Raw genomic sequence first — 115343 nt, 5'->3', positions numbered from 1 at the left:
GGACTTGGGGCACAGATGCTATACTGGCCCGATTTCTTCTGTAAATCACTCATTGATCAGGGCTATCATCTGGTGCGTTTTGACAACCGGGATATTGGTTTATCTTCCAAGATTCACCATAAAGGGCCTCGCTTAAACACCTTAAAAATGATGAGCCGTTTTGTACTGGGTTTAGGCAATCAGGGCGCGCCTTATACGCTGTACGATATGGCAGATGATGTACATCTTCTGATTGAAAAAATGGGACTGGGTCAGGTCTATGTGCTCGGTGCCTCTATGGGCGGCATGATTGCCCAGATTCTGGCCGCACGTTATCCTGACAAAGTTAAAAAAATGGGCTTACTGTTTACCAGTAATAACCAGCCACTGTTACCCCCGCCTTTTCCAAAGCAACTCTTTAGTTTAATTGACAAACCCGCTTCCACAGATGAAGATGGCATTGTCGATCATAGCTTGAAGCTGTTTAATATTATTGGCTCACCGGGTTATGTGAATCATCTGGAAGCGATTCAGACCGCCCGTAAGTTATATAAGCGAAGTTACCATCCAGCGGGTGTACTTCAACAGTTTTTAGCAATATTATGTACGGGTTCATTGCTGCAACTGGACAAGCAAATCCAACAAGAGACCCTGGTGGTTCATGGTGCTCGTGACAGATTGCTGCCTCCTAGTCATGGTAAGGCTGTTGCAAAAGCAATTTCAGGGGCTAAATTTGAATTAATTGATGGAATGGGGCATGATATCCCTCCGCATTTTATTCCATATCTTAGCGAATTATTTGCTGATCATTTTAAATCATAAACATTAGGACACTATGGCTGCATTACCATCCCTAAGACAGCTGTCATACCTCGTAACACTGTCTGAGACGCTGCATTTTACAGAAGCTGCTCGCCGCTCATTTGTTACCCAGTCAACTTTGTCTGGCGGTATTATGGAGCTGGAGCGTTTACTCGGTGGCGTTCTTGTTGAACGCGATCGCCAGAATGTACGTTTAACGCCGCTTGGTGAACAAGTGGTTGCACGTGCCCGTGTTCTACTGGCTGATGCTCAGGACTTAATGCGTTTAAGTCGTGAAATGAGTGAACCATTAACCGGTGATCTGCATCTTGGCGTTATTCCAACCATTGCCCCTTTCATCCTGTCGCAATTTCTGGATGAAGTGCATCAGCAGCTACCGAAAATCCAGCTACATTTACATGAAGCTCAAAGTGAGAAAATTGTAGAGAAACTGGAGCATGGTAATCTGGATATGGTGGTGCTAGCGCTGCCTTTCGATACCCGTAGCCTGAAAGTTGCTGAAATTGCCAAAGAGAATCTGTATCTGGTACATCACAAATCTGACCAGAATGCGGCTCAAGCCAAATCTCTGGAAGATCTGGACCTGTCTCGCCTGATGCTGCTTGAAGAAGGTCATTGCTTGCGTGATCATGCATTGAGTGCCTGCCCGATTGGTGAGCGTAAAAATGATCACCGCCTGAAAGCAAGTTCATTACCGACGTTAATTGAAATGGTGTCTGCTGATCTTGGTTTCACCCTGTTGCCAGAAATTGCGCTGCATACCAATATGATCAAAGCCAATCCGGATCTGCGCATCAATCCAATCAACGCAGCACCAAGCCGTACTCTGGCACTGGTCACTCGTAAGAGCACACCGCTACAAAGCGAATTCGATGTGTTATTACAAATTTTGCAAAAAATTACTGCTCACGATGCAGCTTAATTAAGCCCTAATAAAAAAGGAGCACTTAGATTGCTCCTTTTTTATTGCCTACGTCTTCTGATAAATTTAATTTTTATAAATTCAGTCAATTAAAATGATTCAAAACCAATTTTTAAACTTTAACTATTTATAATATATAAAAATTAAATCCCTATTTCTTGGGATTGGCATTGATAATAATTTAAGCCAAAATACATCTGTATATTAATTACTCTCAGGATAAGATTTCTTTGGCCTCATTTTTGCCCGCACCGGTATTATTGGTGCAACCTTATCCACCACCGCTCTCTTCCAATCTTGATCTTGCATTGCTACAGCTCGGTTATCAACCAGATATACTGTCCTATACCGATCATCTGTCTGCTCAATCCCATATTGAACAGTATCTTCCCAATCTAGTGTTATATGAGATTCATGAGAAAGTACAGCTTAAGAATTTTAATGTAATTCAAGCACGAATCCAGATTCCTCATCTGATTGCAGTTTTAGCTGATGATTCAGCTGAAATGATTAATTTACTCTTGTCATCTGGCGTGGATCGATATCTGATTGCATCGCATCCTGTTTCAAAAATAGTAGCGAGCCTGAAAATTATCCTACGCGGTGGTTCCGATTTACATCCTGAATTAGCCCGTTATTTAGTGAGTCAGGAAACAAAGATACATCTTTTAAATCAGACTGAAGTACAGATGTTAAAGTATTTCAGCCAAGACCTGACTTTGGCCGAAATTCAAAACAGATTAAGTCTGCACGATTACCAGATTTATGCTGCTATTCGCAAAATCTATCAAAAACTCGCGAATCCATTTATCCATTCTCAAAATTAACAAAATATAAAAAAGGCTGAATTATCAGCCTTTTTAGTTTGCATAGAGTTATTTAAAGGTTTCTAACAAGGTACGCTGTGCATTATGCGGTTGTTCACCTTCTGCAACTTGGGCACGCACCCAGGTTCCATCTCCTTGTAACAACCAGGCCTGCTGATTGTCTTTCAGGTAATTTAATAAACCTTGCTGGTAAATGCGTTTCTTTAATGCTTCGTCTTCAATCGGGAAACAAGCTTCTACACGATTAAACAGGTTGCGGTCCATCCAGTCCGCGCTTGAGCAATAAATCCGAGAATTACCATTATTGCTAAAATAAAACACGCGTGTATGTTCAAGGAAACGGCCGACGATTGAACGTACCCGGATATTCTCTGAAAGTCCCGGTAAGCCTGGACGCAGACAGCAAATCGAGCGGATAATTAGGTCTATCTGTACACCTGCTTGAGAAGCTTCATACAGTTTATTGATCAGTTGCAGCTCAGTTAAAGCATTGACCTTCACGATGATCTGGGCTTTCTTGCCCGCTTTGGCATTGGCTATTTCATTATCAATATAGTTGATGAGCTGGGCATGCAAGGTAAATGGAGCATGGAGCAGCTTTTTCAGCTTGGCCATTTTCCCCATTCCGGTCAATTCCTGAAAGATACGATGCACATCTTCACACAGATCCTTGTCCGTGGTTAAGAGACCATAGTCGGTATAAATTCGCGCATTGCCGGCATGATAATTCCCGGTACCCAGATGTACATAACGCACCAGCTTGTTATTTTCTCGGCGTACCACCAGAATCATTTTGGCATGGGTTTTATAGCCGACAATGCCATAGACCACGACAGCACCCGCTTCTTGCAGCACATTAGCAACTGCAATATTGGATTCTTCATCAAAACGTGCACGCAGCTCGATGACTGCAGTCACTTCCTTACCGTTACGGGCCGCCTCTGCCAGCACCTGCACGATCTCGGAATCTGGACCACTGCGGTACAGTGTCTGCTTGATCGCCAGCACCTGAGGGTCTCGTGCCGCTTCACGTAACAGCGTAATCACTGGAGCAAAAGATTCAAATGGATGATGTAGCAAAATATCCTGCTTCTGCATGGCACTGAAAACATTTTCAGATTTTTTCAGTACTTTAGGCAGAATTGGCGTATGTGAATCATAACGTAAATGTGGACGTTTGAAGTTGGAAAGTAACCGCGCCAGATTAACCGGTCCTGCCACTTTATAGAGCTGTTCTTCATCCAGATCAAATTCTTCCAGCAGATATTCATAAATATGCTGCGGACAATTTTCAGTCACTTCCAGACGGACTGCACGACCAAAACGGCGTGAACTCAGTTCACCTTTTAAGGCTTTGGCCAGGTCTTCAACATCTTCATTTAAGGCTAGATCGGCATTCCGGGTGACACGGAATTGGTAACATCCCGTCGCGGTCATGCCCGGGAACAGATCAGACACATGTTCATGAATGATGGCGGATAACATCACATGATGTTCTTTACCATCAGTCAGTTCATCCGGTAAACGCACAACACGTGGCAATGAACGTGGCGCAGGAACAACCGCAAGATCAATCTGACGGCCAAAGGCATCTTTCCCTTCGAGCGTCACAATAAAATTCAGGGATTTATTCACCAGACGTGGGAATGGATGTGCCGGATCAAGGCTAATAGGCGTAAGAACTGGAGCAACCTGTTCCTGAAAATATTTTTTCACCCAGGCCGATTGTGCCGGTGTTAGCTCTCCACGGCGCAAGAAGCAGATATCTTCCTCACGCAGTTTAGGCAAAATCTCTTCATTTAAAATACGGTACTGACGTTCAATGGCGGCATGTGCAGTTTCGGCAATCTGCTCTAATACTTGTTTTGGCGTCAAACCATCTGGACTGCGGCTTTCATTGCCCAAATCCAGTTGTTCCATGACGCCAGCCACACGAATTTCAAAAAACTCATCTAAATTACGTGAAAAGATCAGTAGAAAATTCATGCGTTCCAGCAAAGGATGCAGAGGATCAACCGCCTGTTCCAGCACTCGCAAATGGAAATCCAGAATAGACAGTTCACGATTAATGTAACGATCATTATAAGTATATTCGGTTGGTACCGAAGTCGTACTGGCTGCCGTATTCATATCAAACCTACGCTATTTTCAAGTCTTGCTTATTGCTTTTAGTATGCTTCAAATTAATGACATTTTCATAAAAAAAGCCCAAATATTTGGGCTTTATCTTGATATTTTTATTTAAGGGATTTCGGCATAGCGCATATAACGCTGAATCATACGTTTACGTGCTTTTAGGGCTGATGCATTACGATGATCTTCAAAATATTTTGGATTGGTGAGAATCGCTGCCAGGAAGATGGCCTGATCACGAGTCAGGCGCTCTGCAGTCTTACCAAAATAATGTTTGGCTGCCGCTTCTGCTCCATAGATATTGTCTCCAAACTCAATCGAATTTAAATACACTTCCAGAATACGCTCTTTAGACCACATGCGTTCCATCATCCAGGTCGCGACAGCTTCCTGACCTTTACGCAGGAATGAACGCTTGTTGACGAGGAACAGGTTTTTAGCCAGCTGCTGGGAAATGGTTGACCCTCCTGCCACAACACGGCCTTCATTCTTGTTACGGCTGAGTGCAGTCTGAATACCATCCCAGTCAAAGCCATGATGGTGCATGAATTTTCCATCTTCTGCCGTCACTACCGCCTGCTTGAGATTGGTACTGATTTCATCATAAGGGCGCCACTGATGTTGAATGGGCTTGGAGGGTTCAGTCCAATAATCGATCCGCATCATCATGGTGGTATTCACTGGATTGGTTCGCCACCAGGCTAAACTTGCAAAAATCCACAGTTGAACAAGTAGAATCACACTGACAATCACGAGAAGGGTGCGGGTCAGAAAGGCTTTCATGTCAGTGCGTTACTCCTGAAAATTCAATTTTTCGTGTTAAGCTTATTCGAAATATACAATCACAGCAAAAAAATAGCATGCCTGAATATTCTCCCCCAACAACACATCGCAAACTGGAAATGCAGCTCTGGTGGATGACCGCACTCCTGATCTGTATCAATGTCGGCCTGTTTGGCTGGCAGGTTCTGAATGGAATGGACATCACACAGCCAAGTTCTCCAGATGCCATTCGCTGGGGAGCAGATTATGCACCTTTAACGTATTTAGCGGAACCCATACGCCTGTTTAGTAGCATGTTTTTTCATTTTGGCTTAATTCACCTGATGTTGAATATGTGGGCACTGTATATTTTTGGTAGTGTCGCTGAACAAATTTTTGGCCGGATCTATTTTACAGGTCTTTATATTTGTGCCGGCCTGATGGGTAGCTTGCTCAGTGGCTATATGAGTATCCAGGACAGCTATGCCTTAATCGAAGGCGGTGTAGCCAATCCTGGCTTATTGCCGGGTGTTAGTGCGGGTGCTTCGGGTGCAGTCATGGGTCTCGGTGCCTCACTGACTGTTCTATCTTTACTGCCAATGTTGCCCCGTCAGCCTTTTATTCTGGATAAAAAAACGCTCGTAATGATCATGGGCCTTAACCTGGCGATGGGCTTTATGATCAGCGGAATTAACAATGCCGCACATATTGGCGGCATGATCATGGGGGCCGGACTAACAGCGCTCTGGTATCTTGGTCAGAAAATGCAGCGTGGCCGTTTGGTCAGTCTGGTTGCCTTACTGCTCGGCGTCGCTGCCTGTATCGTGCTGTATCAATATAATCTGGCTTTGCTTGAACCGATCCGCCCACTCTGGCAAGAGATTTTACAAATGCTACAACAGCAGTTGGCCGATCAACCTGCGAAATGAATCTTATTGATTCATCTCACGCAGGCTTTGTAAAGGTGGAATCTCGGAAAGATAACTCAGACGATAACGCCCGATCAGGGTACATAATACAGTCATAAACACAGGCAGGATAATCCAGATTTCCCAATGAGGCTGGATGATCAGATCCATCTTATAGCTGGCAATGGCGCTGATCACTTCTGCAAACAGACATGAAACAATACCGGCGAATAGTCCGATAAAACCGATTTCCAGACTCATCATGGTTTTCAGCTTCTGTTTGGAACTACCAAAAGACCGGAGCAAAGCCACTTCACGTTTACGTTCATCCATGAGCAGGTTTAGACAGGCCATCAGTACCAGAAAACCGGATACACTGACCAGCACAGCCAGAATGGTAATGATCTGTACCAGCACATTCACAATTCGTTTGATTTCTTCCAGAATCAGGCTGACATCAATAAATACCGTATTCGAAAAACGCTGAACCAGATTCACCAGTTTATCTTTGTCTGTTTCCGGTACATAGAAGCTGCCCAGATAACTGCCCGCATTGGCATCCATAGTATTCGGTGCAAAGATAAAGAAGAAGTTTGGACTAAAACTCTCCCACTCTACCGTTCTGAGATTCACCACTTTGGCTTCGAGTATGCCTTCAGGCAGGCTAAAGCTGAGCTTATCTCCCAGTTTGATGCCCAGCTCTTGTGCAGTATTGGCTTCGACCGAAACTTCACCCGGCTGTTTCAATCCTGCCTCCCCCTGAACAATCACATTATCCTGAGGATAGCGATCCGACTGGGTCAGATTCAGTTCACGTCTTAAGGTATTACTCTTTTTGACCAGTTCAGCAGCAAAAGGATGATCATTTTTCGCCACCAGACGCCCACGAATATTGGGATACAAGGGGGTACTTTTCCAGCCATTCTGTTCCAACTGAGCTTTTAAATCAGGCATGTCAAAAGGCGGTAGACCATAGACAAACTGGTTGGGTGTCCCTTCCGGTAACTGTTGCTGCCAGCGATCGAGCAGATCGGTACGTAGCACAGCCAGCACACTGATCAAGCTGAGTCCAAGGGCTAAAGCAGTAATTTGTAAAGCGGTCTGATACGGTGTCCGCACATAGGCAGATAGATTGAATTTCAGATTACGCAGCAGTTTTAAAATACTCCAGACCGTAAAATACAGTACGGCGCAAAGCAGAATAATGGCCCCAATCACCCAAGCTGTCAGCACGATATTTTCCGTTAAAATTACACTGAAAATAATCAGACTTAAGGTTCCGGTCAGTAACATCCACAACATCGAATGGACGGATTTTTCCTGCTGACGAATGACCCGAATTGGGGGAGTATTTAACAGCTGAAACAAACTCGGCATGACAAAGCCCAATAACACCACAGCACTGGTCAGCATGGCAATTGGCAATGGTCCCAGCAGCATCGCCGTAGCAGAAAACTCAAGCTGCAAGTTTGGAATCAGCTGTAGCATGAGTTGCAGCAAGCCATAACCTAATGCAACACCTATCACGCTACCAAGCAGCATGGCGATTAAAAGCACTAAACCCAGCAAAGCCAGATAAGCGGCCAGAATCTGATTTTTGGTCGCGCCAATACAACGCATCAGGGCAATATGATCCTGGTTCTGCTGTACATAGCGTTGTGCGGTTAAAGCAATGGCAATCCCGCATAATAAAATGGTGAGAATATTGGCCAGTTGCAGAAAAGTATCCAGATTGGCAATTGGTTTCATTAAACGGGTATTGCCTTCGCTGGCATTACGCAAGCGTAGACTGCCCTGCTGTTCCAGTTCTTGTCCCTCAACCTCAGCATCTGCTTCACCTGAAGTTCCATTTTCAGATTTTATCTTTTGCTTGAACCAGGTTTCATATTGCCGGGTATCGGCTGGATTACCCGCCATTAATAAGCGGTAATCAATCCGGCTACCGACCTGAATCGCATTGGTGCGCGCCACTTCTGACTGAGCAATAATCACAGTCGGTGAAAAGCCAGAAAAACCCAGCTCCTGATTCGAATCCTGCTCGATTTTTGCAGTAACCTTAAATTTGGCATCGGCGATATTCAGTTCATCACCCAGTTTGACCTTGAGCAGATCCATAGCCCGTGAACTCAGCCAGATTTCCCCCGCTTGGATTTTGTCTACTGCAGGTTGAACCCGTAGCTCTCCTCGCAATGGAAAAGCCTGATCAATGGCCTTAACATTGACCATGACAAACTGATCATTGGTATAAGCCATCGTACTGAAAAATGTGACTTCAGACTGCTGTAAATCCAGTTGCCTGGCCTGGTCACGCCATTCCTGGGCTAGCGGTTCATTATCAGACAACACCAGATCCCCCGCCAGCATTTCAGCTGCCTGTAAAGCAACGGCGTTCTGAATCTGTTCATTACTAAACTTCAGCGCCGTAGTGGCACTAATCGCTAAGGTTAGCGCGATGATTAGCAGATAAATCCCTGTCGTGTTAAAACTTTGTCTGAGTAAAGGACGAAACAGATGCTGCATATCAGCCTCCACTCGCATGTTCAATCAGCTGACCATTGACCAGTTCAAAATGACGCTGGCATTGTCGGGCCAGATCAGGATCATGGGTAACCAGAACCAGCGTGGTGCCTAATTCACGATTCAACTGAAAGAGCAGCTGTTCGATTTCTTGGGCAGTTTCCCCATCCAGATTACCTGTCGGTTCATCAGCAAAAATGATTTTGGGTTCACTGACCAATGCGCGGGCAATGGCGACACGTTGCTGCTCCCCACCCGAGAGCACTTTCGGTGTTTGCTGAGCCTGACGCTCTAATCCGACTTTTTGTAGCAATGCCAGCGCCTTTTGTTCGGCATCACTATATTTAAAATCTAGCTGTAAACGTAAAGGCAGCATGACATTTTCAAGTGCCGTAAGATGAGGTAAAAGCTGGAAAGACTGAAATACAAAGCCAATATTTTTTAGCCGGACTAAAGCACGCTGTTCTTCATTCAAGTTCGATACCAGCTCTCCACAAACCGTTAACTGCCCGGAACTGGCCTGATCCAAAGTGGCCAAAATGCCCAGTAAAGTCGATTTTCCTGAACCGGAACGTCCGGTAATGGCGACCTGTTCTCCAGTCAAAATTTCTAGCGAAAGATCTTCAAAAATAGTCAGTTGTTTTTGTGAAAGTTGTATCTTTTGTGTCAATTTCTGGGCAGAAATAATCGCTTGTGGCATGATGGTCGAATCGTTGCTGCTTTGAATCATACGTGTCCTATATGAAAGATCTAAATCAGAAAAATCGTGTATTGCCTTGCCTGGTATTCTTTGGACTATGCCTGATTCCTTTTAGTCTATCGGCAAAGACCATTATGATTGTGGGTGACAGTATAAGTGCTGGTTATGGCATGCAACCACAGCAAGGTTGGGTGCATTTATTACAAAAGCGTTTGGACCAACACTATCCGAAACAGCATAAAGTGGTCAATGCAAGTGTGAGCGGTGAAACCACCAGCGGTGCCTTGGCAAGGCTGCCAAAACTGCTACAGACGCACCGTCCAGATGTTGTGGTGATTGAGCTCGGCGGGAATGATGGCCTGCGTGGACAGCCACCCCAAATGATTCAAAAAAATTTAGCTGCTCTAGTACAGCAGAGCCAGAAAGCCAAGGCGAATGTGGTTGTTTTTGGAATGAAAATGCCGCCAAATTATGGTCAGGCATATAGCAAGGCTTTTGAAAATAACTATAAGGTGGTCAGTCAGCAGTATAAGGTGAAATTGCTCCCCTTCTTTATGCAAGGCGTCGCTGGCAATAAAAGCCTGATGCAACAGGATCAGATTCACCCTAATGCCAAAGCTCAAACTATTTTATTAAATAATGCTTATCCTTATATTAAAGGCGCCCTCTAAGGCGCCTTTAACTGAATTAAATCTTAAAATTTTCTTAGAAGTCAAAGAAAGTTACTTCACCGGTTTCAAGTGAATATTCTGCACCAATCACCTGTAGCTTACCTTTAGCAATCAGGCTTTCCAGAACTGCAGAACCATGACGTAATTGATTTACTGAAGCAAATACATTGGAACGGACTGCATGTTTAGATAGTTTATTCAGGTCATCTTTCAGTTCAGTCTGCATTAGAATTTCAACTGATGGACGTACACGGTTCACGATTGACATCAGATTTGCAGATGGCGGCGTTGCTGGATTGGTTAATGCTTCAATTGTTGAATGAATAGCGCCACAATGTGTATGACCCAAGACAATCACAATCGGACAACCAAAGCTTTCTGCTGCGAACTCGACACTGCCGACTTGAGACGGTGCAACAATATTACCTGCTACCCGAATGACAAACAGATCACCCAGACCCTGGTCAAAGACCATTTCTGCAGGTACACGTGAATCTGAACATCCTAAAACAATAGCAAATGGTTCCTGACTTTCTGCCATTTCAGCACGTTGCTGATGCGATAATAATTTTAAATGCTGCGTTTCACCATTGACAAAGCGCTGGTTACCCTTTTTAAGACGATCTATAGCTTCCTGAGCTGTGAGCATTCTTTTTTACCATCGATGTTTTTAGTGGGAATATCTTACTGCTAGATTTTTTGAATGTCACTTGCAAAAAAAATTAGCTGTAAAATTTTTAGCGCTTTGATGATTTCTTGTTCTGATAATTTTTCTGTGAAGTTCATCACGTTTTTTGGGCAGTTTTTCTGCTCAAGCTAATAATTAACAGATGTACAATATTAAGGAATGCTTTAAAATAAGTGAAAGATTACGATTTGATTCATCTATAAATTGCAAATCGATAACACGGAAGTATTTTGAGCGTTTTTGCTCAGTTTTTTCAGGGGACAGTGCTAATGAAGAAAATAATAAAATTGCGCTCAAAAATTATCTATTCCACTTTAGTCGCTTTGGGTCTTAGCCTATCTAGCCTGAGCCATAGCCAATATCTGTTTACGCCGCCGAAAACCAAGTCTGCCGAAGTTTTACAGCTGTATCTGAGCCAGCAACGCATCCAGGCGGGTCTACAATCCAAAACCTTAAAAATCGGTGATGTGACCTGGAGTTATAGCGAAGGTGGTGCAAAAAACAAACCCTCGATTATCCTGATTCATGGTCTGGCAGGCACACGCGACAACTGGAACCGCGTCGCCCAGTTTTTGACGCCCTATTATCATGTCATCATTCCAGATTTGCCGAGCAATGGCGATACCCGGGTTCCAGCAGATTTTGACTTGTCTGTCCCCAATGTCACTTCGCAATTACGTACCTTTGTCGAAACCCTGAAGATTGAAAAAAATCTGCATGTCGCTGGCCATTCTCTAGGCGGCTCAATTGCGACAGTTTATGCATCCCAATACCCTTTCGATACCCAAAGCCTGTTTCTAGTGAATAGTGCTGGCATCTATAAAATGGGCAATACACCTTATACCAAAGACCCGCATGCACTCAAAGACCTGATTGTCAGTAAACCGGGTGATCTGGAAGATGTCTCCAAACAGCTAATGCAGAATCCGCCAGCGATGCCTTATCAGCTTAGACATGCACAAGAAAAATTGCTGATTGCCCGTTCTGAGCAAACCAGCAAATCGATTGATCAGGTGGTGATGCTTAACCGGTTGTATACGCCTGATACCTTTGCCCGTCTGACCCGTACAGTAGAAGCACCTACCTTGATTCTATGGGGCAAACAGGACCGGATTATTAATGTCGAAGTGGTGAAAGAGTTATATTCTTTATTAAAACGTGCTGAAACTCCGGTAATTTTAAATAATGTCGGTCATATGCCGATTCTGGAAGCAGAAAAACAGGTCGCCCAACATTATTTGCCTTTCCTGGCCAAGACACAGACCCTAAAAAATCCACTTGCTGATAAACTCATTCCTTTCAATTAAGTTTCAGAGAAGTTATGCAGAAACACCCGATGATTGAGCAGTTGATTGATGCTCAACTTGATTTTCTTGATCAGGTATTTTCTCAATCTGAAACCATTCAAAGCGAGTTTCATGAGTTTTATCTCTGGTTGCGCAAGCAGACCCTAAAAGATCTGTGGAGCTGTGAACTGATCAATCAGCTGCTACAAAAGCAGATTCTGGATACTGCTGCCAGCTCTTTTCTGATTGAGCAGATTGCTGAACATATCCGTTTTGCACTGGTCCATCCGGCCAATGATACAACCAAAATCGCCGATGTCATTCCGGTACTGACCATAGATAAAATTGCACAATATGTGGCTAGCAAAAGTGGTCACCGTCAGCGCCTGATCAAAGCGGTGGTGAATAATCCTGCTTTTTCAGCCATGATTACGCAACTGATCCAGCATTCGATTCAGGATTATCTGGATAATTCTGTAATTGCCAAGAGTGTTCCAGGCGTTTCCCGTTTCATGAAAATGGGAAAATCTGTACTGGAAAATGTCACTGATACCAGTCTGGACAATACAGTTGCCCGTTATCTGCAAAAAAATATTTTAAAACTTAGCCAGATGAGTGAGCATGTGCTGAACCAGCACTTTGATGATGACAAGCTGTACCATTTTCAAGCCAATCTTTGGCATAAGATCAAAGACATGCCGCTTTCCGTACTCAAGAACTATATTGAAACCCAGGATCTGAACCAGACGGTGAGTTTAGGGCACGAGATCTGGGATCATATGCGCCAGACGGAATATATGCAGCAGCAACTGCATGACGGGATTTATACTTGGTATGTACGTAATCAGGAACATACTTTTGATCAGTTATTACGAGATCTGAATATTGATGAAGCATTGATTCAACATGAACTGAATGAATTGCTGACACCGATTATTCAGCAGATGATTCATCAGGGCTATTTGCGTGCACGTGCCCATGCCTATCTGGAAAAATTCTATTATGCTGAAAATACTTTAAAAATTTTAAAGATTGAAGACTAAAAAAAGCCGCTAGAAAGCGGCTTTTTTTATTAGGTATTTTTAGAATTTTGCATTCAAGCTGATACCGTAACGACGACCATCCAAAAGCTGATCACCATCAATATCTTCAGCTTTTTCATCAAGAACGTTATATACACCAAATTTACCTGTTAAGTTCGGACTAAATTTATAGTTAAAACCCACATCTACAAACTGATAACCTGGATTTGGTTCAGCCATCGAAGTACGGCTCAGGTAAGCTGAGGTTTCAGAACGATAGTGCAAACGGCTCCATACATTCAGCGCATCATTTAAATCATAATCCACGCCAATATTAAACATATGTTCCGGCATCTGGTTCAGTGGCTGACCTTTAAAATCACCTGATTTAAACTCTGAATCGGTATAGGTATAGTTGGCAGTTAAAGTCGTGTAATCATTCAGGTCAGCTTCTACAGTTGCTTCTACACCGCGAATTTCTGCTTTATCGACGTTAATCCGCTCACTGATAAAGTAGAATGGAATATCCCCTTCGAAACAGCTCCAGCTCTGCCAGTTATTACGGTTTGTGGTTGTACCATCAGTATCTGTTTCACAGGCACGAACTTCCGTAATCCGGTCTTCATATTTGGTGATAAAGCCCGTAAGTGATGTATTGATATAATCATTTTTCCAGTTAAAACCTAATTCAGTCGATACGCTTGATTCAGGTTCCAAGTCTGGATTGGCACGGATAATGCCACGACCTGTCGGTAATGGCGAACCGCCACCACCCGTTACGCTATAGAAGCCTTCAGTAGCTGCACGGATATCAGGCTGTTTATAACCAGTTGCTACACCGCCTTTTACAACGAAATTATCATTTACAGAATAGACGCCATAAAGTCGTGGTGATAAATGGCCGCTATAGTTTTCATCATGGTCATAACGTAGACCAGCCGTTAAGTCGAAACGATCCGTCATACTCCAAGTATCTTCGAGGAAGGCAGCAGCAGACCAGCGTGTAAGCTCACTAAATTCAGGCGCATTTGGATTACGGTTCGTTGCTTTATCGACTAGCTTTTCATCCTTGAAATATCCGCCGAAGGACAAGGTATGATCGCCTAATAACCAGTTCCACTGACTGTTCGCCGTCCAGGTATCCAGCGTGATTCCTTTAGTTCCCAGCTCGGTATTGCCACGATCCGGGTTCTTTGAATTTTCATATTGGATATAGGATGAGCTGTCCAAATTATCGCTATAACGGCCATTATGTGTCACTGAATAAACATTACGGTAATTACGCGAGAAAGAGTCTTCTGCCCCTTGAGCAGGCTCTACCGTTTTTCCTACCGATGTCGTCGATTCCTGCTGCACAAAATTGGCTTCAAGCTGTACATCATGATCATCATTAATGGCATAGGTCAGACGTGAATTTAAGCTTTCACGTTCTGTTCCACGGAAACCACCCACATAATTATCTTCTTTACGTTCTTGTTTATTAACTGCCAGTTGCAAGCCAAGCTTATCTACAATTAGAGGACCTGTCAGATAGGCAGAACCATTTTTGATGTCACCTGAACGGTTACTGTCCTGAACGATGGTTCCTAATTCAACATTCCCAGACCATTCATCCGATACTTTTTTGGTAATGATATTGACTACCCCACCCATCGCATCTGAACCGTATAGCGTTGAAGCAGGCCCACGGATAATTTCAATACGCTCAATGGCAGCAATCGGTGGCAGAATATTTTTTTCAAAACCGCCATCATCACCATTCGGGTTCACATCCTTGCCATATTGACGTTTACCATCTACCAGGAACAAAGTGTAGTTTGAGCTCATCCCGCGGATACTAATGGTTTGTGCCGATCCCGCACCCGAAACCACCACCCCTGGGGCATTACGCAGTACATCCGTAATATCGTTATATTCGCGTTTATCTAATTCTTCACGATCAATTACTGTAATGGATGCTGGCGCTTTAGCAAGATCCTGCTCATAGCCTGTTGCAGTCACCACAATCGTTTGCAGTTTTGTTGCTTCAGCTTGCGGAACAGCTGTTTCTTCTACTGCAAATGTATTACCCGTCATCGCTGTAAATACAGCAAAAGCTATAGTCGATTTTATGAATGGCTTAGTCATGCTTTATACGCCCCAAAGTCATTTTGATGAAGAAATCATGTTGAAATTGTCACGCATTGTATCAAATGTAACTATAAATACAATTAGTATTGATAATTATTATCATTATTAAATTTAGATAAAAAAATACCCCGATCATTCGAGGTATTTCTTACAAGCTAAATTTTATTAGAGACTTATTTGAAATAAGCACCTTCAGCTTGGGTATGGTCAGTCTGGTCAACCACACGTGCCAACTCAGGAATGTGCTGTTTCAAGGTCGTTTCAACGCCTTGTTTTAAAGTCACATCAATTGCTGAACAACCCTGGCAACCACCACCAAATTTAAGAACCGCAGTTAAGCCATGCTCAGGATCTTCAACCACTTCGACCAGTGCACAGTTACCACCATGACCTGCAAGACCCGGGTTAATTTCTGACTGAAGCACATAAGTAATACGTTCTTCTACAGAGGCATCAGGACCCACACGTGGCACTTTAGAGTTTGGTGCACGGAAAGTCAGCTGACCACCAAAACGGTCTTTATTGTAGTCAATAACTGCATCTAGCAAGTATGGAATTGACGGAGAGTCAATATAGGCCGGAAAATCTGGATATTCCTGCTTATAGTCTGTAGGTACAACCTCATCAGGTGCACTATAAGCCATGCAACATTCAGCGCGCGGTGTACCCGGATTTTCTACAAACACACGTACGCCAATACCTGGTGTATTCTGTTTGTCCAATAGATCCTTTAAATACTCTTGTGCTGTCGGTGTAATCAAAAGATTTGGAATTTCTTCTGCAACCGGAGTGTTGCTGTTCTCAGTCGACATAACAATAATTTCCTCAAGCTGAAGCTGCTATTTTAACTGAAGATGTGGGGTAATTATAAAAATTCAACCAAAATTGTCGGATTTATTATAAAAGTCGCACTTTAGATTTGTTTTAATGGCATGATCATTGTCAAATAGATAGAACCAGAATTACTTATATGCTTGATTTACCTTTTAATCATACCGTCACTATTATTCTGATCACCTGTATTGTTTCTTTTATTGCTTTTTCAAAAGAAACGGTAATGAATCGTCTGATTTTCTGGCCGCCTGCCATGCAACGTGGTCAATATGACCGTTTCATTACCCATGGTTTTATCCATGCAGATGGCACGCATTTACTATTCAATATGATCACGCTGTTCTTTTTCGGCAGCATTATTGAAAGTTTTTATCGCCAGTATTTATATGATCTGGGCTTTATCCTGTTTTATCTAGGTGGTCTGGTTGCAGCGATTCTGCCAAGTTATCTGAAACATAAAAATGATGCGCGCTGGGCCAGCTTGGGTGCTTCCGGTGCAGTATCCGCGGTTCTGTTCGCTTATATTCTGTTTGAACCATGGAAGCTGATTTTCGTATTCTTTATTCCCGTACCTGCGATTATTTTTGCTGTTTTATATGTGGCCTATAGCATTTGGTCGGGCAAACGTGGCAACAGCAATATTAATCACAGTGCCCATCTTTGGGGTGCAGCTTATGGTGTGGTGATGACGATTATTCTGGAGCCACGACTTATTCCGCATTTCCTGAATAAATTGACTCAAATCCCCTTCTAAAGTTTTGAATGATTAAGGGATAGCAAATATCCCTTTTTTAATCATTCACATATGGAAATGATTTTCATTTCTACCAATTATGCTAATCTTGTCGCGAATTTAGAGGAATAAACATGAAATTTAAGACTTTAGCATTTGCCACAATATTAGGACTGACGACTTCCTTTACAGTTTCTGCACAGGTCACTTTCGACTATAAAGACCAAAATATTCAACTCAAAAAAAACCCGAAAAAGATCGCAGTATATGACCTTTCGGCACTGGATATCTTGAATACACTAGGGCTTGAAGCTCAGCTGGTGCCTTCTGCAAGCTTTGCAGGCAACTTAAGCAAATACCAGCAGGACAAATTCACCAAAGCTGGTTCTCTGTTTGAACCGGATCTCAATGTACTAAAAGCTGCTAAACCCGACCTGATTATTGTCGGTGGCCGTTCGGCTTCTAAAGCCGAGGCTGTGAAAGGTATTGCTCCGACTTTAGACCTTTCTCCAGATACTAGCCAATATATTGTCGATCTGACGGAACGTACCCATGTCTTGGCTCGTGCATTTGGTAAAGAGAAAATTGCTACTGAAAAGCTCGGTAAAATTGCAACGCTGCAGCAACAGCTTAAAAAGCAAACTGAAGACAAAACTGCACTGATGTTGTTTGCGGTTGGTGAAAACTTTATGCCACATGCAGAAAATGACCGTTTTGGCTTTGTTTATGAATTAGCAGGTTTTAAACCAGTCTTGGATCCATCTGAACAGTCTAATGCACCCCGTCCAGAAGCCGGCTCTCCGGAAGCATTGAAAGCAGCGGAGAAAAATGTTCAGCGTATTACAGCAGCCGTTGAGAAGAATCCGGATTACATCATTATCCTGGATCGTGGTGCAGTGAATACCCAGAAATATACCGCTCAGGATAATATTCAGAAACACCTTGCCCTAAAAAATGCCAAAGCCTTGGCAGAGAAAAAAGTGATCTATGTGAATGCTGATGCCTGGTACATCACTGGTGCAGGTTTGGACAATACCGCTTTCATGCTGGAAGAACTCATTAAAGGCACAGCGAATTAATTTTTAACCCATTAATAAAAAGGAAGCTTCAAGCTTCCTTTTTATTTGAAACATCTCGTAATAAATTAAGACTCAAGACTGGAATTTAATGCCAACCCAGGAAGCAACTTAGCAGCGATAATGTATACATCTGTATATTAATTGCTGTAAGTTGCGAGATATTTTGCATGTCCACTTCCCTAGACGGTCTTCAATTTCCCATTTCTGCTTCACAACAAAAACCAAGCACATCGAAAATCGGCCGTAACATTATTTCTGAAGCCTTAGCCGCAGTCGATCCTGTACATGCTACTGCAGCACAACAGGAAAAGAACTGGCGTAAGCAATATCCAGTACACTTTAAACATCTGGTTGAAGATGGATTACGCTCCGCAGGTGCAGCACTAAGTATTGCCAAGCAAGGTCTAGAAACTGCACATGCCAGCTTTGAGTTTTACCGTGATGGCCAGAAGCATCTACTAGAAGATGTGATGTCTCTCCCTGCGCAGAACCTGAATACTTTTCAACTGAAAGGCCAGTCTGAAAAAGCCCCAGAATGGTATGTGCCTTATCATGGCAAAAAACTGCAAGGACAAGCATTACTGGATCAGATCCAATCATGGGAAGAGCGTGGCATTGTCGAGCCAAGTCATGCCAATGCGCTACGTGAATGTATTGCTCATCCGGAATGGTTTGACCTATCCGATCGTACCACTGTTCTATTTGGTGCCGCTTCTGAAGCAGGTCCACTGACCTGGTTGTCGAAATGGAAAGCCAATATCGTCGCAATTGACCTGCCGAATACCCGTGTCTGGGGCAAGATTTTAGATACAGTGAGTCAAGGCAACGCTACTTTATATGCACCATCAGTTGAAGCCCTTCCTGCTGATACTTCACTGGAAGTTTTAAAAGAAAAACTCGGTGCCAACCTGCTCACCCAGATTCCTGAAATTGCTCAATGGCTGATTCAGTTTGAACAGGATTTAGACTTGGCGGCAATTGCCTATCTGGATGGTGAAAAGCACGTACGTGTTTCTATGGCGATGGATGCCATTATGAAATATGTTAGCAAGCAGAAAGCCAATACCAGCCTGATGTATATGTGCACCCCGACGGATGTATATGCAGTTCCAGAAGAAGTCGTTCAGGCTTCACAAAGCAAATACCAGCAGTTGTCGAAATTGGAAAGTACTTTAACCAAAGGCATTTCACTGATTTCACGCAAGCATTTTTTCCAGAAAAATAAGCAGGATCTGTTTAAGGTTGGCGATAAGTCTTATGGTGTTTGTGACTGTCTGGTCATTGAGCAAGGTCCGAACTATGCACTGGCTAAACGCATTCAGCAATGGCGTGCAACATTGGCTCGTGCCAACGGGCAGCAAGTGAGCATCAATATCGCTCCTTCGACCACAACTTACTCTGTGACCAAAAATCCACTGCTGAAAGCTGCGTTTAACGGTGCCAGCCTATTTGATGTAGAAGCTTTCGCACCTGAAACCACCAATGCGATTATGGCGGCATTGTGGATTCACGACCTACGTAATCCTGAATCTGTGGCCAATCCTGATATACAACTCAACCATCCCCTTGAGTTGATGATGTCAGGCGCAAATCATGGCGGTTTATGGCGTGTGGCTTATCTGGCACGTACTGCTCTGCCTTTTGCTGCGCTGTATGGTTTTGCAACGGATAAATTACCAAAGGGATTATTGGGTAAGAAGTTGAAGAAGTAATTCTTCTTAAATAGATAGATCTCTCTCCAAAGCAAGTTTTAAGGTAATACTCAAATATGGGTTAGTGAAAAAGTATTTTTACTTTACCCTCACCCCCTTGCGTAGCAATGTTACTCATCCCATAGGGAGAGGGTGTTTTCTTTGTGAAATTAATACTTCTTTTGGATCTTCAAGAAGATTCCCTCTCCTGAGCAAGCTTTAAAGCACTGCTTTTAAAGCGCAGCGCAAGTGAGGGTTAGGGAGGGTCATCTTTTATTTAAATCCCTCATCTCTTGCAGAAGAGGAGTACTCCTATCTTCCACAAGGAAATATAAAAATCACCCATAAAAAAACGCTGCCTAAGCAGCATTTTTTACATCGAATCTTCTTAGAAAACTTTCAGAAGAATCCAGTACAAACCACCTGATAAACAGATCGTTGCTGGCAGTGTAAATACCCAGGCAGACAGAATTGATTTGACCATTTTAAAGTTTAGGCCCGACTTGTTCGCCACCATGGTACCTGCAACTGCAGAGTTCAGGACATGAGTGGTAGATACTGGCATACCAAAGCCATCAGCAGCAGCGATCGTAGACATGGCTACCAGTTCGGCAGACATCCCCTGACCATAAGTCATGTGCTCTTTACCGATCCGCTCACCGACAGTTACGACAATTCGTTTCCAACCCACCATGGTACCTAAACCCAATGCCAAGGCTGTTGCCACTTTCACCCAGGTCGGAATGTATTGCAGGAATGAATCCAAGTTGTCTCGATACTCATCAACGGTTTTTTCCTGAGCCTCGCTCATTGCCGGTAAAGCTTCTGCTTTGTCCAGACGTTTAAATGCTGTGGTGCTCAGGTACATGTCGTTACGGAATTCTGAAACTTGTGTTTCTGGGACATCTTTAATATTGCTGTAGCTACCGACTTTATCACCCAAATGATCTGTCAGGCTTGCCAGTGCAGGAACAACCTCAGCATTCAATTCTTTGGTTTGAATGTAGGTCGTGATGATGGCACGTGCTTTTTCGTCCGGAATATCTTCATGCTGCGGATAAATCGCATCAGCCGTTTGCGCAGACAACTGACCAAAAGATTGGATATGTGCTGCATCCAGATTTTTGTTTAATGAATACGCCAAAGGTACACAGCCGATCAGGATCAGCATGATCAGACCCATACCTTTTTGACCGTCATTTGAACCATGTGCGAAGCTCACACCAGTACAGGTAAAGATCAGAATGGCACGAATCAGCGGTGGTGGTGGCTTATTGCCTTCAGGTGGCTTAAATAATTCAAGCTGTTTTCTAAAAATCTTTTTCACCAACAGGAATAGTACCCCAGCAAAAGCAAAACCGATCAAAGGTGAAAACAGCAATGCTTTACCAACTTTCAGCACCTGTTCCATATCCACACCAGAAGCACCACCACCTGAATTCAACAGGTAGTTCATGATACCTACCCCCAGAATCGAACCGATCAGGGTATGTGAACTGGAAGCGGGAATGCCAAGGAACCAGGTACCCAAATTCCAGAGAATCGCGGCAATCAGCATGGCAAAAACCATAGCGAAACCGGCACCTGTGCCGACATTCATAATCAGCTCGACAGGCAATAATGCAATGATCCCATATGCAACAGCACCACTGGCCACCATTACCCCAAGGAAATTACAAAAACCTGCCCACATGACTGCAACCGGTGCAGACAATGCATTGGTATAAATCACGGTCGCAACCGCATTGGCCGTGTCGTGAAAACCGTTGACGAATTCGAAGCCCAGCGCAATGAATAACGCCGTGCCTAAAAGAAGCATTGAATACAGACCGATCGGTGGGACATGAGCTAAATCTGAAGTCAATTGGAAGCCGATATAGATCAGCGTGGAGATAATTAGAGTCAGAAACACCGGCATAAAAAATTTCGGTGTGGGCACATGAACATTGGCCGGCTTATCAGAAGGCGACTGTTGTGCTGAACCTAAGGGAGTTTGATTAGAATTCATGCAAGCAGGAATAGAGGATTCAAGAATCCCCATATTGTTCAGTTAAATTGTGACAATTATATGACAAAGTGCTGTCATATAAACCAGTTTTTTAGACTTTCTCGTTGCCGTTTATCCTGTAACCACATGCTCTAAATTTTAAAAATATACAAATACAATCAATTATTTATTAAAAATAAAACGCTTGAATCGCCCAGCTTTATTCATGTTTTGCAATATATCTGATCATTCCTACCCGGCTGTCATATTTCCGAGCCTGTCATATTTGATTAAAGATTAGCTTTGTTATATGACACTCTGATGAAAGCTGCTTACATTTTATTTTCCAGTCGCACGCTTTTATCAAGAACTTTAATTTCCAGATTTCCATCTGTTTTCAACTTTCTATACCGGCTTGAGTTTCTTTATCAAATTTTCATATCAAGCATATCCAGCATTCTGTATAAGCGTTACAGAAAACTGCGCACTAATCTGTTAAGATTATTGCCGTTTTTGATGCTTACTGAGAAAGTTTGAATGTCCACACTTGCCACCCTAAAAGAACTTCTTGCCAAGAGAATTTTAATTATCGATGGTGCGATGGGTACCATGATCCAACGCCATAAATTGGAAGAAGCCGATTATCGTGGTGAGCGTTTTGCTGATTGGGCATACGACCTTAAAGGCAATAACGACTTACTTGTGCTGACTCAGCCACAGATTATTCAAGGCATTCATGAAGCATATCTTGAAGCTGGTGCCGATATTATTGAAACCAATACCTTTAATGGTACTCGTGTTTCAATGTCTGATTATCACATGGAAGATCTGGTTCCTGAGATCAACCGTGAAGCGGCGCGTCTTGCCAAAGAAGCCTGTGCAAAATACTCAACGCCTGAAAAACCACGTTTTGTGGCAGGTGTGATTGGGCCGACATCACGTACTACGTCGATTTCACCAAATGTAAATGACCCTGCTTTCCGTAATATCACTTTTGACGAATTGAAAGTGAATTACATCGAATCAACCAAGGCCTTGATTGAAGGTGGTGTTGATATCATCCTGATCGAAACCGTATTCGATACTTTAAACGCCAAAGCTGCCATCTTTGCAGTGAAAGAAGTGTTTAAAGAACTGGGCACTGAATTGCCAATCATGATCTCAGGTACGATTACTGACGCGTCTGGCCGTACCTTGACTGGTCAAACTGCGGAAGCGTTCTGGAACTCAATGCGTCATGCAGAACCGATCTCGATTGGTTTCAACTGTGCACTGGGTGCAGATGCAATGCGTCCACACGTAAAAACTGTGTCTGATGTGGCGGATACTTTTGTGTCTGCGCATCCTAATGCCGGCTTGCCAAATGCCTTCGGTGGTTATGATGAAACTCCAGAAGAAACTGCAGCTTTCATTAAAGAATTTGCTGAAAGTGGTCTAATCAACATCACCGGTGGTTGTTGTGGTACCACTCCCGATCACATCCGCGCGATTGCTCAAGCAGTTGAGGGTATTGCTCCGCGTCAGGTCCCTGAAATTGAACCAGCATGTCGCCTCAGTGGTTTAGAGCCATTTAACATCACCAAAGATTCATTGTTCGTGAACGTCGGTGAACGTACCAACGTCACCGGTTCGAAAAAATTCCTGCGTCTGATCAAAGAAGAAAACTTCGCTGAAGCACTAGATGTTGCCCGTCAACAGGTTGAAGCCGGTGCACAGATCATCGACATCAACATGGATGAAGGCATGCTCGATTCAGAAGGTGCGATGGTGCACTTCCTGAATCTGGTGGCATCTGAACCTGATATTTCTCGTGTGCCAATCATGATTGACTCATCAAAATGGGAAATCATTGAAGCTGGTCTGAAATGCGTGCAAGGTAAAGCGGTTGTTAACTCGATTTCCCTGAAAGAAGGTTATGACGAGTTTGTAGAACGTGCCCGCCTCTGCCGTCAGTACGGTGCAGCGGTGATTGTGATGGCATTCGATGAGAATGGTCAGGCAGATACAGCTGAACGTAAAAAACAAATCTGTAAGCGTTCTTATGACGTGCTGGTGAATGAAGTTGGCTTCCCGTCTGAAGACATTATCTTTGACCCGAACGTATTCGCTGTTGCAACCGGTATCGAAGAACACAACAATTATGCTGTAGATTTCATCGAAGCCACTGGCTGGATTAAACAGAACCTGCCAAATGCGATGATTTCTGGTGGTATCTCCAACGTATCGTTCTCATTCCGTGGTAATGAGCCGGTACGTGAAGCGATCCATGCGGTATTCCTGTACTACGGTATTCAGCAAGGTTTAACCATGGGTATTGTGAATGCTGGTCAGCTAGCAATTTACGATGACATCGACAAAGACCTGAAAGATGCGGTTGAAGATGTAATTCTGAACCGTAATCAGGGTGAAAGCGGCAATGAAGCCACTGAAAAACTGCTGGAAATAGCTGAAAAATACCGTGGTCAAGGTGGTGCACAAAAAGCGGAAGAAAACCTTGAATGGCGTAATGAAAGCGTTGAAAAGCGTCTTGAATATGCACTGGTTAAAGGTATTACCACTTACATCGACCAGGATACTGAAGAAGCTCGCCTGAAAGCTGTTCGTCCACTCGACGTAATCGAAGGCCCATTAATGGCCGGTATGAACGTAGTCGGTGACCTGTTCGGTGCCGGTAAGATGTTCCTGCCACAGGTAGTGAAATCTGCACGTGTCATGAAACAGGCCGTGGCCTGGTTGAACCCGTACATCGAAGCAGAAAAAACCCAAGGTGAAGCCAAAGGTAAAATCCTGATGGCGACCGTAAAAGGCGACGTACATGACATCGGTAAGAATATCGTAGGCGTGGTACTGGGCTGTAACGGTTATGACGTGGTTGATCTTGGTGTCATGGTGCCATGTGAAAAGATTCTGCAAACTGCGATTGACGAAAAAGTTGATATCATCGGTTTATCTGGTCTGATCACACCGTCTCTAGATGAAATGGTTTTCGTTGCCAAAGAAATGCAGCGTAAAGGCTTTAATATTCCATTGATGATTGGTGGTGCGACGACTTCTAAAGCGCATACTGCTGTGAAAATTGCTCCTCAATACCAGAATGATGGCGTGTACTACACAGCTGATGCATCTCGTGCTGTAGGTGTGGCAACTCAACTGCTATCTGCGGAAATGAAGCCAAAATTGGCAGCAGACTATGCAGCGGATTATGAAAAAATCCGTGTGCGTCTCGCCAACAAACAGCCGAAAGCTGCGAAGCTGTCTTATGCTGAATCGGTTGAAAATGGTTTCAAAATCGACTTCGACAAGAATGCACCCTTTAAACCAAACTTCATCGGTTCACAAACTTTCACCAACTATCCTTTAGAAACCTTGGTGGAATACTTTGACTGGACACCGTTCTTTATCTCATGGAGCCTTGCGGGTAAATTCCCGAAAATCCTAGAAGATGAAGTGGTGGGTGAAGCAGCTCGTGACCTTTATGCACAAGCGCAAGCGATGTTGAAAGATATCATCGAAAATAAACGTTTCGATGCGCGTGCGACGTTCAGCATCTACCCTGCAAATCGTACCGGCTCAGATACGGTTGCCGTGACTGATGAAGCTGGCAATATCACACATACATTCGAGCACTTGCGTCAGCAATCTGACAAAGTCACTGGTAAAGCGAATTACTCATTGGCTGACTTTATTGCGCCTAAAGATGTGGCTCAGGATTATCTGGGTGGCTTTACCGTTTCGATCTTCGGTGCGGAAGAATTGTCTCAGGAATATAAAGCCAAAGGTGATGACTATAATGCGATTATGGTTCAAGCCTTGGGTGACCGTTTTGCGGAAGCCTTTGCAGAGCATCTGCACCAGCGGATCCGTAAAGAGTTCTGGGGCTATCAGGCTGACGAAACTCTGGACAATGATGAATTGATCAAAGAGAAGTATATCGGCATCCGTCCTGCGCCGGGCTACCCTGCTTGTCCAGAACATTCTGAAAAAGCACCATTGTTTGACTGGTTAGGTACGACTGAGAAGATGGGTACTTACCTGACTTCTAGCTTTGCAATGTGGCCACCTTCATCAGTGAGCGGTTTCTACTATGCGAATCCTGAAACTGAATACTTTAATGTGGGCAAAATCTCTGGCGATCAGCTAGAAGATTATGCGAAGCGTAAAGGCTGGACACTGGATGAAGCGAAACGCTGGTTAGCGCCAAATCTGGATGATTCAGTGGTTTAATCCCCCTCGATCCCCCTTTGATAAAGGGGGAAGAATCCATTCTTATCGAATATAAAAAATCCCCTCGAGTGAGGGGATTTTTTTTGTTTTTAATCTCCCCTAACCCCTCTTTTTTCAAAGAGGGGAATTTCACGTATTAATTTAATTACATAACAGCTCCTCCCTTTTTAAAGGGAGGTTGGAAGGGATTAAATTGCTATAAATAAAATGAATATTTAGAATGCTTAAATCCATGAAAAATTTAAGATTGACAAATGGCAATAATAAAAAGTTTAGATCTTGGAAACTTAGAAAGCATCTGTAAAACTTTAGGTGAAACTAATAATGGGCTTTCAGGAACAGAAATTACCAAGTATCTGGCTGAATGTAATATCAAAGATCTTCAATTAAATTCAACAAAATGGAAACGCTTATATGATGCTCTATACTCAAAACAAACTGAAGATCGCTGTTCCAATAATGTCTTAGCTTTTATTAAGTATGTTATGCGTCCTTCACGACATATCCATAGAAAAGAATGGTTTGAAAATATACGAACTGAATTGAATTATGTATTGTCATTTGAAGGTTTTGAACTCACTGAAAGTGGCGAACTCAAGCAAGCAGACAAAGTTCAAACTTTTGATGAAGCTGAAGCACGAGCACAAAATTTAAGAAAAACTTTATTAGATAGAAAAATACATCCTGATGTCTTAGCCTTCTGTAGAGCAGAACTACTCGTAGATAATTATTTTCATGCGGTTTTTGAAGCCACTAAAAGTATTGCTGAGAAAATTAGAATCAAAACAAAACTAACAAGTGATGGTTCTGAATTAGTAGATCAAGCTTTTGCATATAAAAATAAAGTTCCTTATTTAGCCTTAAATAGTTTAACTACACCAAGTCATCAGAGTGAACAAAACGGTTTTATGCATTTACTTAAAGGGATATTTGGAACATTTAGAAATACTACAGCTCATGCCCCTAAAATCACATGGAATATAGATGAACAAGATGCTTTAGATATTTTATCGACTGTGTCCTTAATTCATAGAAAATTAGACAAAGTAGTTGAAGCTAAAAAAATGTATGAAGGTCAAATGTAATCCCTCCTAACCTCCCTTTGAAAAAGGGAGGGACTACATGATTTCATAACCGCCATCAAATTCGTTTGAAGTCCCCCTTTGCAAAAGGGGGATTTAGGGGGATTCTTTAGGAAGCTCATTCAAACAATATTTATAAATTACATTTGCTACATCATCAATCCGCCCCATCACCTGCCCATTATCAAACCTCAATACTTTCAACCCAAGTTGAGCCAAAGCTTCATCTCGTATCCGATCTGCTTCTAAACCTTCATCAGTAAAATGCTGACTACCATCACACTCAATGACTAAATTGGCAGCAGGACAGTAGAAGTCCACAATGTAATTTAAAATTGGTTTCTGTCTATAAAACTGCAAACCTAGGATTTGTTTACTACGAAGTTTTGACCATAACAATTTTTCAGCTTCGGTCATGTTATTGCGTAAGTCACGTGAGACTTGTTTTAAGTTTTTATTGTAAGGCTTTATTTTTATTCTCTTTTTTGAAATCTCCCCTAACCCCTCTTTTCCAAAGAGGGGAACTCCACGTAAACAAATAAATTACGTGACAGCCCCTCCCTTTGAAAAAGGGAGGTTGGGAGGGATTTAATTTATCAAATATGCGCCCCTTTTCTAACCCATCAATCCTCGACTGTTCGTTTTTACACTTTTAAGTCTGCAAAAATCATCACTTTCATGAATAATAGACCAATAAATTTATCTCCCAAATCAATGACTATTGGTGTTCCAATGAAAAAACTTATGAACGGTGCTGAAAACATCGTTGTCGAAATGTGCAAAGGCTTTGTCCTGGCACATCCAGAACTTGCATTTAATGAATCTTATAAAATCATTTCCCGAAAAGAAAAACACCAAAATGTCGCCCTGATCAGTGGTGGTGGTAGCGGTCATGAACCTGCTCATGCCGGCTTTGTTGGTCAAGGCATGCTGGACGCTGCTGTATGTGGTGATGTGTTCGCCTCTCCTTCACAAATTCAGGTCTATAAAGCCTTGCAGCAAGTCGCGACTGACAAAGGCGTCCTAATGATTATTAAAAACTATTCTGGCGATATGATGAATTTCCAGAATGGCGCAGCCTTAGCCACTGAAGATGGCATCAAAGTTGATTACGTGAAAGTCGCAGATGACATCGCAGTAAAAGACAGTCTATATACAGTTGGCCGTCGTGGCGTTGCCGGTACGGTCTTCGTCCATAAAATTGCCGGTGCTGCTGCATCTAAAGGTTATGAGCTGGCACGTGTTAAAGAACTTGCACAAAAAGCTGCGGACAATGTGATTAGCCTTGGTTTTGCCTATACCTCTTGTACCGTCCCCGCCAAAGGCACACCAACGTTCACTTTAGCTGATGATGAAATGGAATACGGCGTAGGCATCCACGGTGAACCGGGCATCCGTCGTGAAAAGATTCTGCCGTCTAAAGAACTGGCACAACGTATTGTTGATGACTTGTTTCTGGATCGTCCAAACCTGACTGAAGTGGCTGTTCTAGTAAATGGCTTTGGCACAACGCCACTGCAAGAGTTGTATGTGTTTAATAATGATGTATGTGAACATCTGGCAAGCAAAGGCATCAAGATTTACCGTACCTTTGTCGGCAACTACATGACCAGTATCGACATGGCAGGTGCATCTGTTTCCTTGTTGGCGGTGGATGATGAATTGAAAACTTATTTGGATGCAGAAGCCAATACTCCTGCATTTAAAATAGATGGTTCAACTGCACTGCCATTTGAGTTTGCGGCCAAAGACGAAGCTGCTGTACGCACAGTAAATACAGATGTTGAAACGCATCCTGAACATGCTGTGATTGCCAATGAACAATTCACCATTGAAAACATGCGCTATGTGGTCGATGTGATGAGTGCCTGCATCATTAAAAATGAAGTACCTTTCTGTGAGTTAGATGCTCATGCTGGTGATGGCGACTTCGGAATGAGTGTGGCCAAAGGTTTTAAACAACTTAAACGCCAATGGCATGAACTGGTTCAAGCTGAACAGATGGATGATTTTCTGCTGAACTGTTCAATGATCATCATGGAACATTGTGGCGGTGCATCTGGTCCAATCTGGGGTTCTGCTTTCCGTGCAGCCAGCAAATCCATTAAAGGTAAAACCACATTAACTGTGGCGGATTTTGCAGAGATGCTACAAGCTGCGGTAAAAGGTATTCAAACGACTGGTGAACGTTCATTTGGCCGTGGTGCCGTTGTAGGTGACAAAACCCTGATTGATGCTTTGGTGCCGTGCGCAGATTCGTGGTCTGCCAATATCGACAAGACCTTCAAAGAGAACTTTGTTCTAGGCGCTCAAGCAGCAGTTCAAGGTGCGGAATCCACTAAAGAGATCGTCGCACGTATGGGTCGTGCCGGGACTGTAGGTGATCGAAGTCTGGGATATCCAGATGCTGGTGCGCATGGTTTAGGTGTGATCTTTACTGATATTGCTGAGCATATTAAGTAATTTTTTGACTTATCCCTCATCCCATCCCTCTCCCACAGGGAGAGGGTGTCTCATTTAATTAAATAGAGGGTTAGATTTCACAGTGAAATTCCCTCTCCTTTTAGGAGATGAGCAGCACTGCTGCGCAAGGGAGAGGTTATTTATACTTTTCCAAAAACTTCTCCAACTCCTCCGTCACCACCACCCTTTTTCTACCCTTCAACTGGTCCTTATCCAGCAAACCTTCTGAATCTACGACTAGTACTTTATGTCCATCCTGTTTTAAACGATCTACACCTTCAAACAGCATTCGGGCACCGACATCATGCATCAAAGTGAGATTAGTCAAATCGAGAATAATAGTGCTTTTACCTTCAGGTTCATCCTGCAAAATGCGTAGCAGCATTTCAGACTCAGTAAATTGCAGCACTCCACGCAGTTCATAAACCACGACGTTATTCTTTTTACCCACCGTATAACGGCTTTGCAGAATGGTCTGTGCTGACGGCGTACCTTCCATAAGGTGCAGCCCCATATCGTGCGACAGATTTTCAAAGATTCTGACACCACGCACACTGTTACCATGCTCATCAATTTTTGGAGAAAATACCGCAATCCCAACTTGCCCTGGCAGCACTCCAATAATGCCACCTGCCACGCCGCTCTTGGCAGGAATACCCACTGTGGTCAGCCAGTCCCCAGCAGCATCGTACATACCGCAGGTCAGCATGACACTGAGCAATTGCCGGACTAAGGCCCGATCCAGCATGCGCTTACCCGTCTTGGGATGCACACCACCATTGGCCAATATACTAGTGATCACCGCTAGGTCTTTGACTGTGACCTTAATTGCGCACTGCTTGATATAGCCATGCACGATTTCTTTAGGATCTTCATCCAGCACACCGACGGTACGTAGCATGTAGCCAATCGACATATTCCGAAAAGCCGTTTTAATCTCAGAGTTATACACCTGCTCATCAAAGGACAATTCACGTCCAGCCAGTCCACTTAAAAAACGGCGTAACTGTTCAGCACGTGATACCGTTTTCTTGGCAGGAATCAGAGAATGCGTGGTAATCGCACCAGAATTAATCATGGGGTTTTTAGGAATATTGCGTTCTTTTTCCAGCGAAATCTGGTTGAAAGCCTCACCTGATGGCTCTACCCCAACTTTTTCCAGTACCTGTTTTAGCCCTAACTCCTTGATTGCCAGTGCATAGGCAAAAGGCTTGGAAAGAGACTGCATGGTAAATTCAACGTCATCATCCCCGGCAGAATAGATGGTTCCATCTACTGTCGATAGTGCAAGTCCGAGCTTGTCAGGATCAACCGCAGCAAGTTCAGGAATGTAATCTGCCAGCGCGCCTTTTTTATTATCATGGCAAGCAGAAAGCACATGATTCAAGTAATCCGGTACCGGCGTTTTCATGGCAAATGCTCCCATCTCAATCTTTTATATCATTTTTATTAAAACTGAATACTGAAGACGGTTTTGCTACTTTTATGCAGTTTTATGTTGTGAAAATGGGATATGGACAAAAGAGATAGAGGAAATAAATGAATTCATTGGACAAGATCAGGAAGCTTAAAATAGATAAATTATAAAGATGAGCATACTATTTTCAGATTACAGGTCTATTTCTATCGAGCAATAAACCTGTAACCGATGACAACCAGCTTGATCTTGCAAACAGATTATTTCACCTTAGTTTTGCGAATCATCTTATACAATACTTTTGGCGATAGACGTGACACTAGAACACCCAGTTTTTCTTTAGAGCCCCCCACCACGATATATTCTTCGCCACGTTTCAATGCTTCTACAGTCTGACGGGCAAAATCAGCCGGTTCCAGACCATTTTCAATCGCTTCATCCTGCTTGGCCTGAGGTTTACCTTCCCCATTTAAGGCATTAAAAGACACATTGGTTTTAATAAAGCCCGGAAAAATCACGGATACCTGAATACCCTGATCTGCCATTTCAGCGCGCAGGCTATTCGCCCACATATGAATCGCGCCTTTGGCTGCTGAATAAGACGCCCGATATTGAGTTCCAAGCAGGCCGGCCACACTGGAAATAAAAGCAATCCGGCCAGATTTCTGTTTTAAAAATGTCGGTAAAACTGTTTTGGTGAAAAACACCTGAGAGAAATAATCGACTTCCATAATGGCGCGTTCAGTCTGCATGGTGGTTTCCTGAATCAGGGCACGCTGGCTGAGTCCGGCATTATTGATTAGCCAATCAATGCGGCCTTTCTCACTCAGCACCTGTTCATAAGCCGTGCGTACCTGACTTTCATCAGTAATATCGGCCACGACTGAGATGTGTTGATCAGGATTCACCAGTCCTGAACGGACTTTTTCCAGTTCTTCCAAACGTCGTGCAGTCAATACTATCTGTGCACCTTGGGCAGCACATTCTTCAGCCAGTGCCTTACCAATTCCTGAAGATGCTCCGGTAATCCAGACTACTTTTCCCTGTAAATTTTCTAGTTTTGCCATTAAATCCTGTCACCCTCTTTATATGAATGTGTTCCTGGCGGCATTTCATCTTCCAGAAATGCCAGCAACTGCTCAAAATAATAACTCATGGTATCCGCATCATAGAGGCTACCGAGTTTATCAAAACGTTTATAACCCAGTTGTGTGGTCAGGTGAATCACACCATTCAATGTTTTATCCACCACCACATTAAATTTCAGCATCTTTTTTGGTTCACGCACCAGATGCGTCACACCCTGATCCACCACCTGAATAAAAGCTTTCAATGCCGGTGAGACATACTGGTTATTGCCACTTTTCATCTGCTCCACGCAGCCCAGCAGTTCCGTGATCAGCATGCGTTCTACCGGATAGCGAACAAAGTATCCATCTTCATTTTCATGGGTCATCTTGTACAGATAGTTCACCATAGGAATCAGCCGATCATTACCAAAGAAAGAAACCGACCATGGCATATATTTGCGAGTCGTTTCTAAAATCTGTTGAATGACTTTTTCGGATTCCTGATCTGGGGAGCTAGAGAGCTGCACCACACGACCAAAAATCTGGTCAATAATTTCACAGGCAATATCGGCCAGATTTTCACCGAGCAATTTGGCCAGACTTTCCTGTTCGCCAGCATTAAATCGGGAATGCAGGTCTTTAAAGCGTTGATGGGTATCGGGATGAATCTTGAGAGAAATGCTATAGCTCATCTTGTTATCCTTTTTTTTAATCGTCTGCGATGAGTCGCGTTTTATCAATCTATCATACGTTGAGTTCAGGCAACTGCCAATTGGCGAAAGTTTGCTTTTGGTTAAGCTGCCGCATGCCTTGATTTTTTTGCTACAATAGATGCAATTTTTTATCCACTTTTGATCTGTTTAGACTATGACTGATTCAGCGCAAAACATTGCTACGACCTACGATCCGACCGAGATCGAGAAAAAATGGTACCAAACCTGGGAAGAGCGCGGTTACTTCAAGCCGTCTCAAAAAGGTGAATCATTCTGTATCATGATTCCGCCGCCAAACGTCACTGGTAGCTTGCACATGGGTCATGGTTTTAACAATGCCATCATGGATGCGTTGACCCGTTATAACCGTATGTCAGGCAAAAATACCTTATGGCAGCCAGGTACTGACCATGCGGGGATCGCAACCCAGATGGTTGTTGAGCGTCAGTTAGGTGCTCAAGGCGTAAGCCGTCATGATCTGGGCCGTGAAAAGTTCATCGAAAAAGTCTGGGAATGGAAAGAGCAATCTGGCGGTAATATTACCCGTCAAATCCGTCGTTTGGGTTCTTCTGTAGACTGGTCACGTGAACGCTTCACCATGGATGAAGGTTTATCCAACGCCGTTAAAGAAGTATTCGTGAAACTGCATGAAGAAGGCCTGATTTACCGCGGCAAACGTCTGGTGAACTGGGATCCTAAACTGCAAACCGCCCTGTCTGACCTTGAAGTAGAATCTGATAAAGAAGAACAAAGCTCACTGTGGCACTTCAAATATTTCTTTGAAGATAAATCACTGCGCACTCAAGATGGTAAAGACCATATTGTCGTTGCAACCACTCGTCCAGAAACATTACTCGGTGATACTGCGGTTGCGGTCAACCCTGAAGATGAACGTTATGCGCATCTTGTCGGCAAAAATATTGTATTGCCAATTACTGGCCGTACCGTTGCCATCGTTGCTGATGAATATGTAGAAAAAGAATTCGGTACAGGCTGTGTGAAAATTACGCCTGCGCACGACTTTAATGACTATGAAGTGGGTAAACGCTGTGGTCTGGCACTAATCAACATCTTCAACAAAAATGCTGAAGTTCTGGCTGAGTTTGAATACATCGCGAAAGCGGGCGAACAGATTTCTAAAACCATCCCTGCGCCTGCAGACTACATTGGTTTAGAACGTTTTGAAGCGCGTAAAAAACTGGTTGAGCAAGCTGAAGCTGAAGGCTGGCTAGATCAAATCCAACCTTACACTCTGAAACCACCTCGCGGTGACCGTTCAGGCGTAATTGTTGAGCCATTATTGACAGACCAATGGTATGTAAAAATTGCTCCACTGGCTGAACCTGCCATTGAAGCGGTAAAAGATGGCCGTATCAAGTTCGTTCCTGAACAATACAGCAACATGTACATGTCATGGATGAACAACATTCAGGACTGGTGTATTTCACGTCAATTATGGTGGGGTCACCGTATTCCAGCTTGGTACGATGTTGAAGGCAATGTATTTGTCGGGCGTAACGAAGAAGAAGTTCGTGCGAAACACGGTATTGCACCTGAAGTTGAATTGAAACAGGACGAAGATGTACTGGATACCTGGTTCTCTTCTGGTTTGTGGACATTCTCAACATTAGGTTGGACTGGCGACGAAGCGAAAGATAAAGAAAACTACTTCTTAAATACTTTCCACCCGACTGACGTATTGGTAACTGGTTTCGACATCATCTTCTTCTGGGTTGCCCGGATGATCATGATGACCATGCACTTCATGAAAAATGAAGATGGCACACCGCAAGTACCGTTCAAAACTGTGTATGTACACGGTCTGGTACGTGATGGCGAAGGTCAGAAGATGTCTAAGTCTAAGGGTAACGTACTTGACCCATTAGACCTGATTGATGGTGTTGATCTGGAAACCTTGGTACAAAAGCGTACTTTTGGTCTGATGAACCCAAAACAAGCCGCGAAGATTGAGAAATCGACCCGTAAAGAATTCCCAGAAGGTATTCAGGCTTACGGTACCGACGCAGTTCGTTTCACATTCTGTGCGCTTGCCAACACTGGTCGTGACATCAAGTTCGACATGAAACGTGTGGAAGGTTACCGTAACTTCGCCAACAAAATCTGGAACGGTACCCGTTTCGTGATGATGAATGTTGAAGGTCAAACGGTTGGTCAAAATGCTCGTCCTGATCTTTGGGAATTGCCTGAACAATGGATCGTGAGCCGTCTGCAAAAAGCGGAACAAGCAGTTCAGCAAGCATTTGCGACTTACCGTTTAGACTTGGCTGCACAAGCGATCTACGAGTTTATCTGGAATGAATACTGTGACTGGTATGTCGAGCTGACTAAACCGGTTCTAAACGATGAAAACGTATCTGAAGAGCGTAAAGCTGAAGTTCGTCGTGTGTTACTGGCTGTGATGGAAGCATCTTTACGTCTTGCGCATCCAATCATGCCGTATCTGACTGAAGAAATCTGGCAAACGCTTGCTCCTAAACTGGGGATCTCTGGCGAAACTATCATGCTGGCTCAGTACCCTGTTGCTGACGAAGCGAAGATCAACGAACAAGCTGAAGCAGATATGCAATGGCTGCAAGGTCTGATCGGTGCGGTACGTAACATCCGTGGTGAAATGGGCTTAGGTAATGCACGCCTATTACCTGTTCTTCTTCAGAACACCACTGAAGCTGAAAAAGCACAGATCACGCGTATTGAAGCATTATTCCAAGCATTGGCTAAAGTTGAAAGCATCACCTTCTTAGGCGACAGCGAACAACCACCATTGTCTTCATCTTCAGTTGTTGGTCACGTGTCTGTATTCGTTCCAATGAAGGGTCTGATTGATCCTAAAGCTGAATTGGGTCGTCTGCAAAAAGACTTGGATAAGGTTCAAAAACAGCATGACCAGATCGCCAACAAACTGGCGAACGAAGGTTTTGTCAGCAAGGCACCTGCAGCGGTTGTTGAAGGTGAACGTGCGAAATTAGCTGAGTTTGCTGATCAGTTAGCGAAAATTAAAGCTAATATGGAGCAGATTGCGGCGCTTTAATACTGTTGTTTGATTCAAAAAATCCCCTCTTAGTGAGGGGATTTTTGTTAATAATTTCAATAAATTATATAGATAAATAGTTATTTTATTCAAAATCAGAAATTACTAGCAAGAAATATAGAATTTCCAGCTTTAAAGTCAATCTTTTCCTTTCAAGAGTGAAGATATAAAATTTGATAATATAAAGTTATATAGCAACTGTTATACTTGTTGGCCATTTATCTTTATATTTTTTTACATCTGATACAGAGATCTGACATCCTTCCCGTAGAAGATAGCCTTCTTTATCATCCCAATAGAGAGTATTAGTATTAGGGTCTATAAAACTTCCCTCTTTTTTACTGCCTATAGTTTCTATAATCTCTTTCCAATCTTCAGTAGTTAGAATATAAAAATCTGGAATATCATTAATTGATTTATCTTTAAAATCCACAAAAACAATATAATCACATTCTTTCCAGATACCTTTTACTTTTGGCCAAGCATTACCTCTTTTAGTTTTTACAGACACACATCCAGCACCATTTTCTGTTTCAATTAATAAATCTGTTTTTTTATGGTTTCCCAATGTAAGTTGGGCATAAATATCACACTTGCACAATTCTGCAGCTACTAGGTATTCACCTACTAATCCAATATTCTCTTTTGATAAATGCTGCATTTCACCCCTCCGTATTAAAAAATTAATAATCATATTTATTAAATAAGTAAATTATTATTTCACATGACTTATTTACTAGCATGTTATCTTTAACAATATCAATTTCCATCTACTTTTACTATAGCCCTCAATTATTCCTTATCTACTTAGTACTTACTTAATGTCAGTTTATTTCCCGCTCTTTTAGAAGATAAAAAAGAAAACTTAGAGCATCCCATGCCTTAAAAACATCTCTAATCCACTTAACTTTTTGATATACATCAGACGTTCTTTTTCTACTTTGATTTGCTGCTTGATAGTAGAAGTATCTTCATCAATCTGCTTATACAAGTCAGCAATTTGAACCTTACCTTTTGCCTTTTTGACTGCAATTCTGGTTTTTGATGACCAGACCAATCGATTGATCAATGCATCAATCTGCTCTTGTAACTTCTGGCTCTGCACATCCAAAGCCAGTTGATACAGCTTGACTTGCTCTGCACTTAAACTCTTTTGCGAAGGATCTCGGTCTTGCTCAATCTGAAGCTGCATTTTCAGTAAAGCAAACAAATCTTGTTCTGCATAGGCCTCATTGGCACGTTGCAACAATTCAGTTTTTTTAATCTTTTTTACATCATTTGCTTCACGATCCGGATGAATTGCCGCAGCAATCTTTAAATATACAGATTTCACTGACTGCTCTGCCATCGCAGCCGCCTGTTCCTGTTTTTCCTGCTGGCGTTTTAGTTTGGCCTGCTCGCGGATTTGCTGAAAATGATCAGAGGCCCATTCTTCAAATCCCTCAGCATCAGCCGGATCTGGGACATTTTCATTCTTAAAAAACCTTTCCAGTTCATTGGTCTTTTTTTGGCTTTTTCTGAATTGAGCATGTTCAGCGCGTTGCTGATAATAGATGAAGATTTCATTGACCTTATTGGCTTCTTGCGCTGACATCGCCTGAGAATCTTGCAGATAATCTGCCAGGTATTGAATCTTCTCATCCAGTACTACCAACTCGACCTTGGTAAAATCTGTTTCCTGCAAGTGCTTCCAGAGCTGTTCGAGCTGCTCAAACAGCACACCATGTAATTCATGATAGACCGGCATGAAAGTTTTATGCGTATATTGCTGTAGGTCTTCTTCAGCCTGTTGCCATTGTTTTAACTCCAACTTCTGCTGTTCGATTTTATCAATCAGACGATCCAGCTTCTTCTGCTGTGGCGAAAGCGCTGTGAATGGCTGGATCATGGTTTTTAAGTCAAAGAGCATGGCAGCAGAAAGACCCAAGGAAATCTTATCTATATTAATTCTTTCAGCATTCGCCACAAAGTTCTTTTCACCTTAGGCTATTGAAATTTGTATCAGAATTAAAAAAAGCAGAACTGTGTCTGCTTTTTCCATGCTGCTGTTTATTATTCCAGTACCACACGGCCATTTAAGGACTGCACTGGACGGTTATTTGAATGACCCATTAACTTGGAAAATTCTGAAATCTGTGTCGCAGAGGCCTGTTGGATCTCTTTCAAAATCAACCAGCGCACACCTTCAGAACATGGTGGTGTCGTCAGCGAACCACTAAAGCGGTAATAATCCAGATTCTTAGGCAACATCTCATTTACAGGTTGCGGAGTTTTCAAGACGACTTTTTCACCTTGCTTTTTCGGCAAGCGATTCCACATACGTTTAAGCATCGGATTTTCTGTACCCTGCGCAAACATCATCGCCACTACAGCAAGTTCACCTTGAGCATTGGCATGGACAAAATGAATCTCTAGAGGATAGCTCTTGCCTTTAATTAGGTTCTCACTTGGGCTATGTAGATGAAACTGTTTCAGCACAAAAGTTTCACCATCCAGCTGTAATTCTCCGCCTTGAGCAAAGTCTACCTGAACGGTATGACCTTTATTTTCAATCGCGTGAATCATGGTGTTATAGCTAAACTTGAGCGGTTCCAGTTCGGCTTTGACTGTTCGCTCGATATTGATTGGTGACTGGTTCAGTCCATTACAGGCTGTATATTTCTGGTTTAGAGTCGACCACTGTTCAGGCTGATCATAGTTCCAGTCTGCATCTGCAAATACCGCTGTACTTAAGCCCATAACCGTTAAAAGCGTGAATATCTTTTTCACAATACATCCTTTCTTGGAAGTCAAAATCAATATTTTTAATTTAAAAAACAGATTTTTAGCTTGATCTAATCGCTATATTTTTCAGGGCACAACATACAGAAATTTATAATTATCAAGTTATTTGATTACAAATCATTAAATAGTTCTCATTATTCCTAGGAAATTGCTCAGATTTTATCTTGATATATTTCAGTAGCATATTATTTGTACTGCTTAAAAGTTAAACAGAGTAAAATGTGAACTGGTTCAAATTTAATCTGTTGAATAATCAATCAATATTTACATGAAATATCTATCTTATTTTCTCGAAATCACTATATCTTTCATTCACAGCGATCACATTCAAAAAAAATAATTTATTTTTATTCAAAAACTTACACAATTACAGCAGCAAACTAACAGCCGAGATTGCTAGACTCGGAACAAAGAGTGATCTGGAATAATAACAATGGACTGGGCCACCATATTTATAAATGATACGACTTGGGAATTTGCCACAGAGATTTTGCTGCGCTGTGTAGTGATGTACGCGATGATTATCCTGTTTCTGCGGCTGACAGGTAAACGTGGGGTACGACAACTTTCGATCTTTGAAGTCACCATCATTCTTGCCTTAGGTTCTATTGCCGGCGATCCGATGTTTACAGAAGATCTTCCCCTGATTCAGGCAGCACTGATCATGTCGGTGATCATTTTCCTGTATCGTCTGACCACCTGGCTCATGATGAAATTTCAATGGTTTGAAGACCTGCTCGAAGGCAAACCGATTCATATTGTGGAAGATGGTTTACTGGTCATTGATGAAATTAAAAAAGGCAAAATGTCTCATGATGAATTCTTTGCTGAGATGCGTCAGCAAGGCATTGAACATTTGGGTCAGGTACGCTTGGGTTTACTGGAAACTGACGGTAAATTTAGTATTTTGTATTTCCATCCAGATGATGTTCGGCATGGGCTCCCGCTTTTCCCTAAATCCTGCTGCATTGTCAAAGAAGTCAGGCCAGAAGAGCTTTATGCCTGTATTTATTGCGGTCAAGTCCAGTATTTAAAAGAAGCGGAACAGACTTGTCCGCGCTGTCACTCTCACCAATGGGCAAAAGCCATGAATAGCCACCGGATTACTTAAAGCTGCTTAAGTCGTTGCAAATGGTCAAAGATTTCTGTCAGTTGCTGAATCTTGTATTGAATATGCTCGGCATCCGGATGGAAACCTTGCATCCACAAAGCATGCATACCTGCGGCTGTTGCGCCTTGAATATCATTAACAGGATGATCGCCAATATATAGACACTTCTCTGGCTGCACGCCTAAACGCTCTGCGGTAATCTGAAAAATTTCTGCCTGCGGTTTGCTGAAACCGACCAATCCTGAACTGACAATCTCATCAAAATACTCTGCAATACCTAAACCGCGAATGGTATTTAATCGGGTCTCATGTCCACCATTAGACACAATGGCTAAGCGATAACCTTCAGTTTTAAGCTGTTTTAATACTTGCCCTGCTTGCGGCATCTCTACGGCGAAACGTCCAAACTGACTGAACCAGAACTGCGCTAGCTCATCTAGATCTGGTGGAGTTAACCATGATAATTCCTGCAACAATGCATATGCAGCCGAAGCCCCAATACTGCCATGCGTCAGCAGTTCCTTTTTAGGATAACCGCCATTATCAATGCGTCTTACAATCTCGATAATTTTATCTGAATCGACTTGTGCCAATGCTGGAGCATAATATTCTGCCAGATAACGGCTATAGGCCTGTGCAGTCAGATCACGGTGGGTCAAGGTATTGTCGAGGTCAAATAAAACGGCTTGGATCGTCATAATGTTCAAATCAAAATATTGAAACTTTCAGCCATGGTAACAGCCTGAAACTGGGTAGATTAGACCTAAAATTGCTAAGTTTTGTTGTTTTAGGCATAAAAAAAGCGATGCCGAAGCACCGCTTTTATTTTGTTCTAAAATTAGAACTTGTATTCAATACCTGTACCAACTACTGGTTGTTTAGTTTCAGCTGCGCCTCTTTCAAGGAATAAAGCACCTGCATAGCCATATGCTTTAACTTGTTTAGAGAATGCATAGTCTGCGCCTAACAAGATTTGCTGTGCTTCGTAATCAGCTGTTCCATTGTTAAATTCAGTCGTATTCTGGCTATATTGGCCTTTAACTGTCCAGTTTTTTGCATTTGGCAGGTTGTATTCAGCACCAATTAACCAGCCTTGTGCATCATCAATGATGGTAGCTGCAGCATCATTACCCGCAACCTCTTCAACTTCTGAAGTTTGATATAGAGCACGTAAAGACAGACCGCCATCAAGGTTTACACGACCAATCGCACGAACAGTGTTGGCTGCAGCGAATGCACTACCTGCTACCCCACCTGTTACTTCTGGAGTAGAAGCATTTACAAAACCACGGCCTGCAAAGTTAGATGGAATCGCTTTGTCATAACCAAGACCTAAAACTACAGGTTTACTGTCATATACTACAGATGCTGACCAAGCATCGCCTAAACCACGACCTGCAACCTTAGCACCACCTTTAGAAGGGCTGATTCCACTAGCTTCACCTGTAGCCAAAAGTGCAGTTGCTTTAAGTTTACCTTCACCTACAGCGAGTGCTGGAGCTTCATAAACTACAACGTTATCAATACGGTTTTCACCGGTAAAAATACCATTTACGTCAGCTCTATTTGCAATATAGTTATTAAACGTATCAACTACCGCAGAAAGCTGTTTTACAGGTGTATCGATTTTACCCAGTTTTACTGTACCTAGCTTTTCATCTTTTAAACCGACTAAAAGGTTACGTGGTACAAATGTATCGCTGCTTCCCCCATTATCTACATAGAATGTAAATTCCGCTTGATAAAGACCACTTAAACGGTCAGTCAGTTTTTCATCACCTTTAATACCGATAAATGAGTTATTACTATTTAATTCTACAACGTCACGGTTACCGCTGGCATTGTCTTCAGGTAAGTAATCTACTGTCGCATCAATTTCACCATAGAAAGTTGGTGCTGCAAATGTAGTCCCTGCTAAAAGGCTGAGTGCGATTGCTGTTGCTAACTTAGTTTTCATTAAAAAATCCTTTAACTTATTTTGTTACAAATAATACACACGGCGCCTATATTACAAAATTATTAAAAAAATATTTACATATTCTTTTTAATACTTTAGGTGGGGAGTGAATTAACTTACTTATTCATAAGAGATTTTAAATATTTTTCGCTACTTTCATCCATCGGAAAATAGGAATCAGGCAAAAAATCGCGATGATTACGATCAAATTTAGATAGTTTTGGTAACCTAAAGCGTCCCCTAGTAGCCCGCTCAGGCTATAAAGTCCCCCGCTTATAGTAGCCATCAAGGCAACCTGAAAGGTGAAATCAGTCCCTGCCAGATGCTTACGACTGTATTGCATCACCAAGGTCAGCATAACCACTAGGAGCATGGCCGATACCATATCTTCAACAGCATTAATGAGATAAATGATCCAGTTTGCTACTTTGTTCTGGGCTTCATATTGTGCAGCCAGCCAGGCATAAGCGATTAGACTGAGTATTTTCAGAATAGAGAAAATCATTAAACTCCAGCTGCGCGACCAGTATTTCAAACACCAGCCTGCTAGCCCTGCGCCAATTAATGCTGCAAAAGCACCAAGCATGGTGACATAAATACCAATCTGACTAAAACTCAGTCCCAAATCGACCATCAAAGGTTTTAATAAGGGCCCAGACAGACCATCTGCCACTTTAAAGGTCAGTAAAACCAGCAGCCATGTCGCCAAGGTAGAATCAGCTAAAAAATATTGAAAATAAGCTTTGATTCTAGTCCGAGCAGGTAATTTTTCAGATGATGAAGAAACCATCTTTTGATGATCCGGCTCTTTAAACCATAACACCGGTAAAGTATTCAGAAAGACCAGAGCTGCCAGCAGTAAAAAGGTTATCTGCCAATGCAAAAAATCGAGTAACCACAGGATTGCCCCGCCTCCAACAATAAAGCCCAAGCGGGAGCCAATCACCTGAAAGGTATTACCCCAGTGTTGCTGTTCATTTTTCAGAATATTGACTGCCAGTCCATCTGTAGCAATATCCTGAGTAGCACCGATCCCATTCATCACTAACAACGTGATAAAAAAGATCAGCAGATACAGCGGCTGGTTTAAAGCTTGGATCGGCAAAAAAGACAGTCCTATCAGCACAGCGACAGAAAGCCATTGCAAAGGAATAATCCAGCTTCGATAATGGCCTCGAGATTTTGATCCATGCTGATCGACTAAAGGTGCCCAGAAGATTTTAATCGACCATGGCAGCATGAGCAGACCAAAGCCACCAATATGTGCCAGAGATACGCCTTCAGCTCGTAAAATTACAGGTAAAGCGTGCGTCATAAACCCGACCGGAAGCCCCTGTGCCCAATATAGGGAAAACAGTAAAATATAAGTATTCCGCATATTCAGCGCAGATCCTTAAGGTAAAAATGCTAAAAGCATCCATCATCGCTATACATTTTGCCAATGATCCAGATTTTACAACAGTCTAATATGATCAAAAATAAAGAAAAATACGTTTCAGGATGAGACATTGATGAGTACAACACGTTTCCCCAGACTCCCTCCATTGGTTCCCTCCCGCGGAGGTAAACTGAGCCAAGCCCTGTTTAAACAGCTATTTCTGGCTCAGGGCTGGCAGCTCAAAGGCGAATTCCCTAACCTGCCTAAAGCAGTAGCGATTATTTCCCCGCATACCTCGAATATCGATGCCTGGCTGGGCTTCAATGCTTTGCTCGGTCTCGGCATTCAGATCACGATTTTTGGCAAGGACAGTTTATTCCGCACACCACTTAAACCGATCCTGGAATGGATTGGTGTGGTTCCGGTTGTACGTGATACCCCTCAAGGACATACCCGACAGATTGTCGAGATTATTGAAAAATCACCTCAAATCTGGGTAGGTATGGCACCGGAAGGTACTCGCAAGGCGCCAGAAAAAATCCGCAGTGGTTTTTATCATATTGCCAAGGCAGCCCATTTGCCGATTGTGATGTTTTCCTTTGACTATGACATCAAGACCGTTCATATCCTCGGTGTATATCACCTGACAGGTGATTATGAATATGATCTGGAACAGATCTATAAGCATTATGAAGGTAAATTTTCGGCCAAAAATCCGGATTGGGTCGCCAAGCCGTTACAAAAGCTTTTGAAAAAAGACTAGGCAAAACTGGCTTTTTTTGATGTGATAGCCTGAATTCTGTTGATTTAATCGCCAGTTTTTTTATAATGAAATTAACCCGTTATGCTCTGATTGGCTGCTTGGGTTTAAGCCTTGCAGCATGTGATAAAGCTACTAAAACCCCAACAACCTCTACTCCTCTTCAGGCTCGTGAACCTGTGGTGGCTATTGCGCTTGGTGGTGGCGGTGCCAAAGGCTTTGCCCATATCGGGGTACTCAAAGTCCTCGAATCGCACGGCATCAAACCGAAGATTGTTACTGGAACCAGTGCCGGAAGCTTCGTGGGTAGCCTGTATGCCAGCGGCAAATCTCCTTATCAGTTGCAGCAAATCGCCTTGAACTTTAAAGAATCCGATATTCGTGATTTAACCCTGAACCGCCAAGGGATTATTGCCGGACAGAAACTGCAGGATTTCGTCAATAAAAATGTGGCGAATAAACCGATTGAACAGTTCCCGATTCGCTTCGCGGCAGTGGCAACCCGCCTAGACAATGGCCGTAAAGCTGACTTTATCAAAGGCAATGCCGGACAAGCCGTGCGTGCCTCTTGCAGTATTCCGAATGTCTTTGTGCCCGCTGTAATTGGCGGTACAAAATATGTCGATGGCGGTCTGGTTAGTCCAATTCCAGTAAAAACGGCCAAAGATATGGGAGCAGATATTGTTATTGCCGTAGATATATCTGCACGTCCGGACAGCAATAAAGCACTCAACATGTGGGGCGTACTGGACCAGACGATTAATATCATGGGTCAGCAAAGTATCAATGAAGAACTCAGGCAAGCTAATATCGTGATCCAGCCTAAAGTAGGTCATATTGGTACGCTGGATTTAAAAGCCAGCAATGAGACCATTCTTGAAGGTGAAAAAGCCGCGCAACTGAAAATCCGTTCAATTGAAAAAGCCATCAGTGATTTTAGGCAGTCTCCGGCTGCATTCAAGCCTGCACGACCGGCAAAATTTTAATCAGAAATTTTTTATATTCATCTGCTGCAGCATCTGCTACATTGGAAGTAAATCATATAAAGATGATGATTAATTAAATACTTAGCAATATAGGTCACGATATGGAATTAGTTCTTGAACCTTGGCACTGGTTTGTATTGGGAATACTTCTTATTCTGTCAGAATTACTCCTGCCCGCTTTTGCTGCCCTCTGGTTCGGGATTGGTGCCATTATGGTCGGCATTCTGTACTGGATGTTCCCGATGATGGGACTGACCACCCAGATCCTGACCTGGATCATCCTGTCTGTTCTTTGTACCTTGCTTTGGTTTAAGTTTATCAAGCCGCTTTCTATCGACAAGACCAAAGCCGGCTTGTCGCGTGAGGCCACTATTGGCCAAATTGGCATGGTGATTCAGACCGATCTTGAACAGGATCAGATTCGGGTTCGTTTTCCGCTGCCAGTTTTAGGCTCGGATGAATGGGATTGCCGTGCTCTGGATAAAGTTCAGGTTGGAGATCGTGTCCGTGTTGTCGATATCTTGGGAAATGACCTGGTTGTACAGCCCCACAGCACTCAATATCAAAACGAAAAAGGTGAATAAATTATGTCTGCTGGCACTATCATTGTTATTGCGCTCTTGGCCTTTGTTGCGATTACCATTTTTAAGGGTGTACGAATTGTTCCACAAGGCTATAAATGGATCGTACAACGTCTGGGTAAATACCACACCACACTTAATCCTGGCCTGAATTTTGTCATTCCTTATGTAGATGAAGTGGCTTATAAAGTCACCACCAAAGATATCGTTCTGGATATTCCTTCGCAGGAAGTAATTACCCGTGATAACGCTGTCTTGCTGATGAATGCGGTGGCTTATATCAACCTGACAACTCCTGAAAAAGCGGTATACGGGATTGAGAATTACTCCTGGGCAATTCAGAACCTGGTACAAACTTCGCTACGTTCAATCGTGGGTGAAATGGATCTGGATGATGCCTTATCTTCGCGTGATCATATCAAGGCACGTTTAAAGTCCAGCATTTCTGATGATATTTCAGACTGGGGAATCACCTTAAAGACGGTTGAAATCCAGGATATCAAACCTTCTGTAACCATGCAGACGGCGATGGAAGAACAGGCAGCGGCAGAGCGTCAACGTCGTGCAACCGTCACTAAAGCGGATGGTGAAAAACAGGCCGCCATTCTGGAAGCTGATGGTCGTCTGGAAGCGTCACGTCGTGATGCAGAAGCGCAAGTCGTACTGGCAGAATCTTCACAGCGTGCGATTGATATGGTGAGTCAGGCAATTGGCGATAAGGAAATTCCTGTGGCTTATCTGTTGGGTGAACAATATGTCAAAGCCATGCAGGATATGGCCAAGTCTCCAAATGCCAAGACTGTGGTCTTGCCTGCCGATGTGCTGAATACCATTCGCGGTGTGATGGGACGTCACTAAATTTCAGAGATACTTCACAATAGGCAGCCAATTGGTTGCCTATTTTCTTTCAAAATAAGAAAATCTCAGCAAAGATTGTGAATTTATGGTTAAATTTCGCGTTTATTTTTGAAATCCTCTGGATTCGATGTTGCCTGGCTTTCGGATTAAAGTCTTTCGCATCTGTCATAATCCTTGTTTCGATCTACTGTCCAACTTAAAAATGGATACCGTATGAGCTCCCTAAATCCAACCTTAATTACCTTTCTTTTTTATATTGTCGGCATGGTCGTAATTGGCCTGATGGCATACCGCGCGACAAACAACTTTTCTGATTACATCTTAGGGGGCCGACGTTTAGGTAGTTTCGTAACTGCACTTTCTGCAGGGGCTTCCGACATGAGTGGCTGGCTGCTGATGGGCTTGCCGGGTGCAATTTATCTTTCAGGCCTGTCTGAAATGTGGATTGCGATTGGTCTGATTATCGGTGCCTGGCTGAACTGGCTGCTGGTTGCGGGTCGTTTACGGGTCCATACCGAAGTCCAGCATAATGCTCTAACCCTACCGGACTATTTCTCGAACCGTTTTAACGATCAGAAAAAAGTACTGCGTGTGGTTTCTGCATTTGTCATTCTGATTTTCTTTGCAATTTACTGTGCTTCAGGCATGGTGGCAGGTGCGCGTCTGTTCGAAAGTATGTTCGACATGTCTTATAGTACAGCGCTCTGGATCAGTGCGATTGCAACGATCAGTTATGTGTTTATTGGCGGTTTCCTGGCAGTCAGCTGGACGGATACCATTCAGGCAACCCTGATGATCTTCGCCCTGCTTCTTACGCCAATCGTAACCATCCTGACTTTTTCAGATATGTCGCAAGTTACGCTCGCTTTGGAAGCCGCACGTCCACAGGCCATGAACTTGGTCGGTGATCTGAGTACCATCGCGATCCTGTCATTAATGGCATGGGGTTTGGGTTATTTTGGTCAGCCGCATATTTTAGTGCGTTTCATGGCCGCCGATTCAGTGAAGTCGATTCCAAATGCACGCCGTATCGGGATGACCTGGATGACGCTTTGTTTGGGTGGTGCAGTGGCCGCAGGTTTCTTTGGTATTGCCTATTTCCAGCAACATCCGGAACTCGCTGCTGTGGTGAATGCCAATCCTGAAACCGTATTTATGGAACTAACTAAAATTCTGTTCAATCCATGGATTGCCGGTGTGGTTCTAGCGGCAATTCTTGCTGCAGTAATGAGTACGCTTAGCTGTCAGTTACTGGTTTGTTCAAGTACCCTGACTGAAGACTTCTATAAATCATTCCTGCGTAAAAATGCCTCACAAAAAGAGCTGGTTTGGGTCGGTCGTCTGATGGTACTTCTCATTGCTTTACTGGCGATCTGGATGGCTGGTAATCCTGAATCTAAAGTGCTTGGTCTGGTGGCGTATGCCTGGGCAGGTTTTGGCGCTGCTTTTGGTCCACTGATTATTCTGTCTCTGTTCTGGAAACGTATGACCTTGAATGGTGCCTTGGCAGGCATGATCGTTGGTGCATGTATGGTGATTCTGTGGAAGAATACTGTTGGTGGAACAGGTCTTGGTTTTATTCCAGCCGGCATCTATGAAATTATTCCAGGCTTTATCTGTTCTTGGATTGCGATTGTAGTTGTGAGTCTATTAGGCAAAGCGCCAACAGCTGAAATTACGACACGCTTTGAACAGGCAGAACGTCTGTATAACGAAAGCAAATAATTCAATATAAAACAAAAAGAGGACTTTAAGTCCTCTTTTTTATGCTCGTTTTAAGCTAATTTCAAGAAGACTAGTTTTAAAATCAGCTTTTACGTGTCAGCAGGAACTGGGTAATCTGCATCAGGTCATCGGCTTGTCCTTCAAAATGATTCAGTGCAGTCATGGCCTGATCATGTAACTGCTGTGCATAGGTTTGGGCTTTCTCTAAACCCATCAATGCTGGATAAGTTGACTTCTCCACTTGTTCATCCTTGCCCGCCGTTTTACCCAGCACTTCTGTATCAGAAATAATATCCAGAATATCGTCCTGCACCTGGAAAGCCAGACCAATCGCTTGCCCGAATTCACGCAGTTTTGGAATGGCCAGATCAGTCCCTTCAAAGATGGTCACCGCTGCCATCATAATCGCTGCACTGATCAAGGCACCGGTTTTATTTCGGTGAATGGTTTCCAATGCTTCCTGATCAATTTTTTTGCCTTCGGCCTGTAAATCCATTACCTGACCATTGACCATTTTCGAGGAAGCAGTCGCCAGAATCTGCATCTGCTTCAAGACAATCGCAGGTTCTACTGCAGGCCCCTGATCAAACAGACGACTACCCAGAATTTCAAACGCCATAGATTGCAAAATATCACCCGCCAAAAGAGCCGTATCTTCACCAAAAGCAGCATGACAGGTTGGCTGACCACGACGTAACAAGTCATTGTCCATACATGGCAGATCATCATGTGCCAGTGAATAGCAATGAATAAACTCGATCGCAACTGCGGCACGGCGTACCGCAGCACTATTCTGATTCGGTTTTAAAGCGGCAGTGGCATAACAGAGTGCTGGACGTACCCGCTTTCCTCCTAGCATTACGGCATGATGTACTGCCGACTTTAACGGTTCCGGAATGGAAAAGGCTTCCAAAGCAGTCATTAAATCGTGTTGAATCCGTTGTTGTGCTTGAGTTAGTGCATGGGTTGATACGTCAGTGATAGATGACACATTCGCCTCGAATACGTAGCCAGAATAATAAAATGACAGTTTATAAGTGCCTGTCTGTTATCAGGCATTGTACCTAGAATTGCATTGAATTTTCATTCTTAAATCCAAATGTTGTTTCATAATTCTGTATTGAGACTGAAAATAATCAAATCAGAAATATCTTTTTTAATAAAAAAACCACCAGAGAACTGATGGTTTTACTTAGGCTAATTTTCTCAAGGAATAATTTTAAGAGAGAACATCTTCAGGGACACGCACCCAACCTTCCATTAGCACACGAGCACTACGACTCATAATGGCTTTTTTCACTTTCCATTCCCCATTTTCCTGCACTGCTTGCGCACCCACTCTTAAGGTACCGGAAGGATGACCAAAGCGGACTGATTCACGCTCCCCGCCACCTGCAACACGATTAACCAAGGTTCCCGGAATCGCTGCCGCTGTTCCAATCGCTACAGCGGCTGTTCCCATCATGGCATGATGCAACTTACCCATCGATAAGGCACGGACCAGAATATCGCTATCTGCTTCAGTGACTTCCTTACCACTAGAGGACGTATAAGTCTTTGGTGGAGCCACAAAAGCGATCTTTGGCGTATGCTGACGTGTAACAGCTTCACTAATATCCTGAATCAGCCCCATCTGTTGAGCAGCATAGGCTCGGATGGTTTCAAACTTCACCAAGGCAGCTGCATCATTATTGATATGGTCCTGTAACTCGGTACCGTTATAGCCCAGATCTTCTGCCTTTAAGAAAACTGTCGGGATCCCGGCATTAATCATCGTCACTTCAAAGCTGCCAATATTCGGTACTTCCAGCATATCGGTTAAATTTCCGGTCGGAAACATTGAACCGCCCTCAGCATCATCATCGGCTGGATCCAGAAATTCAATCTGTACTTCAGCTGCTGGGAAAGTTACGCCATCCAGCTCAAAATCGCCTAGTTCCTGAACCTGACCATTCTGCATCGGTACATGGGCAATAATGGTTTTCTGAATATTCGCCTGCCAGATTCGCACCGTACACAGTCCATTTTCAGGAATACGTGCAGGATCGACCAGATCATTGGAAATCGCAAATGCTCCAACTGCTGCAGTCAGATTGCCACAATTACCACTCCAGTCTACAAAAGGGCGATCAATCGATACCTGACCGAATAGATAATCTACATCATGATTTTCCTGCTGGCTTTTAGACAGAATCACGGTTTTGCTGGTACTTGAACTGGCACCGCCCATACCATCAATCTGTTTGCCATAAGGATCCGGGCTGCCGATCACTCTTAATAATAACTGGTCCCGAATTCGGCCTGCCTGTTGTGCAGCAGCAGGTAAATCGTCCAGTTTAAAGAACACCCCTTTACTGGTGCCTCCGCGCATGTAAGTGGCCGGGATTTTGATTTGGGCAGCGAAACTCATGAATACTTTCTTCCTCTGGCTTGTCTTTATTCTGATCAAAATTATTGAATATTTCTGAGACGAGTATAATCGGTTTAAAGCCAAGTAGTCGCCTTGCCCGACCTAAGTATAAAAAAACAGCATTTGTGTCGAGTTAAAAAAACAGCAAACTCATCAGTTACATTTTCAATAAAATTAATATATTGATTCACATATCTTTTATTCTATTTATTTTTTATAATTTTTTTTTATAAATACGATAATAATATTTCATCCAGACGGGTGCTCTAGGCTTCTTATCTTTGTTCCATTACAATCTTTATACCTATTTCTTACATTGTCGGGCTGAACACTTTGAATAACGAGTCTTCACAACTTCAGCGTGGCTTAAAGAACCGTCATATTCAGTTGATCGCCATGGGCGGTGCAATTGGCACAGGCTTATTCTTAGGTTCCGCACAGGTGATCCAATCTGCGGGTCCTTCTATTATTCTTGGCTATGCCATTGGTGGCTTAATTGCATTCTTAATCATGCGTCAATTGGGTGAGATGATTGTTCATGAACCTGTAGCAGGTTCATTCAGCCATTTTGCTTATAAATATTGGGGTAAATTCCCTGGTTTCCTTGCGGGTTGGAACTACTGGATCTTATATATCTTGGTAGCCATGACCGAGCTCACCGCCGTTGCAAAATATATTAATTACTGGTGGCCTCATATTCCTGCCTGGACCTCAGTCCTGTTTTTCTTCATCGTAATTACGCTGGTCAATCTCGGCAATGTGAAATTTTACGGTGAATCAGAATTCTGGCTATCCATTGTAAAAGTGACTGCAGTCATTTCCATGATTGTCTTTGGTCTCTATCTGATCCTGACCGCTGATGCATCTTCAGGGGCTTCTTTCAGTAACCTTTGGACAGCGGGCGGCTTCTTCCCGAATGGTTTCGAAGGTCTATTCTATATGCTGGCCTTCCTGATGTTTGCCTTCGGTGGGATTGAACTGATCGGGATGGCAGCAGCAGAAGCTGAAAATCCAGAAAAAACCATTCCAAAAGCGATTAATCAGGTCGTATTCCGTATTCTGGTATTCTATGTAGGTGCCTTGACCATTCTGTTGTCTTTGGTACCTTGGAACCAGTTAGAGCTTGGCGGTCTGGATAAAAGCCCGTTTGTAATGATCTTTAGCCAATTGGGCATTGACTGGGCAGCACATCTGCTGAACTTCATCATCCTGACAGCTGCACTTTCTGTTTATAACAGTGGTATGTATGCTAATAGCCGTATGCTCTATGGTCTGGCACAGCAAGGTAATGCCCCTAAAATCTTTAAGACTGTGAACAAACAAGGCGTTCCAATTCCTGCAGTTCTGTTCTCTGCCCTGCTGATTTTCGGCTGTGTACTTCTAAACTACTTTGTTCCTGAAGATGCCTTAAGTCACCTGATTTATGTAGTGGTAGGTGCACTGGTACTGAACTGGGCCATGATTAGTCTGACTCACTTCAAGTTTATGCAAAGCATGAAGCAGTTAGGACAAAAGACCAGTTTCCCTGCATTGTGGTCACCTGCAAGTAATATTCTGGTTTTAGCTTTCATTGCAACCATTCTTTACATCATGTGGACACAAGGCTTTAAAGAATCAGTACTGATGCTTCCGATCTGGGTAGTGATCATGTTTATTCTGTTTAAGGCACTGCGCCCTAAGAATTAATCAAAAAATCTTTTAATCGATGATTTTTAAAGTTATTGCTTCGGCAATAACTTTTTTTTTGCGTTTTTTACAGTACAATAGCCTTCTTTTCGCGCCCTTAGCTTAACTGGATAGAGCAGTTGCCTCCTAAGCGACCGACGTGGGTTCGAGTCCCGCAGGGCGCACCATCCTTTCAAAATGTGATCTATACTTCAAAAAATTAGCGTTAATCTTCATATTTTTAGAATATTTTTTATACAAAAAATCATTTTTTCTCCATTATTTTATTTCTTTTACTTTCAAATACTTATTTCAAAATACAGCTATTTTTTGGTGCAAAAACTCTATTTTGGTGCTTTTTTAGACTAATTAGTTTTTTCTAGAGCATTTACTCTTATTTTAATTGTGCTATTTTTGTCACATGGAGTAACAAATGATTGCGGATAAATACCCGAAATCTCCAAGAATTTAATAAGTGCAAACAACAACGCTAGATATAAATTTGTACCTCAAGGAAAGACGTAAATGAAATTAAAAACATTAACTACTGCAATGATTCTTGCAACTGTGCCTATGACAGGCGCATTTGCAGCGGCGATGGACCGTTCAGGCCAATCTATCGCAGCGTTTTTACAACCAGGTAATTACTTTGAGGCAGGTATTTCTGTATTAGACCCTACTGTATCGGGTAAAGAGGCTGGAGAAGCTCCTGCTCGTCGTAATATCAATGATATGGCTGGCGATTATTATTTTCCAAGTGCTGCATTAAAACTTCAACCTACTAGCAAATTTTCATTTGGTATTTTGTATGACCAGCCATTTGGTGCTGAAGCAGAATATACAGGTAACAATGCATTTGTATCACAACCTACTGATACAATTTTACCTCAACCCCTTTTAGATGGTTTAGTAGCAAATCAAGTTGATGCAACTCTTGGTGACTTATCTAGTACAGAATTAGTAGGTTTAGCAGCTCAAGGTTTAGTGGCTCAGCAAGGTATTGCTCCAGATGATCCAACCTATGCTACGGCAGTTTCAAATACTATTACAGGAATCATCACTCAAGCAGGTGGAGATGTAGATGCAGCTGCAGAGGCTGTACTTCCTCAAGTACGAGAAGGTGCTCTTGCTCAAGGTCAGGCACAGTTAGCAGAAACTTTAGAAGGTATTCCATTAGGGACAGGCAATACTAAAGTTGATGTTCAAACACAAAATCTTACTTTCTTATTTGGCTTCCAACCTAATGAAAATTGGAACATTTATGCAGGTCCAGTTTATCAAACTGTGAAAGGCACAGTAAGTTTACGTGGTCAAGCTTACAGTATTTTTAATGGTTATGATGCCACGATGAAGGAAACTGGTGATCTTGGCTGGTTAGCGGGTGTTGCATTTCAAATTCCCGATATTGCGCTTAAAGCCTCAGTAACATACCGCTCTGAAATTGATCATGAAGCTGATACTACTGAGCAGCTTTCTGCAGCAGCAGGTTTTGGATTAGTTGGTGTTAATCCAGCAGATATTGTTGGAACTCAAGGTGTAACAAAAATTACTACTCCGCAATCTGTAAACTTGGATTTCCAAACAGGTGTAATGGCTAATACTGTAGCCTTTGCTAATGTACGTTGGGTAGATTGGTCAAACTTTGCTATTCGTCCATATCAATTCGGTTTAGCTTCAGAAGCAGTAGGACAATTACCAGCTGTTAATCGTCCAAATGGTTTTAATTTAGTTGAATACTCTGATGATCAAATTTCAGCTACTGTAGGTGTAGGCCGTAAATTTAATGATCTATGGGCTGGCAATCTATCAGTAGGCTGGGATTCTGGTGCAGGAAATCCTGTGTCGACACTTGGTCCTACAGAAGGTTATTGGAATGTCGGCCTAGGTCTTCAATATAGCCCAACACCAGCGACATTCATCGCAGGTGGTGTGAAATACTTCTGGTTAGGTGATGCGAAGTCACAAACTGCTGCACAAGTCGGCGAAGATAATCGTATTGTTGGTGATTTCCAAGATAACCATGCAATTGCTTATGGCTTAAAAATGGGCTATCGCTTCTAATTCGTGATAGATAATAAAGACTACCCTCGGGTGGTCTTTATTATCTCATTTATATTTTTATACACCTGTATACTATTTGGTGTTTTTATCAGCAATCAAATTTTACCTAAATTCAGTTTTGAATATATTTTAATAAAAATTATTATTTGTTTATTTTCATCAAGTTAATCAAAAAAATATAGTATAAATACTCTAAGCAATCATTTTTTATAACCGCCATAGTTCATTTCTTGGACGAAGTGGAGCATTTACTCTTTTTAAATTTGTGTTACTTTTCCACAACTTTTATTAATATTTATGCAACATTGTCAAGGATGAGCCATGAAGCTTAAGCCAATCTCTATCGCTATTCTTCTTTCTAGCCTGCCTACTTCTCTCGTGTTCGCTGCCGGTTTAGACCGTTCAGGCCAGTCTATTCAGGCTTTTTTACAACCTGGTAACTATGCGGAAGCGGGTATTTCTGTTTTAGATCCAGAAGTTCAAGGTAAAGACAATGCCGGCAATAAAGTCAGCGATATGGCTGAAGATTACTACTTCCCTACTGCTGCTATAAAAATTCAGGCAACTGATAAAATATCTCTGGGTTTACTTTATGACCAGCCATTTGGAGCTGACGCTCAATATGCGCCTGAATCTAATGCTTTTGCTACAGTAAATACCAATACTGGTGTATTGGAGGGCACTTCTGTTGAAGTAAAAACCAATAGCATTACAGCACTTATAGGGTATCAGCCAAATGAGAACTGGAATGTTTATGCCGGACCTGTCTATCAAAGCGTAAAGGCGAAAGTCTCCCTACGTGGTACAGCTTATAGAGGCCCGCAAGTTCTTGGCGGTTATGATATTGACCTTAAAGAAAGTGAAGCTTACGGTTGGTTAGCTGGTTTTGCATATTCTATTCCTGAAATTGCCTTAAAAGCTGCTGTGACTTATCGCTCTGAAATTAAACATGAATTAGATACCACAGAAACCTTCGGTTTTGGTACAGATGGGGCTTTATATATTCCTGGATTAACTGGCACATTATTGGGTAAACCAGTAATTCCAACTTACCATAAAGCGGAAATTACTACACCACAATCAGTCAACATTGACTTACAGTCAGGCATTGCAAAAAATACCTTAGCCTTTGCTAATATTCGCTGGGTACATTGGGATCAGTTTGCAGTAAAACCTGCTTATTTATCTCAGCTAACTGGCGCACTCACCGGAAAACAGCAGAATCTTGTCGATTATTCAGATGATCAATGGTCTGCAAATGTGGGTTTAGGTCATAAATTTAACGTTAAATGGTCAGGCTCTGCTGCTGTAGGTTATGACTCTGGTGCAGGAAACCCGGTAACCACCTTGGGTCCAACTGAAGGTTATTGGAGTGTCGGTCTAGGCGGCCAATACAGCCCTGCAGAAAACTATTTTATCCAGGCTGGGGTTAAATACTTCTGGCTAGGAGATGCACAAGCACAAACAGGTGGTGAAGTAAAAGGTAGCTTTGAAGACAACCATGCAATCGGCTATGGTATGAAAATCGGTTACCGTTTCTAATTGCGTTAAAAAATTAGTATTCAACAAGAAAGGGCGCTATAAGCGCCCTTTCTTTTATTACATACACTTAAATATTAAGCTGGAATATCACGTACTGAAGCATTACGAATCGCTTCTTTTAACGCATCATAACCACGAATTGGCGGGAATTGCGGGAATTCAGCAATCACATTTTCAGGCGCATCAAATAGGAAACCATGATCTGCTTCACCTAGCATCGTGGTATCATTATAAGAATCTCCTGCTGCAATCACACGGAAGTTCAAGCCATGTAATGCTTTTACGGCTTGACGTTTTTGGTCCGGCTGACGAAGTTTATAAGCAGTGATCATGCCCTCTTCATCAGTTTCCAGCTTATGACAGAAAATTGTTGGCCAGCCTAGTTGCTTCATTAGAGGATGAGCAAATTCATAGAAAGTGTCAGACAGAATAATCAGCTGAAAATGAGTACTTACCCATTCTACAAATTCTTTGGCGCCTTCGAATGGTCCCATATCCGCAATCACAGCCTGGATATCATTTAGACCCAAACCATGCTGTTTTAAAATATTCAAACGCTGGGTCATCAGTACATCATAGTCAGGAATATCACGTGTCGTTGCTTCGAGCTCTTTAATACCTGTTTTTTTAGCAAAATTGATCCAGATTTCTGGAACCAAAACGCCCTCTAGATCTAGACATACGACTTCCATGAAGCATCCCCTCAGTTGTATTGAAAAAATTTTGCCCTATCATAGCTGAAGAAAAAGATTTTGCACTGTTCTTTTTTAAATCTGTTTTTTTCATAAGTATTTATTTTTTAGTGATAAGTAGCTTTGGGCATTTCTATTAAAATAGAATAAATCTGAAATAAATTCATATAGGCCACGTCATTTCCAAGCCTATGCCGCCAGGACTCATATGACCAAAATCCCCACTATTGCTATGGTAGATGCGCTTGCATCTGAATATGCAGATAAATCACCAAGTGAAATTTTAGCGCTTGCTCTCGAGCAGGAAGGCGAAATTGCCATTTCATTTTCTGGTGCAGAAGATGTTGTACTGATTGATATGGCATCTAATTTAGGTAAACCTTTCCGGGTATTTAGCTTGGATACAGGGCGTCTGCATGCTGAGACTTATCAATTTATTGAAAAAGTTCGCCAGCACTATAATATTGATATCGAAATCTGTTTCCCGGAAACAGATGCGATTCAACAACTGACGACTGAAAAAGGTTTGTTCAGTTTCTACCGTGACGGCCATCAGGAATGTTGCGGAATCCGCAAGGTGCAACCTTTACGCAAAAAACTGGCAACTTTAGATGGCTGGATTACCGGTCAGCGTAAAGACCAAAGCCCGGGAACACGTAATGACATTCCAGTGGTTCAATCTGATGAAGGTTTTTCTGGTCCAGGCAAACAGCTGATTAAATATAATCCCCTTGCCAACTGGTCTAGTGCAGATGTGTGGAATTATATCCGAATGATGGAAATTCCATACAACCCACTACATGAAAAAGGTTTTATCTCCATTGGCTGTGAACCTTGTACCCGTCCTGTGCTGCCAAATCAGCATGAACGTGAAGGACGCTGGTGGTGGGAAGAAGCCACCCATAAAGAATGTGGCTTGCATGCCGGGAACTTGAAAAAATAATCTTAAAAAACCATCCGTTCGTCGGGTGGTTTTTTTGTGAACCAATCGGCTACAGAAAAATCAGTACCTTTATGCGACAAAATCGCTATACTTTGTAATGTGATACCAATAATTCTAACAAGGTTGCTTATACATGAGCAGCTGAAGAAAATGCAGTGAGGCAATCTACGCTATGCGTCCATTACATCCGATTGACTTTATTTTTTTGTCTTTAGAGAAACGGCAGCAGCCTATGCATGTAGGCGGGTTATTTTTGTTTCAAATTCCTGACAATGCACCAGCCTCTTTTATCCGGGATCTGGTGACTGATATTCGCAATTCCAAATCCTCACCGATTCCTCCATTTAATAACTATTTAAACGGTTTATTTTGGGATGAAGATGAAGAGTTTGATTTAGATCATCATTTTCGTCATATTGCCTTACCGAAACCTGGGCGTATCCGCGAGCTGCTGACTTATATTTCCCAAGAACACAGCGCACTGATTGACCGCGCTAAACCTTTATGGACCTGTCATATTATTGAAGGCATTGAAGGCAACCGTTTTGCCATGTACTTCAAGATTCACCATGCGATGGTAGATGGTATTGCAGGCATGCGTCTGGTAGAAAAATCACTTTCCCATGATCCACATGCGAAAAGTATTGTGCCACCTTGGTGTGTAGAAGGTCCACGAGCAAAACGTCTGAAAGCGCCGAAAGTCAGCCGCATGAAGAATGTGTTACAGGCGATTAAAGGCCAGCTGGAATGTACGCCACGAGTGGCTTATGAATTATCACAAACCGTACTGAAAGATATGGGGCGTAATCCGGATTATGTGTCCAGCTTTCAAGCACCAAGTTCTATTTTAAATCAGCGTGTCAGTGCCTCACGTCGTTTCGCAGCCCAATCTTTTGAATTCTCACGTTTACGTCATATTTCTAAAGCTTTAGGTGTAACGATTAATGATATCGTGTTAGCGATCTGTTCAGGTGCCTTACGCGAATATTTACTCACACAAAATGCCTTGCCGAAAAAACCATTAATTGCAATGGTGCCCGCTTCTGTACGTAGCGATGACTCCGATGTTTCCAACCGTATTACCATGATTCTGGCGAATCTGGGCACGCATAAGGATGATCCTTTGGAGCGTCTTAAAACGGTACGTCGCAGTGTACTCAGTGCTAAAGAACGCTTTAAGCGCATGAATGCCAATCAGATTCTGAACTATAGTGCCTTTGTCTATGGCCTTGCAGGATTCAATATTGCATCTGGCTTAATGCCAAAACGTCAGGCATTTAACGTGATCATTTCCAATGTCCCTGGTCCTCAGGAACCTCTGTACTGGAATGGCGCACGTTTGGAAGCCTTATATCCGGCTTCGATTGTACTGGATGGACAGGCACTGAATATCACCATGACCAGTTATATGGACAAGCTTGAAGTAGGTCTTACTGCTTGCCGTAATGCTCTACCCAAAATGCAGAATCTATTGACTCATCTTGAAGAAGAAATTCAACGCTTCGAACGGATTGTGGATGGTGAACCCGTCCCAAAGTTGAAAGCGGTCAGTTAGCCGCGGACGAATAAAATCTGGCAATGGACTGCTAAAAAGTGTGTGAGCACTTTTGCCAATCATTTAGTAAAAAATAAAGGGGCAATTTAAGCCCCTTTATTTTATTCTTTTTACAGTTTGAATGAAATTCATACAACCGCAATCTATTTTGGTTTAATTAACTTTTAATAGTACGACATTGTTTCAATAACTGATGGCAGACAGAGCGAATCATAGAAGCTGTAATCTGAACTTCATTCCCGCGTTCATCCACAATATATCCTGCATGCACAGCCTTTGGTTCTAATACGTGTTTCAAGCTTTTATTGATTACAACTTTACTCATACTCATCATAGACTCCTTTTGCTAAGCCTAGAACTGGGAGAAAGGCTTTGGCTAATTTGATGTTTCTAGTATTGTAAATATCAGTAGAGTTGTAAAATTTCAGATGTAACAAGTGTTTAACGATATTCTGTTACAATTTCAGCTGAGAATGATATCGTATTGCTCTTGCGTGTATAAATTTTCGACCTGGAATTTAATTACACGATTAATAAAGTGTTCCAGATCCGCCACAGCCGGGGCTTCTGCAGTCAACAGCCGATCAATCACTGCCGGATGGGCAACAACAGTAAAGCCACTTTGTGATTCATAAGCGCGAGCATAGCGCAGGATTTCCCGAAAGATTTCGTAACACACTGATTCTGCTGTTTTCACATATCCACGTCCCTGACAGGTCGGACAGGACTCGCATAACAAGTGTTCCAAAGACTCACGGGTACGCTTACGCGTCATCTCCACCAACCCCAGTTCAGACACCTGGGTGATCTTGGTTTTGGCATGATCACGTTCCAGCATTTTCACAAACTGGTTCATCACCTCTTCACGGTGCTGGGCTTCCTGCATGTCAATGAAGTCGATGATGATAATACCGCCCAGATTACGCAGACGCAGCTGACGTGCAATCACCTGTGTGGCTTCCATATTGGTTTTAAACACCGTATCTTCCAGCGAGCGGCCGCCCACATAAGAACCGGTATTAACATCAATGGTGGTCATGGCTTCAGTCTGGTCAATCATCAGATAACCGCCAGACTTTAGTGCGACACGGGTTTGTAAAGCCTTTTGCAGATCTTCTTCGACATTGTACAAATCGAAAATTGGTCGCTCGCCCGGATAATGCAGTAAACGGTCTTTCATATTCGGCACGAACTCATCCACAAACTCTTTCAGCTTGCCATGGATTTCGCGTGAATCGATATAGATCTTTTCGGTTTCTTCATTAGCCAGGTCACGAATGACACGCTGTGGCAAAGGCAGTTCTTCAAAGATCAATGAAGGCACTGCGATGACTTTTTGTTTGCGCTGAATGTATTCCCAGAGTTTAGCCAGATAAGCCATATCCTGTGCAATCGCTTCTTCCTCAATGCCATCCGCAGCAGTACGGACAATCACGGAGCCAGGCAACTTGTGTTCTGCCTGAATACGCTCAATGATCGAGCGTAAACGATTGCGTTCATCTTCGGATTCAATCCGCTGCGATACGCCAATATGATTGCCATATGGCATCAGGACCAAATAACGTGAAGGAATAGAAAGATCAGTAGATAGACGTGCGCCCTTGGTGCCGAGCATGTCTTTCATCACCTGAACAGTGAGAATCAAACCCGGTTGCAACAGCTCGAATACATTCGGCGTTGGCTGGTTACGTGGCCAGACCATGTCATTGATATGCAAAAATGCCGTTCTGGACAGACCAATATCGACAAAAGCGGCCTGCATGCCCGGCAAGACCCGGACCACTTTCCCTTTATAGATATTCCCGACCAATCCGCGCTTGGCCGTACGCTCGACAAACAGTTCATTCACCGTGCCGTTTTCAATCAACGCCACCCGACATTCCATCGGTGTGACGTTAATCAACAACTCGTCAGACATAACAACACTCAAAACATTATAAGAATTCTTTTTCAGCAGTTAATTTAGTGCCTTAACCGTCTGCAATAACTGTACTGTTTCATATAGTGGCAACCCCACTACATTCGAATAACTACCTTCTATTCTTGGAATATAACGCGCTGCAATTCCCTGTATTGCATAGGCGCCTGCTTTCCCAAGTGGCTCACCTGTTGCCCAGTAACTTTCCATATCATGGCTATTTAGTGGCTGAAATTCAACCTGTGTACGGACTACTATACTGTATTTTTCTTCTTTTGTGCGGACGCACACTCCAGTATACACATCATGCCATCTCCCTGAAATTTTTTCCCACATTTCAAAGGCATGCTGTTTGGATTCAGGTTTCCCCAAAATCTCATTATTCACACCTAAACTGGTATCCGCAGCAATAATAATGGCATCCGGAAACAGCTTGGCCACCGCTTCCGCTTTGACTTGCGCCAGACGTTCGACATAGGCTGCAATGGACTCATTTTCCAGTACAGATTCGTCTACATCTGGGCTACAGATCTCAAAGTTCAGCCCAAGTTGCTGCAAAAGTTCACGGCGTCGGGGTGAGCTGGAAGCGAGGATTAAATGCGCCATTTTCTCAAAAAATAATAAAGCACTGGCCATATGATGACACTAGTCAGCATGGGAATCCAATGTCGTGCAAATGAGAATTGTACGCCGGTCGAAATCTGGGCAAAGAAAATAATCATCAAATGTGCCAGAATCGCAATTGTCGTGATGACCCATAAATTAGCAAAGGTCAGAATACGGCGCTCACGGGTCAGGAAGCGTGCCACAAAAGCAATGATGATAAAGCTGAGTGCATTGAGACCTAAGGGCGCATCAAGCAGTAAATCAATGAAGATCCCGGTAGCAAATGCAAACCAGATCCCGCACCAGGTCGGCTGACACAATACCCAGAACAGCATAACCATTAACATAAATAATGGACGCCATCCCGAAGTCTCGTAAGACAGTGGATAGACTGAGAGAACAGAAGCCACGATCACCGATATGACAATGGCAAATAAAGGATCACGATGTGTTTTAGGTCGCATCTTAGCGATTGACATGCGGTTGCTCCATCGCTAATGAGTCAGAGAACAGCACGACGACATGATGACCACCGGCCAACTGTGCCGCTGGAGTAACATCAATCTGGGCAAATTCTCCTGAATTATGCCGTTTCACGTTAGAGACCGTCCCCACCAGATAACCTGCCGGAAAATGCTGTCCCAGACCCGAGCTGTAAACTTTTTCACCGACTTTGATATTGGCGCTGGTCGGTACATATTCCATTTTCAGGCGTCCCAGATCCCCGGTCCCCGAGACAATGGCACGCATACCAGTATGTTCCAGACGCACTGACAAGGAGTGTTCTTTATCAGAGAGCAGCATGACCCGGCTACTATGCGGATAGACATCAATAATCTGTCCCATAATCCCCATATCATCCAGTACGGTCTGACCGACTTTCAGCTTGTTATTGGAACCACGGTTGATCACGATGATATGGCGCAGCGGATCAGCATCGGTACCAATCACCTCAGCAATTTCCATACGCCCATCAAGAATCAGAGGGGTATCTAAAAGACCACGCAAACGGGTATTTTCCGCAGAAAGCTCTGCAATTTTTTGTAAGCGAACTTGCGCCTGCAATAGCTCAGCCCGCATCGCGGTGTTCTCACGACGCAGTTGTGCTTCAGATTTGGTTTGTTGATTCAGCCATTCTCGCGACAGTACCGGATAGCTGGCCACGGCATAAATGGGATTATAGGCCGCGTACAAGACATCCCTTGCAGGTTGAACAACATGTGGCATGCGCCAGTCAAAGAACAGCACCACCAGACATGTTATCAGTGCAATGATAAAAGAGCGAAAAGATGGCGGTTGTCGAGAAAACAGATGTGCTTGCACCCGCCGAATCCTTGTCTTAGCCTACAAATAACATGTCATGATTTGGATTGTCGAAGAATTCGAGTACCTTACCACCACCACGAGTCACGCAAGACAGTGGATCTTCAGCAACCACCACAGGAAGACCTGTTTCTTTGGCAAGCAGCTTGTCCAGGTTACGCAACAATGCACCACCACCGGTCAACACGATCCCGCGTTCAGCGATATCAGAAGATAGTTCAGGAGGTGTTTGTTCCAGTGCAGATTTCACCGCAGACACAATGTTTTGTAGTGGATCAGAAATCGCTTGAGTGACTTCATCCGAGTTCACCACAATCGCACGAGGCACACCTTCAGCCAGGTTACGGCCACGGACTTCAATTTCCAGCGGTTTTGCACCTTCATCTGGAAGTGCCATGCCGACTTCTTTTTTGATCACTTCAGCTGTGGTTTCACCGATCACGCAACCATGTGCCTTACGCACGTAGTTGATGATCTGTTCATCAAATACATCACCGCCAATACGCAGCGAGTCTGCATATACGCAGCCCTGTAATGAAATTACTGCAATCTCAGTTGTACCGCCGCCCACATCAACAACCATCGAACCACACGCCTGCTCAACCGGCATGCCTGCACCAATTGCAGCAGCCATCGGTTCTTCAATCAGACGTACTTCACGTGCACCCGCATTATAAACTGCTTCACGGATCGCACGGCGTTCAACCAGTGTCGATTTACATGGCACGCAAACCACCACGCGTGGCGCTGGCGGGAATAAACGTTTTTCGTGTACCTTACCAATGAACTGATTTAACATGGTTTCGGTCACTTCGAAATCCGCAATCACACCGTCTTTCATCGGACGGATTGCAGAAATATTTGCTGGGGTACGACCAAGCATTTGTTTCGCGTCAAGACCTACGGCAGCAACAATTTTATGTGAACCACTGTGACGGATGGCTACAACCGTCGGTTCATTTAATATAATGCCTCGTCCTGGCGCATAAATAAGTGTATTTGCAGTACCTAAATCAATAGCGAGATCTGGCGAAAACAAGCCTATTAGTCGTTTTAGAATCACGGGGACGTTCTCAGTTAAACTTTATATGGACGCAAGGTGGCCACTTTAACTAAATGTGATGATTTGGACAAGTCAATCGCTTATCATAACGCATGATAATTTGAATTTTTTTAATACTGATTAGGTAATATTATGTCTACATCGGATGCACAGTCTTCTGCAGATTTAAATGCAGAAACAGTTTCAGCTATTGCCAACCTCGCAAGGTTATCTCTTAATGATACGCAATCTGCTGAATATGCTCAAAGTTTAAATAAAATTTTAGGCATGATGGAAACCCTGAAAGGCATCGATACTGACGGTGTTGAACCACTGAAAAGCCCTTTCGACCACCCACAGCCTTTACGTGAAGATGTCGTGTCGGAAAGCAATCATCGTGAGGAATACCAAGCAGTTGCACCTGCTGTACAGGACGGTTTGTATCTCGTCCCACGCGTGATTGAGTAATTACTACCCAGTTCATTCTTTTTATTAAATTAAACGTAAAGAATTATTTCTCATGACAGATTTACACCGCTTATCCATTCGTGAACTGACTGAAGGTTTGGCAAATGCTCAATTTTCATCCCGCGAATTGACTCAACACTATTTAAAACGCATCGAAAAAATTGATGCACAGGTCAAAGCTTATGTGACCGTGACTGCTGAACAGGCATTGGCTCAAGCTGATGCTGCTGATGCTGCAATCAAAGCCGGCAATGCGACTGCCCTGACTGGCGTGCCTATTGCGCATAAAGATATTTTCTGTACCCAAGGCATTAAAACCACAGCCGGTTCTAAAATGCTGGACAATTTTATCTCTCCTTACGACGCGACCGTTGTAGCGAAAGGTAAAGCTGCGGGCTTAGTCACACTTGGTAAAGTGAACATGGACGAATTCGCCATGGGTTCAACTTCCGAGTCATCTTACTTTGGCGCGACCAAAAACCCTTGGGCACTTGATCACGTTCCAGGCGGTTCTTCAGGCGGTTCTGCTGCGGTTGTTGCTGCGGATTTAGCTCCATTTGCAACCGGTACGGATACCGGTGGTTCAATCCGTCAGCCAGCATCTTTTTGTGGTCTGACTGGTCTAAAACCGACTTATGGCCGTGTATCACGTTTCGGTATGATCGCTTACGCATCATCTCTAGACCAAGGCGGCCCAATGGCACGTTCGGCTGAAGACTGTGCTTATCTGATGAATGTCATGGCCGGTCATGATGCCAAAGATTCAACATCAATGGACAAAGAAGTTGATGATTACGTTGCCAACCTGACCGGTACTTCTGTAAAAGGTCTGCGCATCGGCATTCCAAAACAGTACTTCAATGTTGAAGGTCTGGATGCGGACGTTAAAGCACGCGTTGAAGAATCACTGAAGAAACTGGAAGAAATGGGTGCCATTCTGGTTGAGATTGATCTCAACATGACTGAAGCTTATGTTCCAACTTACTACCTGATCGCACCTGCTGAAGCCTCTTCGAACCTGTCTCGTTATGACGGCGTGCGTTATGGCTACCGTTGTGAAGAGCCTAAAGATCTTTTAGATCTTTACAAACGCTCTCGCTCAGAAGGTTTTGGTGCTGAAGTTCAGCGTCGTATCCTGATCGGTACCTATGCCCTGTCTGCTGGTTATTACGACGCTTATTATGTGAAAGCACAAAAAGTACGTCGTTTAATCCAGCAAGATTTCTTAAAAGCATTTGAATCTGTAGATGTCATCGCTGCACCTTCTGCACCGACTACTGCATACCGCATCGGTGCAAACCTGTCTCCTGTTGAAATGTACCTAGGTGATATCTACACTATCGCGGTAAACCTTGCAGGTCTTCCTGCGATTAACGCGCCTGTTGGTTTTGACAAAGACAACTTGCCAGTTGGCTTACAGCTGATTGGTAACTACTGGTCAGAATCGCAATTGTTGTCTGTGGTACACCAGTATCAACAAGCAACGGATTGGCATACTAAACGCGCTGCAATTGCTGAGGAGAATGCATAATGGCTAAAAACGCTGCTAAACCAAAATCTAACCTGATTGACGGTTGGGAAGTCATTATTGGTATCGAGATTCACACTCAGCTTGCGACTAAATCTAAAATCTTCTCCGGTTCGTCCACTGAATTCGGTAATGATCCAAACACTCAGGCGAGCCTTGTAGACCTTGCGATGCCGGGCGTATTGCCAGTATTGAATAAAGAAGTCGTTGATCTTGCGATTCGCTTTGGTCTGGGTATCGATGCGTATATCGATCAGGCTTCTGTATTTGCACGTAAAAACTACTTCTACCCGGATTCTCCAAAAGGCTATCAGATCAGTCAGATGGACAACCCGATTGTGGGCTTGGGTCATATCGACATCCAGCTTGAAGATGGCACAGTAAAACGCATTGGCGTGACCCGTGCTCACCTTGAAGAAGATGCTGGTAAATCCATCCACGACCAGTTCGAAGGCATGTCAGGTATCGACTTGAACCGTGCAGGCACACCTTTACTTGAGATTGTATCTGAACCTGATATGCGTTCGGTTGAAGAAGCCGTGGCTTACATCAAGGCGATTCACACGCTGGTACGCTGGTTAGGTATTTCTGACGGCAACATGGCAGAAGGTTCGTTCCGTGCCGACTGTAACGTGTCTTTACGTCGTCCAGGTCAACCATTCGGTACACGTTGTGAATTGAAAAACCTGAACTCATTCCGTTTCATTGAACAGGCGATCAATGTTGAAATTGAACGTCAAATGGAAATTCTGGAATGGGATGGCACCATCGACCAAGAAACTCGTTTATTCGACCCTGTGAAGATGGAAACCCGTTCAATGCGTTCTAAGGAAGAAGCGAACGATTACCGCTACTTCCCTGATCCAGACTTGTTGCCTGTGGTGATTCCAGATGCGCAAATCGAAGCGATTAAAGCGCAAATGCCTGAGCTGCCTGCTGCTCGTCGTGCGCGTTTCGTAGCTGACTTCGGTGTGACTGAGTATGATGCTCACGTACTGACACTGACTCGTGAAATGTCTGAATTCTACGAAGATGTGGTAAAAGCTGCTGGCGGTGCTGCTCAAGGTAAGATTGCTGCGAACTGGGTAATGGGGGAATTCTCAGGTGCTTTAAACAAAGCTGGCCTAGACCTTGCTGACTCTCCTGTGTCGAGTGAGAAACTGGGTGGCATGATTGCTCGTATTGTCGATAACACCATCAGCGGTAAGATCGCGAAACAAGTGTTCGGCTTTATGTGGGAAGAAGGCAAAACTGCGGACGAAATCATTGCGGAAAAAGGCCTGAAACAGGAAACTGATACAGGTGCAATTGAAGCGATTATTAAGGAAGTACTTGCTGCCAATGAGAAGATGGTTGAAGAGTATAAATCTGGTAAAGAGAAAGCTTTCAACGGTCTGGTTGGTCAGGTGATGAAAGCATCACGTGGTAAAGCTAACCCTGCTCAAGTGAATGAATTGATGAAGAAATTGATTGGTTGATCTGATCTTTCTTTAAAAGAAAACCCGCCTTAGAGCGGGTTTTCTTTTACATTTTGAATTACAACATTACAGACTTTTTGAATATCCATTATAATCAATTGATTTCTATCAGTTTTGTAAAGCAACCAATGTTTATTATTCTCGATATAATAATCACTGATTTTTGAATGAAATACAGCATTAGCACAATCTCTTAAATTCAACTTTTCATTTAAAGTAAACATCTGATTTTGTTGCTTAAATAGATTAAAATCATTAGGTATGCTCTTTTGATAATATCCTAAACTGCAATTTTCACCTAAGTCCTTACTAAGCTCTCCATGATCTTGAGAGAGTCTCAACTGTTTAAACATTTCAGTTAATTTACTTTGTGCTGTGCTAGAAATTTCGATAATATTAGGTATATCGTTATTTTGTACTGCCTTCACAAAATTCCCGCTTAATTCTTGTAAACTCATAGCATATTCTTTAACAAATACTTTCCACACTGTGCCGCTTCCCCTTTTTTAAATTCATTAGATACTTTAAAAATTACAAATTTTCTTCAGCATGCACTAAAAATAATATTGTTGATGCTGTCATATTTAATGCATATTCAACAATATATCTTGGAATTTCTTTTTCTTCAGCCCCCGCACCATGTCCACTCAATTTATTTCGTGCAGTAGGTATTCCACTTTCTAATGTAGTTTTCAATGCAGTAAACTTACTTTCCCAAAAGCTAGGAACTAAGTGATTCTCAAAACAAACTTTGATTAAAGTACTAGCTGTTGCATTACTTTTAACATCCCATCCTTGCTTATCACAGATAATTCGCATTGTACTTTCAAAAGCTTTTAAACATTCATTTAAAGCTTCATGATATTTTCCATTTCGATAATGCTCATGTGCTTTATGAAACTCTGAACTAGCACCCTTAAACCTCTTTCTTGATAAAATTTCTAAAGAAGGTTTAATAATCTGGGTATGGGTAAATGTATTATCTCTTCGAATAATTTGTCCTTCAACGAACTGATAACCTAGACCATGTTCATTAAATCGGCAATTCAACTCATCTATAGCATTTTTAGTAGTATTATCATAAGTATAACGCTTTATGCTGTATTCATACTTTTCATCTTTTGCAATATTATTTGCAACTCTAAAAGCTAACTCAATATAATCTAATGCCTTAAAAATATCTTTTTCAGATAGAAATCCATTAAGAAATTCTGAATGATAACCATCAAGATCATGCCTATAATTTTGGTGTAAATAAAAAACTCCAAACTCCCTAGCCAACCATTCAACTAAACTTTTATAAATATTCTCTATTCTTATAATTTCACATAACTTTTCTCCTGTTTCTCCAAATAGGTCTTTTAAAATATAAGTAACTTGAACACGAAACTGATTTGGAAGAGCATCGTAACTATATACATCAGTATCTTTTTTAACTTTATTTCTTTTAGAAAATAACTCCAAAACCATATTATCCCAATTAAATTAAGTATTTTTAATAGGTTATTATATACACTTTAACAATCTCAATAAGCAACAATATATCCATGAACTTGAAGACATAGGTCGTATTCAATACCCTCACCCCAGCCCTCTCCCATAGAGAGAGGGAGCTTTCATTACCAATCAAATTACACCATGAATTTAGTAATGGATATTCCCTCTCTTTCCAAGAGAGGGTTAGGGAGAGGTATTTCTAAAATGAAGCACAAATGAGGCATAGAGAAAGGTTAAATTCATGCTATAAAATCAAAAACAAACCAAAGAAAAACAAAAACATGTCAAATTACATTATCTTACTTAGCATTATCCTGATCATTCTTGTATTCATCATTGGCGCATATCAGTCAAGACGACGCAAACCCATCAAACCACGGAGGCACACAGCCAGAGAAAGCAAACTTGCCAACCTTGCCGATGGCATCGAGCTAATTTTCACACCCATTTTCTGGATCATTAAACTCATGATCGGGATATTCAAATCATAAAGCGGTTGTTAACGATTTTTTTGAATTTGATCATAAAATCGTGTCTGTCCCATATTGAAAATCACTCAACAGGAATACAATCTGCACATTCTCCCATCCCGCCCTTATCATGTCGAAAAACCTCGCTACGCTGATTGGCTTAAGTGCTATTTTACAGTGGTCGTCTATCGTGGGATTGCTCAAGAAAATCAGTTTTAGTATTGGACCTGATCTGGCTGTACTGATGATGTATAGCTTAAGCACCCTGCTCTTACTGGCTGTTTTTGGCGTTCCCAAACTCAAAACCATACCCAAGTTTTATCTGCTGAGTGCAGCTGCATTATTTCTGGTATATGAAATCTGCTTTGCCTATGCCGTAGCACTCGCACAAACTGCACAGCAAGCCATTGAAATTAGTTTGGTGAATTATTTGTGGCCCAGTATGACCATCGCCATGCTGATTTTATTTCATGAACTAAAATTTCATAGCTTGGTGGTGGTGGGGCTTAGTATTAGTCTGGCAGGTATTTTTTATATCCAGACAGGCAACGGCGATATTCATTTAGCAACCGTCATTCATAACATTCAAGCCAATCCGACCAGTTACATCTTGGCATTTATTGGAGCGAGTTTATGGTCGCTGTATTGTGTATTTACCAAAAAATACAGCCAAGGACATAACCCGATCGTGTTCTTTTTCGCGATGGTAAGTGTGGTTCTCTGGAGCAAGACGCTGCTGTTAGATCACGAACAACTGCCGCAACTTCTTAATATTGACTTGAATATTATGCTGTATATGTTGCTGGTTTCAGTCGTAACTGGCTTGGGTTATGCCGCGTGGAATATCGGAATTAACCAAGGCAATATCGCGATGCTGGTCGCGTTATCTTATTTTAGTCCGATCTTTTCGTCTATCATTTCGATGTGGGTGCTGAATACCAGTCTATCCCACACCTTTTGGATCGGCACGATGATGGTCACCTTAGGTTCATTTATTTGCTGGCTGTCGACCAACTGGAATGAAATTCGGGATCGACTGTTTCCAGGCAAGCTTTATAAAACTTAAACCACATTTTGCGGTTTAAGTTTACTGCATCTGCAATCCATTAACGGGTGATGCCTAGTTTATTCCACACGTCAGGGGTCAAGAAAGTCGTGACCAGTTTGCTCATGTCGATATATTTGAGTACACCATTCAGCTGACTTTTGATTTCGGGATTTTTCAGTATTTCCTCACCTGTGACCTGCCCAAGCTCCTGGAAACTTTCACCCACTGCTTGTACCCCTTCAGCCTGAATGACCGCTTTGGTCTGGGTTGGACATTGCTCAACCAGAATGCGCTGTAAAACCGTCGCTAAATTTCTGTCGAGCGTTTCCTTTTGAATTGCAGTTACATTGCTAAAAGCTTTTAGATCAGGATGATTTCCCAATGCCACAAAGGTCCATTGCAAGACTGTGGTTTTATCGGTGGCCGTCGTGGATTTCATTAAACAGTCACTGAGCTGATCAACTGTTGGGCCGGCTGTCGCAACTTGAGTTGCACCCAGCAATGCTGTAGTCATAAAGACTGCCCGAAGACCCGATAAAGCTTTGAACCCCATATTTCTTTCCTTTTTCACCCGTTCAAACTGCTTGAACAATGCTGTTTCTTTGTAGCACGTAAAAGGTTGGAAAACCTGTAGAACTCTGTAACCTGAGAGATAAAAAAATCCCGACATCAGTCAGGATTTTTGGAATCGTATAAGGAAATTAGACTTACCAGATTTTTACCCGTTTATCTTCTTCCAGATACATTGGATCTTCTTGCTTGACGCTAAAGGCTTCATAGAAAGGTTTCTGGTTAAGTAAGGTCGCACGGCCACGAATGGCTGCTGGTGAATGCGGGTCTGTTTTTAACAGCTGTAATGCCAGTTCCGGACGAACTTTGGCACGCCATGCTTGCGTCCAGCCAATATAGAAACGCTGATCTCCGGTATATCCATCAATCACCGGTGCAGACTTGCCATTTAGTGAAAGCTTATAAGCTTCATAAGCAATCGCCAGACCTGAGTTATCAGCAATATTTTCGCCTAAGGTCAGTTCACCATTGACGTGATAGCCCGGTATCGCTTCATAAGCATTATATTGCTCAACCAGAGCTTTGGTTTTTTCCTTAAACTTTTTATCGTCTTCTTCGGTCCACCAGTTTTTCATGTTGCCATCTGCATCAAAGCGGCTGCCCTGATCATCAAAGCCATGACTGATTTCATGTCCGATCACTGCCCCGATTGCGCCATAGTTCACAGCATCATCAGCATTCATATCGAAGAACGGCGGCTGTAAAATAGCAGCAGGGAAAACAATTTCATTGCCCATCGGGTTGTAGTAAGCATTTACCGTTTGCGGCAGCATATGCCATTCTTCACGGTCAACCGGTTTGCCCAGTTTATCCAGCGCGATGTCATAATTGAAACTGTTGGTACGACGCAGATTACCAATCAGGTCGCCATCTTTAATTTCCAGCTTGCTGTAGTCACGCCATTTATTTGGATAGCCGATTTTCACTCTAAAGCTTTTCAGCTTACGGTGTGCCTGTGCTTTGGTTTCTGCACCCATCCAGTCCAGTTTTTCCAGATTCTGTTCAAATGCCAGCAACAGGTTTTCTACCAGTTTTTCCATGCGCTGTTTCTGTTCAGGCTGGAAATGTTTTGCGACATAGACTTGTGCCAGACTTTCACCGAGTACGGCATTAGTCATATCAACCCCACGTTTCCAGCGTGCCCGTTGCTCGGTCACACCGCGTAAGGTTTTGCTGTACATTTCAAAGTTTGCATCAGCAAATTCCTGGCTTAAGTAAGGTGCAGCGCCATCAATCAGATGGAATTTGAAATAGGTTTGCCATACATCGAGGGGTGTGCTGCTTAAAATCTTGTTTAAATCTTCAAAATAACTTTTTTGCGCCACAATCACGGTTTTGGTTTTTTTATCTAAACCCGTCGCTTTAAAATAGGTTTTCCAGTCAAATTCTGGCACCAGGCTTTTGACGTCTTTTAATGTATAGACGTTATACATTTTTTCGAGATTACGGTTCTGCACATTATCCCACTGAATTTTGGCAATTTCAGTTTCTAAGTTCAGGATAGATTGTGCATGTGCAGCCGCATCTGCTTCTGTTTCACCCGATAGCGTCAACAGCTTAGCAATATGTTTAACATAGGTTTCACGGGCACTTTTCAGTTTTTCATCGTCTTTTAAATAGTAGTCACGATCTGGTAAGCCCAAACCACTTTGACCTAAAAACACCGCCATTTGATCAGACTTTTTCAAGTCAGGAATCACGCCAAATTCAAAAGGTGTACTGACACGGTTCTTTGCATAGTCTGCAAGCAACAAAGTAAAATCTTTCTTGCTTTTCATGGCCTCAATTTTGGCAATATCTGCTTTCAGCGGCTGGATACCTTTTGCATTTAAAGTTTCCGTGTCCATAAAGCTGGCATATAAGCTCCCCACTTTCTGCTCATTGCTGCCATATTCCGATTTGGTTTTCGACAGCTCTTCTACAATATCATGTAATTGCTGGGTCGAATTTTCACGCAAAATTGTGAATGCACCCCAGTTTGGCATATCAGCCGGAATTTCTTCATGCTTTAACCAGTGCCCGTTAACATGCTGATAGAAGTCCTGTTGTGGTGCGATTTTTTTATCAAAGTGTTGAAGATGAATCCCCGAACCAAGTGCTGCAATAGCGGTTTGATCTGAAGCATAATTTGCAGAGGAAACGGCTAATAAAGCACTTACCAATGCGGTTTTTAGAAAAATTTTCAAAGCTTGCTATCCTCGCGCTTCACTGCGCAGTTGAATTTATCAATACGTGTTGACCTGATAATCAAACACTTAAATCTTTATAAGCAGCATATATGCCAATTTTTTAACTAGTCTTGGCTCTGCATGCTGTTCCTTCGCAGAAAAAAATAGGCCTGTCTCTTTTCAGATGAACAGACCCGTTTTTTAAATCCTGTTACCAGATGGAGATTCGTTTTTCAGGTGATAAATACATCTTGTCCCCTTCTTTAATCTCAAAAGCTTCATAGAAACTTTGCTGATTGCGGACGGCGCCATTGCCACGTACATGACCTGGCGCGTGGCTGGCAATATTTAGGCTATTTAACAAATATTCAGGATTACTTTTGCTACGCCAGACTTGTGCCCAGCCTATATAAAAACGCTGATCTCCACTAAAGCCATCAATGACAGGTGCTGGCTGACCCTTGAGCGATAACTTGTAAGCCATATGAGCGATCCCTAAGCCCAGGTTGTCAGAGATATTTTCACTTTTATTTAATTCCGCATTCACCTTATGCCCTGGCAGAGCTTCATATTGTTTATATTGCTCGACTAAGGCTTTGGTGCGTTCATTGAACTTCTTACGGTCGCGCTCGTTCCAGGTTTCTTCACCCTTGCCTTTGGCATCAAAGCGGCTTCCTCTATCGTCAAAACCGTGGCTAATTTCATGTGCGATAACAGCCCCGATGGCACCATAATTCACTGCAGGATCATGACTATCATCATAATAAAATGGTGCCTGCCAGATGGCCGCAGGTAATACGATTTCATTGAGCTTGACGTTATAGTAAGCATTGGCTGTTTGTGGCGACATGTGCCAGGCTTCTGGATCAATCGGTTCTCCCACCTTATCCAGTTCACGCTGGTAATTGAACAGCCGGGTCCGCTGGATATTCCCAATCAGATCATCCTTACGAATCTCTAGGGCTGAATAATCCCGCCATGCTTTCGGATAGCCGATTTTGATATTGATGCTATCTAGCTTATGCCGTACTTGTTTTTTGGTATCCGAACCCATCCAGTCAGCTTGGTCCAGTTTCAGATGAAAGGCTTTACGGACGTTTTCCACCATTTCCAGCATGGCCGGGCGCTGGCTTTCATTAAAGTGCTTTTCTACATAGAGCTTGCCAAGCACATTGCCTAAAATACCGTTAGTTAGCTCCAAGGCAGACTCATTCCGTGGAGAACGTGCTTGTACACCCTCTAGTGTTTTGTCATAAAATTCAAAATGATGGTTTTGAAAAACTTCTGTTAAAAATGGCGAATAACTATTGATCAGGTTGAATTTCAAATAGGTTTGCCAGGTTTCAATTGGAACGACCTTCCATAACTGATCCAGCTGACGCAGGTAATTAATCTGCGAGATCGCAACCTCTTTTCTTGCACCTTTTAAGCCCAGTTCTGAGAAATAATTCATCCAGTCAAAAGAAGGCATATAGTTAATAATATTTTTAGTTTCAACGAGATAGGTTCTCAGCTCATCATTGCGCAGCTCCACAGCGGACCAGCTAATTTTTGCCAGTGCCTTTTCCAAAGCCAGGATAGTGCGAGCATCTTCAATCGGCTTAGGCTGACCGGCAAAATTCAGGGTATTGGCGATATAAAGCATATAAGTATTGCGAATTTCCTGTTGTCGAGGCTGCTCACTCAGGTAAAAATCACGATCAGGCATTCCCAAACCACCTTGCCCTACATACATCATTGCCTTGGAAGAAGCTTTACGGTCCTGATAAAAACGGGTAGAGAATGGCAAATTCAGATTGATTTTTTCCGCATAGGCAAAAAATTCTGCCAGATCTTTTTTGGTCTTGATACTTTCAATCCGCTGCAGGTCTTGTTGCAATGCCTCAAGTCCGAGCTGTTCTAGCCGATCGGTATCCATATAACTGGCATAAAGATCCGCGACCTTTTGTTCATTGCTACCTTGCGGATGCTGTTTTTTGGCCAGCTCATTAAAAATGCCAAATAACTGCTGGGTTGATCTCATACTCACTTCAGCAAATGCACCCGACAATGCCTGATCTTCTGGAATCTTTGCGGTTTTCAGCCAGTTTCCATTCACGAATTGATAAAAATCCTGCTTTGGATCAACCGTCCGATCAATCGCATTCAGATCAATTGCCGATTTTAATGAAGTTGTACTCACTGCATAACTCACAGGTGAATGTAGAAATGCACCCACAAGAATCAAATGACTTAAAATATGTTTTCTCAAGCGATAAATCTCATTATTGTGTATGTTAAAAATCAATTAGTTTTTCTTGCTCTGTCCATAAGCACAAAACTGATAATTTTTAAGCAAGAGATATACCAATAATTTTTAGAATATGCCGTTGAATGGGCTTGTATTTAACAAGAGAGATAGAGGAGAAAATCTGAGATGGCGGCGGGAAATTTACTCTGAAATGAGGTTCGATTTGCGACCCAATAATAATTAATTTTTATTCCTATCAACAGAATAACTATTTATCTTTTATCATTGACCTTCAAAAGAAAAATATTATTTTTAAGTTCTGCTATGCTTAAGAAATACTTTTTTAAATATCACCAATACTTAAAGTAGATGACTTTTCATGTGCATCTACTTTGCCAAATAAATGATCAAACTGAATGTGAAAACAGTAGACTTATTTTAACTGCCGCAACTGATTCTTTGCCCCAGTATGGTTATAGTTGGTGGCCAGATTCTGCAGTACTCGTTTGGCCTGAACCTTGGAATTTGGAATACGGTTAGCATAGACTGGAATACTGCTTAAACAGCGTGCCACTAGCATGCCGGATTCGGTATAGACACGTGTTCCTTCTGTACCCTGTAATTTGCCATAGTTATAGGCACGCTGGGCATTATTGCAGGCATTGTTCAGGTTCTTACCGCTATTGATATCACGGCGTGCAGCTACATACAGTTTCATCTGCTGCTGTTGTGGCGTTTCGATACTACTTGTACGAGCAGCGGGAACAGCAATCACTGCCGGTTCAACAGCAGGGATTTTTATCTCTTTCTTATCGGCTTCTTTTTTATCTACTTCCTTTTTCTCATCTTTGACTGAGGTTTTGGCTGCATTCTTCTCGGCAATTTTATTAGACTTAGCCGTAGCCTTATGACCCTGATAGAAATGACGCGCTTCAGCCGAGCTTTGAAGTTTGCTCAGAATCCGTACTGTGCGGGTAGTATTATTCTTATCTAGCTGACGTTCAGAAATTGGTTCAATAGAAACAATCCAATTTTGCCCTTGGGGCATCGTACATTGATAGGCACCAATACCCTGAGTGACATAACGGTTTTTGCTTAAACGGTTCTTCTGGGCAGAATCTTTTACTGAAGCCAATTGGCTCTTATACAGTAGAGAAAACTTGCCGCCCCGTTCATGACAATACTGGCTTAAGGTGGTTCGTGGATAGAGGGATTGTGGCTCCAGATGCTGCTTGGATTTTTCCCATGAATAAACATATTCTTTTGCCGAACCGTCAGCCTGATTCAAGTTTCTTTTAACAATCAGTTCTTGAGGACTTACATAAGGATGCTGCATATCTGATTTCATTTGCTGAATACTGTTACATCCAGCCAGGCTTGCTACACATATTGTTGGAATTATTAATTTTAGCTTCACTGCTTATCTCCCCCCAGGCCTCTATAACATATAGCAAATGTGCCAAAACAACAATCTCAACAGATTGATAAATATAAAAATATAGCGAGACCTACCACTAAAAATGAGGAATAAAATGCCTAATCCATCTAGCTTATAGCCGGATAAATTGATCGAATTAACATTCTCCAAGCCAGTAAATACGCTGGATTATTCGCCAATTAGAAGATAGAGCAGTAGAAAAAAAGATATAAAAAAACCGAAGAAACAGATCAGTTCTCCGGTTACTCATTCAACAAAAATTAGAGATATTATTATCATGGATGATAACGGCAATTATGCTCTCTATCGCTGTCTGAATGAGATTATAATTTGAATAATTTCCTTTACGTACACTAATTATTTTTATACGCCATATTATTGGAAATTAAACAGCACCCTGGCTGGCCTTTAAAATTCTAGACAAGAAAAAATAGCTTGAATACCCTAATATTGGGATGTTTGGGTACCATTCATCCTAATTTTTTAGCACCTCTCCAGATCGTAATTTTCAATTGGATTTTGAATAAAAATTAATCAATAAAAAAGCCAAACCTATGATGGTCTGGCTTTTAAAATTGTCTATGAATATAAGAAAAATTAATCGAGATGGGATTCAAATGCTTTCAAACGTTTATAGATGGAGAGCAATTCAATAATCGTAGGCCAGGATAAAATCAGATATTGGAAGGATTCACGAACCTTACCGAAAACATTCAAGATCTGCATCATCAAACCCAGTGTAATCGCACCTGCGGCAATACTTGGAAACAAAATAAATAATCCGTAAATATTGTCCAGTTGCAGATACCAGATGCGGACCATATTGAAATAGGCATAGTGGAAATATAGCCGGAAATAATTCTTACGTACCCGGCTAAACAGTTCTTGCAAGGTGAGCGGGTGAGCGCGATCAGCATAATCTTCACCATAAACCAGCTCTTTACGATAAGCCGCTTCAACTTTCTGATTATTGAATTCCAGTCCAGGGAGTTTCATTCCGACAATCATTAAAATCACAGTTCCCAGAACTGCCCATCCGATCGACGCCCACATTAATGCATGCGGTATTTCACCGACAATGGGCAGTACTTTTACATGACTCGATAACTCATACAGGATTGGCAGGAAAGCCATTAATAGCATCAGAGATTCAATGAGCGAGACACTGAGCTGTTCCGTAGTTTTGGCAAAGCGCATGGTATCTTCCTGAATACGCTGTGATGCCCCTTCAATATGACGTAACTTTTCCCAATGCGCCGTATAGTAGTCATTCATCGCCGTACGCCAACGGAAAACATAATGGCTGACAAAGAACAGGTTAAACACCGCCAGCGTGACATAGACCATGGCAATATAAATAAAGGTCAATGCACCTTGATATAGTAGGCTGACATCTCCGCCTCCTTGCGTGAGCATATTCTGGATCTGGTCATAGAATGGACTATACCATTCATTTAAGACGACATTAACCTGCACCCCAAACCAGATATTGAACAGGATAAAGGCCGAGCCCCATACAGACCAGCGCTGCCAGGGATGTTTCGCTTTAAAATACCAGAAGGTAGCGAATATCGCGGTACTCACAAAAAACCAGAGATAAAACCAGAGAAATTTTGGCGCCCAGAAGCGGCTGATTCCTATCGGCATTTTAAGATCATGATAACCTTCGGTCATACCCAAATAGACTCCCCAGCCTGATCCACCACTATGCCAAAGGCCAAGATTGATCAGAAACCACAGTACCAGACTACTAAAGAACCACACTGGTTGTGGAAAAAATGACTTAAACATTGGGGCTTAATTCTCCTTATAGATGTACGGGTCATCCAAATGACGCACAGTTTATTCTTATTTTCAGACTTTCAACGAACTGCAGCATAAATTTGCAATTCAATGTAAAAAATTACATACAAACACAAAATCGCTAAAGCTGAATTAATATCAGATTATATGATTCTTGCCTTAATACTAGCGCATAACGTACGCAATAGAATGGAGGAGATCATGACTGGCCTGTCAAAAAGTGACAAGTAGATTTTGCGCTAGATTGACTATTTGGCACCGTTTGTCTCCTTCTCTTCTTTTCGTCGGTAAATAGACTGAAAATATTCGAGTTTAAGAAACACAAATCGTTTGAAAGTTAAATCTTAATTTTTAGCCCTTTAATTTACCGGCTTAAGCGCTTTTTAAGAAAAAATTGACCGACTTGTTGACTTATGTCTCGGTTTTTCAAAAATTAGTTAAATGTGCAAAAATCATGTTAAGATTAAAAAACAGCGAAGTATCAATATTTGGGAATAAAAATATGGAAAGTTCTGTGATTGAATTACTTAAGCCAGTAACCTTGGAAAAGGAAAACTGTCACCCGATTATTTTTGAAGCTGGTACTGTTTTAAAAGTTTTGATGCAAACCCCTACCAGTCTTTTAGTCAGTAATGATGATGACTTTAACTTTACTATTCCATTGAAAGATGAGAACGATGTCTGGAGAGAGCTATAAGCACTCTGCTCTCCTCTTTATGGGGTTATGTCTACACCTAGTCTCTCAACGATATAACCCTCTCTCTTCTATGTAGCACCAAGATTTTATAATTTATCCTTCCTTTCAAAACTGGCTTTAATAAAAAATTAATAGGCTGCACTATATTCTTATTTTATATTAAATGTGTTTTTTAATATTTCCAATTTAATACCTATTATTTAATAGAAAGCCAATGAATTAATTTTTAGAAATATAAATCAAAACCATTTTTTACATTAAATAATCAAAAGAATCTTATTTATAGCAATCAAACTTACTCAATCACTTAATATGCAATACCTTAAATATCATTATTAATATATTAAAAATCACTGAAAAATTATTTTACAAATATACAAAGAATATCAACTTTTTCTGCTGAATATTTCCAAATTTTACAAAGTAACTTTACATGTCAAAAGTGTTTCTTTTCTGCGCCTAAAGCCATTTTGAAAAATAGAATATGTTATAAAACTAATTAGATTAAAAATCACACAGTTTAACTCTAAATTTTAATCTATTTTATATCAAGTACTTAGGTGGATTTATGTCAGGCATATATAGGGAACAAGATTTAGAAGATTCATCTAGCTCATCTTTTTATATATCGCCAAAGATGATTTTAAATGATTGCAACCTGAATATGGACTCAGACCAGGTTGTTTTATTTCTTGATATTGACGGAACAATCTCTGAATTTCACCCAGATCCAGATAAAAGTATAATTCAACCTGAAATTATAAATATATTGGAAAATTTACAACAATATATTCAGCTGATATTAGTTACTGGTCGTTCTATTTTACAAGCACAAAAACTTATTCACCCTCTGCAATGGAATATCGCTGGATCACATGGTCTGGAATTAATCTATCAAGCTAATTTAAAGACATTAATCTCTTTAAATAAGTCGCAGCTACAAGCCCTAAAACAATATATTCAGGAACAGGCAGTTCAAATCCCTGATTTGCGGATCGAGGTTAAAGATTATTCTGTTGCACTACATTTTCGTGAACATCCTCAACTAGAAGATCGCGTACATGCTTTTGCGCTGGAATGTCTCAACCAGTTTTCCGACTTTGAGTTAAAAGCTGGCAAGTATGTTTTTGAACTGGTGCCCAAAGGCGCCAATAAAGGTTCAGCGATTCAACAGATTATTCAGCAATACCATCTCAATGATCATTATCCCATGTTTATTGGTGATGACCTGACCGATGAAGCCGGATTCAAAGTCATCAATGCCCTTCACGGCTGCTCAATCAAAGTAGGCCCTGGCCAGACCCTAGCACGGTACAGACTGGAAAACGTCTCTCAAGTTCAGGCCTTCCTGAAAGAATTTTTAAAGGTAATTGAAGTACAAGAACAACAACGATTGGAGAAATCACATGTCTAAACTCATTGTGTTATCAAACCGTGTGAATCTACCTAACCCAGAAAGTATGAAGGCTGGTGGATTGGCTGTTGCATTGCAGGATGCATTGCTAGATATAGGCGGTATCTGGGTTGGATGGAATGGCTCCAGAGTTGACCAGAACAAGGAACAAAAATTTCAGATTCTGAAACATCAGAATGTGGAATATCATACCAGTGCACTGAGCGAAGCCCAGTACCAGGGTTATTATTGTGGTTTTTCTAATAATGCCTTATGGCCGTTAATGCATGACCAGCATCAACGTGTTGAATATCAGCCGCAGGATTTTAAAACCTATAAAGATGTCAATTTGCGTTTTGCCAAACACCTGAAACAGGTGGCTTCACCACATGACATCATCTGGATTCATGATTATCATTTTCTGAGTGTTGCGCATTACTGTCGTAAATTAGGTATGCGCAACCGGATTGGGTTCTTCCTGCATATTCCTTTCCCCGAACTAAAACTTTGGCAAACGCTGCCTCCTTATCAGGAACTGGCCCGACATCTGGGAGATTTTGATGTCATCGGTCTGCAAACTCCACGCGATCAGGCCAACTGTATTGATTTCCTGGAACAGGTATTAAATATCCAGCATTGCAATGATGAAATCCTGAGTTATCAGTCTAAACGGATTTATGTGAAAGCTTATCCAATCGGTGTACACCCGGCGCAGATTCAGAAGCAGGCTGCTGAAAGCCAAGTCACTGACCTGCCCTTTGATCTGGATAAAGCACATGCCCATAAGACCATTATTTCGGTTGACCGGATTGATTACAGTAAAGGGCTGCTGGAGAAAATTCATGCATTCCAGGAGTTGCTGGATGAACAGCCTGAATTTAAAAATCAGTTCCAGCAATTACAGATTGCCTGCCCATGTCGACTAGATGTGAACAGCTATAAAAAACTTTATGAACAGTTCCAGGCTGCGGTGCAGAATTTAAACCATCAGCATGGCAATGCAGACTGGCTGCCTTTTGACTGTAGCTATGACACTTTGGGTCATGAAGCCCTGATGCAGCTCTATCGTAAGGCGGATATTTGCTGGGTGAATTCAATCCGTGACGGGATGAATCTGGTCGCCAAAGAGTATATTGCTGCGCAGGATCCATTAGATCCAGGCGTATTGATTCTGTCTAAATATGCCGGGGCTGCCGAGCAAATGAAGGAAGCCTTACTGGTCGATCCTTATGATCAGGACAGTATGGCCAAAGCCTTGAAAAGAGCCTTGCGTATGCCTAAGTCGGAACGTTTGGAACGTTACCGCTATTTACAGCAAGGCTTAAAGAATTTCGATATCATTCGCTGGCGTGATCAGTTCCTGTCGGACCTGAAAAAATCACAAAGCTTGCGAATTTATCGACCAGTGGCCAAAGGCATCTCGACCCAGTTCAATATGCATGCATAAGTCTGAAAAGCCCATAAAAAACAACAGCTTTATGCTGGTGTTTTATGGTCTAGGCCGGCAATAAGACCTTCTGCTTTTTCTGATTCTTTGTGACCGGCAGTCAGATGGTTCAGGATTACAATGCTCATTAAAGCAACTGCGATGACCGTAAATACTAAACGCAAGCCAATAATTTCACTACCGAAACCTACCAGCGCTGGTCCGATCAATGAACCGGTATAAGCAAATACCGATACATAAGATAATGCTACATGAGAAGCCATAGTTTTTTGACGGCCTGCACGAGAGAACATCAATGGAACAATGTTAGCACTACCTAGACCCAAGATCGCATAACCGGTTAAAACGACTTGCCATACTGGTGCAAAGATCACCATGAATAAGCCTGCTGCAGCCAGTAAAGCACTTAGTAAAATAGTGATTTTTTCACCCAAGCTTTGAATGATGAGATGACCGCTAAAACGTCCAAGAACCATTAAGCCAGCAAAGAAACTATAAGCCAAACCGGTATGCGCTGCAGGTACATTAAACTGGGTTGCCAGATAAATACCGCTCCAGTCCATTGCTGCACCTTCAGACAGGAAAGATACAAAACAGATCAGGCCAATACCTAAAATTGCGAATGTTGGTAGCGCTTTTTTCGCAGGTTTTGCTGTAGCTGTATTAGTTTCTTCTGTAGTTGATGACTGACCACCTAAGCAGAATGGAATTGCCAGCATCGCAATCGCAAGCAACATCACACTTACGACCAGTGTGCCAGTTAAAGGTGCCAGACCAAATCCCATTAACGTGGTCATGCCCAATACACCGACCAGACCACCCAAGCTACATACGCCATGGAAACCAGACATCAAGCTTTTATCCATGAGTTTTTCAATCTGGGCAGCCTGAATATTTACGGTTACCCCCAAAGCGCCTGCACTGGCACCAAAGAAAAACAGGGTAATTGCCATCATCAAGCTGGTAGGACTAATCGCTAGCGCTGGCAAGATGAACAGAAATGCAGCCAGAATAACAGCCAGTACAGTACGGCAGCCAAACTTGCTTGCCATACGACCTGCCAATGGCATGGCCAGCATTGAGCCAACTCCGGCACATAGCAAAAGCAAACCAAAGTCAGCATGGTTCAGCAATAAGCGCTGCTGCGCATAAGGAATTAATGGCGCCCAGGCAGCTGTACTAAAACCTAGACTAAAAAAACACAGTGCAGTGGCGATTTTCTGCCAGAGATACGGTGATGGAGACTGAAGACGAGAAATTAGCTGTGAATTTAACATTGTCATTCCAAAAGAAAGAGCTCAGGCATCCATTACCGATCATCCATAGAAAAACCCCGCGGACTTATAGCTGAAAAATATAAGTAGCAGGGCTTAATTTGTGTGAATTATAAACAGAATTTTTCTAAATGAAATAGCTTTTAAAAATGAATTTTTAAATTTTTTACAAGTAATTGATTGTATAAAATTTATAATTTTATAGTTTTATTTGTATACGCTAATCGGTTTTTTCATTGCTTCCTGTAACTCAAGATTTTGTAAAAAACAGGCGAAACCTTCAGCAACTTTTGATTGTAGTCGACTACTGGTCGCTACCCTCAATTGATTGGACCAGGTAATGTCGACTCCTGCCTGTTGTAAACGGCGAACAAAGTCGACATCTTCATGACAATCTAGCTGGCGAAACCCATTAAAATCATTATATATACTTGTTTTAAAACATAAATTTGCACCATGAATATGGCGATGATCCATTTTATCCTGATAGTGACCTAAATATTTCAATCGGGCTTCCAGGCTTAAATGCTTCCATTCGTCGACATCAACGACTCCACAAATTGCATCAGTGGGTTGGTGCTGCCACATGATCTTGAACCAGTCCTCCTGAACACATGAATCCGCATCAGTACAACAGATCCAGTCGCATCCTTGTTCAATTACTTTTTGAATTCCTAAATGACGGGTCTTACCCACCGAACGAAAGTCACAACTAATGACGTCCACCCCCAGTCGCATCGCTTTGATCGCGGTTTGATCGGTACAACTGTCTAAGACAACTAAAATCTTAATCTCGGGAATATTTCCAGACGAACCAAGGTATTGATAAAATTCAAATTGTGCTTTTTTTAAGGCCAGCAAGCAGCGTTCTATAAAGGCTTCTTCATTACAGGCAGGAATAACCACGCCAATTTTATTCATTTAAGACCCTCTTGCTCTGCCACAGACTGTGGGCTATTTATCCAGACATCAATCAGAAAATCAGGTTCCTGAAGTTGTGAACATTTTTTATAAGGCAGGTGAGTATTTAGATGGTCATGAATATCATCACCAGTAAAGCCAAAACCAGAAATCGGTGCCCGCCAGTGACAAGCCAGAATACAGCCTTCTGCATCAAGGGCGTGCTGCAGCCAGTGGGTCAATTTCTCTAAAGCGGCCTGATCCAGATAATATAAAACTTCACTCAGTACAATTAGCTGAAACTTACGCTCTGGCAAGTCTTCCGGAACAACGCCTTGGACAAAATTGACATGAGAATAATCTTGCAGACGTTGTTGCGCTAGCTGGATCGCTGTCGTATTGGCATCCAGACAGATGAGTTCTCCTGTATGTGGGGCTAGTTCCTGACTTAGCATGCCATTACTACAACCGATTTCTATGGCAGATTCAAAATGCAGTTTGGGCAAGAGTGCTTTACAAATTTGACGTTTACGCTGTTCATACCAGCGCTGTTCATAATGCCATGGATCTCCCTGATTCAACGCATATAAAGCATCAAAATAGGCATGATCATAAGTTGATTTACTGTTCATACAGATAAACCTCCCATGGCTGTAAAACACGCTCTAATGCATGTTCAGGGACAATCGGTGCCTGTTCTGTCGTCGGATCATTCTCAATCTGACTTTTGAAACATCGTGCAGCTCGGGCTTTACATTTTAATTCTTCATCTGTCAGCCTGAGTTTGTGCGCAACCGTCCAAGGAATTCGGGTATCTCCTGGTGTGGCCCAGTGCCACGCCCAGATTAGAACCTGAATATACGGTAACTGTAGCTCAGTCGCGAGTTGCTGGGCGACCTGGCCGGTTATTTCATGGTCTGGATGTCCATCATGAACAAAAGTCGTGACCAATACATCATTAGGCTGTAAATATGAATACAATTGCTGTTTGAGCAAGTCTCGCTGCTCAGCCACTTTTCCATCCTGAATATCCAAAGCAATCCGAAGAACTGGCTGTTCTAAGGACAATTCTTCCAGAGCTTGGCGAGTTTCTGCTGGACGAATCTGGTTCAGTTCTTCTGGCGTATACAGACTCGAACCGGGATGACTGGCCGTACCATTAGTCACCGCAAACAGTACAATCTTATAGCCGAGTTTATCCAGACGTTGCATCAGTCCGCCACATCCCAGAATTTCATCATCCGGATGCGGTGCCACAATACAGACTCTGGCATCTGCAGGAATTACATTGGAAATATTAAATTCTGGTATCTGTTGCAGTATTTCGCAGTTACGCCATTCTTCCACCCGTGTCCCCTCCCCATGGATCACACGGTCTTCAACAATGTCATGTTTTAAAGTGCCCATAGTTCTTCCTCCTGTGCGCTTAGTTCTCCAATACGCTCAAGATCAAAAGCAGCATGGCTTTGACGGATAAATACCGGCAGATCTGCTGCGAGCTGGGCAAAATAAGAATTGGTACAATAAGGCGATGCGCCAAGCGCTTTTCCAACTTGGTTGAGCACATTTAATGCAGTAGCTTCAACCTGCGCACGCAAAGCCTGAATCTGAAGTTGATGAGGAAATTTAGGTTGCTGGTCAATCAATTCTGCAACCCGATAGAACAAAGCCTGAGTAGCTAAAAGATCACGGCTGATTTCACCCAGATACATGGCTTTATACATATGTGGTTTTCTTAACTGTTCCTGCTGCAGATATTCAGCAAGAGCTACTGTGGCACCATACCAGCAAGCAGCAACGCCTGCTGCTCCATGCCAGAATCCTACCCGATCCAGATAAGCATGTGGATCAGCGACTTTTTTGACAGGGACCTGATTAAATTCCAGTTGTGCTGTGGATGTATGCTGCATCCCTACAGCTTGCCAGACAGTATGATCATGCTGAATACCGGTCAGCTGCATATCTACAATCAATAACTGAGAGCGATTTTGTTCATCCCGATACGTCAGTAAGCCTGACTCTACCCAGCCAGAAGCGGAACACCAGGTCTTGATGCCAGTCAGCTTGCCTTCATCCAGCTGCAATGGTTGAGGCCCTCCTTCTGCTGCCCAGACTGCCCAGAGCTGATGAGAATTTGCCGGAATATTTAATTCATGCAGAATTGCGAGTGCATCCAGATGCGACTCAAATATTTTTCCCAGGCTTAAATTGGTTGCCGAGATCTGGCTTAGAATTTGCCAGCGTTTTAAAGTTTCCCCTGATGCAGGAAAAGGAACCTGATCCGAAAGTTGCACCAGTTCCTTCAAAGTCGTTTGAATATTTTCTTTAGGTTCTAATGATGAATTTTTAAATCTTTCTAATATTGAACTGAGGTCCATAAAAGTGCTTCCTCAAAAATATCGATATTGTGGTCATTTGATGAAAGCCAGCTAAGGAAAAAGTCTTTTCATCTGTTTTAAACGGGTCATTAGTCCTAGTACCTTACGGCGCGCCATAATTTCTTCTTCACTAAAAGGCAATTGTTCTCTAAGTTGACTCATAGGTAGATGGTTATGTTCGATCAGATAAATATCCTGCTCCCTGCTCCATTGCGCATTTTGCATCTGTGCCAGTAATTTTTTAGGATCTGGTCTCGCCATAAAAGTTTTATTCCTTGAAATAGAGAATAGAAGCCGAAGCTTCTATTCTCATGGTATTTATGCAGGAATAGTTTCTGAGATCAATTCACGCGCCCAAACACGGTGATTCATGATCAAGGTCTTGAAGCTATCTTGCACAGTATCGAATTGAGAATTTGCTAAAGTACCTTCATCACTAATCAGTTTTAGATCTTCAATCAGCTGACCTTTATCTCCCAAGAAGACAATCGGTTTCAGATGCTTATAAGCCTCAAGCAGATAGTGAGTCGCGATACCATCTTTCAGCACCATGTCATAGTTATCGCCATCGACAATAACCACAGCATCATAGGCAATTGACGGTTCAGCTTTCTGCATACCATCAGATGGGATCACTGTACCTTGCTGGCTCAAAACTGGTCCTGGACGAGGTGTTAACACATCAGCCACAGCACTCTCTGATTCAGCCCAAGCCTGTACAGCTTTAATACTGGCTTGATTGGCTTTGTCATGTGCCAGAATTGCGATTTTACGTGCCTTAATATCGGCAGGTTTAAACGCTTCAAAAGATAGACGCTTAGAAATCAGAACATCAGGCAGTTTTGCAGCTTTTTTCTCAGCTGGGATTTCAATACCCAATTGATCCGCAACCTGTTGAGCCAGCGTCAAGTCAATATTGCACAACACTTCAAGCACTTCACGTTCACGGATATTTTGGCGTTGTACTTTACTCAGTTCGAAGACATAGGCATCAATAATATGCTTCTGCTCATGTGGTGCCTGGCTTTGATAGAATAAACGGGCATGAGTGAAGTGATCATTAAAAGACTCACTACGCTGGCGGATTTTATGACCGTCAATACGCTCCTGATAGCTTTCGAAACCACCTGCCTGAGTCGCACCTGGCGCTTCAGCCGGCCAGTTATCATCAATCGAGTTTGGTTCGTAGTTGGCCTGTCCGGTGTGAATAAGACGTTGATGCAGACCATCACGCTGGTTGTTATGGAATGGACAAACCGGCTTATTGATTGGAATCTGATGGAAGTTTGGACCACCTAGGCGGCTCAGCTGAGTATCAGTATAAGAGAACAGTCGGGCCTGTAGTAGTGGGTCATTGGTAAAGTCAATGCCTGGTACGACATGACCTGGGCAGAAAGCGACCTGCTCAGTTTCGCCAAAGAAATAATCAACATTACGGTTCAACACCATACGGCCAATTGGAGTCACTGGAACCAGTTCTTCCGGAATGATTTTGGTTGCATCCAGCAAGTCAAAATCAAATTTCATTTCGTCTTCTTCAGGAACGATCTGTACGCCTAATTCCCATTCCGGGTAATTACCGGAAGCAATCGCTTCATACAGGTCACGACGATGGAAATCCGGATCCTTACCTGCCAGTTTTTGCGCTTCATCCCATACCAGCTGTGTCAAACCTTGTTTAGGCGTCCAGTGGAACTTCACAAAGACAGCTTTATTTTCGGCATTGATGAAACGGAAGGTATGCACCCCAAAACCTTGAATCGAGCGTAAATTACGTGGAATAGCACGATCCGACATTGCCCACATCACCGCATGTGCAGATTCAGGTACAAGAGAGACAAAGTCCCAGAAAGTATCATGTGCTGACGCACCTGATGGAATCTCGGTTTGTGGTTCAGGTTTCAGCGCATGGACAAAATCAGGGAACTTGATGCCATCCTGAATAAAGAATACTGGCGCATCGTTGGCCACCAGGTCAAAGTTACCTTCATCCGTATAAAACTTAGTCGCAAAACCACGAATATCACGTACCGTATCTGCTGAACCGCGAGGACCTTGTACTGTAGAGAATCGAACAAAGACTGGAGTCTGGGCACCGGTATTGGTTAGAAACCCGGCTTTAGTCCATTTTTCATTGCCTGGATAAGCTTCAAAAAAACCATGTGCCCCAACACCACGTGCATGCACAATTCGCTCTGGAATACGCTCATGATCAAAATGGGTAATCTTTTCACGGAGAATAAAATCCTCCATTAAAGTTGCCCCACGAACACCCGCTTTTAGACTGTTCTGGTTATCCGAAATTTTGACACCTTGGTTAGTAGTCAGTGTCTGTTCGGTGGAGTCACTACGATATGCATCAAGCTGCTCACTTTTTTTATTGGTATTCTGCTTATCTAAACCATTTTTACCTGTGGCTGGACTGTTCGCCTTAATTTTCATGACATTTTCCTTGCTGATCTTGAGTTTAGTGAAGTCTTTTTTTGCCTATCTCAAATTCGCTTGAGTTTTATTCAACATCTTGGCGTTTTTACAGAAAAATAAAGTTCCACTTTTATCTGCATGCGGTGAGCTGTTGCTGAGTATGAAAATCTTTTTATTGATTTCGTCTGTATCCCTAACATAACGAGATTTGACAAATACATTGCTGAGTCTTTGTAGTGGCTTGTTTAATAAAGGCACAGTTCTGTTATTTTTCTTAACCACACAGTTTTCTTGCCGAGTAACGATCACAAAGTTTGAAAAATTTAAAGCTGATAGTTTTTACTAAAAGATAAAATCATGAAATAAAGGCTTAATCATCTAAAAATGAAAACAAGTTTTTAAAAAACTGATCCAGACATTTGAGTTTTATAAGGCAAAATTAATTTCTTTATACAGTTACAATCCTGTCACCAGGCTATACAGAATGCCTAAACTTATATCTTTTTCCGTCCTATAAACTATATAACTCAGAAGTACTTAAAATTATTTCCACATATAAATAGTGGCAAAAAGCTATTTCATATAAAAGGTCATGCTGCCAAGATTTCCTATCTTTTCAGCCATGACTGGCAAACTTCTATTTTAAAAGATATCTCTCTACAAAATTGTTAAGGAGTAAAACATGGGCTCTTCAGAAAAAAATGCTAAAGCTATGAAAATTGATATTGGTATTTCTTACGAAGACCGTGCCAAAATCGTCGAAGGTCTATCTAAATTATTGGCAGACAGCTATACCCTCTATTTAATGACCCACAACTTTCACTGGAATGTCACCGGACCACAGTTCAATAGTCTGCACAGCATGTTTATGACCCAATATACCGAACAGTGGAATGCTCTTGATCTGATTGCAGAACGTATCCGGGCCTTAGGCTTTGCCGCACCCGGCACTTACCAGCAATTTGTTAAGCTGACTGCTATTAAAGAAGTAGAAGGTGTACCAGATGCCCAAGAAATGTTGCGTTTATTGGTAAATGCTCATGAAACGGTAGCTCGTACCGCACGCAATCTTTTTGAAGTTGTTGATGAAGTCAACGATCAACCGACTGCAGATTTAATCACGCAACGTCTTGATGTGCATGAAAAAACAGCCTGGATGTTAAGAAGTACTTTAGAGTAATTAACTTTTCTCATTGAGAAAATAACTGTAAAATCAGAAAATTAGCTTTTTCTAGAACAAATAAGTGCTCAAATTTAAGTCATATCCTTTTGAGCACTTATTTATCTCACCTTCCACCCTATAGTGAAGGCTTTGAAAAATAAATATTTACCTTTTAAGAAATTATTTTTTAATCAATAAATCTTTATTTATTATCTATTTAATTATATTAGCTTAGATAGGGAATTTGGCTTTTAAATAAAAATTTCTTATATTATAAAAATATAATTTTTACTAAATCAGCATTTAATCACTTTTTTTGATCTCAGTCTTTTCTCTATATCTTTTAAATATATTCAATAAATGGACCAAACCATTTCTGCTTACAAAATAAGCAACAGATTAAGCTTCAAAAATGCTTACAAACTGAATATTATTCATCTAAAATAGAGGACTACATAACACAATATAATTATTGAAATATATTGTATACATTTTGTATTTCTGAAAGATTCAGGGGATTAAGTTATGAGTGTTCAAAAGTTGCTCATTTCACTCAAACTTAATTTACGTAAATTGATTTTAATCCTTTTACTTGTAAGTCTGGTGATTCTTTTTTCAATTACATTGATTGTGAGCAATGTAATTCACCGACAACAACTGATTAATAATTCTCTTGCAACTAATTATGAGTATGCAGCTAAAGTTGCTTCTATTTCTGATTTATATTTTAAAAATATATTTAATGATTTAAGCCTCAGTGCCAATATTATTAAAAATGATTTTCATAATGAGCAGTTATTAAAAGCTGAATTAAATAGATTGATTCAACAATCTAATTCTTTTAGCAGTGTTTTGATCAGCGATGCAGATGGTCATGTCATCGAATATGCGCCTGAAACCTTGAAATTAGATAAAGTTGCGATTATTCGGTCTTTGGGCTTTAGTAAATCACTGGAATCAAAGAAGCCTTATATTTCCTCACCCTATTATTCATTAAAAGGTAATCTGGTCGTCCTGGTTAGTTTTCCAATCTTTGATCAGAATAATAAATACCAAGGGTTTATTGCAGGGTTTATCTATTTACATGAAGAGTCCTTATTAAAGACACTTTTAAGCGAAAATTATGGTTATAAAAATAGCTACTTATATGTTTTTGATAAAGAAGATAAAATTATTTATCATCCAGAAAGAGAGAGAATTGGAAAAACATTCCAACACAATACCGGTTTAGCTTATATGGAGTCACATAGCTCAGGAAAAATAAAATTAAATAACGATATGGGAGTTAGCGAACTAGCAGGTTTTGCAAAAATTCCTACCACTAACTGGACCGTGGTGTTTCAGCAGCCTACAGAAGATTTATTTGCCCAAGCGCGTCTTCTTGCCTACAAAGTGATTGGCACAATTTTTGTTATCTACATTATTATCTTTTTAATCATCTGGCGTATTTCGAAATTTATTACCTCTCCATTAAATGATCTTGCCAAAATGGCAAGTCATTTGAATGATCCAGGTATCACTGAAAAGATTAATCATATTAAGCCTTGGTATTTTGAAGTTTTTAAATTCAAGAAGTCCCTATTATCTAGTGTAAACTTTTTTAATCAGGAGATCGAAGAGCTTAAACAGGACACTTTAACCGACCCTTTAACCGGCTTTTATAATCGTCGTGGCTTTGAACTATTTTTAAATGATTTAATTAGCAATAAAACTTATTTTGCTGTGGTGGTTTTGGATATTGACTATTTCAAGAAAATCAATGATCGTCATGGGCATGATATGGGTGATGTGGTATTAACCAAAGTTGCCGGATTTATTCGGGAAAGTTTTCGTGAACAGGATATTTGCTGTCGCGTTGGTGGTGAAGAATTTATTATTCTTGCGCCAGTCAAAGAGATTTCACATGCAACTAAAATCGCTGAAAGATTAAGACATAAACTGGCATCGACTTATTTACTTGAAGTAGGAATAGTCACTGCTTCACTCGGTATTGCACACTGGCCTTTAACTTCTTCCGATATTAAAGAAGTTTTAAAACAAGCAGATACGAATTTATATCAAGCCAAACATTTAGGGAGAAATCGTGTGGTGACAGGTGAAAAAAGTGCCTAGTAATAATATTTTTATACAGTTATTAAGTAGATAATTTAAATATATTATTTTGTTATTGTGTTATGGGGTTTAGATCTTTTATTCAAAAAAACAGTATAATTTCCCTAATACTTCTAGGTTTATATAGAGGTTTATACTTAAGGATACAATATGACTTCTTTTTATAATGGAGGCACCAGCCAAGAGATTTTTAATCTGATTGGTCAAGCTGCTGCCTTAGAGGATATCATAGATGCGATTACCGTATGGTTAGGGGACAAAATCCCGGATGCACTGGTATCTGTCATGTTGTATTCGGAACAGGAACAAACGCTTAATTTAATAAAAGAACCAGCCTATTTTTCCAGAGAATATGTAGAAGCTTCAAAAGATCTAAAAATCGGCCCGAATGTTGGCGCTTGTGGTGCAGCTGCATATCATCGTCGTTTAGTGGTCTGTGAGGATTTACTCAATGATCCGAACTGGGTCGCATATAAAGATCTGGTTAAACAAAATGGTTTAAGAGCCTGCTGGTCGGTACCAATTGCCAACGGGAGTGGCAAACTTTTTGGCTCTTTTGGTACTTATTATCGTTCGATTAAGTCCCCTACTCCAAATGAAATTGACCTGCTGCAATATGCGGCTTCGCTGATCGCCTTAACCTTTGAGTTGTATGAAGAACGCAAAAAACGAAATCAGCTCAAAGATAAATATCAGTCATTTTTCTCTTTTCATCCCGATGCAATTTTTGAGCACAATCTGGATGGCAATATTGTAGATGCCAACCTGGCCACCAAATTTTTTAACGAAGTTGGTGTTAAATCGCATATCGGAACTAAAATTGATCATTTTATTGAACCTGAACATCGCCCTCTTGCCTTAGAAGCCTTTGAGCAGGCCAAGCATGGCTTGACTGGACATCTTGAAGTTCAGGCACATAACTCGGCAGGACAGAAATACTGGCTCGATTTAACTTTTTTGCCAATTAAAGTGAATGAGGAAATTGTCGGTATCTTTAGCGTGGCACGCGACATTACTGAACGTTATCAAAACAATGAAATGCTGAGATTAATGAAACGTAGTGTCGATGCAAATCCGCATGGCATTATTTTAACTTCGGCAGAAAATGACCAGCCTATTGAATATGTTAATCCGGCCTTTGAGCAGATTACCGGTTATAGCCTGGAAGAACTCAAAGGAAAAAATTGCCGCATCTTGCAGGGACCTGATACTTCCGCGGAAAGCGTCCAGCAAATCAGCGAAGCCATTCAGAACAAATCTGAAATCAAGATTGTCCTGAAAAATTATCGTAAGGATGGACACTGGTTCTGGAACAAGCTAAACCTAGGTCCAGTCTTTGATGAAAATCATAAGTGCACTCATTTCATTGCCATTCAACAGGATGTGAGTCAGCATGTTGCCCAGCAAGAACTAATCGCTTATCAGGAATCACATGACCATTTAACCGGCTTTATCAACAATAAGCTGTTTGAAGAAGTGGTTCAGGAAAAACTGCATCTAGCGCAGAGTGGTTCTGCAAATCTAGTGCTTTTATATCTGGATCTGGATGATTTTGAACCTTTGAATCAAAGCCTCGGTCATGATATTGGCGATAAAATTTTAAAACTAGTGGGCAATCGTCTGAGCCAAAACCTGGAGCCGGAAGATGTAATTTCCAGATTTTCAGGAGATGAGTTTGCAATTTTATTAACTCAAATGAATGATCTCAAGCAAGTTGCTGTACGTGCCGAAGAAATCATCGCCGGATTATCTCAGCCTTTCCATGTGGATGGCTATGATATTCACCTGAGTGCAAGTATCGGTGTCGCTGATGCTGATCCCGACATCAAATGCGCTAAGCAGTTTATCAATGCAGCCAAGGATGCCATGCGTGATGCTAATGCCGAAGGGGGTAATACTTGGCACTGGTATAATTTCACGAAAGAGCCTTTACCGAAGGTAGATTATGTACAGCTTCGTCATGAACTGATGGTCGCTCTGCATGAACAGCAGTTTAAACTGTTTTATCAGCCGATTCTGGACAGTGAAACGGGCAAGGTCAAATGTCTGGAAGCTTTGATCCGCTGGCAACATCCAGAAAAAGGCTTTATTTCCCCTGCCGATTTCATTCCTTTTGCAGAAAGGACCGGGCAAATCGTCTCAATTGGCGAATGGGTACTTAGACAGGCTTGTGAGGAAGTTAAAGCCTGGAATATGCAGCATGAGACTCAAATTTCGGTTGCCGTCAATCTATCTCCTTTACAGTTTAAAAGAAGTGGATTCCTGAGTGATCTCCAGCAATTATTAGCGGAAATTGAATTCCCGCATGAGTTACTAAAACTCGAAGTGACTGAAAGCATGCTGATTGCCAGCGGTGATAAGTCCATTGAGATCTTAAAAAATGTCCGGGCTTTGGGCATTAAAGTTTCGGTAGATGACTTTGGCACTGGTTATTCGAGTTTAAGTTATTTACGTAGTCTTCCGATCGATGAAATCAAACTGGATCGTAGCTTTGTTCAGCATTTACCTGGCAATCCACGAGATGAGGCCATTATTGAAGCCATGATTACCCTAGCGCATAAGCTGGATCTGGAAGTCGTTGCGGAAGGAATTGAGAATCCTGAACAGGCTGAGTGTTTAAAATCACATCATTGTGATTATCTGCAAGGTTTTTACTATGCAAAACCTGCCCGACTCAATCAGCTGGAGTTAATCAGTTCCTGATTAATATGCCCTTTTTGAGCTGTACAGTTTCGGCTTCTAAGTAAGCTAATTCTTCTAAATGATGAGTCACATAAATCATCGGTAGATTTAGCTCGTCTTTGATCCGTTTTAGGAAGGGTAAAATCTGCTGTTTTAACTGCTGATCTAGGCCCGTTAAAGGTTCATCCAGCAATAAAAGATTCGGTGAAGACAGTAATGCTCGGCCAATAGAAACGCGCTGCGCTTCTCCACCTGATAGCTGATGGGCTTTGCGATAAATTAGAGGCTTTAATTCTAATAATTCCACGATGTCTTCAAACTGGAATTTTCGATCTGCTTTAGATATCAGTTTTTCTGCATAACATAGGTTCTGCTGCACATTCATATGTGGAAACAGCAAAGCATTCTGGAAAACTAATGCAATTTTGCGCTGATGGATTGGAATATTTATTTGCTTTTCTATATTGGTTAAATCCTGCTGATTAAACTGAATATATCCTTGATCAGGTTTCAATAACCCGACAATATTTTTGAGTAATGTGCTTTTCCCACTTCCAGATGCACCGACGATCCCCAATAGTTGCTGCGATATTTCCAGTTTAATATTCAACTCGAAATCGGCTTGTTGATATTGAAAATCACACTTCAACATTTCAGCCTCCTAATTTCCGTTGATAGTTTTGCAAAATAAAATAATTGGCAATTAAGGCAGTAAATGCCAAAAAAATAGATAAAACCACCAGACGCATCGCCATTTCTTCACCATTCGGTTGTTGCAGTAAGGAATAAATTGCGATGGGAATAGTGCGGGTTTCATCCGGAATATTTCCCACAAAAGTAATGGTGGCACCAAACTCACCCAGACTGCGGCTAAAACATAAGATGCTGCCAATCAGCATACCGGGAATCGCCAGAGGTAAATTGATACTCCAAAACACTTTCCACGGTGCTGCGCCCAATGAACCTGCGATATGTTCGAGTTGCTGATTCATGAGCTGAAATGACAAACGGATCGGTTGCACCATCAGCGGAAATGCCACAATCATCGAGGCCAATACCGCCCCTTTCCAGTTAAATGCCAGTTGCAATCCGAGTGTATTGAGATATTGGCCAATCATGCCTTGATTACCAAACAGTATCAGAAGCAGATAACCCAAAACCACAGGTGGCAGCACCATCGGCAATTGCAAACATGCTTCGACCAGAAACTTAAGCCGAAATTCATATCTGGCCAAAACCCAAGCCAATGCTACTGCAAAAGGTAAACAGAATAAGGTCGCAAAGCTGGCCACCTTGGCAGACAGGTAGAGCGCACTGAGTTCTTCTGGACTTAACATCTTGCAGTTATTTCTCCAGCCATTGTCTAGGGGTTCAGCCTAAATCCATATTTTTGAAAGATGGCTTTAGCCTGCGCACTTTTTTGTATAAATTGTTCAAATTGCACTGCTTCTTTATTCTGTGCGCCTTGCCATGTCAAAGCTAAAGGATAAATAATCGGACTATGTAAATTTGCTGGGAAAGTACCGATGATTTTTACTTTTCGGCTGATCAAGGCATCAGTTTTATAGACAATCCCAACTTCACACTCGCCACGTTCGACAAAAGCCAAAGCCGAGCGCACATCATCCGTTCCAACAATTCGTCCTTTTAAGCCATTTAACCAGTTCAGTTTGGTCAGACTTTGCCTGGCATATTTTCCGGCAGGCACTGATTCCATTTGTCCGGTACATACATAACCTTTAAAGGACTGGGCAAAATTAAAACTGGACTGGGGTTTAAAATGAATATTCAGATGTTTCGGGCTGATCGCCACTAACTGATTTAACAGGATGGGATGAACTGAACTGGAATTTATAAGTTTCTTGTGTACCAGATAATTCATCCAATCCTGATCAGCTGAAAAGTATAGATCACTACTAGCTCCTGCTTCGATCTGTTTGGCTAAAGCAGAAGATGCACCAAATACGGAAATAATCTTAGTTTGTGGATGTTGGGCTTGGTAAATCCTGGAAATTTCGGTCACAGCATTATTTAGACTCGCTGCGGCGTAAACCTTCACTGTTCCTGCATGGACTGAGGAAAACATCATGGCAATGCACATGGATAAAAACAGAGATTTTTTCATGTGCATCTACCCTTATCAGTGAATAAATAAGCCTTGAACAAGATCCCCTTCTTTCAGGCTTTTTCCTGCCGGAATGCGAACCAGACAATTGGCCTGCATGAGATTGCTCAGCATATGTGATTGCTGCTTAGACAGACTTTTAACTCGTAAAACCGACTGCTCAAAGCTGGCAGACATTCTTAAAAAGCGCTCTCTGGCATTCATTTTCAGATCATGGGTGAGTACAGCATTAAACCAGTTCGGCTGAGATTTGTGTCCTTGTAAGGCATTTAATAAAGTTGCGGTGTAGATCTGCATGCCGACATACACTGCTGCGGGATTTCCCGGCAAACCCAGCAGATAACAATGTGAACTATCATTTCGCTGTAGCTGGGCAAAGAACATCGGCTTGCCCGGCTTCTGTTTTACTTTCCAGAATATCTGTTCAAAGCCTAAATCTAGTGCTACAGGCCGAATGAAATCATAATCTCCGACAGATACACCGCCTGTGGTTAAAATCAGGTCATAGCTTGCTGATAATTCTTGAATGAGATTCCGTACTGCCGCCTCAGTATCTGCAACATGAAAAATTTCAAGCTGCTGCCCAGCTTGCTGAAACCAGGCTTCAATCAGGGGACCGTTGGCATCAAAAATTTTACCCGCTGCAAAATCCTCGATACTTTCAGCAACTTCATCACCTGTAATGACCACAGCCACTTTAGGATATTGAAAAACCTTAACAGTATTGATCCCCGCCATGCTTAAAGAGGCAACTGCACCGACTGACAGCTGCTGACCTTTATTGGCCAATAATTGCCCGACTGAAATTTCTTCGCCCACATCCCGAATATCGGCATGAATTTTAAGCTGTTCCGTAATTTTGATTCTGGATAAATCAATTGCTTGAACGATTTCCTGACGTGCGACCGTAGTAGTCCCAAGCGGAATTTTAGCGCCGGTAAAAATCCTGACTGCCTGACCATCCTGAAGTTGCAGCTCATCCTGTTGCCCTGCCCGAATTTCACCGATAAGCTGAAACTCACTTTCTGGTTCAATTGCAGCTTGGGTACACAGTGCATAACCATCTACGGCACTTTGCGAAAATAACGGTAAATTAATCCCAGAATAAATATCCTCTGCCAGATAACGATTCAGGGCCTGATTCAACTTCAGTCGTTCAGTTACTAACACTTGAGTATGCTGCAAAATCAATTCTAAAGCCTGATCTACTGTAATCAGGCCATGTTCTGCTCCGCATCCAGACATTATTGATAACCGCCTTGATGTGGAATATTTTTTTGCACATCAAATAAATGTACCAACGCTGGTAGTACGGCAATTAAAGATTCTTTGGCGCCTTGTCGGCTGCCCGGTAAAGTCATTACCAAACTGTTATCAATATAGCCAGCAACGCCACGACTTAAAGCCGCATACGGCGTGCGTTTCTGGCCGAAACTGCGTGAAGCTTCCATGAGTCCATGAATTTCCCGTTTCAGTAAAGGCTGTAAAGTTTCAACTGTTAGATCTTTAGGACCTAAGCCTGTTCCACCTACAGTCAGGATCAATGGATAATCATTTTTCTGTTGATGAACCAATGCCAATAACTGTTCAGGATCATCTGGAATTACCTGATAGGCAATATTTTCAAAATTGGCTTCTTGTAATATTTCCAGGACATTTTGCCCTGCTGTATCCGGTTTTTTACCGGCAGCGACTGTATCTGAAAGCACAATGATGGATGCTGGCAAGGCTTCTTTTAAGACACGGGTAAAATGCGATTTACCGCCTTTTTTCTTTTGCAATTTACATTGATCCAGACATAAGTCTTCCGGTTCACAATGTGGTTTGAGCATGTCATAGAGGGTTAATCCAGCCAGACTAACGGCAGTCAAGGCTTCCATTTCCACACCAGTTGGACCAATAGTCTCTACTGTGGCAATAATTTCGACATGTGCATCAAACAGTTCATATTCCACATCTGCACGATAAATTGGTAAGGGATGACAAAGTGGAATCAGTTCATCGGTTCGTTTAGCCCCTAAAATCCCGGCGATGCGAGCTGTCTTTAGTGCATCACCCTTTTCCGTATTGCCATTTCGTAATAACTCAATGCAATGTGGCGGTGCATGCAGAATCCCTGTAGCTACTGCAGTCCGATAACTTTCTGCTTTCATCCCGACATTTTTCATTGCATGTTCCTATAGTTCATTTCTTCTTTAAACGTATGTCTGTTCTGACTTATATCGGCCATTGATAGATGAATGGCATATTTTCTTTGGCATGATGGCAATGTTGATGCGTCTCATCTGAATGTTCTGAATGACGATGCGTATGAGTAATTTCTACATCTTTACGGATACAACATCCCTCAACATATTGACTGCTGCCATCCATATAAAACTCTTCTTTCCAGACTGGCACCTCATGTTTGACCCGCTCTACTGCTTCCTCACAAGCAGCAAAAGCTTCACGTCGATGTGCAGCATAAGCAATTGCAATAATGGCTTTTTCACCAATATCTAGTGCCCCAATTCGATGAATCACCCGCACATAGGACACGCCGTATTTGGCCTGGATTTCCTGTTCAATTTGGCGAATCATTTTTTCTGCAACAGGTGTATAGGCCGTATATTTCAGTGCCTTGACTGCTTTACCTTCATGGTGATTACGTACCGTTCCGATAAATACGCCGACTCCACCACATTCAGGAAAAGACTGGATCGGATCAAAACTTTCCAGATCTAAAGCAGTATCTTGGATCCGGGAAATCTGTTTGAATTTGCTCATTTCAGCCTCCTGCGACAGGTGACAACAGCACCAAAGTACTGTCAGCATGAAGAGGTGTCTGACGTGAAATGATGTCTTCACCGATGGCACAGGCACAGCGTTCAATCATGCCAAATGCATCTGGATAATCTTGTCCCACCTGATTCAAAACCTCAGATACGGTACTTTGAGATTTGCAGATAATTTCGAGATCTTGCGGTAACTGTCGCTCTACCGCACCGAAGGCTTCAATTCTGATTCTGATCTGTGACATCTTAGCCTCCTATCATGTGCATACTAATTTTGCGGCTGTTTTGATTCATACTTTGATTTTTTAAACGCTGCTCTATGGCATGAAAGCCCTGTTCTTTGTTCCAGATATATCGGGATAAAGCACCATACAAATTCAACTCACTTAGAGCTACAGATGCATTTAGTGATTTGATTTCCTTTCTAAGATTCAAACCTTGAGGTGCAAACAGGCAGTTATAAAATTCACCTTGTGCAGTCAATCGCAAGCGGTCGCAGCTGCCACAAAATGAATTGGTAATGGTTGAAATAATTCCAATCGGATGGCCATCAATCAGATACTGGCGTGCGGGTTCCGAAGCTGATTGGGCAGAATTATTAGTTTTTTGAGTGAGCGTAAATTCAGTCGCCAAAGTTTCTAAAATGTAGTGTTCACTGACTACATGCTCAGTAGACCAATGGTGATCACCATCAAGTGGCATAAATTCGATAAAGCGCAGGACAATGTTTTGCTGAACTGACCAGCGCGCCAATGGCAGGATCTGATCGTCATTCATACCCTGCATCAATACGGTATTGATCTTAATCGGTAATCCAGCGACTTGTGCTGCCTGAATTCCTTCCAGTACAGGTGTCAAATTCTTTTGGGTCAGCTGTTTAAACTGATCAGCATCCAGACTGTCCAGGCTGATATTCAGGTCATCCAGTCCTGCCTGCTTTAAGGCTTGTGCATATTGTTTTAAGTAATGCGCATTGGTGGTCATGGAAATGCGTTGTAGTCCCAGCTTTTTCAGCGCTTGCAGTTGTTCAACAAAATGCATTACGCCCTGACGCATTAAAGGCTCACCACCGGTAATGCGGATATACTGAATGCCATGACGCACCATAAAATCGCAAAATTGATACAGCTCTTCAAAACTGAGCAGATCGTGTTTTTTCATCCATTCAGGATGTTCAGGCATACAATAAACACATTTGAAATTGCAGCGATCGGTCACTGAAATCCTTAGCTTGCGCTTGCCACGACCGAATTGATCGACAAACAAGGCATCATTTTTAAGCTGTGTCATCATATTCATGTTGAACATCCATCTTCAGGCATTGGGTGGGTTGTTGCACATATGCAGTGCGCGAAACTCAAATCGCCCAATCTTGTAATAATTAGATTTGCAATAAGTGTTCCAACTTTGTGCCAAAAGCAAAATATTCAGTTTTTAGTGCAGAAATTTGAGCTGTTGATACTGTTGCAGTTCATCCAGCGAGTTAATACTGTGAAAAAATAGCGCACGATTTTTAAAACGTGCCACTTGTGCGTGCAAATCAGCAAAACAGTGTTTAAGACTGCGCTGTTCCTGTTCAAGATGTAAGTTCAGGGTTGCCAGACTGCTGCGTTTGACCAGACAAAATGGATAAAGTGGCTTGCCGTTAATTTCCACATAGGCCACTTCAGCCAGACTATTTTTGGCTAGAGCCTGGTGTAACTTGAGCAATACTTTGGAAGGAATATAAGTTAGGTCACAAGGGACAAACAGTACATAATCCGACTGCACATGCGACCAGGCACTTTTCATGCCCATTAACGGCCCCTGAAAGCCCGGCTCATCATCTTGATAATAATGAACACTGGGAATAAGTTTCTGGTAAATGGAATAGTCGCGATGGCTGTTAATCCAGACCTGTGCAACATTCGATTTCAGCTGTTGGTGAATCTTGATCAGCTGAATCTGGTCATCGAATTTCTGCAACAGTTTGTTGATGCCATTCATGCGTCTTGCCTGTCCACCCGCCAGGATCACCAGATCAGTACGCGGATAGGCTGTTTTATTATTTTCTCTCTCGGCTCCTTTTTTCATTCTACCGTCTCCAATTGACATGTTTTAATCAGGCCACGGATTTCAGGTAAACACGAACCACAATTCCCTCCGGCTTTTAAACATGCGGTCACCTGTTTTTCATCCGTAATATTTTTAGTTTTAATGGTTTCAATGATGCGGTTTTTACCGACTTTAAAACAGCTACATACTAATGGACCCTCATTATTTGCCATCGACATCGGCTGTCCAGCAAGTAAGGCTTTACGGTGCATAGCACTTAAACGTTCACGTTTAAACAGACTTGCCACCCAGTCGCGGTCCGGCAATAAGGCCTTCGGTGCAATATATAGGCTGGCAATCACATGACCACCCTGAAGTATCACGCTATGACTGATGTGGGCGGTCTGATCTTCAAGATTCAGCCATTCAAAACTTTCATCCTGAAATGGCAATAATTCTTTTAAATGCTCAGTGGTGTAGCTAAATTTCTTCCGGTCTGCCAGTTCATAACGTACTGCCTTGCTGGTAGTAATTTTAGTCCACCACACGGTGGCTTCAATCGACGGCTGTACGATTTTTTCAAAGCCTTGACGCACATAAAATACGCCTTGCCACTGGCTATAAAATGGATGGATGATGACCGGAGTATGCTTGAATTCTGGCTCACCCGAAATAGCATCCACTACCGGATTTACTACCTTGCCGATCCGGGCATCGGATGCGACCTGATCATTCCAGTGAATCGGGGCAAAGACCTGTCCACGGCGGATATTGTCACTGACAGTCGCACGCAAGACACAATTGCCCCATTGCGATTTGACTTCTACCAGCTCGTCATCTTTAATCCCGTATTTTAGTGCATCATTCGGGTGAATTTCACAGTAAGGTTCGGCACGATGTGTGCTGAGATTTGCAGATAAACCGGTACGGCTCATGGTATGCCACTGGTCACGGATTCGGCCGGTATTTAAAATTAAAGGATATTCACTGGAAACCAGATTTACCGGATCAATCGCTGTGGTGGCAATAAACTTGGCTTTGCCATCCGCATGACTGAACTGGCCTTGAGCAAATAACCGGGCGACAGATTTCGCATCTTGCTGCTTATCCCAAACTGGCCATTGCACCGGATCCAGTTCATCATATTCTTCTGCAGTTAAATTGCTTAAACCTTGCAGGTTGAAATAACGGAAATATGAGGTGTCTGTACGTTTATGCAGTTCGGCATTCTGATAGGCAGAAAGCCCTGCATGCTCCTTAAAGATTTCATAACTATTCTGGAAATCGAAGCCATTAAAGCCCATGTGTTTTGCCACTTGAGCAATGGCCCACCAGTCCGCTTTGGCTTCACCCGGTGCATCCAAAAATGCATGCTGACGTGAAATACGACGTTCCGAATTGGTCACGGTGCCATCTTTTTCACCCCAACCTAAAGCGGGTAACAAGACATCAGCATATTGTGTGGTATCCGTGTCCTGACAGATATCAGACACCACCACGAATTCACATTTGTCCAGGGCACGTTTAACCTGATCGGCATCTGGTAAGCTGACTACCGGATTAGTTGCCATAATCCAGATCGCCTTGATCTTGCCACTTTCAACGGCCTGGAATAAATCAACTGCTTTCAGTCCTGCTTGTTTAGCAATATACGGACTTTGCCAGAAATTTTGTACCAGCTGCTGATGTCCCGGATTTTCTAAATCCAGATGTGCAGCCAGCATATTGGCTAGCCCCCCGACTTCACGGCCGCCCATCGCATTTGGCTGACCAGTCATGGAAAATGGCGCTGCGCCCAATTTACCAATTTTGCCTGTTAATAGATGACAATTGGTAATGCTGTTGGCTTTATTCACCCCTTGCGAAGACTGATTGACCCCCATTGAAAACAGGGTCATAACTTTTTCAGTTTCGGCGAATTTCTGATAAAAAGTTTGCAGTTTCTCGACTGCAATACCGGTACGTTGAGCAACTTCTTGAATCGGAGACTCAGCTTCACTTTGTACTAAGGCTTGCTCCAAGCCTTGTGTATGTTGAGCAATAAATTCTTGGTCTGCGTGACTATTTTTCCAGAGGTACTGCAATAAGCCATTAAACAGCGCCACATCCTGACCTGGCAGAATTGGTAGGTGTAGATCTGCTGCTTCACAGGTACTGGTAAAACGCGGATCAACCACGACCACAAACAGGTCGCGCTGTTCCTTGGCTTTCATAATGCGCTGATACAGCACTGGATGACACCAAGCGGTATTGGAACCGACCAGTACCACCATGTCAGTATGTTCGAAATCTTCGTAGCTGGCTGGAACCAAATCTTCGCCAAAAGCTCGTTTATGTGCAGCAACAGCTGAAGACATGCACAGGCGTGAATTGGTATCAATATTCGCCGTACCAAGATAGCCTTTAACGAATTTATTCACCACGTAATAATCTTCGGTCAGCAACTGACCTGAGACATAAAACGCGATACTGTCTCGGCCATATTGATCAATACATTGCTGGAATTTATTGGCAATGGACGAAACTGCAGTATCCCAACTCGTGACTTCACGCTGATCTTTCCGACCCAGCATTGGCTGCAGTAAACGAGTTTCAAGTCCTAGGGTATCGGCCAAATTACTGCCTTTAATACACAGCTTACCGTAATTAGAAGGATGATTGGCATCGCCTTCAACAGTCACTTTCGGACCTGATGTGGTCGGCGTTACATGTGCAGTCACACCACAACCCACGCCACAATATGGGCACGTGGTCTGTGTAGTTTTAGTTTTTAATTCTGTGGAGCTTTCAATTTCCACAACGGGAATACTGTTCATGGATGCTCCTTAGGAGTTGAAACACAATTTAATTCTTTTCAAAAAAGGTTCATTACAACGGTGTCTTTTCAATGCAACTCATTTATTTGGATCAACCTTCGGTTCGACCTACTTTTCTTTCGGGAAAAGTAGGCAAAACCTGAGCCACACTGTGGCGTAAGATCCGCAAAACTCGCCCTCATCCGGCATGTATCAAAAAGGTCGCAGAAACATTCATTTTCATATTTTGTCTTGGCTCAAACAGTTGCGGATGACGTTTCCGCGGATCTTGGTTTCACCATGACAAATTGATTTTTTACCCTGCTTTCTTTAATGCAAAATCCCGACCAAAAAGCAGCTTGTTACGAATCGTTGCAATTGGGGTTTGATCTGCAATCAGTTCGGCATACCAGGTACCGTCTTCCGTATCACCAAACAGCACCGCACCAATGACTTTATCCTTTTGAATAATAATGCGTTTATAGATCTGACGCTTTTCATCATTCAGTACGATATCTTCAAAATCATCTTTTGGTTCGAAGTCACCTGCAGAGAACACATCACAACCACTCACTTTCAGCTGAGTCGGAACCGTCGGCGCTTTAAAGGTCAAGCTGCCATGCTCGGCCAGATGTGATGCACAAATGAACGCCTGGCCCCAAAGTGGTTCAACCAGACCAAAGGTTTGACCACGGTGCTCGATACATTCACCCACCGCATAAATACTTGGGTCAAAAGTCTGCATGGTGTCATTCACTAGCACACCACGGTTGCAACGCAGACCGGCACTTTGCGCCAATGCGATATTTGGACGAATACCAACTGCGAAGACCACCAAATCAGCAGCCAGCACGGTGCCATCTTTTAGTTTCACTTGGGTCACATGACCTTCTTCACCAATTAAGCATTCGGTATTGGCTTCAGTCAGGATGGTGATACCTTTCTGCTCAATCGCTGTTTTCAGCATCTGGCTGGCTTTGCTGTCCAGCTGACGATCCATAATGCGATCCATCAGGTGAAACACAGTGACATTCATGCCTTGCTGTTTCAGACCGTAAGCAGCTTCCAGACCCAGTAGACCACCACCAATCACCACCGCATTTTTCTTGGTTTTGCAGTAGTCCAGCATGTTGTTCACATCATAAATGTCGCGGAAGCTGAGTACGCCTTTTAAGTCACTACCTGGAATTGGCGGAACGAATGGCTTGGAACCCGTCGCCAGAATCAAACGGTCATAACTGATCACTTCGCCTTTTTCGGTATAAACCTGCTTACGCGGACGATCAATACGTACTGCTGGATCACCAGCAATCAGACGGATACCTTTGTCGGCATACCAGGCATGTGGATGCAGCATGATGTCATCAATGGTTTTCTCGCCAGAAAGCACTGGCGACAGCATGATGCGGTTGTAGTTGCCCCAAGGCTCTTCACCAATCACAGTAATTTCATAACGTTCTGGTGCCATATCCAGCAGATCTTCCAGACAACGCATGCCTGCCAGACCATTACCGACCAGTACCAGTTTCATTTTTTCCGGTGAAACACCGTTGTTGGTGATATAGGTTTTTTGTGGCACGGGGCTAATGAACACCTTGCCATTTTCAATTTTGTTTGGAAAAACCAGCAGTTTTTGATCTTTATCTTCCAGGCAGCGGCCAGTCGCCAAACTAAAATGCTGCTTGTAAATTGGTGAAGCGACTACACGTTCACCTTGCAGATCACCAATGATGCCGCGTGACATCACAAACGCTTTACTAAATGGATCCTGGTTACTGAGTGCATAAACACGTTTTTCTGAACCTACACGAAAGATCGCAATTTGCTGATCTTCCACCAAAGCTGCAACGCCAGTATTAGGCGTGATGTCATCCAGTGCACACACTTCAACCCAATTCAGTTCATTCATATCTTTAAACATTGTCATATTCTTGCTCCTTTATTCTTTGAATCAGGCTTCAACTACCGGAATACGGCTGGCATTGCGTTCAGCTTCAGTTTTTGGACGGATCTGACCGCGCACTTCAGTAAATTGAACGTGCGGATCGTTTTGCTGTTCAGCCTTGGCATTAATAAAGGTTTTGAAACGTTTACGGACTTCTGGATCTTCAACTGCAGTACGCCATTCATCCTGATAAGTGCCCACCACATGCTGCATACGATGTTCCAGTTCAGCGGCCAGACCCAGTGAGTCATTGACGATGACATCTTTCAGATAATCTAAGCCGCCTTCGAGGTTGTCGCGCCATACTGAAGTACGTTGCAGACGATCAGCCGTCTGGATATAGAACATGAAGAAACGGTCGATATAGCGGACTAAAGTTTGTGTATCCAGATCTGATGCTAGTAGTTCAGCATGACGCGGTTTCATACCGCCGTTACCGCAAATATACAGGTTCCATCCTTTTTCAGTGGCAATCACACCCACGTCTTTGCTTTGTGCTTCGGCACATTCACGGGTACAGCCAGATACCGCCATTTTCAGTTTATGCGGAGAACGTAAGCCCTTGTAGCGGTTTTCCAGATAGATCGCCAAGCCCACAGAATCATCCACACCATAGCGGCACCAGGTGCTACCGACACAAGATTTCACGGTACGTAATGATTTACCGTAAGCGTGACCAGACTCAAAACCGGCATTGATCAGTTTTTCCCAGATTTCTGGTAATTGATGCAGTTGCGCACCAAACATATCGACACGCTGGCCGCCAGTCAATTTGGTGTACAGACCATATTCTTTAGCAATTTGACCAATGACGATCAGACCATCTGGAGTGACTTCACCACCTGCCATTCGAGGAACTACAGAGTAAGTACCATCTTTTTGAATGTTACCGAGGTAGTAGTCGTTACTGTCTTGCAGGCCGGCATGGCTTGGTTTCAGGACAAAGTCGTTCCAGCAAGATGCCAGGATGTTTGCCACTGTTGGCTTACAGATATCACAGCCCAGACCATGACCATGTTGCTGGATCAGGTCATCAAAGGTCTTGATTTCATTCACACGAACCAGGTGATACAGTTCCTGGCGTGAATAAGCAAAGTGTTCGCAGAGATGGTTATTTACTGTTACGCCTTGACGTTGTAACTCAGATTTCAGAACTTGCGTCACCAGCGGTGCACAGCCACCACAAGCTGTAGCAGCTTTGGTGCATTTTTTCAGTGCACCAAGCGAAGTTGAACCATCGGCAATCGCTGAACAGATATCCGCTTTAGATACGTTGTTACATGAACAGATCGTTGCGCTGTCTGGCAACAAATCTACACCGCTGCCACCCGTTTTCGCTGCTGCCTGATCAAAGCCCGGCATGATCAGGCTTTCCGGATTTTCCGGGATTTCCAGACCATTTAGCATCATTTGCAGCAGGTCGTTATATTCTTTGGCACAACCGACCAGCACTGCACCGAGCAGTTTGGTTTTTTCAGCATTAACTACGATTTTTTTGTAGATCTGCGCTGCTTCATCTGCATAGAAGTAGCTCAGTGAACCTGGTGTCATGGCATGTGCATCGCCAACTGATGCAACATCCACACCCATCAGTTTCAACTTGGTGCTCATGTCTGCGCCAGTAAATGAGGCACATTCTTCTTGAAGTACATGTTTCGCAGCAATACGTGCCATGTCATAGCCTGGAGCCACCAGACCAAAAATCTTGTTATTCCACAGCGCACATTCACCAATTGCGTAAATGTCCAGATTTGATGTCTGGCAGTAATCATTGATCACGATACCACCGCGCTCACCGATTGCCAGGCCGCTTTGACGTGCTAGCTCATCACGTGGACGAATCCCTGCAGAGAACAGGATGATGTCAGTTTCCAGCTCAGCACCATCACCAAACTTCATGACATGTTTAGCATTGACACCATCTTCAATAGACGAGGTGGCTTTTTGGGTATGGACTTTAACGCCCAGATCTTCGATTTTGCTGCGTAATACTTTACCGCCAAGATCGTCAATCTGTACTGCCATTAGGCGTGGTGCAAATTCAACCACATGCGTTTCCAGATTCAGGTCACGTAGTGCCTTAGCTGCTTCCAGACCTAACAGACCACCACCAATGACTACACCGGTTTTTGAATTCAGGCTGGCTGCACGAATGGCATCCAGATCTTCAATAGTACGGTAAACAAAGCAATTTTCACGATCATTACCCGGAATTGGTGGAACGAATGCATAAGAACCCGTTGCCAGAATCAGCTTGTCATAGGTCAGTTCCTCACCATGCTGGGTGGTTACTGTACGTGTTACCTGATTGATAGAAACCGCTTTAGTGCCTAAACGCAGATCAATACCATACGCATCCGCAAAGTCAGATCGACATAAAGTTAAATCTTTTGCAGATTTGCCGCTGAAATATTCAGTCAAATGGACGCGGTCATAAGCCAGACGCGGCTCTTCTGCCAGAATCGTGATTTCAACGTCATCACCCGCATGCTCAAGCACAGATTCAATAAATTTGTGTCCTACCATGCCATGGCCAATCATTACCAGTTTCATATTCCTTCTCCTAAATTTTCTAAATCTTGTATCTTGTGTTTTAAGCCAGGTTGTTTCGTTCAAGAACAGCTTCTTCATATAGCTTTTGCTCTTTGGCCTTATGCTCAACCGAGAAGCGAATCATCAGAACAAAACTTGCTGCAATCACGACCAGGCCGCCAAGTGCCATCAGACAGGTTTGAATATCCAGCATGCCTTTGAGTAAGAATCCTGCTGCGACCGCACCCACGTTACCGCCTGCACCGATAATGCCGGCCACACCGCCTAAAGCATCACGGTCAATAAATGGCACCAGCGCATATGTTGCACCACATGCCATATGGGTAAATAATGCAAAGACAGTCATTGTGATAATGGCCAGCATGGCACTGTTCATTTGCGAGAATAAAATCAGGAATAAGCCTTCCATCAAGATCATGGCAAACAGCACTTTAGTACGTCCGTCCAAGCCTTTTTTGATAGCGACTTTGTCTGAAACAATACCCCCCAGTGCACGGGCAAACAGTGCTAACAGACCGAAGATCCCAGCCGTCATACCTGCTTCTTTTAAACCAAAGCTGAAGTTTTCTACGTAGTACATGGCTACGATGTTATGAATGAAGATTTCGATACCGAAACAGGCCGCATAAGCGCCAAATAGAATCCAGACACGGTAGTTACGTGCAGCATGCATCAGAATTGCCATGCCACCTTTTTTCTCGCTACCAACCTGAATTCCTGCTGCACGCAGTTCTTTAAAGTTGCCTTGTGGGCAGTCCTGAGTGAATTTCCAGTACAAGGCACCGACAATCAGCATCATCAGGCCTGGAACAATTAAGGCAATTCTCCAGCCCATCGCCTGTTCAACACCGAACATTACCAGTGCAGCCAGAAGTAAGGGCATCAAGGCTTGAGTTGCACCACCACCGGCATTTCCCCAACCTGCAGATGCCGCATTCGCTGTACCGACCACATTCGGCGCAAACATGATGCTGGTGTGATATTGGGTAATGACGAAACTGGCACCAATGGCACCAATCAGTAAGCGGAAAAACAGGAAGGATTCATAGCTATTCGCAGAGGCAACACCAAAAACCGGGATACTGCCGAGTACGAGTAAGGCGGTATAGGTTTTCCGTGGACCATATTTGTCACATAGCGGACCGACAATCAGTCGAACCAGAATGGTGATCGCGACTGCTGCAATATTGATATTGGCGATTTGATCTTTGGTTAAGCTGAATTCACCTGCGATCACAGGCATCAGCGGTGCACAGGCGAACCAGGCAAAGAAGCAGACAAAAAACGCGAGCCAACTCATATGGAAGGCTCTCATTGCTGCGCTGCTGAAATTCAAAAGACTTATTTTTGTTGCTTTCTTTTCATATAAATTTGAAGACATCACCATCTCCTTCCAGAACTGAACGTATAGGCTTATCTGCTATGCGAATCGCTGCACACCAGATGCGATCAGAACGGACGTCATTGGCCGTCTTACAAATTTCTTTAGAGTCGTCTTTGACTCAAATTCTAATAAGCACAAAGCGTGCCAATAAAATAGTTATACGAATAAGTATTTGTATTTATATTAATTATCTAGAGGTACTTTTATATTTTTTCTAAATTATATTGACTGCGAACCAAGCTCTTTCTTATTTTCCTAAGAATATACATATCCAGATTTTAAAATTGCCACTTCACTGCACCATTTGGCACAGCTTTAGTGCAAGGAAGAACATAATCAAACCAGGTATTTTTAATTAAAGAAAAACTTGTAGTTAAAATTTAAACTTTTTAAATGAGTTAGCTAATTAAGAATCTAGATATGTCTAATACAATTCAATGAGGAAAATTTTAATTTCAAGTTATCTACTTCAATTAAATTTTGGATATATCTAGATTAATAAAAATTTATTCCATATTTTTTAAATAATTACATGGTAGTAACATTAAATAGAGAGCCAATCCAGAAACTGAATAGCATGGCAACGATGCCCCAAATCATGACACGCAGTGCACCTTTCCACATACTGCCACCGCCCGCATAACTGGCTAATGCTCCCATCATTCCCAGACTAAGCACTCCCACCAGCATGACGCCCTGATCTAGCAAATGTGAAGGCAAAACCAAAATGGATACCAATGGAAATAAAGAACCTACCGTAAATGCTGATGCTGAAGAAAATGCCGCCGTAAAGGGCCGGGCAGCTGTCTGTTCCAGAATTCCAATTTCATCACGCGCATGCGCATCCAAGGCATTATGTGCAGTAAGCTGTTTTGCCACTTCTTCGGCCAGATCAGCTTCTAAACCTCGCTTGATATAAATATTTTTTAGCTCTCTTAATTCATGTACGGGATGCAGATTTAATTCCCGCTCTTCCATGGCGAGATCATTTTTTTCAATATCCTGTTGCGACTTGACCGAGATATATTCCCCAGCTGCCATCGAGGCTGCACCAGAAATCAGGCCAGCAACACAAGCAATCAAAAGTGTTTGTGACGAAGCACCACTGGCTGCCATCCCGACAACCAGACTGGTCACGGAAATAATTCCATCATTGGCACCAAGCACTGCGGCACGCAACCAGCCAGAACGTTGTATATAGTGTTTTTCATGATGATGGGAATGAGGCATGTCTTTCTCGTTCTTCTAGCTGATGAAATAAGATTTTAAATTTTAGCCACTTACTATTTTATCATCTTACTTTAAGCTAAATATTTCAAATATGAATCTTCACTTTCAGAGATATCTTCGAGTTTTATTTACTTATTTTTAAAAAATAAAAATTATTTATAGAGAAAGCTTAAATAGATTTTAGCCAGCGGCCGCCATAAGCAACTCACTGGCTATACCTTAAAGGATGAACTTCTGATTATTATCAATGACCTCTCACTTTATATAAGTAATAAGGCCAAACGCTTAAACTAAATACATGGCATTAATCACTGATATCGAGACCATGCCTTAGCCTCGGATGGCAGCTTCAATTGCAGCGACATCAATTTTCTTCATGGTCATCATGGCATAAAAAGCTTTTTTAGCAACACCACGGTCTGAACTGTATGATGCTTCAAGCAAAGCTTTAGGGATGATTTGCCAAGATACTCCCCATTTATCCTTACACCATCCGCATTCACTTTCCTGACCACCATTATTGACGATCGCATTCCAATAGCGGTCAGTTTCTTCCTGATCTTCTGTGGCGACTTGAAATGAGAAAGATTCATTATGCTGAAATACAGGTCCTCCGTTTAAACCAATACATGGAATACCCAGTACGGTAAAGTCTACTGTGATGACATCACCTGCTTTACCAGAGGGATAATCTCCAGGTGCAAGAACGATGGCACCTACAGATGAATTTGGAAAAATTTCTGCATAAAATCGTGCGGCTTCTTCAGCATCATGATCGTACCAAAGACAGATGGTATTCTTTGCGATATTCATGATCTCACCTCTTCTTTCAGAATAGGTTTTAGACTACTTAAGAACTCTTCAATATCTCATCTATTAGTTGAGTCCTACTCTTCCCATCTTTCACCTAAAACGAGAGTAAGCCTGTTTTGGAATTGTATATTTATTGATCTAATTGGCTGAAAGCGTCATCAAAAAGAATAGTTTTAAAAAGTCGAGAGGAAACCTTTATCACCACTTAATCATAATATGTGATTCTCTTTTTAGAGAATCGGTCAAGCTGCTTTAAAAATCCTTCGAAATAATCTTTCTGCTTTTCTTCAGTTCGATAACCTGCATATAAAGTCCGGCGCAGTCCATTCGGGGCTATACAATTCAAACGGCGTGAAGTCACCCAGCCTTTTTGCTCATATTCATTCACTACCCAATCTGGCAAGGCTGCAATTCCCCGACCACTGGCAACCAGTTGAATCAGCATTTGAGTCAAGTCGGTGGTCCGAATTTGTTTAGGTAAAATATTCGCTGGAATAAACAGGTGTGACATGATGTCCAGACGGTGCTTGTCCACTGGATAAGTAATCAGTGTTTCTTCCGCCAATTCCTGGACGCTAATACTTTGGGAACGCACTAAAGGATGAGTATTCGATAGCACCAAACGCGACTCATACTCAAAAATCGGGAAATACTCTATGCCCTTTAGTTCAATCGGATCAGCGGTAATAAGCAGATCGAATTCCCCTGTTTGTAATAATTCATGCGGATTGGCCTCAAAGCCAGAAGCGAAATCCAAATCTACATCTGGATATTGAATACGATATTGATTCAGTAAAGGCATCAACCAGTCGAAACAGCTATGGCATTCGGAAGAAAAAATGATCCGTCCTGTCTGCCCATGCACAATGCGAATGATATCACTCTGTGCAACATGGACTTGAGGCAAAATATCATCTGCCAGCTTCAGCAAGCGCTGCCCGACATTGGAAAAACTGACCGGGCGACTACGGCGATTGACGATTTCGACTCCGAACCATTGATCCAATTCACGAAGCTGATGGGACAAAGCTGAAGGCGTGAGACAAAGATCTCCTGCTGCTGCAACCAGTGAGCCATGTTCTCGTAACGCGACTAAGGTTTTTAAATGACGAAGTTCTAACATGAATGCCCTGAAACCTATCTAATCTGATTCAATCTTAATTAAACAAGCTTACCCTATTTTGAACTTTAATATTATTAAATTTCATTTTAAAATTTATAGAATGAATTTTTCTCAACCAATAAAATCTACCACTCTTATCGATACAAAATAAAAACCTCCGAAATTAGGAGGCTTTTACTTCAGTTAGAGTTTAAGACTCAACCTCTTTTCAAAAGAAGGAAACACCCTAGCTCAAAAATCATGAGACATTTCCTTCTATTCAGGCTTAATAAACTTAACTGTTTTTTATGGACTGAAAGACTTGATAGGCTGCCTTGATTCGCTCTGCATTGGGAATTTTTTTATTCATCATCATTACCAGTCCAAAATTTTCTTCCGGAACAAACAGCACATAGGTGCCAAAGCCATTGGTTGAACCAGTTTTATGAAAAACTTGTGATTTTGCCTGAACAGTATTTTTGACTACTGGATTTGCTTGCATCACGACTTTTTCAGAATTACTTACCAGCAAAATATCGAGTGTCGTCGGATATGAAAAAGTCTCCCAGCCGAGTGCTTGAGTCATTTTCCCAAGTTTAAAATACCCATGATGAGTTTCCAGAAGCGCTTGTTTAATATCAGGCTTGTTTTTTTTCAGATTCAGATTGGCATCTAATAATTTCAGCATATCGGGAAGTGTAGATTTCACCCCATAAGCCTGGGCATCTAAAGCTCCCGGGTTTACCTGCACCGGATGATTGTTCTGATCATAGCCGAAAGCATAGTGAACCCTTTGTGCTTTCGGAACATTAATATAGGTATTCTTTAAATTGAGTTTTGGAAAGATCGTCTGTTCCAGCAATACGCTAAAAGGAATGTTCATTGATCTTGCACTTAACTCACCAAATAAGCCAATACTTGGATTTGAATATTGCCGATATTGGCCAGGCGGATGTTTAACCTGCCAATTTTGGAAACACTCTAAAACTTGCTGATCAGTCTTAACCTGATCCGGAAATTGCAAAGGTAAGTTTCCACTCGTATAAGTCGCTAATTCCAGCAAACTGACTTTGTTGATTTCTGAATTCTTTAAATCAGGCCAATATTTAGCTGGATGATCATTAAAAGAAAGCTTGCCCTGACTCTTGGCATAGCCCCCTGCAATGCCCGTAAAGATTTTACTTACAGAACCTAATTCAAAAATTGTTTGCCGATTTACAGCTTTATGGTCGATATGAGATTGCAGGCCATAATAGTATTCATGATTTTTTCCCTGATAAATCACCCCGACTGCCATTCCCAATACATCATATTGTTGCATGAGCGGCTTGAATGACTGATCAATAGCAGCCTTAATATAATATCCCTTTGTTTCATCTGCATTTGCCTGAACGCTAAATCCTATAGCCAAGACAATGATTCCTGCCTTAAATCCTTTCACAGTACTTAAAACCATTCTTATTTTTTTATCCCATTTAAGAAAGTGGTTATCTTCTCACTTATTTACCCACTCATCCTTAGTAAATTCTTTATTTCTCTTTCCATTGATTAGTGAGTTCACTGTTTGAATTATTCAATCCCTCTTGTCTATAAGTTTCTCCCTCCTAGAGGACATATAGTCATTCCAAGCTTTCTCCACTTTTTTATAAAAATGGTAGAACTGGCATACCTATAAAATTTGAAAATAAAATATAAGAGTTAAATAAAAATAAGCTAAATCTAGCCATACCTCTAAATTTAAGATTTTATTAGATCTCTTTCATAAATCAAAAAACGATCTTCTTTTTGGTTAATATTTGCACTCCGGATTTCTTG

The 115343-nt window shown here is 42.3% G+C and carries 93 protein-coding genes and 1 tRNA gene (1 of these 94 running past the window's edge); 36 read left to right on the top strand and 58 right to left on the bottom strand.

From position 1 onward, the window contains the following. The 3 genes from estB to FTU46_RS05305 all read left to right on the top strand — a co-directional run. Positions 1-801, top strand: partial view of an esterase EstB gene (gene estB / locus FTU46_RS05315; RefSeq protein WP_218945715.1) — the 3' portion only. The gene continues 138 nt to the left of window position 1, outside the view; the window shows 801 of its 939 coding nt (coding positions 139-939); its start codon lies off the left edge, out of view; it ends in the stop codon at positions 799-801. 13 nt (positions 802-814) lie between these two features. Next, the gene (oxyR, locus tag FTU46_RS05310; protein ID WP_005234587.1) at positions 815-1723 is read left to right on the top strand and encodes a LysR family transcriptional regulator OxyR; all 909 of its coding nucleotides are present in this window, start codon (positions 815-817) and stop codon (positions 1721-1723) included. 230 nt (positions 1724-1953) lie between these two features. After that, positions 1954-2550, top strand: coding sequence for a response regulator transcription factor (locus tag FTU46_RS05305; protein ID WP_180104501.1), 597 nt, complete (start codon positions 1954-1956; stop codon positions 2548-2550). A 48-nt stretch (positions 2551-2598) separates the two neighbouring features. Here FTU46_RS05305 and ppk1 read toward each other — a convergent pair whose 3' ends face one another. Then, a complete protein-coding gene (gene ppk1 / locus FTU46_RS05300; protein WP_004783022.1) occupies positions 2599-4680 on the bottom strand; it encodes a polyphosphate kinase 1 in 2082 nt (693 codons plus the stop codon). Between the two features lie 111 nt (positions 4681-4791). After that, positions 4792-5466 (bottom strand): monofunctional biosynthetic peptidoglycan transglycosylase, encoded by a 675-nt coding sequence (mtgA, locus tag FTU46_RS05295; protein WP_180016784.1) that lies wholly within the window; start codon positions 5464-5466, stop codon positions 4792-4794. Positions 5467-5543: 77 nt separating this feature from the next. Here mtgA and FTU46_RS05290 point away from each other — a divergent pair, with 77 nt between their 5' ends. Further along, on the top strand, positions 5544-6374 hold the full coding sequence (locus tag FTU46_RS05290) for a rhomboid family intramembrane serine protease (protein WP_180053149.1): 831 nt from the start codon (positions 5544-5546) through the stop codon (positions 6372-6374). 3 nt (positions 6375-6377) lie between these two features. On the opposite strand, the gene FTU46_RS05285 is transcribed toward FTU46_RS05290, so the two are convergent. Both FTU46_RS05285 and FTU46_RS05280 read right to left on the bottom strand, forming a co-directional pair. Then, positions 6378-8873, bottom strand: coding sequence for an ABC transporter permease (locus FTU46_RS05285; protein WP_180104500.1), 2496 nt, complete (start codon positions 8871-8873; stop codon positions 6378-6380). Between the two features lies 1 nt (position 8874). Further along, positions 8875-9600: an ABC transporter ATP-binding protein gene (locus tag FTU46_RS05280; protein ID WP_180104499.1), complete on the bottom strand. Its 726-nt coding sequence runs from the start codon at positions 9598-9600 to the stop codon at positions 8875-8877. An 11-nt stretch (positions 9601-9611) separates the two neighbouring features. On the opposite strand from FTU46_RS05280, the gene FTU46_RS05275 reads away from it, so the two are divergent. After that, complete coding sequence (locus tag FTU46_RS05275; protein ID WP_180104498.1) at positions 9612-10241, top strand: arylesterase; 630 nt, start codon at positions 9612-9614, stop codon at positions 10239-10241. A 34-nt stretch (positions 10242-10275) separates the two neighbouring features. Here FTU46_RS05275 and FTU46_RS05270 read toward each other — a convergent pair whose 3' ends face one another. Beyond that, positions 10276-10890, bottom strand: coding sequence for a carbonic anhydrase (locus FTU46_RS05270; RefSeq protein WP_004783034.1), 615 nt, complete (start codon positions 10888-10890; stop codon positions 10276-10278). Between the two features lie 308 nt (positions 10891-11198). On the opposite strand from FTU46_RS05270, the gene FTU46_RS05265 reads away from it, so the two are divergent. Beyond that, positions 11199-12236 (top strand): alpha/beta fold hydrolase, encoded by a 1038-nt coding sequence (locus FTU46_RS05265; protein WP_180104497.1) that lies wholly within the window; start codon positions 11199-11201, stop codon positions 12234-12236. Positions 12237-12250: 14 nt separating this feature from the next. Next, positions 12251-13258: a hypothetical protein gene (locus FTU46_RS05260; RefSeq protein WP_180104496.1), complete on the top strand. Its 1008-nt coding sequence runs from the start codon at positions 12251-12253 to the stop codon at positions 13256-13258. 39 nt (positions 13259-13297) lie between these two features. Here the strand turns inward: FTU46_RS05260 and FTU46_RS05255 are convergent, their stop codons facing one another. Together FTU46_RS05255 and nfuA are read right to left on the bottom strand one after the other, a co-directional pair. Beyond that, positions 13298-15364 (bottom strand): TonB-dependent receptor domain-containing protein, encoded by a 2067-nt coding sequence (locus FTU46_RS05255; protein WP_180104495.1) that lies wholly within the window; start codon positions 15362-15364, stop codon positions 13298-13300. 176 nt (positions 15365-15540) lie between these two features. Then, the gene (nfuA, locus tag FTU46_RS05250; RefSeq protein WP_004783039.1) at positions 15541-16179 is read right to left on the bottom strand and encodes a Fe-S biogenesis protein NfuA; all 639 of its coding nucleotides are present in this window, start codon (positions 16177-16179) and stop codon (positions 15541-15543) included. A 158-nt stretch (positions 16180-16337) separates the two neighbouring features. Here nfuA and FTU46_RS05245 point away from each other — a divergent pair, with 158 nt between their 5' ends. The 3 genes from FTU46_RS05245 (at position 16338) to FTU46_RS05235 (ending at position 19725) form a co-directional block, all read left to right on the top strand. Next, complete coding sequence (locus FTU46_RS05245; RefSeq protein WP_004783040.1) at positions 16338-16955, top strand: rhomboid family intramembrane serine protease; 618 nt, start codon at positions 16338-16340, stop codon at positions 16953-16955. Between the two features lie 113 nt (positions 16956-17068). Next, a complete protein-coding gene (locus FTU46_RS05240) occupies positions 17069-18013 on the top strand; it encodes an ABC transporter substrate-binding protein (protein ID WP_180104494.1) in 945 nt (314 codons plus the stop codon). A 167-nt stretch (positions 18014-18180) separates the two neighbouring features. Further along, complete coding sequence (locus tag FTU46_RS05235) at positions 18181-19725, top strand: hypothetical protein (protein WP_180104493.1); 1545 nt, start codon at positions 18181-18183, stop codon at positions 19723-19725. Positions 19726-20092: 367 nt separating this feature from the next. Here the strand turns inward: FTU46_RS05235 and FTU46_RS05230 are convergent, their stop codons facing one another. After that, positions 20093-21712, bottom strand: a complete 1620-nt coding sequence (locus FTU46_RS05230; protein WP_034589959.1) for an inorganic phosphate transporter — start codon at positions 21710-21712, stop codon at positions 20093-20095. Between the two features lie 516 nt (positions 21713-22228). On the opposite strand from FTU46_RS05230, the gene metH reads away from it, so the two are divergent. Further along, a complete protein-coding gene (metH, locus tag FTU46_RS05225; RefSeq protein ID WP_180104492.1) occupies positions 22229-25915 on the top strand; it encodes a methionine synthase in 3687 nt (1228 codons plus the stop codon). Positions 25916-26169: 254 nt separating this feature from the next. Then, the gene (locus FTU46_RS05220) at positions 26170-27000 is read left to right on the top strand and encodes a TIGR02391 family protein (RefSeq protein WP_180104491.1); all 831 of its coding nucleotides are present in this window, start codon (positions 26170-26172) and stop codon (positions 26998-27000) included. Positions 27001-27093: 93 nt separating this feature from the next. On the opposite strand, the gene FTU46_RS05215 is transcribed toward FTU46_RS05220, so the two are convergent. Next, the gene (locus FTU46_RS05215; RefSeq protein ID WP_180104528.1) at positions 27094-27468 is read right to left on the bottom strand and encodes a DUF559 domain-containing protein; all 375 of its coding nucleotides are present in this window, start codon (positions 27466-27468) and stop codon (positions 27094-27096) included. Positions 27469-27729: 261 nt separating this feature from the next. On the opposite strand from FTU46_RS05215, the gene dhaK reads away from it, so the two are divergent. Next, positions 27730-29460 (top strand): dihydroxyacetone kinase subunit DhaK, encoded by a 1731-nt coding sequence (gene dhaK / locus FTU46_RS05210; RefSeq protein ID WP_180104490.1) that lies wholly within the window; start codon positions 27730-27732, stop codon positions 29458-29460. A gap of 136 nt (positions 29461-29596) precedes the next feature. On the opposite strand, the gene FTU46_RS05205 is transcribed toward dhaK, so the two are convergent. The 3 genes from FTU46_RS05205 to FTU46_RS05195 all read right to left on the bottom strand — a co-directional run bounded on the left by FTU46_RS05205 (position 29597) and on the right by FTU46_RS05195 (position 32639). Then, complete coding sequence (locus FTU46_RS05205) at positions 29597-30871, bottom strand: glutaminase (RefSeq protein ID WP_180053103.1); 1275 nt, start codon at positions 30869-30871, stop codon at positions 29597-29599. A gap of 266 nt (positions 30872-31137) precedes the next feature. After that, positions 31138-31944 (bottom strand): SDR family oxidoreductase, encoded by an 807-nt coding sequence (locus tag FTU46_RS05200; protein WP_159122835.1) that lies wholly within the window; start codon positions 31942-31944, stop codon positions 31138-31140. Next, the gene (locus tag FTU46_RS05195) at positions 31944-32639 is read right to left on the bottom strand and encodes a hypothetical protein (protein ID WP_180002252.1); all 696 of its coding nucleotides are present in this window, start codon (positions 32637-32639) and stop codon (positions 31944-31946) included. Before FTU46_RS05195 ends, FTU46_RS05200 begins: the two co-directional genes overlap by 1 nt. 175 nt (positions 32640-32814) lie before the next feature. Here FTU46_RS05195 and FTU46_RS05190 point away from each other — a divergent pair, with 175 nt between their 5' ends. Continuing rightward, complete coding sequence (locus FTU46_RS05190) at positions 32815-35709, top strand: valine--tRNA ligase (RefSeq protein WP_180104489.1); 2895 nt, start codon at positions 32815-32817, stop codon at positions 35707-35709. A gap of 187 nt (positions 35710-35896) precedes the next feature. Here FTU46_RS05190 and FTU46_RS05185 read toward each other — a convergent pair whose 3' ends face one another. The 3 genes from FTU46_RS05185 to FTU46_RS05175 form a co-directional block, all read right to left on the bottom strand. Beyond that, entirely contained in the window at positions 35897-36370 is a 474-nt protein-coding gene (locus tag FTU46_RS05185; RefSeq protein WP_180104488.1) for a hypothetical protein, read from the bottom strand. Between the two features lie 204 nt (positions 36371-36574). Further along, entirely contained in the window at positions 36575-37618 is a 1044-nt protein-coding gene (locus FTU46_RS05180; RefSeq protein WP_180104527.1) for a molecular chaperone DnaJ, read from the bottom strand. Between the two features lie 143 nt (positions 37619-37761). Next, positions 37762-38448, bottom strand: a complete 687-nt coding sequence (locus tag FTU46_RS05175) for a carbonic anhydrase (RefSeq protein WP_180104526.1) — start codon at positions 38446-38448, stop codon at positions 37762-37764. 478 nt (positions 38449-38926) lie between these two features. On the opposite strand from FTU46_RS05175, the gene FTU46_RS05170 reads away from it, so the two are divergent. Continuing rightward, positions 38927-39604, top strand: coding sequence for a DUF421 domain-containing protein (locus FTU46_RS05170; RefSeq protein WP_004783062.1), 678 nt, complete (start codon positions 38927-38929; stop codon positions 39602-39604). Here FTU46_RS05170 and FTU46_RS05165 read toward each other — a convergent pair. The 3 genes from FTU46_RS05165 to FTU46_RS05155 form a co-directional block, all read right to left on the bottom strand. Further along, positions 39601-40302: an HAD family hydrolase gene (locus tag FTU46_RS05165; RefSeq protein WP_180104487.1), complete on the bottom strand. Its 702-nt coding sequence runs from the start codon at positions 40300-40302 to the stop codon at positions 39601-39603. The two genes, FTU46_RS05170 and FTU46_RS05165, sit on opposite strands and share 4 nt — an antisense overlap. Positions 40303-40442: 140 nt before the next feature. Beyond that, on the bottom strand, positions 40443-41561 hold the full coding sequence (locus FTU46_RS05160; RefSeq protein WP_180104486.1) for a porin: 1119 nt from the start codon (positions 41559-41561) through the stop codon (positions 40443-40445). Positions 41562-41697: 136 nt separating this feature from the next. Then, complete coding sequence (locus tag FTU46_RS05155; RefSeq protein ID WP_180104485.1) at positions 41698-42939, bottom strand: MFS transporter; 1242 nt, start codon at positions 42937-42939, stop codon at positions 41698-41700. A gap of 133 nt (positions 42940-43072) precedes the next feature. Here FTU46_RS05155 and FTU46_RS05150 point away from each other — a divergent pair, with 133 nt between their 5' ends. The 5 genes from FTU46_RS05150 to putP all read left to right on the top strand — a co-directional run bounded on the left by FTU46_RS05150 (position 43073) and on the right by putP (position 47849). After that, entirely contained in the window at positions 43073-43702 is a 630-nt protein-coding gene (locus tag FTU46_RS05150; protein ID WP_180104484.1) for a 1-acyl-sn-glycerol-3-phosphate acyltransferase, read from the top strand. A gap of 65 nt (positions 43703-43767) precedes the next feature. Continuing rightward, positions 43768-44685: a patatin-like phospholipase family protein gene (locus tag FTU46_RS05145; RefSeq protein ID WP_004783071.1), complete on the top strand. Its 918-nt coding sequence runs from the start codon at positions 43768-43770 to the stop codon at positions 44683-44685. Positions 44686-44786: 101 nt separating this feature from the next. Further along, on the top strand, positions 44787-45269 hold the full coding sequence (locus tag FTU46_RS05140) for an NfeD family protein (RefSeq protein ID WP_004783073.1): 483 nt from the start codon (positions 44787-44789) through the stop codon (positions 45267-45269). Positions 45270-45272: 3 nt separating this feature from the next. Beyond that, the gene (locus FTU46_RS05135; RefSeq protein WP_180104483.1) at positions 45273-46124 is read left to right on the top strand and encodes an SPFH domain-containing protein; all 852 of its coding nucleotides are present in this window, start codon (positions 45273-45275) and stop codon (positions 46122-46124) included. Between the two features lie 213 nt (positions 46125-46337). Continuing rightward, entirely contained in the window at positions 46338-47849 is a 1512-nt protein-coding gene (gene putP, locus FTU46_RS05130) for a sodium/proline symporter PutP (protein ID WP_159122845.1), read from the top strand. Positions 47850-47931: 82 nt separating this feature from the next. On the opposite strand, the gene FTU46_RS05125 is transcribed toward putP, so the two are convergent. Next, complete coding sequence (locus tag FTU46_RS05125) at positions 47932-48840, bottom strand: farnesyl diphosphate synthase (RefSeq protein ID WP_180104482.1); 909 nt, start codon at positions 48838-48840, stop codon at positions 47932-47934. A gap of 228 nt (positions 48841-49068) precedes the next feature. Beyond that, entirely contained in the window at positions 49069-50259 is a 1191-nt protein-coding gene (gene prpF / locus FTU46_RS05120; protein ID WP_180104481.1) for a 2-methylaconitate cis-trans isomerase PrpF, read from the bottom strand. 333 nt (positions 50260-50592) lie between these two features. On the opposite strand from prpF, the gene FTU46_RS05115 reads away from it, so the two are divergent. The 4 genes from FTU46_RS05115 to FTU46_RS05100 all read left to right on the top strand — a co-directional run bounded on the left by FTU46_RS05115 (position 50593) and on the right by FTU46_RS05100 (position 55527). Next, positions 50593-51945, top strand: coding sequence for an amino acid permease (locus FTU46_RS05115; RefSeq protein ID WP_004783078.1), 1353 nt, complete (start codon positions 50593-50595; stop codon positions 51943-51945). A gap of 91 nt (positions 51946-52036) precedes the next feature. Then, positions 52037-52112: transfer RNA gene (locus FTU46_RS05110), tRNA-Arg, on the top strand. A gap of 337 nt (positions 52113-52449) precedes the next feature. Next, positions 52450-53985 carry an outer membrane protein transport protein gene (locus tag FTU46_RS05105; protein ID WP_180104480.1) on the top strand — a complete coding sequence of 512 codons (1536 nt, stop codon included), beginning with the start codon at positions 52450-52452 and terminating at the stop codon, positions 53983-53985. 321 nt (positions 53986-54306) lie between these two features. Beyond that, a complete protein-coding gene (locus tag FTU46_RS05100) occupies positions 54307-55527 on the top strand; it encodes an OmpP1/FadL family transporter (RefSeq protein ID WP_180070180.1) in 1221 nt (406 codons plus the stop codon). Between the two features lie 74 nt (positions 55528-55601). Here the strand turns inward: FTU46_RS05100 and thrH are convergent, their stop codons facing one another. Beyond that, complete coding sequence (thrH, locus tag FTU46_RS05095) at positions 55602-56219, bottom strand: bifunctional phosphoserine phosphatase/homoserine phosphotransferase ThrH (protein ID WP_179993412.1); 618 nt, start codon at positions 56217-56219, stop codon at positions 55602-55604. A 208-nt stretch (positions 56220-56427) separates the two neighbouring features. On the opposite strand from thrH, the gene FTU46_RS05090 reads away from it, so the two are divergent. Then, on the top strand, positions 56428-57162 hold the full coding sequence (locus tag FTU46_RS05090) for a phosphoadenylyl-sulfate reductase (RefSeq protein WP_034703384.1): 735 nt from the start codon (positions 56428-56430) through the stop codon (positions 57160-57162). Positions 57163-57334: 172 nt separating this feature from the next. Beyond that, positions 57335-58717: a wax ester/triacylglycerol synthase family O-acyltransferase gene (locus FTU46_RS05085; protein ID WP_004783088.1), complete on the top strand. Its 1383-nt coding sequence runs from the start codon at positions 57335-57337 to the stop codon at positions 58715-58717. Positions 58718-58874: 157 nt separating this feature from the next. Here the strand turns inward: FTU46_RS05085 and FTU46_RS05080 are convergent, their stop codons facing one another. From FTU46_RS05080 to FTU46_RS05055, 6 genes are all read right to left on the bottom strand, one after another. Further along, the gene (locus FTU46_RS05080) at positions 58875-59048 is read right to left on the bottom strand and encodes a PA1571 family protein (protein WP_004783090.1); all 174 of its coding nucleotides are present in this window, start codon (positions 59046-59048) and stop codon (positions 58875-58877) included. A 132-nt stretch (positions 59049-59180) separates the two neighbouring features. Next, on the bottom strand, positions 59181-60635 hold the full coding sequence (rng, locus tag FTU46_RS05075; protein ID WP_005234484.1) for a ribonuclease G: 1455 nt from the start codon (positions 60633-60635) through the stop codon (positions 59181-59183). Positions 60636-60674: 39 nt separating this feature from the next. After that, entirely contained in the window at positions 60675-61241 is a 567-nt protein-coding gene (locus FTU46_RS05070; protein WP_179993411.1) for a Maf-like protein, read from the bottom strand. After that, positions 61229-61720 carry a rod shape-determining protein MreD gene (mreD, locus tag FTU46_RS05065; protein WP_004783095.1) on the bottom strand — a complete coding sequence of 164 codons (492 nt, stop codon included), beginning with the start codon at positions 61718-61720 and terminating at the stop codon, positions 61229-61231. The genes FTU46_RS05070 and mreD overlap by 13 nt, the downstream gene beginning before the upstream one ends. After that, positions 61707-62564 (bottom strand): rod shape-determining protein MreC, encoded by an 858-nt coding sequence (mreC, locus tag FTU46_RS05060; protein WP_004783097.1) that lies wholly within the window; start codon positions 62562-62564, stop codon positions 61707-61709. Before mreC ends, mreD begins: the two co-directional genes overlap by 14 nt. Positions 62565-62580: 16 nt before the next feature. Next, complete coding sequence (locus FTU46_RS05055; protein ID WP_005234480.1) at positions 62581-63627, bottom strand: rod shape-determining protein; 1047 nt, start codon at positions 63625-63627, stop codon at positions 62581-62583. Between the two features lie 132 nt (positions 63628-63759). On the opposite strand from FTU46_RS05055, the gene gatC reads away from it, so the two are divergent. Genes gatC through gatB form a run of 3 tightly spaced genes read left to right on the top strand, consistent with a single transcriptional unit; the run spans position 63760 to position 67080 of the window. Then, positions 63760-64074 (top strand): Asp-tRNA(Asn)/Glu-tRNA(Gln) amidotransferase subunit GatC, encoded by a 315-nt coding sequence (gene gatC, locus FTU46_RS05050; protein ID WP_005234479.1) that lies wholly within the window; start codon positions 63760-63762, stop codon positions 64072-64074. A 52-nt stretch (positions 64075-64126) separates the two neighbouring features. Beyond that, the gene (gatA, locus tag FTU46_RS05045) at positions 64127-65605 is read left to right on the top strand and encodes an Asp-tRNA(Asn)/Glu-tRNA(Gln) amidotransferase subunit GatA (protein ID WP_127798672.1); all 1479 of its coding nucleotides are present in this window, start codon (positions 64127-64129) and stop codon (positions 65603-65605) included. Next, positions 65605-67080, top strand: coding sequence for an Asp-tRNA(Asn)/Glu-tRNA(Gln) amidotransferase subunit GatB (gene gatB, locus FTU46_RS05040; protein ID WP_180104479.1), 1476 nt, complete (start codon positions 65605-65607; stop codon positions 67078-67080). Before gatA ends, gatB begins: the two co-directional genes overlap by 1 nt. 29 nt (positions 67081-67109) lie before the next feature. Here the strand turns inward: gatB and FTU46_RS05035 are convergent, their stop codons facing one another. Together FTU46_RS05035 and FTU46_RS05030 are read right to left on the bottom strand one after the other, a co-directional pair. Next, positions 67110-67538, bottom strand: a complete 429-nt coding sequence (locus tag FTU46_RS05035; RefSeq protein WP_180104478.1) for a hypothetical protein — start codon at positions 67536-67538, stop codon at positions 67110-67112. A 73-nt stretch (positions 67539-67611) separates the two neighbouring features. Beyond that, positions 67612-68550 carry an STM4504/CBY_0614 family protein gene (locus FTU46_RS05030; RefSeq protein ID WP_180104477.1) on the bottom strand — a complete coding sequence of 313 codons (939 nt, stop codon included), beginning with the start codon at positions 68548-68550 and terminating at the stop codon, positions 67612-67614. Positions 68551-69177: 627 nt separating this feature from the next. On the opposite strand from FTU46_RS05030, the gene yddG reads away from it, so the two are divergent. Then, positions 69178-70113 (top strand): aromatic amino acid DMT transporter YddG, encoded by a 936-nt coding sequence (gene yddG, locus FTU46_RS05025; protein WP_166135462.1) that lies wholly within the window; start codon positions 69178-69180, stop codon positions 70111-70113. A 40-nt stretch (positions 70114-70153) separates the two neighbouring features. Here the strand turns inward: yddG and FTU46_RS05020 are convergent, their stop codons facing one another. The 5 genes from FTU46_RS05020 to sbmA form a co-directional block, all read right to left on the bottom strand. Next, the gene (locus FTU46_RS05020) at positions 70154-70648 is read right to left on the bottom strand and encodes a hypothetical protein (protein ID WP_180104476.1); all 495 of its coding nucleotides are present in this window, start codon (positions 70646-70648) and stop codon (positions 70154-70156) included. Between the two features lie 154 nt (positions 70649-70802). Further along, a complete protein-coding gene (locus FTU46_RS05015; RefSeq protein WP_180104475.1) occupies positions 70803-72851 on the bottom strand; it encodes a M13 family metallopeptidase in 2049 nt (682 codons plus the stop codon). Positions 72852-73044: 193 nt separating this feature from the next. Beyond that, entirely contained in the window at positions 73045-75084 is a 2040-nt protein-coding gene (locus FTU46_RS05010; protein WP_180104474.1) for a M13 family metallopeptidase, read from the bottom strand. A gap of 412 nt (positions 75085-75496) precedes the next feature. Then, positions 75497-76480 (bottom strand): hypothetical protein, encoded by a 984-nt coding sequence (locus FTU46_RS05005; protein WP_180104473.1) that lies wholly within the window; start codon positions 76478-76480, stop codon positions 75497-75499. Positions 76481-77098: 618 nt separating this feature from the next. Continuing rightward, complete coding sequence (gene sbmA / locus FTU46_RS05000) at positions 77099-78292, bottom strand: peptide antibiotic transporter SbmA (RefSeq protein WP_166135447.1); 1194 nt, start codon at positions 78290-78292, stop codon at positions 77099-77101. Positions 78293-78806: 514 nt separating this feature from the next. On the opposite strand from sbmA, the gene FTU46_RS04995 reads away from it, so the two are divergent. The 3 genes from FTU46_RS04995 to FTU46_RS04985 all read left to right on the top strand — a co-directional run bounded on the left by FTU46_RS04995 (position 78807) and on the right by FTU46_RS04985 (position 81841). Further along, positions 78807-79001, top strand: coding sequence for a hypothetical protein (locus FTU46_RS04995; RefSeq protein ID WP_125279298.1), 195 nt, complete (start codon positions 78807-78809; stop codon positions 78999-79001). 568 nt (positions 79002-79569) lie between these two features. Then, complete coding sequence (gene otsB, locus FTU46_RS04990; protein ID WP_179993170.1) at positions 79570-80415, top strand: trehalose-phosphatase; 846 nt, start codon at positions 79570-79572, stop codon at positions 80413-80415. Next, on the top strand, positions 80408-81841 hold the full coding sequence (locus tag FTU46_RS04985) for a trehalose-6-phosphate synthase (RefSeq protein ID WP_179993169.1): 1434 nt from the start codon (positions 80408-80410) through the stop codon (positions 81839-81841). The genes otsB and FTU46_RS04985 overlap by 8 nt, the downstream gene beginning before the upstream one ends. A 29-nt stretch (positions 81842-81870) precedes the next feature. Here the strand turns inward: FTU46_RS04985 and FTU46_RS04980 are convergent, their stop codons facing one another. The 7 genes from FTU46_RS04980 to katE all read right to left on the bottom strand — a co-directional run bounded on the left by FTU46_RS04980 (position 81871) and on the right by katE (position 88835). After that, positions 81871-83118, bottom strand: a complete 1248-nt coding sequence (locus FTU46_RS04980) for an MFS transporter (protein WP_179993168.1) — start codon at positions 83116-83118, stop codon at positions 81871-81873. Between the two features lie 204 nt (positions 83119-83322). Beyond that, on the bottom strand, positions 83323-84036 hold the full coding sequence (locus FTU46_RS04975; protein WP_180104472.1) for a glycosyltransferase family 2 protein: 714 nt from the start codon (positions 84034-84036) through the stop codon (positions 83323-83325). After that, entirely contained in the window at positions 84033-84647 is a 615-nt protein-coding gene (locus FTU46_RS04970; protein WP_180104471.1) for a class I SAM-dependent methyltransferase, read from the bottom strand. Before FTU46_RS04970 ends, FTU46_RS04975 begins: the two co-directional genes overlap by 4 nt. Then, positions 84637-85422 (bottom strand): PIG-L deacetylase family protein, encoded by a 786-nt coding sequence (locus tag FTU46_RS04965; RefSeq protein ID WP_180104470.1) that lies wholly within the window; start codon positions 85420-85422, stop codon positions 84637-84639. Before FTU46_RS04965 ends, FTU46_RS04970 begins: the two co-directional genes overlap by 11 nt. Beyond that, a complete protein-coding gene (locus FTU46_RS04960; protein WP_180104469.1) occupies positions 85410-86393 on the bottom strand; it encodes an acyl-CoA dehydrogenase in 984 nt (327 codons plus the stop codon). Before FTU46_RS04960 ends, FTU46_RS04965 begins: the two co-directional genes overlap by 13 nt. A 51-nt stretch (positions 86394-86444) precedes the next feature. After that, on the bottom strand, positions 86445-86654 hold the full coding sequence (locus tag FTU46_RS04955) for a hypothetical protein (protein ID WP_034705508.1): 210 nt from the start codon (positions 86652-86654) through the stop codon (positions 86445-86447). Between the two features lie 57 nt (positions 86655-86711). Further along, positions 86712-88835, bottom strand: a complete 2124-nt coding sequence (gene katE, locus FTU46_RS04950; RefSeq protein ID WP_180104468.1) for a catalase HPII — start codon at positions 88833-88835, stop codon at positions 86712-86714. Positions 88836-89499: 664 nt separating this feature from the next. On the opposite strand from katE, the gene FTU46_RS04945 reads away from it, so the two are divergent. The 3 genes from FTU46_RS04945 to FTU46_RS04935 all read left to right on the top strand — a co-directional run bounded on the left by FTU46_RS04945 (position 89500) and on the right by FTU46_RS04935 (position 94794). After that, positions 89500-89997 (top strand): Dps family protein, encoded by a 498-nt coding sequence (locus FTU46_RS04945; protein WP_004783133.1) that lies wholly within the window; start codon positions 89500-89502, stop codon positions 89995-89997. A gap of 507 nt (positions 89998-90504) precedes the next feature. Next, positions 90505-92091: a sensor domain-containing diguanylate cyclase gene (locus FTU46_RS04940; protein ID WP_180104467.1), complete on the top strand. Its 1587-nt coding sequence runs from the start codon at positions 90505-90507 to the stop codon at positions 92089-92091. 150 nt (positions 92092-92241) lie between these two features. Beyond that, a complete protein-coding gene (locus tag FTU46_RS04935; RefSeq protein ID WP_180104466.1) occupies positions 92242-94794 on the top strand; it encodes an EAL domain-containing protein in 2553 nt (850 codons plus the stop codon). Here the strand turns inward: FTU46_RS04935 and FTU46_RS04930 are convergent. From FTU46_RS04930 to ampC, 17 genes are all read right to left on the bottom strand, one after another. Further along, on the bottom strand, positions 94784-95425 hold the full coding sequence (locus FTU46_RS04930; protein ID WP_166136889.1) for an ATP-binding cassette domain-containing protein: 642 nt from the start codon (positions 95423-95425) through the stop codon (positions 94784-94786). The two genes, FTU46_RS04935 and FTU46_RS04930, sit on opposite strands and share 11 nt — an antisense overlap. A gap of 1 nt (position 95426) precedes the next feature. Continuing rightward, the gene (gene modB / locus FTU46_RS04925) at positions 95427-96110 is read right to left on the bottom strand and encodes a molybdate ABC transporter permease subunit (RefSeq protein ID WP_159124321.1); all 684 of its coding nucleotides are present in this window, start codon (positions 96108-96110) and stop codon (positions 95427-95429) included. A gap of 26 nt (positions 96111-96136) precedes the next feature. Then, positions 96137-96898, bottom strand: a complete 762-nt coding sequence (gene modA, locus FTU46_RS04920; protein ID WP_180104465.1) for a molybdate ABC transporter substrate-binding protein — start codon at positions 96896-96898, stop codon at positions 96137-96139. Between the two features lie 15 nt (positions 96899-96913). Further along, on the bottom strand, positions 96914-98143 hold the full coding sequence (locus FTU46_RS04915; RefSeq protein WP_180104464.1) for a molybdopterin molybdotransferase MoeA: 1230 nt from the start codon (positions 98141-98143) through the stop codon (positions 96914-96916). Further along, positions 98143-99066: a bifunctional molybdenum cofactor biosynthesis protein MoaC/MoaB gene (moaCB, locus tag FTU46_RS04910; protein WP_180104463.1), complete on the bottom strand. Its 924-nt coding sequence runs from the start codon at positions 99064-99066 to the stop codon at positions 98143-98145. The genes FTU46_RS04915 and moaCB overlap by 1 nt, the downstream gene beginning before the upstream one ends. A 49-nt stretch (positions 99067-99115) precedes the next feature. Beyond that, positions 99116-99664 (bottom strand): molybdenum cofactor biosynthesis protein MoaE, encoded by a 549-nt coding sequence (locus tag FTU46_RS04905; RefSeq protein ID WP_180052681.1) that lies wholly within the window; start codon positions 99662-99664, stop codon positions 99116-99118. A 1-nt stretch (position 99665) separates the two neighbouring features. Then, on the bottom strand, positions 99666-99917 hold the full coding sequence (locus tag FTU46_RS04900; RefSeq protein ID WP_034170381.1) for a MoaD/ThiS family protein: 252 nt from the start codon (positions 99915-99917) through the stop codon (positions 99666-99668). Between the two features lies 1 nt (position 99918). Further along, positions 99919-100971: a GTP 3',8-cyclase MoaA gene (gene moaA / locus FTU46_RS04895; protein ID WP_180104462.1), complete on the bottom strand. Its 1053-nt coding sequence runs from the start codon at positions 100969-100971 to the stop codon at positions 99919-99921. A 135-nt stretch (positions 100972-101106) separates the two neighbouring features. After that, complete coding sequence (locus FTU46_RS04890; protein WP_179993153.1) at positions 101107-101745, bottom strand: molybdenum cofactor guanylyltransferase; 639 nt, start codon at positions 101743-101745, stop codon at positions 101107-101109. Beyond that, complete coding sequence (locus FTU46_RS04885; RefSeq protein WP_180104461.1) at positions 101742-104522, bottom strand: nitrate reductase; 2781 nt, start codon at positions 104520-104522, stop codon at positions 101742-101744. The genes FTU46_RS04890 and FTU46_RS04885 overlap by 4 nt, the downstream gene beginning before the upstream one ends. A 295-nt stretch (positions 104523-104817) precedes the next feature. Next, positions 104818-106428: a nitrite reductase small subunit NirD gene (gene nirD, locus FTU46_RS04880; RefSeq protein WP_180104460.1), complete on the bottom strand. Its 1611-nt coding sequence runs from the start codon at positions 106426-106428 to the stop codon at positions 104818-104820. Between the two features lie 24 nt (positions 106429-106452). Further along, a complete protein-coding gene (gene nirB, locus FTU46_RS04875) occupies positions 106453-108999 on the bottom strand; it encodes a nitrite reductase large subunit NirB (RefSeq protein ID WP_218951170.1) in 2547 nt (848 codons plus the stop codon). Positions 109000-109039: 40 nt separating this feature from the next. Next, complete coding sequence (locus FTU46_RS04870) at positions 109040-110380, bottom strand: MFS transporter (RefSeq protein WP_180052686.1); 1341 nt, start codon at positions 110378-110380, stop codon at positions 109040-109042. Positions 110381-110911: 531 nt separating this feature from the next. After that, positions 110912-111613, bottom strand: coding sequence for a VIT family protein (locus tag FTU46_RS04865; RefSeq protein ID WP_180002442.1), 702 nt, complete (start codon positions 111611-111613; stop codon positions 110912-110914). 330 nt (positions 111614-111943) lie between these two features. Continuing rightward, positions 111944-112426 (bottom strand): VOC family protein, encoded by a 483-nt coding sequence (locus FTU46_RS04860; RefSeq protein ID WP_180104459.1) that lies wholly within the window; start codon positions 112424-112426, stop codon positions 111944-111946. 205 nt (positions 112427-112631) lie between these two features. Further along, a complete protein-coding gene (locus tag FTU46_RS04855; protein ID WP_180011420.1) occupies positions 112632-113549 on the bottom strand; it encodes a LysR family transcriptional regulator in 918 nt (305 codons plus the stop codon). Positions 113550-113823: 274 nt separating this feature from the next. Further along, positions 113824-114984 (bottom strand): class C beta-lactamase, encoded by a 1161-nt coding sequence (gene ampC / locus FTU46_RS04850; protein ID WP_180104458.1) that lies wholly within the window; start codon positions 114982-114984, stop codon positions 113824-113826. Positions 114985-115343 lie beyond the last annotated feature (359 nt).

The organism is Acinetobacter sp. YH12108 (assembly GCF_013419055.1).
In the GTDB taxonomy this organism is placed as follows: domain Bacteria; phylum Pseudomonadota; class Gammaproteobacteria; order Pseudomonadales; family Moraxellaceae; genus Acinetobacter.
This window is presented reverse-complemented; position numbering and strand designations above follow the sequence as displayed.

Bases quoted from the DNA above. Each gene is read 5' to 3' on its own strand.
- oxyR (WP_005234587.1), top strand. From the start codon at position 815: ATGGCTGCATTACCATCCCTAAGACAGCTGTCATACCTCGTAACACTG.
- ppk1 (WP_004783022.1), bottom strand. From the start codon at position 4,680: ATGAATACGGCAGCCAGTACGACTTCGGTACCAACCGAATATACTTAT.
- mtgA (WP_180016784.1), bottom strand. From the start codon at position 5,466: ATGAAAGCCTTTCTGACCCGCACCCTTCTCGTGATTGTCAGTGTGATT.
- FTU46_RS05290 (WP_180053149.1), top strand. From the start codon at position 5,544: ATGCCTGAATATTCTCCCCCAACAACACATCGCAAACTGGAAATGCAG.
- FTU46_RS05285 (WP_180104500.1), bottom strand. From the start codon at position 8,873: ATGCAGCATCTGTTTCGTCCTTTACTCAGACAAAGTTTTAACACGACA.
- FTU46_RS05280 (WP_180104499.1), bottom strand. From the start codon at position 9,600: ATGATTCAAAGCAGCAACGATTCGACCATCATGCCACAAGCGATTATT.
- FTU46_RS05275 (WP_180104498.1), top strand. From the start codon at position 9,612: ATGAAAGATCTAAATCAGAAAAATCGTGTATTGCCTTGCCTGGTATTC.
- FTU46_RS05270 (WP_004783034.1), bottom strand. From the start codon at position 10,890: ATGCTCACAGCTCAGGAAGCTATAGATCGTCTTAAAAAGGGTAACCAG.
- FTU46_RS05265 (WP_180104497.1), top strand. From the start codon at position 11,199: ATGAAGAAAATAATAAAATTGCGCTCAAAAATTATCTATTCCACTTTA.
- FTU46_RS05260 (WP_180104496.1), top strand. From the start codon at position 12,251: ATGCAGAAACACCCGATGATTGAGCAGTTGATTGATGCTCAACTTGAT.
- FTU46_RS05255 (WP_180104495.1), bottom strand. From the start codon at position 15,364: ATGACTAAGCCATTCATAAAATCGACTATAGCTTTTGCTGTATTTACA.
- nfuA (WP_004783039.1), bottom strand. From the start codon at position 16,179: ATGTCGACTGAGAACAGCAACACTCCGGTTGCAGAAGAAATTCCAAAT.
- FTU46_RS05245 (WP_004783040.1), top strand. From the start codon at position 16,338: ATGCTTGATTTACCTTTTAATCATACCGTCACTATTATTCTGATCACC.
- FTU46_RS05240 (WP_180104494.1), top strand. From the start codon at position 17,069: ATGAAATTTAAGACTTTAGCATTTGCCACAATATTAGGACTGACGACT.
- FTU46_RS05235 (WP_180104493.1), top strand. From the start codon at position 18,181: ATGTCCACTTCCCTAGACGGTCTTCAATTTCCCATTTCTGCTTCACAA.
- FTU46_RS05230 (WP_034589959.1), bottom strand. From the start codon at position 21,712: ATGAATTCTAATCAAACTCCCTTAGGTTCAGCACAACAGTCGCCTTCT.
- metH (WP_180104492.1), top strand. From the start codon at position 22,229: ATGTCCACACTTGCCACCCTAAAAGAACTTCTTGCCAAGAGAATTTTA.
- FTU46_RS05220 (WP_180104491.1), top strand. From the start codon at position 26,170: ATGGCAATAATAAAAAGTTTAGATCTTGGAAACTTAGAAAGCATCTGT.
- dhaK (WP_180104490.1), top strand. From the start codon at position 27,730: ATGAAAAAACTTATGAACGGTGCTGAAAACATCGTTGTCGAAATGTGC.
- FTU46_RS05205 (WP_180053103.1), bottom strand. From the start codon at position 30,871: ATGAAAACGCCGGTACCGGATTACTTGAATCATGTGCTTTCTGCTTGC.
- FTU46_RS05200 (WP_159122835.1), bottom strand. From the start codon at position 31,944: ATGGCAAAACTAGAAAATTTACAGGGAAAAGTAGTCTGGATTACCGGA.
- FTU46_RS05195 (WP_180002252.1), bottom strand. From the start codon at position 32,639: ATGAGCTATAGCATTTCTCTCAAGATTCATCCCGATACCCATCAACGC.
- FTU46_RS05190 (WP_180104489.1), top strand. From the start codon at position 32,815: ATGACTGATTCAGCGCAAAACATTGCTACGACCTACGATCCGACCGAG.
- FTU46_RS05185 (WP_180104488.1), bottom strand. From the start codon at position 36,370: ATGCAGCATTTATCAAAAGAGAATATTGGATTAGTAGGTGAATACCTA.
- FTU46_RS05180 (WP_180104527.1), bottom strand. From the start codon at position 37,618: ATGCTCTTTGACTTAAAAACCATGATCCAGCCATTCACAGCGCTTTCG.
- FTU46_RS05175 (WP_180104526.1), bottom strand. From the start codon at position 38,448: ATGGGCTTAAGTACAGCGGTATTTGCAGATGCAGACTGGAACTATGAT.
- FTU46_RS05170 (WP_004783062.1), top strand. From the start codon at position 38,927: ATGGACTGGGCCACCATATTTATAAATGATACGACTTGGGAATTTGCC.
- FTU46_RS05165 (WP_180104487.1), bottom strand. From the start codon at position 40,302: ATGACGATCCAAGCCGTTTTATTTGACCTCGACAATACCTTGACCCAC.
- FTU46_RS05160 (WP_180104486.1), bottom strand. From the start codon at position 41,561: ATGAAAACTAAGTTAGCAACAGCAATCGCACTCAGCCTTTTAGCAGGG.
- FTU46_RS05155 (WP_180104485.1), bottom strand. From the start codon at position 42,939: ATGCGGAATACTTATATTTTACTGTTTTCCCTATATTGGGCACAGGGG.
- FTU46_RS05150 (WP_180104484.1), top strand. From the start codon at position 43,073: ATGAGTACAACACGTTTCCCCAGACTCCCTCCATTGGTTCCCTCCCGC.
- FTU46_RS05145 (WP_004783071.1), top strand. From the start codon at position 43,768: ATGAAATTAACCCGTTATGCTCTGATTGGCTGCTTGGGTTTAAGCCTT.
- FTU46_RS05140 (WP_004783073.1), top strand. From the start codon at position 44,787: ATGGAATTAGTTCTTGAACCTTGGCACTGGTTTGTATTGGGAATACTT.
- FTU46_RS05135 (WP_180104483.1), top strand. From the start codon at position 45,273: ATGTCTGCTGGCACTATCATTGTTATTGCGCTCTTGGCCTTTGTTGCG.
- putP (WP_159122845.1), top strand. From the start codon at position 46,338: ATGAGCTCCCTAAATCCAACCTTAATTACCTTTCTTTTTTATATTGTC.
- prpF (WP_180104481.1), bottom strand. From the start codon at position 50,259: ATGAGTTTCGCTGCCCAAATCAAAATCCCGGCCACTTACATGCGCGGA.
- FTU46_RS05105 (WP_180104480.1), top strand. From the start codon at position 52,450: ATGAAATTAAAAACATTAACTACTGCAATGATTCTTGCAACTGTGCCT.
- FTU46_RS05100 (WP_180070180.1), top strand. From the start codon at position 54,307: ATGAAGCTTAAGCCAATCTCTATCGCTATTCTTCTTTCTAGCCTGCCT.
- thrH (WP_179993412.1), bottom strand. From the start codon at position 56,219: ATGGAAGTCGTATGTCTAGATCTAGAGGGCGTTTTGGTTCCAGAAATC.
- FTU46_RS05090 (WP_034703384.1), top strand. From the start codon at position 56,428: ATGACCAAAATCCCCACTATTGCTATGGTAGATGCGCTTGCATCTGAA.
- FTU46_RS05085 (WP_004783088.1), top strand. From the start codon at position 57,335: ATGCGTCCATTACATCCGATTGACTTTATTTTTTTGTCTTTAGAGAAA.
- FTU46_RS05080 (WP_004783090.1), bottom strand. From the start codon at position 59,048: ATGAGTATGAGTAAAGTTGTAATCAATAAAAGCTTGAAACACGTATTA.
- rng (WP_005234484.1), bottom strand. From the start codon at position 60,635: ATGTCTGACGAGTTGTTGATTAACGTCACACCGATGGAATGTCGGGTG.
- FTU46_RS05070 (WP_179993411.1), bottom strand. From the start codon at position 61,241: ATGGCGCATTTAATCCTCGCTTCCAGCTCACCCCGACGCCGTGAACTT.
- mreD (WP_004783095.1), bottom strand. From the start codon at position 61,720: ATGTCAATCGCTAAGATGCGACCTAAAACACATCGTGATCCTTTATTT.
- gatC (WP_005234479.1), top strand. From the start codon at position 63,760: ATGTCTACATCGGATGCACAGTCTTCTGCAGATTTAAATGCAGAAACA.
- gatA (WP_127798672.1), top strand. From the start codon at position 64,127: ATGACAGATTTACACCGCTTATCCATTCGTGAACTGACTGAAGGTTTG.
- gatB (WP_180104479.1), top strand. From the start codon at position 65,605: ATGGCTAAAAACGCTGCTAAACCAAAATCTAACCTGATTGACGGTTGG.
- FTU46_RS05035 (WP_180104478.1), bottom strand. From the start codon at position 67,538: ATGAGTTTACAAGAATTAAGCGGGAATTTTGTGAAGGCAGTACAAAAT.
- FTU46_RS05030 (WP_180104477.1), bottom strand. From the start codon at position 68,550: ATGGTTTTGGAGTTATTTTCTAAAAGAAATAAAGTTAAAAAAGATACT.
- yddG (WP_166135462.1), top strand. From the start codon at position 69,178: ATGTCGAAAAACCTCGCTACGCTGATTGGCTTAAGTGCTATTTTACAG.
- FTU46_RS05020 (WP_180104476.1), bottom strand. From the start codon at position 70,648: ATGGGGTTCAAAGCTTTATCGGGTCTTCGGGCAGTCTTTATGACTACA.
- sbmA (WP_166135447.1), bottom strand. From the start codon at position 78,292: ATGTTTAAGTCATTTTTTCCACAACCAGTGTGGTTCTTTAGTAGTCTG.
- FTU46_RS04995 (WP_125279298.1), top strand. From the start codon at position 78,807: ATGGAAAGTTCTGTGATTGAATTACTTAAGCCAGTAACCTTGGAAAAG.
- otsB (WP_179993170.1), top strand. From the start codon at position 79,570: ATGTCAGGCATATATAGGGAACAAGATTTAGAAGATTCATCTAGCTCA.
- FTU46_RS04985 (WP_179993169.1), top strand. From the start codon at position 80,408: ATGTCTAAACTCATTGTGTTATCAAACCGTGTGAATCTACCTAACCCA.
- FTU46_RS04980 (WP_179993168.1), bottom strand. From the start codon at position 83,118: ATGTTAAATTCACAGCTAATTTCTCGTCTTCAGTCTCCATCACCGTAT.
- FTU46_RS04975 (WP_180104472.1), bottom strand. From the start codon at position 84,036: ATGAATAAAATTGGCGTGGTTATTCCTGCCTGTAATGAAGAAGCCTTT.
- FTU46_RS04970 (WP_180104471.1), bottom strand. From the start codon at position 84,647: ATGAACAGTAAATCAACTTATGATCATGCCTATTTTGATGCTTTATAT.
- FTU46_RS04965 (WP_180104470.1), bottom strand. From the start codon at position 85,422: ATGGGCACTTTAAAACATGACATTGTTGAAGACCGTGTGATCCATGGG.
- FTU46_RS04960 (WP_180104469.1), bottom strand. From the start codon at position 86,393: ATGGACCTCAGTTCAATATTAGAAAGATTTAAAAATTCATCATTAGAA.
- FTU46_RS04955 (WP_034705508.1), bottom strand. From the start codon at position 86,654: ATGGCGAGACCAGATCCTAAAAAATTACTGGCACAGATGCAAAATGCG.
- katE (WP_180104468.1), bottom strand. From the start codon at position 88,835: ATGAAAATTAAGGCGAACAGTCCAGCCACAGGTAAAAATGGTTTAGAT.
- FTU46_RS04945 (WP_004783133.1), top strand. From the start codon at position 89,500: ATGGGCTCTTCAGAAAAAAATGCTAAAGCTATGAAAATTGATATTGGT.
- FTU46_RS04940 (WP_180104467.1), top strand. From the start codon at position 90,505: ATGAGTGTTCAAAAGTTGCTCATTTCACTCAAACTTAATTTACGTAAA.
- FTU46_RS04935 (WP_180104466.1), top strand. From the start codon at position 92,242: ATGACTTCTTTTTATAATGGAGGCACCAGCCAAGAGATTTTTAATCTG.
- FTU46_RS04930 (WP_166136889.1), bottom strand. From the start codon at position 95,425: ATGTTGAAGTGTGATTTTCAATATCAACAAGCCGATTTCGAGTTGAAT.
- modB (WP_159124321.1), bottom strand. From the start codon at position 96,110: ATGTTAAGTCCAGAAGAACTCAGTGCGCTCTACCTGTCTGCCAAGGTG.
- modA (WP_180104465.1), bottom strand. From the start codon at position 96,898: ATGAAAAAATCTCTGTTTTTATCCATGTGCATTGCCATGATGTTTTCC.
- FTU46_RS04915 (WP_180104464.1), bottom strand. From the start codon at position 98,143: ATGTCTGGATGCGGAGCAGAACATGGCCTGATTACAGTAGATCAGGCT.
- moaCB (WP_180104463.1), bottom strand. From the start codon at position 99,066: ATGAAAAATGTCGGGATGAAAGCAGAAAGTTATCGGACTGCAGTAGCT.
- FTU46_RS04905 (WP_180052681.1), bottom strand. From the start codon at position 99,664: ATGAGCAAATTCAAACAGATTTCCCGGATCCAAGATACTGCTTTAGAT.
- FTU46_RS04900 (WP_034170381.1), bottom strand. From the start codon at position 99,917: ATGTCACAGATCAGAATCAGAATTGAAGCCTTCGGTGCGGTAGAGCGA.
- moaA (WP_180104462.1), bottom strand. From the start codon at position 100,971: ATGAATATGATGACACAGCTTAAAAATGATGCCTTGTTTGTCGATCAA.
- FTU46_RS04890 (WP_179993153.1), bottom strand. From the start codon at position 101,745: ATGAAAAAAGGAGCCGAGAGAGAAAATAATAAAACAGCCTATCCGCGT.
- FTU46_RS04885 (WP_180104461.1), bottom strand. From the start codon at position 104,522: ATGAACAGTATTCCCGTTGTGGAAATTGAAAGCTCCACAGAATTAAAA.
- nirD (WP_180104460.1), bottom strand. From the start codon at position 106,428: ATGACAATGTTTAAAGATATGAATGAACTGAATTGGGTTGAAGTGTGT.
- nirB (WP_218951170.1), bottom strand. From the start codon at position 108,999: ATGAAACTGGTAATGATTGGCCATGGCATGGTAGGACACAAATTTATT.
- FTU46_RS04870 (WP_180052686.1), bottom strand. From the start codon at position 110,380: ATGTCTTCAAATTTATATGAAAAGAAAGCAACAAAAATAAGTCTTTTG.
- FTU46_RS04865 (WP_180002442.1), bottom strand. From the start codon at position 111,613: ATGCCTCATTCCCATCATCATGAAAAACACTATATACAACGTTCTGGC.
- FTU46_RS04860 (WP_180104459.1), bottom strand. From the start codon at position 112,426: ATGAATATCGCAAAGAATACCATCTGTCTTTGGTACGATCATGATGCT.
- FTU46_RS04855 (WP_180011420.1), bottom strand. From the start codon at position 113,549: ATGTTAGAACTTCGTCATTTAAAAACCTTAGTCGCGTTACGAGAACAT.
- ampC (WP_180104458.1), bottom strand. From the start codon at position 114,984: ATGGTTTTAAGTACTGTGAAAGGATTTAAGGCAGGAATCATTGTCTTG.